Source organism: Chelativorans xinjiangensis (genome assembly GCF_009812055.1).
GTDB lineage: Bacteria > Pseudomonadota > Alphaproteobacteria > Rhizobiales > Rhizobiaceae > Chelativorans > Chelativorans xinjiangense.
On the sequence record NZ_WQNH01000013.1, the window covers coordinates 1 to 96,653 of the forward strand.

General features: G+C 62.4%; 95 protein-coding genes and 7 pseudogenes. 40 read left to right on the top strand and 62 right to left on the bottom strand.

The genetic code is table 11. From position 1 onward, the window contains the following. Positions 1–141 precede the first annotated feature (141 nt). The 8 genes from GM910_RS11165 to GM910_RS11200 all read left to right on the top strand — a co-directional run bounded on the left by GM910_RS11165 (position 142) and on the right by GM910_RS11200 (position 8,133). Positions 142–1,476, top strand: coding sequence for an ISNCY family transposase (locus tag GM910_RS11165; protein ID WP_159587633.1), 1,335 nt, complete (start codon positions 142–144; stop codon positions 1,474–1,476). Positions 1,477–2,078: 602 nt separating this feature from the next. Beyond that, positions 2,079–3,242, top strand: a complete 1,164-nt coding sequence (locus tag GM910_RS11170) for an ROK family transcriptional regulator (protein WP_246226006.1) — start codon at positions 2,079–2,081, stop codon at positions 3,240–3,242. Continuing rightward, complete coding sequence (locus GM910_RS11175) at positions 3,235–4,008, top strand: ATP-binding cassette domain-containing protein (RefSeq protein WP_246226007.1); 774 nt, start codon at positions 3,235–3,237, stop codon at positions 4,006–4,008. Before GM910_RS11170 ends, GM910_RS11175 begins: the two co-directional genes overlap by 8 nt. Positions 4,009–4,103: 95 nt before the next feature. Then, positions 4,104–5,090, top strand: a complete 987-nt coding sequence (locus GM910_RS11180) for a sugar ABC transporter substrate-binding protein (protein ID WP_425482674.1) — start codon at positions 4,104–4,106, stop codon at positions 5,088–5,090. Between the two features lie 79 nt (positions 5,091–5,169). After that, a complete protein-coding gene (locus tag GM910_RS11185; RefSeq protein ID WP_159587636.1) occupies positions 5,170–6,165 on the top strand; it encodes an ABC transporter permease in 996 nt (331 codons plus the stop codon). Beyond that, positions 6,162–6,932, top strand: a complete 771-nt coding sequence (locus GM910_RS11190) for an SDR family oxidoreductase (RefSeq protein ID WP_159587637.1) — start codon at positions 6,162–6,164, stop codon at positions 6,930–6,932. The genes GM910_RS11185 and GM910_RS11190 overlap by 4 nt, the downstream gene beginning before the upstream one ends. Before the next feature lie 132 nt (positions 6,933–7,064). Beyond that, the gene (locus tag GM910_RS11195) at positions 7,065–7,817 is read left to right on the top strand and encodes an aminotransferase class V-fold PLP-dependent enzyme (protein ID WP_281354891.1); all 753 of its coding nucleotides are present in this window, start codon (positions 7,065–7,067) and stop codon (positions 7,815–7,817) included. Beyond that, complete coding sequence (locus GM910_RS11200; RefSeq protein ID WP_159587639.1) at positions 7,753–8,133, top strand: hypothetical protein; 381 nt, start codon at positions 7,753–7,755, stop codon at positions 8,131–8,133. Before GM910_RS11195 ends, GM910_RS11200 begins: the two co-directional genes overlap by 65 nt. 400 nt (positions 8,134–8,533) lie before the next feature. On the opposite strand, the gene GM910_RS27225 is transcribed toward GM910_RS11200, so the two are convergent. From GM910_RS27225 to GM910_RS11220, 5 genes and pseudogenes are all read right to left on the bottom strand, one after another. Next, complete coding sequence (locus GM910_RS27225; RefSeq protein WP_343032982.1) at positions 8,534–8,974, bottom strand: transposase; 441 nt, start codon at positions 8,972–8,974, stop codon at positions 8,534–8,536. 373 nt (positions 8,975–9,347) lie between these two features. After that, positions 9,348–9,767 (bottom strand): annotated as a pseudogene (locus tag GM910_RS27230) (IS110 family transposase); the annotation flags it as partial. 623 nt (positions 9,768–10,390) lie between these two features. Then, on the bottom strand, positions 10,391–11,092 hold the full coding sequence (locus GM910_RS11210) for a c-type cytochrome (RefSeq protein ID WP_159587640.1): 702 nt from the start codon (positions 11,090–11,092) through the stop codon (positions 10,391–10,393). A gap of 365 nt (positions 11,093–11,457) precedes the next feature. Beyond that, positions 11,458–11,949: a Cu(I)-responsive transcriptional regulator gene (gene cueR, locus GM910_RS11215; protein WP_159587641.1), complete on the bottom strand. Its 492-nt coding sequence runs from the start codon at positions 11,947–11,949 to the stop codon at positions 11,458–11,460. A 10-nt stretch (positions 11,950–11,959) separates the two neighbouring features. Beyond that, complete coding sequence (locus tag GM910_RS11220; protein WP_159587642.1) at positions 11,960–14,515, bottom strand: heavy metal translocating P-type ATPase; 2,556 nt, start codon at positions 14,513–14,515, stop codon at positions 11,960–11,962. Between the two features lie 102 nt (positions 14,516–14,617). Here GM910_RS11220 and GM910_RS11225 point away from each other — a divergent pair, with 102 nt between their 5' ends. The 14 genes and pseudogenes from GM910_RS11225 to GM910_RS11290 all read left to right on the top strand — a co-directional run bounded on the left by GM910_RS11225 (position 14,618) and on the right by GM910_RS11290 (position 24,103). Then, positions 14,618–15,031, top strand: coding sequence for a hypothetical protein (locus GM910_RS11225; protein WP_159587643.1), 414 nt, complete (start codon positions 14,618–14,620; stop codon positions 15,029–15,031). A gap of 242 nt (positions 15,032–15,273) precedes the next feature. Next, complete coding sequence (locus tag GM910_RS11230) at positions 15,274–15,795, top strand: DsbE family thiol:disulfide interchange protein (RefSeq protein ID WP_246226008.1); 522 nt, start codon at positions 15,274–15,276, stop codon at positions 15,793–15,795. Continuing rightward, positions 15,792–16,421 carry a TlpA family protein disulfide reductase gene (locus tag GM910_RS11235; protein WP_159587645.1) on the top strand — a complete coding sequence of 210 codons (630 nt, stop codon included), beginning with the start codon at positions 15,792–15,794 and terminating at the stop codon, positions 16,419–16,421. The genes GM910_RS11230 and GM910_RS11235 overlap by 4 nt, the downstream gene beginning before the upstream one ends. Positions 16,422–16,517: 96 nt before the next feature. Further along, positions 16,518–17,402 carry a WD40/YVTN/BNR-like repeat-containing protein gene (locus GM910_RS11240; RefSeq protein WP_159587646.1) on the top strand — a complete coding sequence of 295 codons (885 nt, stop codon included), beginning with the start codon at positions 16,518–16,520 and terminating at the stop codon, positions 17,400–17,402. Beyond that, positions 17,389–17,961, top strand: a complete 573-nt coding sequence (locus tag GM910_RS11245) for a DUF1573 domain-containing protein (RefSeq protein ID WP_159587647.1) — start codon at positions 17,389–17,391, stop codon at positions 17,959–17,961. Before GM910_RS11240 ends, GM910_RS11245 begins: the two co-directional genes overlap by 14 nt. Positions 17,962–18,013: 52 nt before the next feature. Beyond that, a complete protein-coding gene (locus GM910_RS26935; RefSeq protein ID WP_201285475.1) occupies positions 18,014–18,505 on the top strand; it encodes a hypothetical protein in 492 nt (163 codons plus the stop codon). Further along, complete coding sequence (locus GM910_RS11255) at positions 18,502–18,777, top strand: hypothetical protein (RefSeq protein ID WP_159587648.1); 276 nt, start codon at positions 18,502–18,504, stop codon at positions 18,775–18,777. The genes GM910_RS26935 and GM910_RS11255 overlap by 4 nt, the downstream gene beginning before the upstream one ends. A gap of 47 nt (positions 18,778–18,824) precedes the next feature. Continuing rightward, positions 18,825–19,547, top strand: a complete 723-nt coding sequence (locus GM910_RS11260; protein ID WP_246226009.1) for an SCO family protein — start codon at positions 18,825–18,827, stop codon at positions 19,545–19,547. A gap of 23 nt (positions 19,548–19,570) precedes the next feature. Next, complete coding sequence (locus tag GM910_RS11265) at positions 19,571–20,146, top strand: superoxide dismutase family protein (RefSeq protein WP_159587649.1); 576 nt, start codon at positions 19,571–19,573, stop codon at positions 20,144–20,146. Further along, positions 20,143–21,018, top strand: a complete 876-nt coding sequence (locus GM910_RS11270) for a WD40/YVTN/BNR-like repeat-containing protein (RefSeq protein WP_159587650.1) — start codon at positions 20,143–20,145, stop codon at positions 21,016–21,018. Before GM910_RS11265 ends, GM910_RS11270 begins: the two co-directional genes overlap by 4 nt. A gap of 14 nt (positions 21,019–21,032) precedes the next feature. After that, positions 21,033–21,683, top strand: a complete 651-nt coding sequence (locus tag GM910_RS11275) for a cytochrome c oxidase assembly protein (protein ID WP_159587651.1) — start codon at positions 21,033–21,035, stop codon at positions 21,681–21,683. 120 nt (positions 21,684–21,803) lie between these two features. Continuing rightward, a complete protein-coding gene (locus GM910_RS11280) occupies positions 21,804–22,523 on the top strand; it encodes a DsbA family protein (protein WP_159587652.1) in 720 nt (239 codons plus the stop codon). 4 nt (positions 22,524–22,527) lie between these two features. Next, positions 22,528–23,268: a cytochrome c biogenesis CcdA family protein gene (locus tag GM910_RS11285; protein WP_159587653.1), complete on the top strand. Its 741-nt coding sequence runs from the start codon at positions 22,528–22,530 to the stop codon at positions 23,266–23,268. A gap of 95 nt (positions 23,269–23,363) precedes the next feature. Then, positions 23,364–24,103, top strand: a pseudogene (locus GM910_RS11290) (L,D-transpeptidase). A gap of 19 nt (positions 24,104–24,122) precedes the next feature. Here the strand turns inward: GM910_RS11290 and msrQ are convergent. The 4 genes from msrQ to GM910_RS11310 all read right to left on the bottom strand — a co-directional run bounded on the left by msrQ (position 24,123) and on the right by GM910_RS11310 (position 27,540). Continuing rightward, entirely contained in the window at positions 24,123–24,770 is a 648-nt protein-coding gene (gene msrQ / locus GM910_RS11295) for a protein-methionine-sulfoxide reductase heme-binding subunit MsrQ (protein WP_159587654.1), read from the bottom strand. Beyond that, positions 24,770–25,714, bottom strand: a complete 945-nt coding sequence (gene msrP, locus GM910_RS11300; protein WP_159587655.1) for a protein-methionine-sulfoxide reductase catalytic subunit MsrP — start codon at positions 25,712–25,714, stop codon at positions 24,770–24,772. Before msrP ends, msrQ begins: the two co-directional genes overlap by 1 nt. A gap of 347 nt (positions 25,715–26,061) precedes the next feature. After that, positions 26,062–27,024, bottom strand: coding sequence for an arsenic resistance protein (locus tag GM910_RS11305; protein ID WP_159587656.1), 963 nt, complete (start codon positions 27,022–27,024; stop codon positions 26,062–26,064). Positions 27,025–27,066: 42 nt separating this feature from the next. Beyond that, on the bottom strand, positions 27,067–27,540 hold the full coding sequence (locus GM910_RS11310) for a MerR family transcriptional regulator (protein WP_159587657.1): 474 nt from the start codon (positions 27,538–27,540) through the stop codon (positions 27,067–27,069). Positions 27,541–27,661: 121 nt separating this feature from the next. On the opposite strand from GM910_RS11310, the gene GM910_RS11315 reads away from it, so the two are divergent. Beyond that, positions 27,662–28,051, top strand: a complete 390-nt coding sequence (locus tag GM910_RS11315) for a hypothetical protein (protein WP_159587658.1) — start codon at positions 27,662–27,664, stop codon at positions 28,049–28,051. Continuing rightward, positions 28,038–28,502, top strand: coding sequence for a hypothetical protein (locus GM910_RS11320; protein WP_159587659.1), 465 nt, complete (start codon positions 28,038–28,040; stop codon positions 28,500–28,502). The genes GM910_RS11315 and GM910_RS11320 overlap by 14 nt, the downstream gene beginning before the upstream one ends. A 204-nt stretch (positions 28,503–28,706) precedes the next feature. Here the strand turns inward: GM910_RS11320 and GM910_RS11325 are convergent, their stop codons facing one another. The 14 genes from GM910_RS11325 to GM910_RS11390 all read right to left on the bottom strand — a co-directional run bounded on the left by GM910_RS11325 (position 28,707) and on the right by GM910_RS11390 (position 38,968). After that, complete coding sequence (locus tag GM910_RS11325; RefSeq protein ID WP_159587660.1) at positions 28,707–29,273, bottom strand: cytochrome P460 family protein; 567 nt, start codon at positions 29,271–29,273, stop codon at positions 28,707–28,709. A 118-nt stretch (positions 29,274–29,391) separates the two neighbouring features. Continuing rightward, positions 29,392–30,429: an alpha/beta hydrolase family protein gene (locus tag GM910_RS11330; RefSeq protein WP_159587661.1), complete on the bottom strand. Its 1,038-nt coding sequence runs from the start codon at positions 30,427–30,429 to the stop codon at positions 29,392–29,394. A gap of 521 nt (positions 30,430–30,950) precedes the next feature. Next, positions 30,951–31,346: a hypothetical protein gene (locus GM910_RS11335; RefSeq protein WP_159587662.1), complete on the bottom strand. Its 396-nt coding sequence runs from the start codon at positions 31,344–31,346 to the stop codon at positions 30,951–30,953. Positions 31,347–31,435: 89 nt separating this feature from the next. Beyond that, positions 31,436–32,131 (bottom strand): organomercurial lyase, encoded by a 696-nt coding sequence (gene merB / locus GM910_RS11340; protein ID WP_159587663.1) that lies wholly within the window; start codon positions 32,129–32,131, stop codon positions 31,436–31,438. 148 nt (positions 32,132–32,279) lie between these two features. Then, positions 32,280–32,969, bottom strand: a complete 690-nt coding sequence (gene merB, locus GM910_RS11345; RefSeq protein ID WP_159587664.1) for an organomercurial lyase — start codon at positions 32,967–32,969, stop codon at positions 32,280–32,282. Between the two features lie 145 nt (positions 32,970–33,114). Then, complete coding sequence (locus GM910_RS11350; RefSeq protein WP_159587665.1) at positions 33,115–33,945, bottom strand: helix-turn-helix domain-containing protein; 831 nt, start codon at positions 33,943–33,945, stop codon at positions 33,115–33,117. 8 nt (positions 33,946–33,953) lie between these two features. Further along, a complete protein-coding gene (locus GM910_RS11355) occupies positions 33,954–34,154 on the bottom strand; it encodes a hypothetical protein (RefSeq protein WP_159587666.1) in 201 nt (66 codons plus the stop codon). A 45-nt stretch (positions 34,155–34,199) separates the two neighbouring features. Then, positions 34,200–35,618, bottom strand: a complete 1,419-nt coding sequence (locus GM910_RS11360; RefSeq protein WP_246226010.1) for a dihydrolipoyl dehydrogenase family protein — start codon at positions 35,616–35,618, stop codon at positions 34,200–34,202. Positions 35,619–35,725: 107 nt separating this feature from the next. After that, entirely contained in the window at positions 35,726–35,983 is a 258-nt protein-coding gene (locus GM910_RS11365) for a hypothetical protein (RefSeq protein ID WP_159587667.1), read from the bottom strand. 9 nt (positions 35,984–35,992) lie between these two features. Continuing rightward, positions 35,993–37,417: a mercury(II) reductase gene (gene merA / locus GM910_RS11370; protein ID WP_159587668.1), complete on the bottom strand. Its 1,425-nt coding sequence runs from the start codon at positions 37,415–37,417 to the stop codon at positions 35,993–35,995. 10 nt (positions 37,418–37,427) lie between these two features. Then, on the bottom strand, positions 37,428–37,649 hold the full coding sequence (locus GM910_RS11375; protein WP_159587669.1) for a hypothetical protein: 222 nt from the start codon (positions 37,647–37,649) through the stop codon (positions 37,428–37,430). 4 nt (positions 37,650–37,653) lie between these two features. Further along, the gene (locus GM910_RS11380; protein ID WP_246226012.1) at positions 37,654–38,010 is read right to left on the bottom strand and encodes a heavy-metal-associated domain-containing protein; all 357 of its coding nucleotides are present in this window, start codon (positions 38,008–38,010) and stop codon (positions 37,654–37,656) included. A gap of 198 nt (positions 38,011–38,208) precedes the next feature. After that, entirely contained in the window at positions 38,209–38,532 is a 324-nt protein-coding gene (locus GM910_RS11385) for a cation transporter (RefSeq protein WP_159587670.1), read from the bottom strand. A gap of 28 nt (positions 38,533–38,560) precedes the next feature. Further along, on the bottom strand, positions 38,561–38,968 hold the full coding sequence (locus GM910_RS11390; protein ID WP_159587671.1) for a mercuric transporter MerT family protein: 408 nt from the start codon (positions 38,966–38,968) through the stop codon (positions 38,561–38,563). A gap of 82 nt (positions 38,969–39,050) precedes the next feature. Between GM910_RS11390 and GM910_RS11395 the strand changes: the two genes are divergently transcribed. From GM910_RS11395 to GM910_RS11405, 3 genes and pseudogenes are all read left to right on the top strand, one after another. Then, complete coding sequence (locus GM910_RS11395; RefSeq protein WP_201285477.1) at positions 39,051–39,464, top strand: MerR family transcriptional regulator; 414 nt, start codon at positions 39,051–39,053, stop codon at positions 39,462–39,464. 302 nt (positions 39,465–39,766) lie between these two features. After that, positions 39,767–40,153, top strand: a pseudogene (locus GM910_RS11400) (helix-turn-helix domain-containing protein); the annotation flags it as partial. A 74-nt stretch (positions 40,154–40,227) separates the two neighbouring features. Continuing rightward, a pseudogene (locus tag GM910_RS11405) lies at positions 40,228–40,562 on the top strand (transposase); the annotation flags it as partial. A 2-nt stretch (positions 40,563–40,564) separates the two neighbouring features. On the opposite strand, the gene GM910_RS27815 reads toward GM910_RS11405, so the two are convergent. Beyond that, positions 40,565–41,107, bottom strand: coding sequence for a hypothetical protein (locus GM910_RS27815; protein ID WP_201285478.1), 543 nt, complete (start codon positions 41,105–41,107; stop codon positions 40,565–40,567). A 110-nt stretch (positions 41,108–41,217) separates the two neighbouring features. Then, positions 41,218–41,898 (bottom strand): TetR/AcrR family transcriptional regulator, encoded by a 681-nt coding sequence (locus GM910_RS11415; RefSeq protein WP_159587672.1) that lies wholly within the window; start codon positions 41,896–41,898, stop codon positions 41,218–41,220. A gap of 117 nt (positions 41,899–42,015) precedes the next feature. Between GM910_RS11415 and GM910_RS11420 the strand changes: the two genes are divergently transcribed. Next, positions 42,016–44,052, top strand: coding sequence for an NADH:flavin oxidoreductase (locus GM910_RS11420; RefSeq protein WP_159587722.1), 2,037 nt, complete (start codon positions 42,016–42,018; stop codon positions 44,050–44,052). A 1-nt stretch (position 44,053) separates the two neighbouring features. Beyond that, positions 44,054–45,082: a trans-3-hydroxy-L-proline dehydratase gene (locus GM910_RS11425; protein WP_159587673.1), complete on the top strand. Its 1,029-nt coding sequence runs from the start codon at positions 44,054–44,056 to the stop codon at positions 45,080–45,082. 145 nt (positions 45,083–45,227) lie between these two features. On the opposite strand, the gene GM910_RS11430 is transcribed toward GM910_RS11425, so the two are convergent. The 14 genes from GM910_RS11430 to GM910_RS11495 form a co-directional block, all read right to left on the bottom strand. Next, the gene (locus GM910_RS11430) at positions 45,228–46,196 is read right to left on the bottom strand and encodes a LysR substrate-binding domain-containing protein (protein ID WP_159587674.1); all 969 of its coding nucleotides are present in this window, start codon (positions 46,194–46,196) and stop codon (positions 45,228–45,230) included. A 99-nt stretch (positions 46,197–46,295) separates the two neighbouring features. Then, positions 46,296–47,642 carry an NAD(P)/FAD-dependent oxidoreductase gene (locus GM910_RS11435; RefSeq protein ID WP_159587675.1) on the bottom strand — a complete coding sequence of 449 codons (1,347 nt, stop codon included), beginning with the start codon at positions 47,640–47,642 and terminating at the stop codon, positions 46,296–46,298. Further along, positions 47,642–47,878 carry an NAD(P)-binding domain-containing protein gene (locus GM910_RS11440; RefSeq protein ID WP_159587676.1) on the bottom strand — a complete coding sequence of 79 codons (237 nt, stop codon included), beginning with the start codon at positions 47,876–47,878 and terminating at the stop codon, positions 47,642–47,644. The genes GM910_RS11435 and GM910_RS11440 overlap by 1 nt, the downstream gene beginning before the upstream one ends. Continuing rightward, a complete protein-coding gene (locus GM910_RS11445) occupies positions 47,878–49,386 on the bottom strand; it encodes an aldehyde dehydrogenase (protein WP_159587677.1) in 1,509 nt (502 codons plus the stop codon). The genes GM910_RS11440 and GM910_RS11445 overlap by 1 nt, the downstream gene beginning before the upstream one ends. A gap of 3 nt (positions 49,387–49,389) precedes the next feature. Continuing rightward, on the bottom strand, positions 49,390–50,307 hold the full coding sequence (locus GM910_RS11450; protein WP_159587678.1) for a dihydrodipicolinate synthase family protein: 918 nt from the start codon (positions 50,305–50,307) through the stop codon (positions 49,390–49,392). Between the two features lie 103 nt (positions 50,308–50,410). After that, entirely contained in the window at positions 50,411–51,709 is a 1,299-nt protein-coding gene (locus GM910_RS11455) for a TRAP transporter large permease (protein WP_159587679.1), read from the bottom strand. Positions 51,710–51,715: 6 nt separating this feature from the next. Then, positions 51,716–52,234 (bottom strand): TRAP transporter small permease, encoded by a 519-nt coding sequence (locus tag GM910_RS11460; RefSeq protein ID WP_159587680.1) that lies wholly within the window; start codon positions 52,232–52,234, stop codon positions 51,716–51,718. Positions 52,235–52,467: 233 nt separating this feature from the next. Then, on the bottom strand, positions 52,468–53,478 hold the full coding sequence (gene dctP / locus GM910_RS11465; protein WP_201285479.1) for a TRAP transporter substrate-binding protein DctP: 1,011 nt from the start codon (positions 53,476–53,478) through the stop codon (positions 52,468–52,470). Between the two features lie 299 nt (positions 53,479–53,777). Further along, on the bottom strand, positions 53,778–55,187 hold the full coding sequence (locus GM910_RS11470) for an L-serine ammonia-lyase (protein WP_159587681.1): 1,410 nt from the start codon (positions 55,185–55,187) through the stop codon (positions 53,778–53,780). Positions 55,188–55,192: 5 nt separating this feature from the next. Beyond that, positions 55,193–56,461: a serine hydroxymethyltransferase gene (gene glyA, locus GM910_RS11475; RefSeq protein WP_159587724.1), complete on the bottom strand. Its 1,269-nt coding sequence runs from the start codon at positions 56,459–56,461 to the stop codon at positions 55,193–55,195. Between the two features lie 26 nt (positions 56,462–56,487). Continuing rightward, positions 56,488–57,039 (bottom strand): sarcosine oxidase subunit gamma family protein, encoded by a 552-nt coding sequence (gene soxG / locus GM910_RS11480; RefSeq protein WP_159587682.1) that lies wholly within the window; start codon positions 57,037–57,039, stop codon positions 56,488–56,490. A gap of 14 nt (positions 57,040–57,053) precedes the next feature. Beyond that, positions 57,054–60,047 (bottom strand): sarcosine oxidase subunit alpha, encoded by a 2,994-nt coding sequence (locus GM910_RS11485; RefSeq protein WP_159587683.1) that lies wholly within the window; start codon positions 60,045–60,047, stop codon positions 57,054–57,056. Continuing rightward, positions 60,044–60,346, bottom strand: a complete 303-nt coding sequence (locus GM910_RS11490) for a sarcosine oxidase subunit delta (protein WP_159587684.1) — start codon at positions 60,344–60,346, stop codon at positions 60,044–60,046. Before GM910_RS11490 ends, GM910_RS11485 begins: the two co-directional genes overlap by 4 nt. Positions 60,347–60,356: 10 nt before the next feature. Beyond that, positions 60,357–61,610, bottom strand: a complete 1,254-nt coding sequence (locus tag GM910_RS11495; RefSeq protein ID WP_159587685.1) for a sarcosine oxidase subunit beta family protein — start codon at positions 61,608–61,610, stop codon at positions 60,357–60,359. Between the two features lie 97 nt (positions 61,611–61,707). Here GM910_RS11495 and GM910_RS11500 point away from each other — a divergent pair, with 97 nt between their 5' ends. From GM910_RS11500 to GM910_RS11535, 8 genes and pseudogenes are all read left to right on the top strand, one after another. Further along, complete coding sequence (locus tag GM910_RS11500) at positions 61,708–62,787, top strand: GlxA family transcriptional regulator (RefSeq protein ID WP_159587686.1); 1,080 nt, start codon at positions 61,708–61,710, stop codon at positions 62,785–62,787. 393 nt (positions 62,788–63,180) lie between these two features. Then, positions 63,181–64,064, top strand: a pseudogene (gene purU / locus GM910_RS11505) (formyltetrahydrofolate deformylase). A 231-nt stretch (positions 64,065–64,295) separates the two neighbouring features. Next, on the top strand, positions 64,296–65,345 hold the full coding sequence (locus tag GM910_RS11510; RefSeq protein WP_159587687.1) for a TRAP transporter substrate-binding protein: 1,050 nt from the start codon (positions 64,296–64,298) through the stop codon (positions 65,343–65,345). Positions 65,346–65,418: 73 nt separating this feature from the next. Then, positions 65,419–65,937 carry a TRAP transporter small permease gene (locus tag GM910_RS11515; RefSeq protein WP_159587688.1) on the top strand — a complete coding sequence of 173 codons (519 nt, stop codon included), beginning with the start codon at positions 65,419–65,421 and terminating at the stop codon, positions 65,935–65,937. Continuing rightward, positions 65,934–67,238: a TRAP transporter large permease gene (locus GM910_RS11520; protein ID WP_159587689.1), complete on the top strand. Its 1,305-nt coding sequence runs from the start codon at positions 65,934–65,936 to the stop codon at positions 67,236–67,238. Before GM910_RS11515 ends, GM910_RS11520 begins: the two co-directional genes overlap by 4 nt. 13 nt (positions 67,239–67,251) lie before the next feature. Then, the gene (locus tag GM910_RS11525; RefSeq protein WP_159587690.1) at positions 67,252–68,163 is read left to right on the top strand and encodes a dihydrodipicolinate synthase family protein; all 912 of its coding nucleotides are present in this window, start codon (positions 67,252–67,254) and stop codon (positions 68,161–68,163) included. Then, positions 68,156–69,586 (top strand): FAD-binding oxidoreductase, encoded by a 1,431-nt coding sequence (locus GM910_RS11530; RefSeq protein ID WP_159587691.1) that lies wholly within the window; start codon positions 68,156–68,158, stop codon positions 69,584–69,586. The genes GM910_RS11525 and GM910_RS11530 overlap by 8 nt, the downstream gene beginning before the upstream one ends. A gap of 53 nt (positions 69,587–69,639) precedes the next feature. After that, entirely contained in the window at positions 69,640–70,404 is a 765-nt protein-coding gene (locus GM910_RS11535) for an SDR family NAD(P)-dependent oxidoreductase (protein ID WP_159587692.1), read from the top strand. A 53-nt stretch (positions 70,405–70,457) separates the two neighbouring features. Here the strand turns inward: GM910_RS11535 and GM910_RS11540 are convergent, their stop codons facing one another. From GM910_RS11540 to GM910_RS11560, 5 genes are read right to left on the bottom strand one after another with little or no spacing between them, the layout of a single operon-like run. Further along, entirely contained in the window at positions 70,458–71,228 is a 771-nt protein-coding gene (locus tag GM910_RS11540; RefSeq protein WP_159587693.1) for an aspartate dehydrogenase domain-containing protein, read from the bottom strand. Between the two features lie 19 nt (positions 71,229–71,247). Beyond that, positions 71,248–71,850: an aminomethyltransferase family protein gene (locus GM910_RS11545; RefSeq protein ID WP_159587694.1), complete on the bottom strand. Its 603-nt coding sequence runs from the start codon at positions 71,848–71,850 to the stop codon at positions 71,248–71,250. Continuing rightward, positions 71,851–74,736: a 2Fe-2S iron-sulfur cluster-binding protein gene (locus GM910_RS27620; RefSeq protein ID WP_159587695.1), complete on the bottom strand. Its 2,886-nt coding sequence runs from the start codon at positions 74,734–74,736 to the stop codon at positions 71,851–71,853. Further along, positions 74,733–75,002 (bottom strand): sarcosine oxidase subunit delta, encoded by a 270-nt coding sequence (locus GM910_RS11555; protein WP_159587696.1) that lies wholly within the window; start codon positions 75,000–75,002, stop codon positions 74,733–74,735. Before GM910_RS11555 ends, GM910_RS27620 begins: the two co-directional genes overlap by 4 nt. Positions 75,003–75,013: 11 nt before the next feature. Beyond that, positions 75,014–76,159, bottom strand: a complete 1,146-nt coding sequence (locus GM910_RS11560) for an FAD-dependent oxidoreductase (RefSeq protein ID WP_246226014.1) — start codon at positions 76,157–76,159, stop codon at positions 75,014–75,016. Positions 76,160–76,373: 214 nt separating this feature from the next. Here GM910_RS11560 and GM910_RS11565 point away from each other — a divergent pair, with 214 nt between their 5' ends. After that, a complete protein-coding gene (locus tag GM910_RS11565; RefSeq protein ID WP_159587698.1) occupies positions 76,374–77,258 on the top strand; it encodes a LysR substrate-binding domain-containing protein in 885 nt (294 codons plus the stop codon). Between the two features lie 2 nt (positions 77,259–77,260). On the opposite strand, the gene GM910_RS11570 is transcribed toward GM910_RS11565, so the two are convergent. From GM910_RS11570 to GM910_RS11610, 9 genes and pseudogenes are all read right to left on the bottom strand, one after another. Then, positions 77,261–78,004 (bottom strand): GntR family transcriptional regulator, encoded by a 744-nt coding sequence (locus GM910_RS11570; RefSeq protein ID WP_159587699.1) that lies wholly within the window; start codon positions 78,002–78,004, stop codon positions 77,261–77,263. Positions 78,005–78,134: 130 nt separating this feature from the next. Further along, positions 78,135–79,127, bottom strand: coding sequence for a threonine ammonia-lyase (locus GM910_RS11575; RefSeq protein ID WP_159587700.1), 993 nt, complete (start codon positions 79,125–79,127; stop codon positions 78,135–78,137). Between the two features lie 19 nt (positions 79,128–79,146). After that, positions 79,147–80,451, bottom strand: a complete 1,305-nt coding sequence (locus tag GM910_RS11580; protein ID WP_159587701.1) for a TRAP transporter large permease — start codon at positions 80,449–80,451, stop codon at positions 79,147–79,149. Between the two features lie 5 nt (positions 80,452–80,456). Then, positions 80,457–80,972 carry a TRAP transporter small permease subunit gene (locus tag GM910_RS11585; protein ID WP_159587702.1) on the bottom strand — a complete coding sequence of 172 codons (516 nt, stop codon included), beginning with the start codon at positions 80,970–80,972 and terminating at the stop codon, positions 80,457–80,459. 75 nt (positions 80,973–81,047) lie between these two features. Then, positions 81,048–82,043: a TRAP transporter substrate-binding protein gene (locus GM910_RS11590; RefSeq protein WP_159587703.1), complete on the bottom strand. Its 996-nt coding sequence runs from the start codon at positions 82,041–82,043 to the stop codon at positions 81,048–81,050. 74 nt (positions 82,044–82,117) lie between these two features. Beyond that, the gene (locus GM910_RS11595) at positions 82,118–83,818 is read right to left on the bottom strand and encodes a hydantoinase B/oxoprolinase family protein (RefSeq protein WP_159587704.1); all 1,701 of its coding nucleotides are present in this window, start codon (positions 83,816–83,818) and stop codon (positions 82,118–82,120) included. Next, positions 83,818–85,887 (bottom strand): hydantoinase/oxoprolinase family protein, encoded by a 2,070-nt coding sequence (locus GM910_RS11600; protein WP_159587705.1) that lies wholly within the window; start codon positions 85,885–85,887, stop codon positions 83,818–83,820. Before GM910_RS11600 ends, GM910_RS11595 begins: the two co-directional genes overlap by 1 nt. Before the next feature lie 201 nt (positions 85,888–86,088). Further along, positions 86,089–86,639, bottom strand: a pseudogene (locus GM910_RS11605) (transposase); the annotation flags it as partial. A 258-nt stretch (positions 86,640–86,897) separates the two neighbouring features. Next, positions 86,898–87,800, bottom strand: coding sequence for an NAD-dependent epimerase/dehydratase family protein (locus tag GM910_RS11610; protein ID WP_159587706.1), 903 nt, complete (start codon positions 87,798–87,800; stop codon positions 86,898–86,900). A 117-nt stretch (positions 87,801–87,917) separates the two neighbouring features. Between GM910_RS11610 and GM910_RS11615 the strand changes: the two genes are divergently transcribed. Continuing rightward, complete coding sequence (locus GM910_RS11615; protein WP_159587707.1) at positions 87,918–88,730, top strand: helix-turn-helix transcriptional regulator; 813 nt, start codon at positions 87,918–87,920, stop codon at positions 88,728–88,730. Positions 88,731–89,014: 284 nt separating this feature from the next. On the opposite strand, the gene GM910_RS11620 is transcribed toward GM910_RS11615, so the two are convergent. The 4 genes from GM910_RS11620 to GM910_RS11635 all read right to left on the bottom strand — a co-directional run bounded on the left by GM910_RS11620 (position 89,015) and on the right by GM910_RS11635 (position 91,067). Continuing rightward, the gene (locus GM910_RS11620) at positions 89,015–89,677 is read right to left on the bottom strand and encodes a hypothetical protein (protein WP_159587708.1); all 663 of its coding nucleotides are present in this window, start codon (positions 89,675–89,677) and stop codon (positions 89,015–89,017) included. 184 nt (positions 89,678–89,861) lie between these two features. Further along, on the bottom strand, positions 89,862–90,224 hold the full coding sequence (locus tag GM910_RS11625) for a nuclear transport factor 2 family protein (protein ID WP_159587709.1): 363 nt from the start codon (positions 90,222–90,224) through the stop codon (positions 89,862–89,864). Positions 90,225–90,353: 129 nt separating this feature from the next. Continuing rightward, positions 90,354–90,638: a putative quinol monooxygenase gene (locus tag GM910_RS11630; RefSeq protein ID WP_159587710.1), complete on the bottom strand. Its 285-nt coding sequence runs from the start codon at positions 90,636–90,638 to the stop codon at positions 90,354–90,356. Between the two features lie 51 nt (positions 90,639–90,689). Next, positions 90,690–91,067, bottom strand: a complete 378-nt coding sequence (locus GM910_RS11635) for a nuclear transport factor 2 family protein (protein ID WP_159587711.1) — start codon at positions 91,065–91,067, stop codon at positions 90,690–90,692. A gap of 123 nt (positions 91,068–91,190) precedes the next feature. Here GM910_RS11635 and GM910_RS11640 point away from each other — a divergent pair, with 123 nt between their 5' ends. Beyond that, entirely contained in the window at positions 91,191–91,715 is a 525-nt protein-coding gene (locus GM910_RS11640; protein WP_201285480.1) for a TetR/AcrR family transcriptional regulator, read from the top strand. On the opposite strand, the gene GM910_RS11645 is transcribed toward GM910_RS11640, so the two are convergent. The 5 genes and pseudogenes from GM910_RS11645 to GM910_RS27260 all read right to left on the bottom strand — a co-directional run. Then, positions 91,620–92,150: a hypothetical protein gene (locus tag GM910_RS11645; protein WP_159587713.1), complete on the bottom strand. Its 531-nt coding sequence runs from the start codon at positions 92,148–92,150 to the stop codon at positions 91,620–91,622. The two genes, GM910_RS11640 and GM910_RS11645, sit on opposite strands and share 96 nt — an antisense overlap. A 61-nt stretch (positions 92,151–92,211) precedes the next feature. Further along, a complete protein-coding gene (fhuF, locus tag GM910_RS11650) occupies positions 92,212–92,877 on the bottom strand; it encodes a siderophore-iron reductase FhuF (protein ID WP_159587714.1) in 666 nt (221 codons plus the stop codon). A 131-nt stretch (positions 92,878–93,008) separates the two neighbouring features. Then, complete coding sequence (gene fhuB, locus GM910_RS11655) at positions 93,009–94,997, bottom strand: Fe(3+)-hydroxamate ABC transporter permease FhuB (protein WP_159587715.1); 1,989 nt, start codon at positions 94,995–94,997, stop codon at positions 93,009–93,011. Then, positions 94,987–95,667 (bottom strand): ABC transporter substrate-binding protein, encoded by a 681-nt coding sequence (locus GM910_RS27255; RefSeq protein WP_343032984.1) that lies wholly within the window; start codon positions 95,665–95,667, stop codon positions 94,987–94,989. The genes fhuB and GM910_RS27255 overlap by 11 nt, the downstream gene beginning before the upstream one ends. After that, positions 95,653–96,597, bottom strand: a pseudogene (locus tag GM910_RS27260) (IS481 family transposase); the annotation flags it as partial. The pseudogene GM910_RS27260 and the gene GM910_RS27255, both read right to left, overlap by 15 nt. Between the last annotated feature and the right edge of the window lie 56 nt (positions 96,598–96,653).

Here is a 96,653-nt window from a genome sequence, read left to right on the forward strand (position 1 = left end):
TAGTGCCCGTCCATAAACGGTAAGCTGCTGAAATTACTGGAGGAATCACCAAATTTCCGCAGGAAAGGCCCGACGGTTTCAGGTACACTTTAGATCATACCACTGATTCTAAAGGGAAACCCGCAACCGCCGGAGCCGACAATGCGCCAAGAACGCACCGTCCAATCCAGTGTATTCGATCTTTTCGCCGAACACGAGATCGGCCGTGAGCTGAAAGCCATATCGCAGTGGCTGGACGAACATCGCGACCTGCTCGGGCTGGTGACGCGGGACCTGCGCCGGCATGGGGTCAGGGAAACCGGTCGCGCGGGCCTGCCGACGGAGGCCGTGCTTCGCTGCGCGCTACTCAAGCAGCATCGCCAGTTGAGCTACCAGGAGCTGGCCTTCCATCTCGAAGACTCCGCCTCGTTCCGAGCCTTTGCCCGGCTGCCGTGGGGATGGAGCCCGAAGAAATCGGTGTTGCACAAGACGATCTGCGCGATCCGGGCGCAAACCTGGGAAGAGATCAATCGGAGGCTGTTGACGAGCGCCCGGCGGGACAGGTTGGAAAACGGCAAGGTCGTACGTGTCGACAGCACCGTCACCGCAGCATTCATCCACACGCCAAGCGACAACAGCCTGTTATGGGACGCCGTGCGGGTGATGGTGCGGCTGCTCCACGCGGCCGATGCCCTGGGCAGCGCCACCCCATGGCATGATCACTGCCGCGCGGCGAAGAAGCGGGCCCGGACGATCGAGTATGCCCGCAGCCGTCTCCAACGGGTCAAGTCCTATCGCGAGCTGCTCAGGATCACCCACAAAACCCTGGCCTATCTGGACCAGGCGGCGGCGCAGTTGCCCCTGGCGACGGGCCCGGCCGGCGAACTCTGGCAGGCCACCGTCTGCCACTACCGGCCGCTGATCGAGCAGATCATCGCCCAGACCGAGCGGCGGGTCCTGGGCGGCGAGGCGGTGCCCGCCGGCGAGAAGCTGGTAAGCCTCTTCGAGCCGCATGCCGACATCATCGTCAAGGGCCGTCGCGATGTCGATTACGGCCACAAGCTCAATCTGACCACCGGCAGAAGCGGCCTGATCCTGGATCTCGTCATCGAGGCCGGCAACCCGGCCGACAGCGAGCGTCTGCTGCCAATGCTGGAGCGCCACATCGCCTTTTATGGCCAAGCGCCGCGGCAGGCGGCCGCCGATGGCGGCTTTGCCAGCCGTGCCAATCTGAGCCAGGCCAAGGCCTGGGGCGTGCGCGACATGGCCTTCCACAAGAAGGCGGGCCTCAAAATTGAAGACATGGTCAGGAGCCGCTGGGTCTACCGCAAGCTGAGGAACTTCCGCGCCGGCATCGAGGCCGACATCTCCTGCCTGAAACGTGCTTACGGTCTGGCCTGCTGCACCTGGCGTGGGCTAAGCCGCTTCAAGGCTTACGTCTGGTCCTCGGTGGTCGCTTACAACCTCGCCCTCTTCGCCCGCCTCACAGCCAGCTGAGCCCACTCATCGGGTCGCCCTCAATGGCATGCCGGCGAGTGCCGGCCGATACCTTACGCCCGCATGACTGTTGCAAACACTCTCGGTCGGCGATCTCACCGTCTCGCGCCATCACGTGCCGCAAAAACACCATGGATTGAGCCGCCAAACGACCTTGAACACTCGCAAAAACAGCGGTTTATGGATGCGCACTAGTCTAAGTGCCGCAAAAACACCATGGATTGAGCCGCCAAACGACCTTGAACACTCGCAAAAACAGCGGTTTATGGATGCGCACTAGTCTAGTGCCCGTCCATAAACGGCTATTTTTGCGGGATTTCCGGACGCCGATTATCGGCCGGAGCGGCGTTTCTGGCAATGGGGCGTGCACGGAGACTGCCAGTTGCGACAGTGGAGGCTGTCTGGCGACACTGCGCGCACAAGGGGTCGGCCGGCGGTTGCCGGCGTGCCGTTGAAGGCTGCGGTGACGGCTTTCATTTAAGACCGGGCGGCGCAATCTGCCGCCGCGCACCCCCCGGTCCTATGCGCTGCCGCTATTTACTCAGATCGTTTGACTTAATCGCGCCACCTGCGCTACGCTCGCGATACAGGGGCTGGTGGTGATGCTCAAGGGTACCAACCAGGAAGTGGGACGGCCACATAACCGGCGCATCGTTCTCGAGACGATCCGGCAGCACGGCCCCCTGCCCCGCGTGGAGATCGCACGGCGTATCGGCCTGACGACCCAGACGGTTTCTACCATCACTTCGGAGCTGCACGAGCGGGGCTTCGTCGCCCTGCGCCCGGGCGTGCCCAAGGGGCGCGGCTTCCCTGCCCCCTCACTCGAGATCAATCCCGACGGCGGCTACGCCTGCGGCGTGTATGTGACGCCGCGCGGGCTCGAGGCGGGACTGATCAACCTTTCCGGCAAGGTGCTCGCGCGCAAGGCTGTGAGCGCGCCGCAGATGTCGGCGGACACGGCGTTCGCGCATATCGGGGCGATGGTTAGGGAGATGGTCGCGGACTGTCCGCGGGAACGCTTCATCGGCGCGGGGATGGCCATGCCCGGCCCGTTCGATATCGAATCCATGAGCTTCGTCGGCCCCACCACAATGGAAGGCTGGCGCGGTGTCGATGTTGGCGACCGCCTCCAGAAGGCGGTCGGCTATCCCGCCTTCGTGGAGGTGGACAGCGCCGCCGCAGCCCATTGCGAGCGCCTCTACGGCGTCGGCGAGGAGTTGTTCAACTTCTACTACCTTTACATGGGCGTTGGGCTCGGCGGGTGCGTCATATATGACGGGCAGGTGATCAGAGGTGCTTGGGGCAACGCGGGCGAGATAGGACATGTCCCGCTGGTGCCCGATGGAGACCCCTGCCCGTGCGGAAACCACGGCTGTCTGGAACGCTATCTCTCGCTCGAGGCCTATGCGCGGCGCACGCCGGTGATCGGCGAGGCGGGTTGGCTGGAGGAGACGGCGCCTCTTCTGCGCTCGGCGATCGTGACCATAGAAAACCTGTTCGACCCCGAGACGATCGTGCTGGGCGGGCTCGCGCCGGTGGAGCTCAGACTCAAGCTGCTGGCCTTGACGGCGGACCTGCCCAACTCCCTAGCCGCGCGCCAGGATCGTCAGCACCCGCGGGTTATTCTTTCGCGGTGCGGAACGGACGCCGTTTTGCGCGGTGCCGCTTCGCTGGCCATCACCCAAGTGTTTTCGCCGCGCTTGCCCGCTCCTCCCCGGGCGGCCGGCGACTTGTTCGCAAAAGCCGGGAGGGCCCGCATTGAATGAAAAACCACCGCTCCTGAAGTTGGAGGCGATCCGTAAGCACTTCGGCGCCATCGAGGCGCTGAAGGGTATCGATATGGAGATCAACAGCGGCGAGGTCGTCGCGTTGCTGGGCGATAACGGTGCCGGCAAGTCGACGCTCGTCAAGATCGTCTCCGGCGATCTGCGACCGACCGCGGGCCGGATCGTCATGGAGGGCGAGGAGCACGACTTCGCCTCCCCGGCCGAGGCCAAGGCGGCAGGGATCGAAACCGTCTATCAAGATCTCTCCTTATGCACGAATGCCGATGTCGTGGCCAATTTCTTCATGGGCCGCGAGATCACCAAGCGTTTCCTCGGCATCCCAATCCTGCAGGAACGCGAGATGGAGGCGGTCGTCGCACAGGCGATGGCGGACGCGGGAACGCAGATCCCCTCGCTGCGGACCAATGTTGAGTACCTATCGGGCGGCCAGCGCCAGGCGATCGAGCTCAACCGCTTCGTCCACTGGGGCGGCAAGCTGGTCCTCCTCGACGAGCCTTTCGCCGCGCTTGGCGTGGAGCAGACGCGGCGCGGGCTGGAAACGGTCCGCCAGGTGGCCTCGCGCGGCATCGGCGTGGTCGTCATCACGCACATCATGGCGCAGGCCTTCCAGGTTGCTGACCGGATCATCGTCATTCGACACGGCGTCGTGGCCGGCAATGTGCGGCCCGAGGAGACCACCTCCGACCAGGTCATCGACATGATAACCGGAGGTTCCCTGTCCGGCGCCGGTAAGGGCAGGGGTTAGGGGAACAGTGGTCCGGCAACTGGAAAGAAGGAGTCCAGTCCATGAGGAGAATCGTTAGTACGCTCGCAGGCGCCGCCCTCGCCGGCGCTGCATTCATGTCATCGGCCCTGGCCCAGGAGAAAGGCACGATCTACTACATGGTGCCCACGCTGCTCGACGAGTTTCAAACCGAGTCGGTCAACGCCATCGAAAGCTTTCTCGCACAGGTGGGCTACGAGACGGTGACGCTGAACGCCGACAACAAGACCGACGTCCAGCAAAGCCAGATGAACGACACCATCCTGCTCGACCCGGAGGCGATCGTCATCGCGCCGGTCGACTTCAATGCCCTGACACCCTCGATCGAGCGGGCGCGCGAGGCCGGTGTTCCGGTCATGATCTTCGACCGCCAGATCACCTCCACCAAGGTCGACTTCACATCGGTCGCCGGGACGGTCGAGATCGGTCACATCGCCGCGCGCGAGATCCAGCGCCTGCTGGAGGAGAAGAACGGCTCCGTCTCGGGCAAGGTGCTGCAGGTGCTCGGCGATCCCGGCGATCCCTACACACTGGACATCCAGCAGGGCTTCGAGGAACGCATGGCCGACCATGCCGACGTGGAGATTATCTCACTGCCGGCGATGCAGTGGGAGGCCTCCAACGCCGGCTCCATCGTCGCCGACCAGCTTCTGGCCAATCCCGACATCGACCTGATCTTCGTGCACGCGGCGCATCTGGCGGTGGCCGCCGTCGCCTCGCTCGAGGCCGCGGGCAAGAAACCGGGCGATCTCCTGCTCGTCTCGTCCAACGGTGCGCCGGTGGGGCTCGACCTGATCCGACAGGGATGGGAGCAGGTGGAGGTGGAACAGCCGCTCTACGCCCAGGCGGCGGCGATCGCCATGTTCGCCGACAAGGTGGTCAACGGCGAGGAAATCGCGCCCGGCACGTACGATGTGCTCGGCCTCGAATCGGAACTGACCATCGAGGAATGGGGGCCAAACCTGAAGATCCCCGGTGCCGCGATCACCAGCGAGAATGTCGACGAACCGCGCTTCTGGGGCAATCTGACGCCCCCGAGTGACCCGATCAAGCCGGTGGAATAGGCCGGATAGGCCGGATCGGACCATCCATCCAGCCGGCCCGCACACTGCGGGCCGGTCTCTGCCGGGACAGGATCGCCAGATGACGCCAGCGCGCCGCGCAACAATCGAATTCCTGCTCGACAATCTCGTCTGGCTGATGCTGATTGTCGTCCTGATCGTGTTTTCGCTTGCCGTTCCACGATTCTTCCAGTTCGGCATTTTCGCCAATATCGTCGAACAGTCCACATTTGTCGGCGTCATGGCGATCGGGCTGGCGATCGTGATCATCTCCGGCAATCTCGACCTTTCGGTCGAGTCGACGGCCGCTCTCAGCGCCATGGTGACGGGGCTTCTCTTTGCCACCCAGGGTATTGGCCTGGGGCTTACGCTGGAGCCGTCGTGGCTGATGTTGCCGGTCTCGCTCCTTCTGGCGATGATCGTCGGCGCCATCATCGGTTTTATAAATGGATTCTTCGTCGTCAGGGTGGGCATGGCAGCCTTCATCGTCACGCTGGCCTCGTTCATCTGGGTGCGCGGACTGGTGGTCGCCGTATCGGGTGGGCGCTCTGCGCAGAGCTTGGCACCTTCCATCCGCATCATCGGCACGGCCGACATCCTCGGCATTCCGCTCCTGGCCTGGATCTCGATAGGCTTTTTCGTGCTCTTTTCTGTCCTCATGGCCAAAACGCCGTTCGGGCGCTACGTCACGCTCGTGGGCGGAAACCGCGAGGCGACCTACCGCGCCGGCATCGACAGCGACAGGATCCTCTGGGCGAGCTTCATCATCGCCGGGCTGCTGGCCGGCGTCGCGGGTTGGCTGTTGGCGATCCGCACCTCCGGCGCCACGGCCAATCTGGGCGCGGGCATGCTGTTCAACGCTTTCGCCGCGGTCGTCATCGGCGGCATCAGCCTGAAGGGCGGTATCGGCAAGCTGCCGGGAGTCTACGCTGGCGTCCTGCTGCTCTATTCGATCCACACAGCGATCAATCTGATGGGGCTGCCGGCGCACTACACACAGATGATCCTGGGCGGGCTCGTGCTCGCGGCGGTTCTGCTCGACACGTTGAAACTGAGGCTCAGGGAGAGATTGCTTTGACCGGACGGCTGAAGGATCGCGTCGCGCTGGTGATCGGTGGCGCGCGCGGCATCGGCGGCGCCATCGCCGACCGTTTCACCAGCGCGGGCGCGAAGATCGCGCTGGCGGATGTGGAGGAGGAGGCGGGCGAGGCGCGCGCAAGTGCCCTTGACGGCATTTTCGTGCGCACCGACATTTCGCGTCCGGAGGACGCGGAGGGGGCGGTAGCGGCCACCGTCACGTATTACGGGCGGATCGACATCCTGGTGCAGAATGCGGGCATCTATCCCTGGACGCTGATCGAGAACATCAGTCCGGAAGAGTGGGACCAGGTCTTCGCCGTCAACATGCGCGGAACCTTCCTGGCCGCGCGTGCCGCGCTACCGCACATGAAAGCGCAGAGATACGGGCGCATGGTCTTCACCTCCTCGATCACCGGCCCACACGTCACCAGCCCGGGCCACGGCCACTACTCGGCGACCAAGGCCGGCATCAACGGCTTCATCCGCGCTGCAGCGCTGGAATTCGCTGGCTACGGCATCACCGTGAATGGAGTCGAACCCGGCAATATTCTTACCGAAGGCATGAAGGCTCACCGCAGCGAGACGTTCATCCGGCATATGGCCGAGTCGATCCCGCTCGGCCGGCTCGGCACGCCGGAGGATGTCGCCAACGCCTTTCTTTTCCTCGCCTCGGACGAGGCCGCATATATCACGGGCACGACCATCGTCGTGGACGGGGGCCAGCTCCTGCCCGAGGGGAACGATTTCAGGATCAACCCGGAATGAGCGGGATGGACATACAGGGGTAGTGCGACATCGATCCGGTGGCCGGGGGCGGCCCAGGACATCACCTTTCGCAACCGGTAGTAAAGCCATGACGAATTCATCCATTTCTCCCGCTGGAACCTGCGCCAGGTTATCAACGCGTCCGGCACGATGACGGTGCTGGGCGCCTCGCGCACCGTGCCCGAGGCCCAGCAGGCAATAAGTGAGATCGCGGACGCGTTCATTCCACTCGATGATCTCCTGGACCTTGCTTCGGAGGCGATCCAGCGGCTTACCGGAGCAGAGGCCGGTTTCGTGACGGCCTCTGCTTCGAGCGGCTTGGTATTGGCGGTGGCCGCCTGCATGACGGGCTCCGACCGCGGGCGCATCATGCGGCTGCCGGACACGCAGGGCATGCGCACGGAGGCGATCATCCAGGTCGGCCATCTCGTCGACTACGGCACCACGGTGGAGATGTCGCTCAGACTACCAGGAGGCAAGCCCGTCCTCGTAGGTTCCGTCAGCCGGACGCATGACTTCCAGATCGAGTCTGTGGTCAGCGAACGGGCGGCCTGCATCGTGTACGTCGTCTCGCATCATACGGTCCAGTACGGCATGGTGCCGCTGGAGCGCGTAGTGGAAATCGCGCATGCGCGTGACGTGCTGGTGATCGTCGATGCGGCGTCGGAGTATGACTTGCGTGGGTTCCCGGAGAAAGGCGCCGACGTCGTCATCTACAGCGGGCACAAGTTCCTGAGCGGCCCCACCTCGGGAATGATGGCCGGTCGGAAGGACCTCATCCACGCATGCCGCCTGCAGAACCTAGGGGGTGGGCCGTCCCATGAAGGCCGGCAAGGAAAGCATCGCCGGCCTGATCGGCGCGCTGGAAGCTTGGGAAAAGCGTGATCATGAGGGCATCCGCCGCGAGGAGGACCGCAAGCTGAATGTGATCCTGAAGACACTGGACGGCCTACCTGGGCTGATAGCACGGAAGGTGCCGGACCCGACCGGCAACCCGCTCGACCGGATCATGTTGGCCGTTCTCCCCGAGGAGGCCGAAATGACAGCGGCGCAGATGGCCGAGGCACTCGCCCGGGAGACCGTACCAATCATCGTGCGCGGCCACGAGGTGGAGCTCGGGCATTTCTTCATCGACGTGTGCAACTTGCGGGACGGTGAAGAGACTATCGTGGGCAAGGCCATCGCGCGCCTGGTGAGATGATGCCCTAAAGGGAGGTGGATGGAAAGCAAAAGGGACGCACCCTTCATCGTGGGAACGCTGGGCGCTCGCGGAGTGTCTTTGCCGCTGCAAGGCTCAAGCGCCGCCGCATTCACGGCTAAACAGTTGTTATATCTGGATATGTAGTGATTTATGCCGAAAGTGGTTGCGGACCTCCCACCATTAATCAAGACCTGAGTCGCGGCGGTAACCGCGCAAAGGCTCAGGGCGCTGCCTTCCTTTTTGGATCATAGCGCCGTGCTCGGTCCGTCCAGGACGCTTCGCGCCGGCTGTCGCCAGTGCCGAAAGCGGCATCCTGGACAGACCTTGCGCGCGGCGCTCTGCCGGGTGGCAGGTCGGGACGGAGGGATGGTCGCCGCGGTCCAAAGGGATGGTCCGACCCTCAGGCGGCGGCCGGCGCGCTCGCATGGCTGGGCTCGAACAGCGTTTGCCGATGAAGGAGCGTGCAAGCGACAGCGAGCAGACGGTCTGCCACGGTGCGCAGGGCCCGCCCGTGACTGTGGCCGCGTTGTCGCAAGGCGACGTAGCGCCGACGGCAGCTCGCGTCGCGCTGGCTGGCAACCCGCGCCCAGTGATAGAGCGCGTTGGCCAGCCGCCGATTGCAGGCATAGCGCCGCACCACGAGACAGCGTTTGCCGCTGCGCAGGGTGACAGGCGCCACTCCTGCCAAGCTCCGCAAGGCATGATAATCTCGCCGATGCAGGGGCTGCCACGCCTCCGCGAGCAGTGTGGCGATGACGATCCTTCCAGTTCCCGGCATGGAGCGCAGGATGGTCACGTCGCACTGCTCGGCCCCCTGCCCCCGCCGCACTCTCCCCGGCATCCGCCAACCGGTCGCACAGCGCCTCCAGTTGACGATGGGCCGCCTTGAGCTGCCGATCGACCAGCTCGAGCCGGTCGATCACGAGGCGGATGTGCGCCGTGGCTGCCGCCACCGTTCCGGAGCCGACCGCAAGGGGTTTCTGTCGCAGGGTTTTGAGCACCGCCGCGGCGTCCAGCCGGCGGATCCGCTGAGAGCGCAGCAGACGCTCAACCGTTCTTTGCCGCAGCCGCGCCGCATCGGCCGGCGTCGGCGCCAGGCGCCACAGTGCGATCCGCCACGCAGCCGCGGGATCGCCGCCAAAGTCGAGCATTTGCGGATAGTAGCGCCAAAGCTGTTCGCGCAACCGGTTGGCAAGCCGGTTGCGCTCCTGCTGCAGGTCCTCGCTCATGCGCGACCACTCCCGCAACTCGATCACCAGCGGATCATCCAGCGACAGGCTGCGAAAGGCTGGCCGGTCGGTGCGCAAGGCACTGGCCAGGACCTGCGCATCGCGCCGGTCATCCTTGGCGCCGGCAACGCTGAAGCGGTCGCGGAAACGATCGAGCTGTTTGGGATTGACCGCATAGACGTGGAATCCCCGCTCCAGCAGCGCTTCCACCACCGGCCCATGCGGCACCTCGATCGCGACGGCGATCGCAGCCGGCGCGGCACCGGTCCTGTCCGTCAGCCAGTCACAAATCTCGGCAAGACCACCGCCGCCATGCAGCACCGAGCGTTCCCCAACGGGCTCCCCGCCCGCATCCAGCAGACACAGCTGGTGGCGCTCCGTCGCCCAATCGATGCCTGCAACCATCGAACCTCTCCTGTCATGGTCAAGACCTCCCTCATCGGCTGGACCACCGCGACACGCGCCCTTCCCTGTACTGGCGCTCGACGGCGCAACCTCCCACCGGACATCCGTCGCGGCCGTCCCGCCGGGGCACCAGTCCGCAACAGGTGCTCACCGCACAAGGGGCTTTGGGTCGCTCCCGACGGGAAGGCCCGGTCACGCCAGTCTACAACTCACACCAGCGCGTCGACATGAAAAGGTACAGGGGGCCCGCAGCCGTCGATATCAGCAGGGTCTTTTCCAGACAGCGGCATGATGGGCCAACATAATCCAAGTTTACTCTCGATAGCTCATTACAGAGTGCGCCTTATCCTCTCCAGTTCGCAATGTTTGCCGCCCAACGGTGAACGCATAAAAAGACTATAGGCTCGACACTCGCAACGCCACGATGGGCCTACCAACGAAGGAAGTGGACGTCAAAGTAGCGCTAATTGCCGGTCATTGAACCGGCGCGTGATAAACGGCTCAAGCCGACCCACTTCGGTCGTCTGGCTGAAATGCTTGGAAGGCTGCAAACCGGCGAAATGTTGCCTTTCACATTGTTGGTCGAGCAGTGGGGGATGGAACTGAGCCGCCTATAACGCCCGTCAGCATTTCTCCTCGACGAGGGATTTGATATCGGCGAAGCTGGAGAAGATCACCGAGAAGCGGTCGCCGGCCATGCCGGCACCGAGAATCACCGCAACGCCCTTTGGCGGCCCCGTCTCCACGCTGTCGATCTTCAGGCGGATGTTCTTTTCCCAGTAAGGCGTCTCCCGGCCGTCCTCCGTCCTGATGAAATAGCTGTCGCCGCAATGCCGGATGGCGCTAACCCGTGCCCGCGGGGGCATATCGCGTATCGGCTCCGGCGCTCCTGCACGAAGCCAGCCCGCCGGGATGAGGCCGTCGGCCACCGCTTTCTCTCCGCCGCCGGGCTTTCCCGCGATTTCGAGAAATGCAACGAGATCGGCGCGCGCCTGGGGATCGGCAATTCCCTGGAACACCATATAGGTGCCCGGTATCATCGACTCGGGATCCTTCAGCCAGCCGTCGAGCGCGGCCGCGTTCCAGGAAAAATCCGCTGTCTTCAACTCGTCCGAATAGCGCACGAAGCCTTCGGCCGTCCCGGCCGTCCGCTCGAAGACATCGCCGAGGCTCGGGCCACTGAGGTGCAGCCCCGGTTCCAGCGCGTGGCAGGCGACACACGCACGATAATGTTGCGCACCGCGTGTCGGGTCGCCGTCGGCGAGCGCGTCGGACGTTGTGTGAAAGCCGACGAGGGCCGCTGCGGCGAAAACGGTTGCTCTCATGTCGGTTCCTCCCCTTCAGCGATGCCGATGATATCCGCCGCGACAGCCCGATCAAAACCTGGAAGCCGTTTCCAAAAGTTCAGTGGAGGAGACGGCTTGAGCGGAAGCGCCCGCGATCAAGCAAACTTGAACCTATGCCGCTTGGTGATCTGTTACTGTGAACGCGCTCAGGCCTTGAGGGCTCCTTACGCAGTCTTCCTTCGATGCGGGTCCAATTGTTCGTGTTCATCCTATCCGTTCTGGCTGCGTTTGCCGGGATTTTTTCTCTCCTCTGGCTGATGTGCCAAGTTTTGGATCACGATTGGCTGGTCATGCTGCACATGTATTTCACGCCGATCATCCTGTCGGTCGCCCTCGGCATTGTTTTAATTCTCACGTCCAATCGGCGGATGCTTGTCCGCAGGAAGCGCGCACCAGGAAACCATCCAGTGGAGCGGTGAGCTGGGTTCGTCGCGCAGACGCTCCGCGCCCTCCCCCGCCAGGTCGTCGAGAATCGGACAATCTGGTCGATCGTCGCCCTCGCAATGTGCGATGAGATGTTGGAGCGTCCGCTGCGTGGCCTGAAGTTCTGCTAGCTTCCCGTCGAGGACAGCCATGTGAGCCAGGGCGAGCGCCTTGACGTCCGCACTTGCCCGGTTCTTGTCCTGCCAAAGGGTGAGCAACTGGCGGATATCGTGCACCGAGAACCCCAGTCGGCGGGCGCGGTGGATGAAGCGCAGTGTGTGAACGTCCTTCGCACTGAATGACCGATAGCCGGACCCGGTGCGGATAGCAGCCGGGATGAGGCCGGTGTTTTCGTAGTAGCGGATGGTTTTTGCCGATATGCCCGAAGCCTGCGCAGCCTGCCCGATGTTCATGATCGCCTCCTCACGGCGTCGCCGTGACCGCCCTAATGCCCTCACTTGATTCCATACTGGCGCCCACCGACACGGGGGGCCGGAAAGTCTTGAGCCGGAGCGCATTGGTGACAACGAAGACGCTGGAGAACGCCATGGCGGCGGCGGCAAGCATGGGCGAGAGCAGGACGCCGAAGGCCGGATAAAGCACGCCAGCCGCCACTGGGATCAGCGCGGTGTTGTATGCAAAGGCCCAGAACAGGTTCTGCTTGATGTTCCTGAGCGTGCTGCGGCTCAAGCCGATGGCGTTGGGCACGCCGGTCAATTCGCCCGACATCAGCACCACATCCGCACTCTCGATCGCCACGTCGGTGCCGGTGCCGATGGCGATGCCGACATCGGCTTCGGCAAGGGCCGGCGCATCGTTGATGCCGTCGCCGACAAAGGCCAGCTTGCGACCCTGTTCGCGGAACCTGTGGAGAGCCTCCACCTTGCCGTCGGGCAGGACTTCGGCCACGACCTCATCGATCCCAAGTCGCTTTGCGATGGCTTCCGCCGTGCGCCGATTGTCGCCGGTGATCATCGCGATCTTCAGGCCGAGTTGGTGCAGCGCCTCGATCGCGCGGGGCGTCGTCGGCTTGATCGGGTCGGCCACGGCAAGGATCGCCGCGAGCTTACCGTCGATCGCCGCATAAAGCGGCGACTTCCCCTCGTCGCCGAGTCGCCCCGCGACATCCGCAAGGCGCCCGGTATCGATCCCGAGCCGGGCCATCAGCCGGTCGGCCCCGACCGCAACCGCGCGACCGGTAACCATGGCGCTGACGCCGAAGCCCGGTATGGCTTCGAACGATTCGGGACCGCCAATCGCCAGACCAGCCTCTTTGGCGGCTTCCACGATCGCCTCGCCGATCGGATGTTCCGACCGCGTTTCGACGGCGGCGACCAACGCCAGAACCTCGTCGCGCTCAAATCCGTTCTCGGTGATAAGATCGGTGAGCTCCGGCCGCCCCTTGGTCAACGTGCCGGTCTTGTCGAGCGCAATCACTTCCGCCCGGCGCAGCGTCTGTAACGCCTCGCCATTGCGGAACAGAATACCCATCTCCGCCCCTCGGCCGATGCCCACCATGATGGAGGTTGGCGTGGCCAGCCCCATGGCGCAGGGGCAGGCGATGATCAGGACGGTGACCGCCGCCACCAGCGCGAAGGTGAGCGCCGGCTCCGGCCCGAAGCCGAACCAGCCGAGAAAGGTGATCAAGGCAACCCCCATCACCGCCGGGACGAACCAGGCCGTCACCTTGTCGACCAGCGCCTGGATCGGTAGCTTTGCCGCCTGCGCCCGCTCCACCATCTGGATGATCTGAGCAAGGACGGTGTCCGCCCCCACCTTAGTGGCGCGGAAGGAAAACGATCCGGTCTTGTTGATCGTGGCGCCGACAACCGTGTCGCCGGCGCCCTTGGCGACCGGCATCGGCTCGCCTGTGATCATGGATTCGTCGACGAAGGACGAACCCTCGGTCACCTCGCCGTCGACGGCGATCTTTTCGCCGGGTCGCACGAGAACCAGGTCGCCGACCTTGACCTCATTGAGCGGCACTTCGACGGCTTCGCCCTCGCGCAGGATTCTGGCCGTCTTGGCCTGGAGGCCCATCAGCCGCTTGATCGCCTCGCTGGTGCGGCCCTTGGCCCGCGCCTCCAGAAAGCGGCCGAGCAAGATCAGGGTTATGATCACCGCTGCGGCCTCGAAATAGACGTGCCGCGTGCCTTCCGGCAGGAGTCCGGGCAGGAAGGTTGCCACCACCGAATACAGCCAGGCTGCCCCCGTGCCGAGCGCGACCAGGGAATTCATTTCGGGCGTCAGGCGCATGAGCGCGGGAAAGCCCTTCTTGAAGAACCGCAAGCCCGGCCCGAAGAGGATCACGCTGGTGAGCGCGAACTGGAGATACCAACTCGCCTGCAGGCCGATACGATCGGCGACAAATGTCTCAATCGTGGGGACCAGATAAGCGCCCATCTCCAGCGCGACCACCGGCACACTCAAGATCGCGGCAAGCATGAATGAGCGCGCGAGGCTTCTTGTTTCGCGTTCGCGCGCGTCGGCCTCATGATCGGCGGGTTCATCCGGGACAACGCGCCGAGCCGCGTAGCCGAGCCGTTCGACCGCGGTTTCCAGATCTGCAACGCCTACGACATCAGATACAATTTCGACGGAGGCCTTTCCCGTAGCGAGATTCACCGTAGCGTCCGTCACACCAGGCACAGCCTTCAAGGAGGTCTCAATGCGACCGACGCAGGAGGCGCAGCTCATACCTTCGATCGAGAAATCGATGCTTTCGGTCTCCACTCCATAGCCGGCATCCTTGATCGCTCGGATGACGGCCTCCGCATCGGGCGGTCCCGAAAAGGCAATATCTGTGTGTTCGGTCGCCAGATTGACCGAGGCGGACACCACACTTGGAACCGCCTGGATGGCCTTCTCGACCCGACCGACGCAGGAGGCGCAGTTCATGCCTTCGATGGAAATGCTAAGCCGGCGGGGCACGGCATGAGCCGGTAGGCTCCTATTTTCTGATGCGACCAAGGATGCCATGATTGTCGTTCCTGCTCGATTGATCGCAAGAAGAGATAAAGGTTCCAGCGGTGGTAAGGTCAAGGGCTGAGGGAAATATTCGATTGGCCCTGAAGTTGTGATGTGGCCTGTGACGATCAGTCTCTCAAAGTGGTGATTGGCAGTGGAACGCCAATTCTCTATATTGCCAATGTGATGAAAACCGTCCGTTGCCTCTTAGCTGCTCTGCTGCTCCTCGTTTTCGGGGGCGGAACGGTTTTGGCTACCGCACAGAGTGGCGATATGGTTCAGCCTGCCATTGAAGCGTCGGTTGACCAACCGATGCCGGGCGGCTGCAACGACTGCGGCGGCAATGACAATGCCATGACCACGACGGCATGTTTCGCTTTTGGAACCTGCATGCAAGCCGTCGATTCTCTTGCCGCGGACTCACTGCCGCGGCCGGATTCCGTCATCTATCCGACCGTTGCCGAGCACATCACAGGCTTCACGGGCTCGCCCGAGCCCTTTCCCCCCAAAGCATCCATCCTCTCCTAGGACGGGCCTCACCGCTCGACTGAGGTGATTTCCCGTCCGGGGTCCGGGTGAGCACGCTTTTGCGTGCCCAGCCTTCTTGGACCGTATCCGCCGCAGGCTTTTGCCTGTGAGGAAACACTCCAATCAGCGAGGATGGGATGTCTTCCAATTCTCAAACGGCTCGCATCCATGCGAGCACCCCGTCATCCCTTTCGGGGGAGCCGGTCGATACGGTCGATCCGCCATCCATCCGGCGTCGCCGTTTGATTGTCGCGGTGCCGGTCGGCGTTTTCGCAGCACTTGCGGTCGTGCTCGGCTGGGGGCTGAGCCGCAACGCTCAGATCATCCCCTCGGCCCTGATCGGCAAAGAGGTGCCCGAATTCAGCCTGCCGCCGGTCCAGGGGCGTACCCTTGGCCTGTCGAGCGCCGACCTCAAGGGCGAGGTCTCGCTCGTCAACGTGTTTGCGTCCTGGTGCACGGCCTGTCGGGAAGAGCACCCGGTCTTCATGGAGCTCAAGAGGACCGGCGCCGTACCCATCCACGGCATCAACTACAAGGACCGGCCGGGTGACGCGGAAAAATGGCTCAACACCATGGGCGATCCGTATACGCGCACCGGCGCTGACCTCAACGGACGAGTGTCGATAGATTGGGGCGTGTACGGCGTTCCGGAGACCTTCGTGGTCGACAAACAAGGCCGGATTGCCTTCAAGCATCTCGGTGCCGTCACCCCGGACGTCTACCGGACGAAGCTCGCTCCGCTGATCGAGGAGCTCCGGAAATGAAGAGCGCTACCAAGAGTAAGGCGACTGCCACCATCATTGGCGCCGTCTTGTTCCTTGTCGCGGTTGGTGCCTATCAGTATTTCGCGATCAGGCAGCCCAACGAGCCTGCGGTATCGAGCGCGCCGCAAGCTGTATCTACGGAGACCGCGAGCAGCGATAGCTCCTTCGTGCTGCACGAGACGCCGCAACCGGTATCGGAACTCTCCTTCGTTGATGGAGATGGCCGCGAGATGTCCCTGGCGGCTTTCCGCGGCAGAACGATCCTGCTCAACATCTGGGCCACCTGGTGCGTGCCATGCCGCGAGGAAATGCCGGCACTCGACCGGCTCCAGGCAAAGCTCGGCAGTTCCGATTTCGAAGTCGTCCCACTTTCGATCGACCGCGACGGGCTCCCCAAGGTCAAGGCCTTCTATGACGAGCTCAGCCTGAAAGCTCTCGGCATCTATGTCGATGCCTCCGGCAAGGCGGCCTACCGGCTCAATACGGTCGGCATCCCCACGACCCTGCTGATCAATCCAGAGGGTCTGGAAACCGGACGTCTGGTGGGGCCCGCCGAATGGGACAGCCCGGAGCTGGTCAACTTCATCCAACAGAAACTCGAGAAGACGCCCGACGAGGCGAGCTGACCTTCTCTTTGAACACGGGATTCCACCATGAACAGACCGTACAGACTTTGGCTCATTCCGGTCCTTGCCGCTGCCGCGACAATCGTCGGCCCGGCGATGGCGCAACAGGAGCCGCTGCCCGCTACGTCAGGCAGTGAAATCAACCAGAAGGAAGGGGGCCAATTGGCGCCCAGCCGCTTTGGCGGGCACGTCCACGCATTGGCGGTGAATCCCGAGACGAAGGAACTCTTCCTGGGCGCCCGGCCGATCTACCGGAGCACCGACAACGGAAAATCCTGGACTGCAATCGAGGGCATTCCAAAAAGCGAAGAGCGGGCCAACATCACGTCGATCGCGATCGACCCGAGCGATCCGCAGGTGATGTATGCGACCGGTCACGGCATCGGCGTGGTCAAGAGCGCGGACGGTGGCAAAACCTGGGAGGCCGCCAGCTCAGGCCTTGGCGGGCTCTCCACGGAAGGGTTCACTATCGACGGCAAGGACCCGAACACGCTTTATGTCTGGGTGCTGGGCAACGGCCTTTACCGCAGCAAGGATGCGGCAACATCCTGGCAACGGGTCGATGACGGACCCAAAAAACAGGAGATCCGCAGCCTCGTCTCCGTCAACAGCCCGACCGGCATGGGCGGCATCTGGCTTTACGCCGGGCTCGACGCCGGCGTGATGAAGAGCCCCGACTGCTTCTGCGGTTGGGATCGACTCCCGAACGAAGGCCTACCTGAGGGCCGCGTCTATAGCCTCGCCGTCGATCCCTCGGACCCGCAAGTCCTTTACGCGGGGCTGCGCCCGGGCGTCTTCAAGACCATGGACGGCGGGCAAAGCTGGAAATCAGTCACCGATCTCGTCGAGGACGCGGTAGTGACGGTCAATGCCGGTGATCCGAGCCAACTCTATGCCATTGGCGCGGACGGGACCCTCATCGTCAGCCCGGACGCCGGAGAACACTGGACAACGGTGGAGGCCGACGATGCTGAAGGCTAATCCGAGACCGGAAACCTTCGCCAGGGCCAGGACCTGGCTAATGCCTCTGCTCGTCGTAGCGGTCCTTGCCGGTGGCGTCGCTATTGGAGCCTACCGGGCTGTCGCACCGGAGGCGCCTCAGGCGGATTACAGTCATATGATGCCGGCGAAGGCGACACCCGGCGCAACGCTCGCCATCGACCGGGAAGAGGCCGAGCTCGGCGTGCTGGCGGTCGACGATGTGGGGCGAGCGCAATTCCGGCTGAAGAACACGGGTAACGAACCTGTCGAGATCAGCCAGGTCCGCACCTCGTGCATGTGCACCTTCGCCGAAATCGCCCTGCCGGCCGGCAAGAGCCCTGAATTCAACATGGCGATGCACAACGATGCCGCCGCGAATGCCTGGAAGGGCGTGCTTAATCCCGGCGATGAGGCGGCCGTCACCGTCATCTACAAGCCGGCGCTGATGCCGGTCGAAGGATCCGTCGCGCGCAACGTGAAGTTCGCCACCACCGACCCGCAGAATCCGCACGTCGAACTCGGCGTGCACGCAACCGTCAAAGGGGGTGCGGCCGGCTGATGGCTCGCCAGAGACCAAAGTCACAGCAGCCAGAGAAGAAAGAGAAACGTCCATGAGCAATTCCGTATCCGAAACATCGCTGAGCGCGGACATATTCCGCTACATCCGCTACCAATTGCGCGGCCGACGCGGCCTAATCGTCGCGGCAATCGCAGTTGGTATCCCTGCACTCTGGATCGGCTGGCCATGGCTGGTGGTGGCAGGGATTGCGCCCATTCTGCTCGCGCTCGCGCCCTGCGCCATCATGTGTGCTCTCGGTCTTTGCATGCGGCATGGCGCCTCCGGCGCGAGCGACACCGACGCGAGCAGTTCCAACCTCTCCAGCGGCGAAGCGAGCTGTTGCTCGAAACCGCAATCGGTCGACGATACGACCGTTTCGATGACTGCAAGCAAATCGGCTGAGGGATCGGCGGAGCCAGTGGCTGCGGAAGCTCCGCTTCCAGCCAATTCGAACTCGGTTGACGACGACAAAGAGGATCAACCCGAGGCGGCCGGACCCCTGTCCGGTGCGACCATCAAACAGGAAAAGGAGAAATTCCAGTGAACAGGATATCGAAAACCATTGCGATTGCAGCCGGCCTTGCAGGACTTGCCGCCGCCCCGATCGCCTTTGCGCAGGACGATACGGACACCAAGCAGCCGGATCAGTCGCAAGGCATGCAGGAGATGATGCAGGGCGGCGGCATGGGGATGATGCCGATGATGGGCATGATGTCCCAGATGAACGAGATGATGAGCACCTGCAACAAGATGATGCAGGCCATGATGCAGGACATGCCTTCCGAGGAGGGCGAGCAGCCCGACAACAAGGGTTAGCTGCACAACGGGAGGCGGATCGGTGGACTTACCGATTCGCCCTCCCCTTGTCGGCCAAGGAGGACGCCATGAAATCCCTTATACGCCTGTTTGCCGCAACCGCGGCCGTTGTCGCCGTGGTCGCCCTGGCTCCCCCAATCGCTTCGGCGCACTCGCTCAAAGACGTGCAGCAGGACCTCTTCGACACGGAGAAATATTTCGAAAGCAGAAACGAACCCGCCCCGGAATTTGCGCTTCAGGACGCCGACGGCAATCCGGTCGATCTGGAAGGCCTTCAGGGCAAAGTCGTGGTGCTTCACTTCATCTACGCCGGTTGTCCGGATGTTTGCCCGTTGCATGCCGATCGGATCGGCGAGATCCAGGAGATGGTGAACGAGACCCCGATGAAGGACCGGATGCAGTTCATCACCATCACCACCGATCCGGAGCGCGATACGCCGGAGGTGCTGGAAGGGTATGGCCCCGTCCACGGCCTCGATCCGTCGACGAACTGGGTCTTTCTGACGAGCGGCCCTGACAAGCCCGAGGACACCACTCGTAAGCTCGCCGAGAAGTTCGGCCACAAGTTTATCGTCACCGAAGACGGATTTCAGACCCACAGCGTGGTCACCCATATCATCGATCAGAACGGCCAATGGGTGGCCAATTTCCACGGTCTCGGCTTCGAGCCGACGAACCTCGTTCTCTTCATCAATGGCTTGACGAACGCGAACGTCCCCCATCACGAAGAGCCCGCCTCGCTGTGGGACCGCCTCCGCTCCCTGTTTTAGAAAGAAGAAGATTGAAACCAACCATGTGGAAACAATTCAGAATCGGAATCGTCACCGTCGCCTTGACGGCAAGTCCGACGATGACTCATGCCGCCGAAATTGCCGTCACGCTCCATGAAGTGACGATGGAGGGCATCAGCAGTGAGATCGGTCAAATCCGGTTCGAGGACAGTGAATACGGCCTGCTGATCAAGCCCGACCTCCATGGCCTGCCGCTGGGGCCGCATGACACCCACCTCCACGAGAATCTTGACTGCGGGCCTGTAGAGCTCGACGGCGAACTGATCCCCGCCGACGCGGCCGGTGGTCATTATGGCCCCCACAAAACCGGTCGCTTGGAGGGCCCATACGGCAACGGCGCTCTGGGTGACCTGCCAAACCTGATCGTTGAGCACGACGGCGCCGCCACGATCCCCGTACTTGCCCCCCGTCTCAAGGTTGAAGACCTGCACGGACGCGCAGCTGTGATTCATGCCGGCCCGGGCCGCTATGGAGAAGGTCACGCCAGTCACCACCACGATGAAGCCAGCGCCCGCCGTATCGCCTGTGGCGTCATGGATAGCGGCAAAAGGCACCGTCAACCGAGGAATCTCGCATGAAACGTCACATGAACCCGCTGATCATCGCCGCAACGCTGGCACTGGCTATAGCTGGCGGCACCGCCGGTTGGCAGAGTCAGGCTGGGGAGCGCGTTCCCCTTGCCGAGGTCTCCCATATTCATGGGATTGCGGTCGATCCGGCCGACCCGCAGCGCCTCTATCTCGCCACCCATTACGGTGTCTGGCACACCGCGCCGGACGGCACGGCGGAGCAGATATCCGATAACAGCAACGACTACATGGGTTTTTCCCCGCATCCCAGCGAAGCTGACGTGTTCTTCGCCAGCGGACATCCGGTGAGTGGCGGCAATATGGGCGTGATCGTCTCGCGAGACGGCGCCCGGAGCTGGCAACAATTGGCGAGCGGCGCTGACGGACCGGTCGATTTCCATGCCATGGATGTTAGCCCGGCCGATCCCAACGTCATTTACGGCCTCTACGGTAGGGTGCAAGTCAGTCGGGACGGTGGCAAAAGCTGGGAGATTGCTGGGTCTCCACCTGCCGACGTGTTCGATCTCGCCGCGTCCGCCGTCAATACGGACATCGTCTATGCCGCGACCCGAAACGGGCTGATGGTCAGCCTCGACGGTGGCAAGAAGTGGAATGCCACAGGGACCGAGGGACGGCCGGCGAGCATGGTCGAGACCGCCCCGGACGGCTCGGTCTACGCGTTTGTGTTGGGGTCAGGCCTGATGAAGGCGCCGGCCCAGGCTCTCGCTTGGCAGCCAGTCGCCAACGGTTTCGGAGAGCAAATCCTCCTCCACCTCGCGTTCGATCCTAGCAATCCGGACCGCATGTTCGCAGTCACAGGGGAAAGCAAGATTCTGACCAGCACCGACGGCGGCAAGAACTGGACCGCCTTGAGTTCGTGAGGCGAAGGAAGAGCATGCATAGCAACCAGCATCTGCCCGGATCGGCCCTTCCCGAAGGTCGCCGGAATAGCCCCGAGTTCTCCTTGCGGCGGAAACGCCGAACGGCCGCGATGCTTGCCGCTCTCGTGCTTGGCATGGTGGGGCTGAGCTTTGCGGCGGTCCCTCTTTACCGGCTGTTTTGCCAGGTGACCGGCTACGGAGGCACGACGCAAGTCGCTACAGCGGCGCCGGAACAATCCGAGCGCAGGATCACGGTCCGCTTCGACGCCAATGTCGCCGCCAACATGGCTTGGGCGTTCAGCGCTCCGAAACCGGTCGAGCTAGCCCTCGGTGAGACCGGACTGGTGGCTTACACAGGACGCAATCCGACCAATCGCCCGATTCTCGGCACGGCCACCTACAATGTCACGCCAGCCCAAGCAGGGGTCTATTTCAACAAGATCCAATGCTTCTGCTTCACCGAGCAGTTGCTGATGCCGGGCGAGGAGAAGGAGTTTCCCGTCAGCTTCTTTGTCGATCCGGCGATCGAAGACGATCCGGACCTGGCTTCAGTTACCACCATCACGCTCTCCTACACCTTTTTCGACAAGGGAGCGGAAGCCCTGGAAAAGTACATGGCCTCTCATGGGATCAAGGCTGCTGAGCTGAAGGATCAAGAGCGATGAGCCACTTTTACGCCAAAAGGGCAGCCGCTGCTGTTTCCCCGTTCACTGGCGATCGGAGCCTGACCCATGTCTAAGCCAACTGCCGGCCTTGCCGCCGCGATCGCTCCTTCGGCCCTCGCCGTGCTCTTCTCCGGGCTGGCGTTACTTTTTGCCACCGGGCTGCTCGACGCCGAAAGGCCGGTCTCGCGCAATTTCGAAGCGCAGGCGCGGCAGTATCTGCTGCAAAATCCGGAAATCGTCGTTGAAGCCCTGCAACGGCTGGAAGACCGCCGGCAGTTCGCGGAGGCGAATGAGTTGCAGACGCTGATCGCGGAGCGGCGCGACGATATCTTCAACGATGCCGCGGCGCCAACGGTCGGTAATCCGGAAGGCGATGTCACGCTGGTCGAATTCTTCGACTACAACTGTCCATATTGCCGGAAGGCGGCCCCCGACATCCAGCAAGCCGTCAAGGACGACCCCAGTCTGAAGCTGGTGTTCAAGGAATGGCCGATCCTGGGGCCGGGTTCCGAGTTCGCCGCAAAGGCGGCGCTCGCGTCCCACAAGCAGGGAAAATACGAGGCGTTCCATAACGCCCTGATGGGCTTTCCCGGCCGGGTCAGCGAGAGTTCCACCCTAACCATCGCGGGGGATATTGGCCTCGACGTTGAGCAGCTCAAGCGGGATATGGGAGACCCGGCCATCGCAGACATCATTGCGCGCAATCGCGCGCTCGCCAACGATCTGCGCATCACCGGCACGCCGACCTTCGTAGTCGGCGACGAAATCATCCGCGGGCTGGTCGACCTCGCCACGCTGCAGCGCTTCATCGCCGACGCGCGCGAAAAGCCTGAGGGTTAATACAGTGTTCGAGATATCCAATATCGGCATTTTGACAGCGCTTGCGGCGGGTGCGATCTCGTTCCTCTCGCCGTGCGTGCTGCCCCTCGTGCCGGGCTATATCTCCTATGTCGCCGGCAATGCCGCCGTCGCCGGCGGACCATCCCAGTCTGTCGGCAGCCGGCTTTCCACATTGCTTCTCAGCACCTGGTTCGTTCTCGGCTTCTCGACCGTCTTCGTTGCACTTGGGGCAAGCGCGACGGCAATCAGCCGCCTCCTTTTGGCGTACCGCTACGAAACCAACATTCTCGGAGGGGCGATCATCATCGTCTTCGGGCTGTTTATGACCGGCCTTGTGCGCTTACCGTGGCTTCACCAGGAGATTCGCTTTCATGGCAGCCTGGCCGGCGGCCGGCCGCTCGGCGCCTATGTTTTGGGCCTCGCTTTCGGCTTTGGCTGGACACCCTGCATCGGACCGGTTCTTGGAGCGATCCTCACCGTCAGCGCGCTGTCCTCAACCGCGTCGAACGGGATCGCACTGCTCAGCATCTATTCCATCGGCCTTGGCGTACCCTTCCTGCTAGCGGCGTTGTTCACCGAAAGCCTCACCAAGCGGCTGAAAGGTATGAAGCGCACCGGACGCCTGCTTCAAATGGCGGCTGGCGCGATCATGATCGTCATGGGTGTGGCGATGATGACCGGCACCATGACGACCTTCTCGTTCTGGCTGCTCGAGCAGTTCCCCATTCTCACGAAAATCGGCTGAGGAGGACCTTCCTATGACCCCCAAATTGCGAGCTCAGCAAAGCGACGAACGACCTATCCATTTCTGGCGAGCAAAATAGTTAGGAGAATCCACTGATGAAATCGTACAACTTGCGACGACCGGATTTTCTCGACCGTCGAACTTTTCTTCGTCTGGGCGCCGCCGCTTCCCTGCTTGGTCTGGGTGGCTGCTCAACGACGCAAATAGCTCAGCCCTTCGTGCGAGAGACCGCTTCCCGGTTTCCGGTCGCGGAGGGTGGTGTCTCCGGGCTTGAAAACGATCTTACCTACTACGCAGCGATGTACGCGGCGCGGCCCGAGGAAGAATTCCCGCTTCCGGCCATCCCCGTTGAACGCATCGATCCAGTCTATTTTCGGCAACTCGTCGCGAATCCGACCGGCGAGCGTCCGGGCACGATTGTGGTCAATACTGCCAATCACTTTCTCTATCTGACCCACGAGAATGGCAAGGCGATGCGCTACGGCGTCGGTCTTGGCCGCGCCGGCTTTGAATGGGCCAGGCGCGCTGGAAGCCGCCCGACGAAATGGTCGCCCGCCAGCCCGAGCTTGAACCCTACAGCATCGCCAATGGCGGCATGGACCCGGGTCTCACCAATCCGCTCGGAGCACGCGCGCTCTACATCTTCCAGAACGGCAAGGATACCCTCTACCGCATTCATGGTTCGCCGGAATGGTGGACAATCGGCAAGTCCGTGTCATCGGGCTGCGTCCGCATGTTCAATCAAGATGTGATCAATCTCTACGAGCGTGTCCCCAACGGCACACCGATCCTGGTAACCAGCCTCAGCCCGACCACGCCAGATCTGTTGGGTTGAACGTCTTCTTTAGCTTACTTCACGCCACGGCAGGCCGCCTGCGCCTGCGGCGGCGCAAGTGCTTTCCGAGCCGATAGGCAAGAAGCACGGCGACGATCGCGAAATAGACGAGCGGCTCCATGGGCCAGGACTTCACCACCAGCAGATAGTGCGCGGCGGCCGCCGCGGCCGCCAGATAGACCCAGCGGTGAAGCTTGGTCCAGGCGCTTCCCAGGCGCCGTACCATGCGATCGTTCGAGGTGACGGCAAGCGGTACCAGAATGGCGAAGGCTAGCATGCCGAAGGTGATGTAGGGACGCTTGACGATGTCGGCCGCGATCGCCTGCAGGTCGAGCCGATAGTCGATCAGCATGTATGTCGTGAAATGCAGAAGGGCATAGTAAAATGTCAGCAGCCCGAGCGTGCGGCGGTAGCGCAGAAGGCTGATGCCGGTGAGGTCGCGCAGCGGCGTCACCATCAGCGTGGCGATCAGGAAGCGCAGCGTCCAGATTCCGAGTTCCTGTTCCAGCGTCCTGACCGGATTTGCGCCGAGCTGGTTCGTGAACCCCAGATAGAAGACCCATACGGCCGGAGCGAAGCCGACCCAGTAGAGGGCGGCGCGCAGCAACCGGAACCGTACCGCCGGGGACGGTCTCAGCTTCTTGGCGACATCAGTACTCTGCAGCATCAGTAGAACTTGGTGAGATCCATGCCGGCATAGAGGTGGGCCACCTCCTCGCCATAGCCGTTGAACTTCAGCGTGGGTTTCCGCTTGGCGAAGAGCCCCTGGCCGATCGGCAGCTCCGTCGCCTGGCTCCAGCGCGGATGGTCGACCTCCGGATTGACGTTGGAGTAGAAGCCGTATTCGCGCGGGTTCTGCTTGTTCCACGAGGTCGGCGGCTGCTCCTCCATGAGCGTAATCCTGACGATCGACTTGATGCTCTTGAAGCCATATTTCCACGGCACGACGAGCCGGATCGGCGCGCCGTTCTGGTTGGGCAGCGTCTCCCCGTAAAGGCCGATCGCCAGGATGGTGAGCGGATGCATGGCTTCGTCGAGCCTGAGCCCCTCGACATAGGGCCAGTCAAGCACGTTGAAGAACGCACGCAGGCCGGGCATCTCGTTCGGCCGCATCACCGTCTCGAACGCCACGAACCTGGCGCTGCCCAGGGGCTCCACCCGGTTGAGCACCTCCGACAGCGGGAAGCCGACCCACGGGATGACCATGGACCATCCTTCGACACAACGCAGCCTGTAGATGCGCTCCTCCAGTGTCACTGGCTTCAGGAGGTCGTCCAGGTCGAACTCGGCCGGCCGCGAAACGAGGCCATCCACCTTCACAGTCCACGGCTCCGTGGTGAGGGTGTGGGCGTTTTTCGCTGGGTCTTCCTTGCCGGTGCCGAACTCGTAGTAGTTGTTGTAGTTCGTGATGTGTTCGAGCGCGGTCGGCTCCTCGTCGGTCGACAGCGGGCTGGGCGAGGCTTCAAGCTGCGCCGCCTCCGCGCGCTGTGGCGCCACAGCGGCGGAAAGCCCTGCGGCGGCTGCACCCAGCATCAGGCTGCGACGGTTGAGATAAACGTCGCGCGGCGTGATCTCCGACGGACGGACAAGTGGTGCATGCGAAATCAACATCGATGAATCCCTGAGGTGGCGATCCCTAAGGAAGGCGGGCCATATAGTAGCATCGGGCCCGCTTCTGGAAATTCATATCTGCACACAATGTCGTGTCTGCGGCCGCGTCTCGTTGGCTCAGACCCGGGCATGAATAGTGTCACAATTCAAGGGGCAGCCTAGACCAAAGGCACCATTGGCAGCTCTTCGGGCGAGAAATCTTCTCCTGCTTACCGGGCTCGCACGCTCTCCTGGCAAAATCCCCGATCGGCTCGCGTAGCTGCCGGCTTTGACAGCTTGCGGGCGACATGGTTGGGGAGGGCAGGGTGCGATCGCCGCACTGACACAGCTTCCGTCCTCTCGGCCTTTCAGCTCGGCGACCCGGCCATGGCTGGTATCCAGCGCACATAGACAAGCTCACTCACCAGCTCGATCATCGTCTGGGTGACGACGACGGCCGGAACGAGCGGCACACCGCCCGGGACCGCGAAGGCGAGCGGAAGGATGACGAGCGAGTTGCGCGTGGCGGCGCTGAACGCCACGGCGCGCATAGCGCCAGGGGCAAGGCGGCTGCTGCGCGCGGCAAGCCAGCCGAGCACCGGCGCCACGACGGCATAGGCCAGGTAGATCGGCGCCGCGGTCAGCGCCGCGCCCGCGGCCTCTCCGATCTGCGGCATGACGGCGGCCAGGACGAGGAAGAGCACGAGGGCCGTTGCCGGCACCGGCAGCAGGCCGAGGGCAGTCAATGCGCGCTCGCCGGTCGCCGTCCGGGCCGCCCAGAGCTGCAGGACCGCCGCAAGCAGCAGCGGCACGGCGATCAACCACAAGAAGGCGTGGAGGAAGGGCTCCGGGCGGACGAGACCGGAGGCGTCGCTACCGAGCAGCAGGCGCAGATAGAGCGGCAGCAGCGCCATCTGCACGAGCAGGAGCGCCGGCGTCGCCGCCAGCAGAAGCCTGGCGTCGCCACGTCCGAGATGTGTGAACGTCACCACATAGTCGACGCACGGCGTCAAGAGCACGAACAGCACCGCCAACCGCAGCATCGGCTCATCGGGCAGCAGCTGCACCAAGAGCGCCGTGACCGCCGGCATCAGGACGAAATTGGTCGCAAGCAGCACGCCGAGGAAGCGCGTGTTGCGCAGCGCCGATCCGAGTTCCGCCAGCGGAACCTGGAGGAAGGTGACGAAGAGCATGAACGCAAGAGCGGGGTTGATCGCAGCCCCAAGCGCGCCGACCCGCGGGACGCCGAGGCCGGCAAGCGCCCCGATGGCGATCGCCGCCAGATAGATCGCCACCTGGTGCTCCTCGAGAACCGAGCGAACCTGCTCCACTCATGCCTCCTTTCTTTCGGCTTCGACTGCAGGCGCTTGATGCTACCGCCGGGCACGTAGTCGTCTTGCCGTCTGCCCGGCTTCGCTTACGGTTCTCGCCTGGCTGGACGGCGTGGCAAGGTCTCCCAGGATCGTGCAGTCAGGCCCGGGACCGCCGGCGCAGGCGGTCTCGCAGCTTTCGACAAAGCGCGCGAGGCTCCGTTCCAGCGCTTTAAGCTCGCGCAGCTTGGCGCGCACGGCCGCCAGATGCTCCTGGGCGAGGTCGCGTGCTTCCAGGCAGGAACGGCCCGGTTCCTCGGCGAGCGTCACCAGCGACCGCACCTGTTCGATCGGGAAGCCGAACTCGCGGCAGCGGCGGATCAGGGTCAGGCGTTTGACGTCCTCGTCGCCATAGCGGCGCTGACCACCGTCCTGGCGATCGGCGCGCGGTACGAGGCCGATCTCCTCGTAATAGCGGATCGTCGGCGCATTCGTGCCGGTGCGTGTGGCGAGGTCGCCGATCTTCAATGCGGGCATCGCTCGTTTCCTCACAATTTGCATTCGCCTCTTGAACCTCAAGTTACTTGAAGTCCTATCTTTGCGCCAATACTCGCCGCGATGCCTGCGAAGCGTCACGGCGGAACCGCTGGAGTGAAGAATGAACGGGACAATTTCTGAAGCAGAACCGATCGCCTGCACCCTTGAGGCCGGAGAGTTCGGGAAGCGCCTCGACTGGATTGCAGAACTTAACCGGGCCGCATTGCTGGACGTGCAGCGGAAAGGACTGCGGCTGATCCTGACCTATCGTGGGGAGCATGCGGACCGCGTCCGCGAGATGGTCCGCCAGGAACAGCAATGTTGCGGTTTTCTCGGCTTCGACCTGAGGGAGGGCGAGGGCCGCGTGACGCTTGTCATCAGGGCGCCGGAGAGTGCTGCCGACGCTCTCGACACGATTTTCGAGCCTTTCCTGCAGGATTCATCCCGGAGCGGAGGCTGCGCGTGCGCGGCCGCGTCCAGCCGAAAGGGAGAAGACAATGACAGATGCTGAACACGACGGGCGATCCCGGCTGCGGGCCATCGGGATCGGCCTCCTGGTCTCCATCGTCACAGCGGCGGTGATGCTCGCGCTGGCTGCCGCCGGCCTGCCACCGTTCCCCAAGCCGCCGTCGCTCGCCTTCGCGGAGACAGTGCTCAGGCGCACTCTACCCCTGCCGGTCGGGCTCCTGTTTCATACCGTCTACGTGACCTTCTGGTCGGTTATCTTTGTCCGGCACTTTTCGCGCCGGGATGCGTGGACCGCATTGGCGCTCGCCGCCGTCCTTTGGCTCGTGATCCTCGTGGTGTTTTTCCCTGTCATGGGTTGGGGTTTTGCCGGCGTCTCCGTCAGCCCCAGGCTAATCCCGGCATCATTCGTGCCCCATCTCCTGTTCGGACTTCTGTTGTGGGGATTGGACAAGTATCTTCCGGCGTCCCGTTCAGCGCCCTCCTCCACCAACTGACCTGGCATCGTGGCCGAGCTACTCTACGTTTGGGGTAGACTCCGACGCGAAGGAAGGCCCGACCCCTGTGAGCGAGCCGCCATCACGGCGGGATCATTTGCGGGAGGGGTGAAAACATCACACGGCTTCACCCCCCATGGTCGCGCGTGCGATCATGGCGAGCGGGAAGCAACTCCGATCAGCGGCCGGATGTAAGAGAGCAGCCTAGTCCGCGCGATCGGTCCCAAAGAGGTAGTCCTCACCAGGCGCTGCGGAGTGACAGGCAATGCAGCCCTGATCCGCCCCTTTTGCAACACGTCCGGCAAGCTGCATTCCGGCAGGATTCTGGTCGAGGGAACCATTGGGAAGATACTTCGCCCAGAACCAGTTTTTGTTGTCCGTGTCGTATCCGGCTTCGCGTCGGAACATGACGGTTACCGCCGCCAGATGTGCAGCCGGATCGTTCGCCACGTCCATCGCGTCCACACCCTGCGGACCGTAGTTATTCTTCACGATCACCCGGCCGGTATGTCCGTTCACGCTCAGCTCTGAATCAAAGATTTCCAGCACGAAACCGTGCGGCTCGGTGCCTTCATAGAAGTGCGAATGCATGGCTTCGGGCCCTGCCAATTTCGCTTGTGCGAGCGCAGCCCAAAGCGCGTCGGCATATGCCAGATCGTCGACCCCTCCAAATTGCTGGGTTTGGGTTTCCGCGGTTTGGGGGTGGGCCACAAGGGCTGCTGCGATGATTACCGTCGCGATACCGCCGAGGCTTACCTGTTTCAGTTTCATCGTTTTTCCTCCCATCTTGGATTACTGTTCCACAGTTACTCGCGCCCCCGGTTCCCTTCGCCGTCATTGTCATGACCTAATCGCCGTGCGGCTCGAGGATTGGCAAAGGCCCAGCCCGCTAGAGATAGCGATCGAACCATCGTCGGGTCTGCGTGCACAGCTCTACCGGGTGCCCCGTCAGGCCGTGGTCATCTCCCCCTAACAGCATCAGGCGAAACGGCACACGATGTTCGAGCAACAGGGATGCCATGCGTATCGAGTCTGTCGGTGGCACGCGCCAGTCCGCGGTGCCATGAACAAGCAGAAGCGGAACGTCCTTGGGCAGCTTGTCGGCCCAATTGACGGCGGAGCGCTTTCGCAGTTCGCTTGCCAGCTGAGCGCCGCTCGCGTCGATCGCCTTCTCGTACACCCTGGCCATTTCGGGACGTCTATCGAGCGAGCCTGCAAGGTCGGCGGCGCCGGCCAGGATGACGGCCGCCTTGATGCGCGTCGTGCGTGCAAGGGCAAGATAGGTCATCAAGCCACCTCGGCTGTGGCCCATCATGCCGATCCTGGAGGCATCGACATTGTCCATCGATTCGAGCAGCGGGATTAGGTTCAGCACGTCGGCTATGTCCGCACCGCCGAATTCATCCTGGCCGGGCGCGCCTGCCGTGCCCCGGTACTGGCTTGCTACGACGACATAGCCTTCGGCGGCCAGGTCGGCCAATTGCAGCAGTCTCACGTCGGGTGCCAGTGCACCGAACTCACCATAGCCGCCGCGATTGTAGATGATGGCCGGGTATTCTCCCGGAACGAGCGGCTCTATCAGGAATCCGCCAACGGGCAGTCCGTCGCTCGCATAGGTGATGCGCCTGATCCGCACCCGCTCCAGGAAATCCTGTCGACCAATCGACGGATGTGAGCGACATGCGGCACTTGCTGTCATCCTCACGACCTCTGCCTTGAGCAACGCGCCATTCGGCTGGGACGCCTGAACCGGCGGGCTCACGATGATCGCCGTCAGCCAAGCGATTCCGACGATACACCACAAGCGGCGCAGCCATCGCGGAGCGAATAGGATCAAACAGGACGCGTACAGCTTCATGATTTCCATGCCTTCGCTGCGTTGCTCAACGATCGACTGTGGCGTCAGGGGAATTTTCCGGTTGACCAAAGCTTGCACCCTGTAGGTGCTACAAGGTCAACGCTGATGGAGATCACAACTGCGTGACAGCCTTGGGGGGAATTCATTTGTCGCTCGGGACGCGCGGGCCATCCTGCGATGGTGGTGCCTCATGCAGCCCTTGAGTCTGTAGCGGCTACCGGGTGTATGCTTGACGCAAATCGGCTGCAGGAGGCTGCAATGAGCGACAAACCGGTTGCCGGCATCACAACGGCAATAATAGCGCTCCCGCTTGTCATCTTGTGCTGCCTCGGCCCGGCTTTCCTTTTGGCGGGCTTGGGTGGCCTGATCGGGTGGTTCGGCGGGGCGAACATTTTGCTGACCGTGAGCATGGCGATTGTAGCCGGGATTGCCGTAAACAGATTTCTGCGTCGAAGAATTGGAGGACCTCGGACATCCGACGCCACGGATCACGCCGAGACGGGTGAAAGTATCAAGGATTGGCCGGTCCCGTCGACCTGCTGTCCGTCCGTTCCGAGCGAAATGCCAGCCACAGAACCACCGCCTGTGAATCATCGCTGCGAATACCGTCCCCAAACCATTTCAGGCAGGAAGGAAAGCGCCACAAGCCCAAAGGTGGTCCACAGGGTCAGGCTCAATCCGTTCGGGCCAAGCGGAACCACGCCCCAACCGAGGAGGGCAACGACGATCGCACCCGCCAGCAGAACCGGACCCGAGATATAGCAATGTCGGCGGTGGCAGCGCCGGGCATTGAGGACGCAACCGAGCCCCATCCATCCAAGAGCGGTTGCCCACGCGATTGCCGGTGCTGGCCACGACAGCGGCAACTGGTCTGCCACATTGCCCGCGACGATCGGGATCACCCACCAGATCGCGATGCTGATCGGGCTTCGCGCCCAGTCCATGGCTGACGACTTCGGCAGCCGGTCGGTTTTGGCCGTGTTCATGGTTATCCTCCGTCACCTCAATGAGGCCGCCAGCTCAATCATTGGCATGCTCTCGTCTCGGCGATGACCGATCCGGATGGCGCTGGCAGTTACGCCGTTGCTTTCCGGCGCTGCGCCAGTTCGGCCCCGAAAAGATGCGCATTGGAGCGCCTGCCGAAATCGAAGGCCACGTCGAGCGAGAACAGGATGGTTGCAGGCTCCGCATGCTTCACCTGCCAGCGCTCGGCGGAGGCGCGCGAGACGAAGAAGAAGATGTAATGGCAGGCCGTTGCGATAATGCGCGCCGCCGATGATTGATCCCACGTGTCGGGACGTCCTATGGACACAACGATGTTGGCCGGCTCCGTGGAGATGATGCGCTCGGGCGACACGGTGAGACGGATCAGTTCGTTCGATTCGGGATCGTGCGACTCGATCTCGGCGGTCTTCCCGAGGAGTTCCGGGATGAACAGGCTGTCATACGCGCACCACGTCCAAAGCTTGCGTCCATCGACTCTGACCTGATGGTGCGTCGGCGCTACCGAGAGCCCCCAGAACCCGATGATCCGCCCCCCTTCGTCCGTGTGGATGAAGGGGCGTAGCGCGGAGTCTCTCATGAGGGCTTCCGCCGCGCCGAACGTTGTGCCGAGCGCCTGCGCCAGCCGAGAGCAGGTCACGGCTTTGCCTTTCGCCAGTTCTCGGAGGAGAACAATGCCGGCGTGCTGTTCGGCGAGCGAGAACACTGGCAGCCATTGCGCTGCCAACTCCCACAATTCGTCATGAATCGGCTTATCGTTGCGTGTCATGTTGGTTGTCTCCCTATCCCAGCGCGGCCTGCCCGGTCGATCGGGTCCAACGTGGTCCGGAACAGATTCCGGGAAAGATGACCCAGCAGGCTCGCGGGTTTAATGCGGGCCTCGTGCAGCAAGGACCCAGCGTGGCGGAGGCACCCGGTCACGCCGTTTCCGCTTGGCGCCGCTCAAGTTCGGTTCCAAACATGTGCCTGTTGAGACGCTCGATGAATGCGAAGACCGTGTCGAGCGACAGCAGCGATGTCTCGGGATGTTTCGCTACCCAGCGCTCACCCGACTCTCGTGAGGCGAAGAAGAAATGAAAATGGCAGGCAGTCGCGATGATCTGCACCGCTGACGTGGCTTCCCACAGATCGGAGCGTCGCCAGGAAACCAAGATGTCTGTCGGTTCCACGGCTTCGATACGGGCGGGCGACATGGTAAGGCGAACCAACTGACCGGTCTCGGGATCCCGCGTCTCGATCTCGGCTGTCTCACCGAGGAGTTCCGCATACGCCAGGGTGTCCGGCGCGCACCAGGCCCACAATCTGCGTCCATTGATTGTAAGCTGGTGGTGGGTAGGCGCTACCGAGAGCCCGAAGAATCTCTGGATTCGGCCGTCTTCGGCTGTGTGAACGAATGGGCTCAGCGGGGAGTGTTGGATAACCGCCGCTGCCGCTTCGACTGTTGTGTCGAGCGCCTGCGCGAGCTGAGCGGTCGTCACTGGCTCGCCCCTCGCCAATTCCCGAAGGAGCGCGATTCCGGCTTGTTGCTCCTCGGGGGAAAGTGCCGGGAAGTGGCCGCATGCCGCCTCCCACAGTTCGTCCGCCGTGGTGATCTCGTTGCGTGTCATAGTTCGTCTCCCTTCCTCGACACTCCCTTGAGGGAGCCATCCGAGCCACCCGTCGTCCTCTCGCTACTTGCGATGCGGGCACGCTGGGTGGTGTGAGCGGCATCTCACCGCAAATGGAAATGCCCGTCTTGAAGCAGATTAGCGCTTACGCAGGCAATTGCCGTGGAGGAGCAAAAAAGCGAGCGCGGAAGGCACCCGGCGATATGCCGACCAGCCGCCGAAACGTGTTGGTGAAATGGCTCTGATCTGCAAAGCCCGCGTCGAGCGCGATCTCGGAGAGCGAATCCTGTGAAGCCGTCAGCCGATGGCAGCCGAACTCAATCCGCCGCTGGCGGATATAGTGGCCGACCGTACAGCCGAAGCGTCGGCGGAACTCGCGGGCGAGATGCACGTGATGGACGCCGGCCGTCCGCGCCAGGCTCTCGAGCGTGTGATGGCGGCGAAATTCGTCGTGGATCTGCTCCTGGACGCGCGCTAGCCATGACGGTGCGGCATCGCGCACTTCAAGGCTCGGCCGACCGTCAAGCTCGCCAAGCAGATCGATCAGGGTGTTTTCTATGGATGTGGAAGACAGATCGTCTCCCAACTCCAGTTCGCTCCGCAGTTGGAAGGCAAGCCAGTGGGGCGGCGGGCGGCGCGTAGCATTCAAGCGTTCGAAGTCCAGGGTGTCGACAGCGGCCCCAACGACAGTCGGATCGATATCGACTGTCAGGCAAAGACTGCCTGCGTCCGAGACGCGGGCGCCATAAACCTCTGCGGGCGGCTGGAACATAAGGGACGCCGGACCACAGGTGAGCCGTGTGTGGCCCCAGTCCACCTCGTAGCCTCCCTCTAGCGTGAGGCAAATCCGTGCCCACCGCAGCGACTCAACCGAGATGAAGGCGGCCGCGCAATAAACGGTTTCGTGAACCCTGAATCCGGTTGCATCGAGCGTTTTGAGCGGATGCACGCAATCGACGGGATTTAGATCATTCATAACATTCGCTACGCCGCGCTGCACGAGAGCTGCTTGACGTCCTTTGTGAAGGTGATGGCGGCAGGTCTCAGTTCCGCGGCCTTTGTCAGATGGGGATGGAAGCCCTCGACGAAATCGTGAACCCTGAGCCCGAAGCGGATGGCGAGCGTCGCTCCCTGGATAATCTCGCCAGCCCCGGCGACAAGTTCAGAACGTCGATCATGGCGCATATGCCGGGTCCTTGGGGTCAGTCCGTCAGCGCGTGTCCAATCTTCCTAGACCATCGAACCGATGTCGGATGCAAAGCTGGGATAGGCGAAGATGATGCCCTTGATCTTGTTCGCGGTCAGGCCTGCAGCCATCGCCATTGCGAAAAGGTTGATCTGTTCCTCGGCGCCGGGGCCGATCAGATGCGCGCCCAGGATCTTTCCGGTCCCCTTTTCAACCAGAACCTTGTAGGCGGTGTGCTTGGCGCCCACGCGCAGTGACGAGTACCAGCCCGCCGTTTTGTCGAAATGGGTGTCGAAATCCAATCCCTTGTCGCGTGCTGCGGCTTCGGAAAGCCCGACAGAGGCCACCTGCGGCAGTGTGAAGACGACGCTTGGGATCGGCGGATAATTCACCTCACGCTCATCCTTGCCGGCAAGCAGGTTCTTGCCGACAATCCGGCCTTCGTTGGCTGAGACAGGGGTGAGGTTCGGACCGCTGTCCGCACAATCGCCCGCGGCATAGATGGCGGGGTTGGTGGTGCGCATGAAGGGACTGACCTTGATACCCTTGCGGCTATACTCAACGCCAGCGGCTTCGAGATTGAGATGGTCGATATTGGGCACGCGACCGGTTGCGTGAACCACCAGGTCGCAGCCGACAGTCTCAACGCCTGTCGGCGTCTCGTAGGTGACCGTGAAACCTGTGCCATTCTTCTCGATCTTTAGAACTTTGGCCTCCGTCCGCAGATCGATGCCGAGATCGGCTGTGGCTTCGGACAGGATGGCAACCAAGTCCGGATCGAAATTCCCCAGCGGCCGCTCCATCATTTCCAGAACCGTCACTTCGCGCGCACCCGCGCGCTTGGCGATATGGGCGAATTCCATCGCGATGAATCCGCCGCCAACGAACACGGCCCTGTCCGGCCGTTCGGGCAGTTCAAGGAAATCGGTGCTGGTCGCCAGCAATTCCTCGCCGGGGATGTTCAGCGTCATTGGCCGGGCGCCGGTGGCGATATGAAAGTGCCGTGCCGACAGGGTCTCACCATTCACCTCAATCCTGTCACGCCCGGTGAAGCGCGCCTCGCCGTGCAACACGGTAATGCCGGCTTTCTCCAGCCCGCCCTCGATGCGGCCGGGCATCGCGTCGGTGAAGGTGCGCTTGAAGGCGATCATGTTCGGCCAGTCGATGGAGGTCTGTGCCTCCAGCCCCTTGCCGTCAAGGCTGCGGGCCCATTCGACCCCCTCGGTCACAGCGATCAGCATTTTTTTGGGATCGCAGCCCCGCAACGCGCAGGTGCCGCCAAAGGGCAGGCTGTCGATGCTGGCAACCGACCAGCCAGCGTTGGCAGCCATCCGAGCGACACCGTTTCCACCCGTCCCACCTCCGATCACGATCAGATCGAACCTTTTGGTATCGCTCATGTTTTTCCTCTTTCGACCCGTTGCAGCTGTTAGACCGCATTCATGCACTTTCAGACGATACAATTTCAGGTTTGTTGTGGGCTTCCCGACTGCCTGGCGCTTATGTGGAATGGCAGATGTTACACTCACTGCCTTCTTTTCATGAAAGCTGCCACCGTTCTGGCGAAAGCCTAATTATGCTGGCCATGAAGGGGATGCGTGACGGCACCGTTGCGAACATCGCTGGCGCTCGATCGCGCACTATGGCGCCACAGAATGATTCCGATGACGGCCAGGACCGCAGCGGCAAGCCAGGAGAAGCCGCCACCGACAAGCCAACTGGCGAGGCTGGCAAAACTGATCGCCCCGGTCGCGGCAAGCACCAGCGTGCCGCAACAGACGATCTTTGCAGCCAGCCCTGCAAGACCATAGCCGTGCGAAGGTTCCATTTCTTCCTCCTATCCGGCGCAGCAAGACAGCTTCGCCACATCTTTGCCAAAGCCCTGCGCGGCCAGTTTCAGCCCTTCAACCGTGGTTAGATAAGGAAAGATCGTCTCGCCTAGTTCCCGTGTCGTCATGCCGTGCTTGATGGCCAGTACCACCGTCTGGATGCTGTCAGCGCCCTCGGGTGCAAGGATCTGCCCACCAAGCAGCCTGTCGGTCTTGGCATCGGCGACCAGCTTGATGAGCCCGCGCGTGTCGCGCGCAGCCAGCGCCCGCGGCACCTGGTCGAGCGAGACGATCGAGGTCTTGGTCGTAAAGCCTGCGGCCTTGGCAGCCTGCTCGGTCAAACCGACGCCGGCGACCTGCGGATCGGTGAACGTCACCCATGGCATGGCCGCGTTGTCATAGACGAGGTTGTCGCTGTTCAGCGCGTTTTGCGCCGCGAGCTTGGCGCCGTAGGCCGCCATGTAGACGAACTGGTCGCGGCCGGTCACATCGCCTGCGGCATAAACCCCGGGCTTCGAGGTGCGCATCCGCTCATCGACCATGACACCGCCGTTGTCTAACAACGTGACGCCCGCTTCGGCCAGACCCAAGCTGCTTGTGTTTGGCGACCGCCCAGTGGTGACGAGAACCTGTTCGGCACCGATCAACTGCTCTTCGCCATCGACGGCCACGGTGAGCTCCACTCCGTAATCTGTCTGCACGATTCTGTGGTAGGCGAGACCCGTCGCTGTGGTGATCCCTTCATCGCGGAGGTGACCGATCAGGGCCGCCGAGACTTCCGGCTCGGCTTCCGGCAGCAGGCGACGGCGGGTTACGAGCATTACTTCCGTCCCGGCGCGCGCGAACATCTGCGCCAGTTCGCAGCCGATATAGCCACCGCCAATCACCAGCAGAGAGCGCGGCAGTGTTTTGAGTTCGAGTGCTGTCGTGCTGGTGAGGTAGGGTACGTCCGCGATACCGGGGATATCCGGCAGGGCCGGCGAAGCGCCGGTCGTGATGATGATCTTGTCGGCCGGGATCGCGGCGCCGTTCACCAATACGCCCTGCCCGCTCAGGCGTGCAAGACCCTCAAGATAGGCAATCCCGTTATATTCGGGCAGCAGGTCGGCATATTTCTTCTGCCGCAGGGTTGTGACCAGATCATCCTTTGCTCCGATGAGTTGGGCCCAGTCAACGACGTTAGCCTCGCCGGCAAGGCCGGGAAAGCGATGCGCTGCGCGCGCTCCGTGCAGCGCCTCGGCGGCGCGGATCATCGTCTTTGACGGCACGCAGCCGACATTGACGCAAGTGCCGCCGATCGTGCCGTGGCCGATGAGCGCGACCTGCGCGCCCAGTTCAGCGGCCGTGATTGCGGCTGAAAAGCCGGCGGAACCGGCGCCAATCACCGCCAGGTCATAGCGGCCGTTGGCCTTTGGCGCACAGCAATCAGACATGGGAACTCCCTCAATGTTTTCCGTTATGGGAAGGCGGCCGGCGCCGCCACAGATCGTAAGCAACCACGGCAACGAAGAGGACAAGGATGGGCGTCAACACGTAGATCGTCGTGCCCATCAGCACCGAGACACTGACTAGGCCGGTGGCGATCAACAGCGCTGGCCCGATGCAGCACACCACCGCAATCAGCATACCGGCCAAGCCAACGCCAAAGAGCGACTTGTCGCTCATGGCATCAGCTCCCTAAGGGGCGGGCCGGGAATCCCCGTTGTGTCGGCACAGCTGCAATGGCCTCGATTGTGGTAACGGCCGGGTCATAGACCACAGTGACCTGCTGGCTGGCAAAGTCGATCGTAACCGACCTGACGCCCTCGACCCGTTCCATCGCCCCCCGCACGATAAACAGGCAGGACGCGCAATACATGTTCTCAAAGGCAAAGGTCTGCAGCCGTTCCGACGCCGCGGCCTGTGTCAGTGCAGCCTGGCCGGACGACGTGGGCACGGAGGGGGCTGACCCAGTCGATGCGAAAGCCAGGATGACAAGCCCGCCCAAGCCAAGCATGGCAACGGCGATTCTCGCGCGATTTCGCATGTCCTTTCTCCTTTTGCGGGTCGCCAAGGGTACGAGCGCCCGCAAGGTTCCTATTCCATGAAGGATACACCCTGTATTAAGTACAGGGTCAAGCGACTTCTCGACAAGGAAAACACCCGCGGCATCGAGACCGCGGGCGGCACTTGGCTTGGCCGAAGACGGGATTCCAAACGGGGATAGGCAGCACCGTGGACTGCCTCAATCGCCGGTATTGAGGGCGAGCCTGGAGGGGTATCCGGCGTTCGTAGTGGCATTGATAAGGGCGTCGACATTGGTGACATCATCATCGAAGACGACGGTGGCGCTCACCGGCGGAGATATGCTGTAGTTCTCCACGACATCGACGCTTGTAACGCCCGGCACCCGCTGCAATACGGTGCGCACGATCGGAACGCACAAGGCGCATGTCGCGTTTTCGACGCCCAAGGTGACGGTTCTTTCCGCGGCATACCCGGCAACAGGCGAGAGCAGTGCGAGGGACGCGACAGTGATGGCCGCGCGGCGAACGAAGGAAATCCTCATATATTCCTCTCCTTCCAAATGGCGCCGATCAGAGGAAGTAGACGGCGAGACGGGGAAACGCATAGGCAAAGATGACGAGGACCGTAGCAAGCCAAAGGCCGATCCTTGCTATCCGGGTTGACCTCGGGCTGGCGCAGTAGCCGCCTTCGGCGCAGGCTTTCTTTGCCTTCCAATAAACCGCGTAATAGCCGTAGGCGAGGAAGGCCGCCGTCACCGCGATGAAGTAGGGCTGGTAAGGTTCCAACGCCGTCAGATTGCCGATCCAAGCGCCGCTGACGCCAAGCATGAAAAGGGCAAAAGGCAACACGCAGCAGCTCGATGCTGCAATCGCTCCGAAAATTCCGCCGACGGCGGCAAACTTGGATCCCCTGACGGCATTTTCGCCACCGTCGATCCCGCGCACGGGATCCAGGGAGGCGTCGTGGACATCATTCATTGTCCAAACCTTCGTGACAGTTATTCAGTCCCATGGTACATAACGCCTGTACCAACTACAGGCTCAAGACGGAAATTGCGCCATGTCAGAACACGCTTCCGTGAAGGGGTTGCAGCGCAGCGCGCTTTCCAAGCGAACCGGCTGCCACCTCGAGACCATTCGTTACTACGAGAACATCGGCCTCATGCCGGAGCCGCCGCGCAGTCCCAAGGGGTATCGTCTCTATGACGAGACCCATGTTCGACGCCTGCGCTTCATCCTGCGCAGCCGGGAGCTTGGCTTTGGCATCGACGAGATCCGCGGCTTGCTGGACCTCGTCGACCGCAAGTGTCAGACTTGCGCCGAGATCCAGGAACGGACAAAGCCGCATCTGGCGGAAATCAGGGCCAAGATCGCCGACCTTCGGCGCATCGAAAGGCTCCTGGCCCAGACCATGGCGCAATGCTCGGGCGAAGACGTGCCGGAATGCCCGATCCTTGATGCGCTCGCAGCCTGAGGCCGATGGCCGCCTTGGTATTGAGGCGAAGTGTGTCGCGAAGAGCAGACGCAGCAGGAGCTTCAGACATAAGAAGAGGAGGCGGAAGTTGTTTCTGGCGGTGGCGAGCGCAGCGTTATGAGCGTCACCGGTTCTGAGAATCGGATAGCGGCGGCCCACGTAGTGCTCACTCTTCAGGTGCTTGATCGCCGATCCCCGGCACAGTTCGCGCTTGATGGGTGGGTGACGCGGCGCTTCTGGCCGTCGGTGAACCATCGCGAGACAGTGACCACGCCGATCGATTACTCTACAAAGAGTCATGGCAGGCCAGAACACGTTTTGTCGCCCGCCTTCTGGACGGGGAAGGCATGAGCGATGTGTGCCGGGAGTTCGGCATCTCGCGCAAGACCGGCTACAAGATCTGGGGCCGCTACAAGGTGGACGGGGCTTATGCACTCTGCGACCGCTCGCGGCGGCCAGTGCGCTACGCCAACCAGCTGCCCGAGCAGGTGGAGCGGTTGATCATCGAGGCCAAGCGCGACAAGCCGCATTGGGGGGGCGCGCGCAAGATCAGGGAGCTGCTTGTGCGCAAGGTGGCCGGCGACGTGCGGGTGCCGGCCAAGAGCACGGTGCATGCCGTCCTCGACCGTCACGGCCTTGTCCAGCGCGCCCGCCAGAGGCGGCGCTGCAAGGCCGAGGGTACGCATCTGGACACCTCGAAAAACCTCGCAATCGGGAACGCATTTTGATTCACTTCGCCTGGTGATTTTGTCGGAGGCGTTGGATGCGGGGACAGGCGGGGTTTTGGGACATTGACGAGCGTTATGTGCGGCTGAGCGAGGCCGGCGATCCACTGGAGAAGCTGAACGCGGTGGTGCCTTGGGAGGTTTCCGCAAGCCGTTGGCCAAGGCGCTGAAGCGCTCCGATGGCGCCAAAGGCGGCCGGCCGCCCTTTGATGCGGTGCTGATGTTCAAGGTCCTGGTTCTGCAGGCGCTTTACGGGCTGTCTGACGACCAGGCCGAGTTCCATATCCAGGACCGGCTGTCCTTCATGCGCTTCCTCGGGCTGGGGCTCGGTGACAAGGTGCCGGATGCCAAGACGATCTGGCTGTTCCAGGAGCCTTACGCAGGCCCGCGCGGTGGAGAAGCCGAACGGCGTCCGCTGGTCCGGCCATGAACCAGGTCGTAAAGGTCCCCCATAACCGCGTCCGCGGCGATGACGCCGCTTGCAATGGGAATAGTCAGCTCGCCGATATGGTCGATCGTAGTCTCACGGCTATCCACATAAAGTGATCCGCTCGAGATCAAAGCATCATCGGCCTCGCGCATATCGGACTTGTAGGCGCCAATCAGGTCCACATGCGTCCCTGGCTTGATCCAGGCACCCCGAAGGACCGGTTCACGTGCCATAGTAGCGCTGGTGATGATGTCTGCCTCGGTCACGGCCGTCGCTAGATCGGAAACAGCAGCGACCGAGAAGGGTTCGGCCTCAAACTCGCGCGCAAGGGCCGTGGACTGTTCTGCCCGTCGCGCCCAGATGGACGCTCCAGCCCCGGGAAAAGCGCCCGATAGGCTTTGACGAGGCTCCAGGCGACCGTTCCAGCGCCGACGATCAGACGCCGAGAAAAATGTCCGCGACTTGGGCTTTCGGCCGGAGATGTCCAACTCTCAATGCCTCGACCGCCTCGGTCCAGGACAGATTACCGATCGTGTCGTCGTATGAGATCAGTTGGGCGTGCAATGGCGTTTCCTCTGGAATAGTTTGCACGGTCGGTTCAGGCCACCGTATGCAGGCTTGCGCCCCTCTCTTGCGGTCTGAATTTTAGTCGCGCGTGGAAGCGGTCCACTTCGCTCTGTGTGGGTGGCCGACCCGTGTAGATCTCGACATATCGCTGAACACGCGACATCCGCGTGGCAACGCTTTCCTGCACCTGCATCGAGATGTAACCAATCTGGACGAGATAGACCGTGCGCGCACGGACGTCAGCATCGTCACTGGCGAAACCAAACCTGACGAACATGTCTCGTATCGCCGCGAGGCGACGCTCATCCATCAGGTTAACGCGCGCCATCACGGAGTCAGATTGGTGGGCCCAACCACGTACTGCGAAATCCAATTGCGGTTCGAACACTTCTTCATCATAAAATACTGTGATGAGGTTCAACACGGCTTCCGTAATTGTTTCGGCATACGATTCGCAGGCCGCCACGAAGGCACCGGTATTCTTCGTTTCCCACTCTTCGAGAAGAGCATCGAGAAGAGCATTCCTGTCCTTGAAGAACCAATAGAAGCTGGTGCGCGAAATTTTCAGGCTGTTCGCTAGCGGCTGGATTTTCACGGCGTCGAGCCCAGTTTCGAGGAACGCCCGCTTCGCAGCCTGCAGCCAGACATCGCGCGACCCGCGCCAACCAGACGATTTTTCGGTTTCCCCGGTGATTTCGCTTTTCCTGTCCATTGGCGGAATCATACCAGCCGATCGTCCGCGCGGCAAACAAAATATACACTTATGAACTTTGAATTGACATAGATGAACATTCCGTGGAATCATCCCTCAGTGTTTGGGAGACGAACCATGTCGCACGATCCTCTTCTTCAGCCTTACGAACTAAAGCATCTGAGGCTGAAGAACCGGCTGATGATCACCAGTCACGAGCCAGCCTATCCCGAGGACGGCATGCCCAAGGAACGGTACCGCGCCTACCATGCGGAGCGGGCACGGGCCGGTGTGGCACTGACGATGACCGCAGGCTCCGCCTCGGTCGCGCGCGACAGTCCGCCTGTGTTCAACAATATTCTGGCCTGGAAGGACGAGGTCGTCGGCTGGATGAGACAGCTGACCGACGAGTGTCATGAGCATGATTGCGCAGTCATGATCCAGCTCACGCATCTCGGCCGCCGCACCCGCTGGGACAAGGCTGACTGGCTGCCGGTGGTCTCCGCCAGCCATGAACGCGAACCCTCGCACAAGGCTTTCCCGAAAAAGGCCGAGGACTGGGACATCGCCCGCATTATTGAGGATTACGCCAATGCGGCGGAGCGGATGAAGGCGGCGGGGCTCGACGGCATCGAGCTGCAGGCCTACGGCCATCTGATGGACCAGTTCTGGTCGCCGCTGACGAACGATCTTGACGCCCCCTACGGCGGCAATCTCGACAATCGCCTGCGTTTCACCTTCGACACGCTGAAAGCCATTCGCGAGCGGGTGGGGCCAGATTTCATCGTCGGCGTCCGTTACACGGGTGACGAGGATTTGCCGGGCGGTTTGACCAAAGAGGACGGGCTGGAAATCTCGCATCGGCTGAAAGCCTGCGGCATGGTGGACTTCCTGAACGTGATCAAGGGGCATATCGACACGGATGCGGGGCTGACCGACGTGATCCCGGTTCAGGGCATGCGCAGCGCCCCGCACCTGGATTTTGCCGGAGAGATCCGAGCCGCGACCAACTTCCCCACTTTTCATGCTGCCAAGATTCAGGATGTCGCGACGGCCCGCCACGCGATCGCCAGCGGCAAGCTCGACATGGTCGGCATGACCCGCGCGCATATGGCCGACCCGCATATAGTCGCCAAGATCATACGCGGCGAGGAAGAGCGCATCCGCCCCTGCGTCGGTGCCAATTACTGCCTCGACCGGATCTACCAGGGCGGCGCGGCGCTCTGCCTGCACAACCCGGCGACGGGGCGCGAGCTGGAGCAGCCGCATGAGGTCGCCAAGGCCGACACCAAACGGCGCGTGGTGATCGTCGGCGCCGGACCCGCCGGGTTGGAGGCCGCCCGTGTCGCCGCGGAACGCGGCCACGAGGTGATCGTACATGAGGCGGCGAACGATCCGGGTGGGCAGATCCGCCTGACCGCCCAGACCGAGCGCCGGGCCGAGATGATGCAGATCATCCAGTGGCGCTTTGCCGAATGCGAGCGAATGGGCGTCACTTTCCACTTCAACAACTTCGCCGATGACGAGACCGTACTGGCAGACAAGCCGGACGTCGTTATCGTGGCTACCGGAGGTCTTCCCCATACCGACGTGCTAGAAGAAGGCAACGAGTTGGTCGTATCGGCCTGGGACATCCTCTCTGGCGATGCTCGGCCAGGGCAGAATGTGCTGATCTACGACGATGCGGGCGACTACGCCGCGCTTCAGGCGGCCGAGAAGATCGCTGGAACAGGCGCAAAGGTCGAGATCATGACGCGTGACCGCAGCTTCGCACCCGAGGTCATGGCCATGTCGCTCACGCCGTCGATGCGCGAGCTCCAGAAGCAGGACGTGACTTTTACCGTGACCTGGAAGCTCGATGCGGTGCGGCGCGATGGTAATGGCCTGTTGGCCACTATCGGCAGCGATTATGGCGGTGTCACCCGCGAACGGCGAGTGGATCAGGTTGTCGTCAACCACGGCACCCGGCCGCTGGACGATATCTATTTCGACCTCCGCCCCGGTTCCATAAACCGCGGCGAGGTGGACTACGAGGCGCTCATAGAGGGCCGCCCGCAGACGGTCAATAATAACCCCGACGGCAGATATCAGCTCTTCCGCATCGGCGATGCCGTGGCTGCCCGAAATACCCATGCCGCGATCTACGACGCCCTGCGGTTGATGAAGGTTATCTGACATGCGTTCATCCAAAACCATTCACGTGATCTCCGCCCATGCCGAGGGCGAGGTCGGCGATGTGATCGTCGGTGGCGTTCTGCCTCCCCCGGGCGACACGATCTGGGAGCAGAGTCGGTGGATCGCGCAGGACGGGACTCTCCGAAATTTCGTCCTGAACGAGCCGCGCGGCGGCGTCTTCCGGCATGTGAACCTGCTGGTGCCCCCCAAGCACCCGGAGGCACAGGCGGCGTGGATCATCATGGAGCCGGAGGATACGCCGCCGATGTCCGGCTCCAATTCCATCTGCGTTTCAACCGTGCTGCTCGATGCCGGCCTCGTGCCAATGACAGAACCGGAGACACATCTGGTACTCGAAGCGCCGGGTGGCCTTGTCCACGTGCGGGCGGAATGCCGCAACGGAAAGGCCGAGCGCATCTTTGTCCAGAACGTGCCCTCTTTTGCCTCCCGCCTTGACGAGTCGCTCGAGGTCGAAGGCCTCGGCTCGCTGTCCGTCGACACCGCCTATGGCGGCGATAGCTTCGTGATCGTGGACGCCGCGGCAATGGGGTTCTCGCTAAACGAGAGCGAGGCGCATGACATCGCCAGGCTCGGTGTAAAGATCACGAACACCGCCAACGCACAACTGGGCTTCGAGCATCCCGAGAACCCGGACTGGCGGCACTTTTCCTTCTGTCTCTTCGCTGGGCCGCTTTCAGAGGGACCGCAGGGCTTCGAGGCTGGCGCCGCCGTCGCCATCCAGCCAGGGAAGGTTGACCGCTCCCCCACCGGCACGGCCCTTTCAGCCCGCATGGCGGTGTTGCACGCGCGCGGCCTGATGAAGACGGGGGACCGCCTCACGACTCGCTCGCTCATCGGTTCAACCTTCTCTGGTCAGATACTTAGCGAAACGACCGTTGCCGGCCGCCCGGCCATCCGCCCAGAGATATCCGGCCGCGGCTGGATCACCGGCATCCACCAGCACATGCTCGATCCCTCCGACCCTTGGCCGGAAGGATACAGGCTCTCCGACACCTGGGGCGCTCGTTGACGCAATGGGGCAAACAGGCACCAGGCATGGAGACAAAAGCTTGCTGGTTGCATCGACAGCGAAGCATGGCTATCCGCTAATGCTGCCCGCGGGCTGAGGCGCCTCATCAGAACGTTCAGTGATACGTTGGACCATCTACCTGCGCTTACCCCGTGAGTGAGCGCCGGGGGACGTTTTGCGTTGTGCCCACAAGACCAGACAAGACGAATTCGATAAACTGAAGGACATGGGGCTTTCCCAGCGATGCGGAGTTCAGCTTGAGGTAATAGCCCCGATCCACCTGAAGCGGGGTGTCAAAGAGGCGGCAGAGCCTCCCCGCCTCGAGTTCAGCTTTGACAAGGTGATGCCAGCCGAGAATGACCCCCTCCCCACCTACAGCAGCCTCCAGTAGCAGTGGATAATTGTTGCTGACCAGGGAAGGTACGAACGGCGGAATTGCAATACCCATCGCACGAAACCAGTCCTCCCAGGTGACTGCTTGCCAGCCGATTGCATTGGCGGACCAATGTGTGCGATGCAATTCAAGCAGTTGTGCATGCTCAAGGCTGTTCGGATCATCGAACGGGCCATGCTTTTTCAAATATTCAGGACTGCACATCGGCTCGACCGTTTCCGGGAAGAGATAGTAAAGCCTTTCGCCCACATCGCAGCGCTCATTGCCACAGATCACGGATACGTCGACCTCGTCGAAGTTCCGCAGTGCGTCGTCCTCGTCCGAGGCCAACAGCACGAACCTCACCTCCGGGTTGTCAGCCCGAAACCGGTCAACAAAGGGCTTCAGCCAGCAAGCGACAGCCGCGTTGGTGCCTGAGCAGGTAATCACTGCGACGTCGGACGGCGCCAAGATCGCCTCAACCCCGTCGCAGATATTGTCAAGCCCCTGACTAACGGCCTTCAGCAAGCTTTTACCCACGGGCGTCAGTTCGAGACTATTGTGTTTGCGTACGAAAAGCGTGGCGCCAAGAGCTTTCTCAAGGCCCCGAATCTGCTGACTGATCGCCGCCTGCGTGACATTGAGCTCAGTGCCTGCCATGGTAAAGCTCAGATGCTTCGCCGCCACTTCAAAAGTGGCGAACGATCCGAGCGACGGAAGGTATCGGCGTTTGGGCAGCATGCCCTAGACTAGGCGTTCTTGCTGAATGCACAAGCACGTCTGAACTGCTGCCAAACGCAACTGCTGCGGCGATGTCGCAACGTACAGCAGTTGATTGCGTCATTCGTGTCTCGCCCGCCATCCCTTCCAGTTCAGATATGCCGTCGCGCCCAACTTCGCCAACGGGGCAGGCGGGAGGAGGTACGGTTTCGCTTGTTGCGCAAAGAATTCCGTGATGGCGGAACTTTTCCCGCTGGCGCACTCTGCTGCGGCGATACCAGTTAGCGTCCCACGAGTTGTTCCCAGGCCATTCTGGCAACAGGCAGCAAACACGCCATTGTCGATCTCACCCGTCACGGATACGCCATTCCGAGACAAGCACAAAGGGCCCGACCAAATGTACTCCATCTTGACGTCACGGAGTTGCGGGAAGCGTTCATCGAATTTTCTGCGCATAATCTTCGCCGCGCGACGCATCTTGTATTCGGTGCTTTCCATACTCGGGCAGAATTCGGCGCAGGATCGGACGGCAATTCGATTGCCGCCCTGCCCCGTGTCGATCCGACGGACCGTCGTTCCCATCGGATCAGACGGAGTGATGCCCCATCTCGGCTGCCCGCCGAGGCGGCGCAGTACGTCACCAGTCAGTTCTTCGGTCATACTGGCGAAGAGGAAAATGTGCATGAGACGGCCGCGCGCGATGCCGAAACTCTCGATCTGGCCGTTATTGGCAAGGATGATCTTGCCGGTCGACACGGCTCCACCGGAGGTTTCCACGCGCCAGCCAGCGCCTTGCCGGCGGAAGGCGGTAACCGGGCTGTTCTCATGGACGACGACCTCTCGGGACAGGCCACGAGCCAGTCCGCGAACGTATCCGGCGGGCTGGAGCATGACGGTCCCCGGCGTATAGAGGCCCGACACATAGTATCGGCTGCCCGTCAGCTCGAACATTGCCTGTTGGTCCAGCATCTCGTGGCACTCGCCCAGGACCTGCAAATGAGCGCCATAGGATTTGTTCTGCGCGTGGCTGGACGCCGTCGCTGCACCGTTGATCTTGCCTGTCTGATCGAAATAGTTGGCATCTATCCCATAGTCTTGCACCGCCTCACGGGCGAACGAGATCGCCAACCGGTTCAGAGCGATCAGGCTTCGATCTAGGCCGTCGTTCGCACCGGCATAATTTTCCGATGCCAGGTTATGGGGCAAGTCGATCATGAACCCGGAATTGCGCCCGGTACCCCCTTCGCCTACGCGGGCAGCATCGAGCACGACAACCTTTGCCCCCGGGTTCAATTGAACAAGGCGCCGCGCCGCAGACAATCCCGCAAAGCCTGCCCCGATCACGGTAAAGTCGGCCGTCACATTGCCTTGCAGTGGCTGGGCTGCGGGGACCGTGCCGAGAATTGCGCTCCAGGCTGCCTGCCCGGCAAATTTGGGCGGCCTCTTCGCCACGTATTGGCGCTGCATTATTGTTCTTTCGGAGGTAATCGAAGTCTTTCCTGAAGGCCGTCGATGGCGGCAAGCGTTCCGTTTTCCGCCAGTGCCCTGCTCAAAGCCTGGTTTAGCCCAGGAAACTTCCTCTGCAGTTCTGCCGAAGCCCGCTCGTTGCCGAGAGGGGCGACAATGTCGCGCCCTGCCCCGGCGATGGTTTGAACCATCGCCGAGGCGATCTCTCCGGTACCAAGGAAACCGATCCGCGCCATTACTCCACCTTGGAATCCGACGGATCGCTGAGGTCGATCCAGATAGTCTTGAGCTGGGTATATTGGTCGTGGGCGTGGATCGAGTTGTCGCGCCCGCCAAAGCCCGACTGCTTGTAACCACCAAAGGGCGTCGTGATGTCACCTTCGCCAAAGCTGTTGACAGTCACGGTTCCGGTGCGAAGGGCGCGCGCCCCGCGGATCGCCCGACGTGCGTTGGCGGTAAAGATCGAGGCCGCCAGACCGTATTCCGTGTCATTGGCCACCGTTATGGCTTCGTCAAAGCTCGACACGGTGATGACCGACAGGATCGGGCCGAAGATTTCTTCACGGGCCAGAGTTTCGTCGTTGCCGCCCACGTCGACGATCGTGGGCTCAACGAAGGCGCCATCGATATCCTTGCCACCCAGGATGATCTGGCTTTTCTTGGCCAGCCCGAGATAGCTGCAGACCTTGTCGAAATGAGGCTTGGAAACCAAGGCACCAACCCGCACGGACGGATCCAGCGGTGAACCAACGTTCCACTGGCGGGCGACGGTTTTCACCCGCTCCAGAAGATCGTCCTTGATGTCCTTGTGGACAATCAGGCGCGATGCAGCAGAGCAGTTTTCGCCCATATTCCAGAAAGCGCCATTGACCACATGTTCGGCCACCGAGTCGAGATACTCCGCGTCATCCATCACGATGCAGGGATTCTTGCCCCCCATCTCCAACACGACTTCCTTGAGATTGCTGTCCGCCGAATAGTGCAGGAACCGCCGCCCCGTCACCGTCGAACCGGTGAAGGACACCATGTCCACATCCGCATGCTTGCCCAATGGCTCACCCACGGCGGAGCCGCTGCCGGTCACGATGTTCAGCACGCCCGCAGGAACGCCCGCCTCATGGGCCAGTTCGGCAATCCGAAGAGCGGTGAGGCTGGTTTCTCCTGCAGGCTTGATCACTAGCGAGCATCCTGCGGCCAGCGCGGGGCCGATTTTCCAAGCCATCATCAGAAGCGGGAAGTTCCACGGCAGGACAAGCCCGACGACGCCGACAGGTTCGCGCACAGCCATTGCGATATGATTGTCCGAAGCGGGGGCCACCTGATCATAGATCTTGTCGATCAGTTCCGCATGCCACTTGATGCAGTGGATGGTCTCGGGCACGTCCACGGTTTCGCAATCGTAGATCGTCTTTCCGCTGTCCAGACTTTCCATCACCGCCAACTCGTGGCGATTCCGGGTCATCAGCTTGCACAGCCGGATTAGCACATCCTTGCGTTCGGAGGGATGCAGTCTCGACCAGCGGCCATCGTCAAACGCTTCACGCGCCTTGGAAACAGCAACGTCCACATCCTGGGCATCGCAGGCCGCCACATCCGCAAGCTTCACGCCGGTCGCCGGGTTCACGGTCTCGAAGGTCTTGCCGGATTTCGCCGGACGGAAGCTGCCATCGATGAACGCGTTCACCGGCAGGGACAGGTTGGCCGCAATAGCCTCGTATTCTTCGCGGGTCAGAAGCTCGCTCATGGATCAGTTCTCCGCCTTGATGGCCGCAATGGTGGTTTTGAGGGTTCGGATGACCTGCTCAAGCTCCCGCTTGTCATCCTTGTTGAGGCCGCGCAGCGGAGGGCGCATCGGCCCCGCCCGCAGGCCTGCCATTTCGGTTCCGTGCTTCACACACTGGATGAACTTACCGCCCTGCTCCAACACGCGCATCAGCGGCATCATGGCGGACATGATCCGACGCCCCTTGGCGAAATCGCCGTGCACGGCACAGGTCTCGTAGAGGAAGACATGCTCCTCAGGCAGGAAGTTGGAACCTGCGCAGATCCAACTGCGCGCACCCCAGGCAAAGAACTCAAGTGCCTGATCGTCCATGCCGCAGGACATCTGGATGTGCGGATAGTCGCGGGCCAGAAGGTGGACCCGGTTGATATCGCCCGAGCTTTCCTTGATCCCGATGACGTTGCGCGAGCGGCAGACGCGATCGAGAAACTCCTCGCCCATATGCACACCCATGCGACCGGGGTAGTTGTAAAGGATGATCGGCAGGTCCGCCGCACGGTCAATGGCGAGTGCATTCAGCGCATTCTCGCGTTCGGTCGGGACCGAGTAAGGGGGCGTTCCCAGCAGGATGGCATCGGCTTCCATTTCGCGCGCACCTTGGGCAAGCGCGACAGAGTCGGGCGTCCGCATGGCGCCCGTGCCGACGATCAACGGCAAACGACCATCCAGCCGGTCCTTGATAAAGCGAGTCAGTAAAAGCCGCTCTTCGACGGTCTGTGAATAATTCTCGGCAGTCGATCCTCCAGAGATTATCCCATGCACGCCCTTTTCGACCAGATGTTCGACGACGTCGGCCAGTGCATCGAGATCGAATGCGCCCTTTTCGTCGAACGGCGTTACGACAGGTGTGTAGATACCTTCAAGCGTGAACCTGAATGTCATTGCGTACTTCCATTCGCCATGTTGTGTCGGATCCCGGAAGGCTTTGGAGCCTCCCGGTGTTTGCTCCACCAAACCGCGCGGGCGGAGCAATGCGAGACTGCCTCTACGGCATGAACCCCAGAAGCCGCGGCAAGAACAGCGCTAACGGCGACCAATAAGTCGTGATGAGCATTACGGGAAATGCCGCGAAAGCCATGAAATAGAACGCGGGCGAGATCACTTCCGACATCCCGACCCTGCCGACGCGACAGGCCATGAACAGGATTGGGGCCATCGGAGGGCTGTTCGCCCCGATCACAATGCTGGTTCCGATGATCGCTGAAAAGTGAATCGGGTCCACGCCGATCTCGGCCATGACAGGCACCATCAGCGGGCTGATAATAGCGATCACGCTGACATCGTCCATGATCATGCCCATGAGAACCAGAAAGATGTTCACCATCAAGAGAATGAGTATCGGGCTCGAGAATGTACCGAGCAGGAGATCGGTCAATTCCTGAGGTACGCGCTCGAGGGTGAGAATTCGGCTGGCGACGAACGAGAATACAAGGATAATCATGATGACGCCGGTGGTGGCCGCGGCATTGATCACAGCCTCACCGATTTTGCGCAGAGTCAGCTCTCTGTAGACGAACAAGCCGATCGGAATGGCGAGAGCCACTGAGATGGCCGCAGCTTCTGTCGGCGTGGCAAAACCGCCATAGATACCGCCGAGAATAACAACCGGCAGCAAGAGTGCGGGAATTGCCCGCCAGCCGGTTGAGACCGTTTCGGAAGCACGCTGCCCCCACGACACACGTTCAGTATCCCCGCCCAGCTTCCGAATGACATGCAGCCGGTTGAAAAGCGCAAGGAAGATCATCAGCAAGATGCCGGGACCAACGGTCGCCAGAAAACAGGCTGCGACCGACTGTCGGGTCACGACCGCATAAAGGATCATGGTAATCGAAGGCGGGATCAACAGACCCAAGAGCGAGGAAACACCCAAGAGTGCGCTCGTATAACCACGTGCATAGCCGTGTTTCTCCATCGGGTCGATCATGATAGAACCGATCGAAGCCACGGCGGCCGAGGCAGTACCTGAAATGGCCCCGAATATGCCGCATGTTACGACCATCGAGGTGCCCATGCCGACACGCGAACGTCCGACCAACGCCTCGACAAATTCCACCAGGCGCCGAGCGATCCCACCGGTTTGCATCAGGTAACCGGTCATCACGAAGAGCGGCAACGCCACCAGAATCACCGAGTTCACCGACCAGAAACCCGTGGTCATCAGGGACGATATGTCGACGGTATAAGCTATCGACAGGATGAGCGTCATGGCGGCGAAGGAAAACACGACAGGAACGCCGAGCATCATCAGCACCACGACGGCGATGATTGCGATAAGTGCACCCATTTCAGATTACTCCACTTCTGCGGCGGGATCGCCCGACTGCCAGTCCTCGCCGCGGATCTCGTGGATCAGATCGCGCACCAAATAGACAATGAACAGCACCGAAGCGACGAAGAGACTGGACTGCGAGATCCACCACGGAATCCCGAAGACCGGCGTGGACTGGCCACGCTCCAGACCAAAGGTAAACAGATCCCACGCCCAGGTGCTGAACATCACCGCGACAGCCAGCGATACCGTGGTGGAAAACAAAGCCGCAGCTCGCCAGACCTTCCGGTTACTCGAGATAACGCGCACGAAGTCGGCCGACAGATGCGAGCGTTCGCGCGATGCCAGCGCTGCGCCCAGCATGTAGAACCACATGACGGAAAGCAGCATGATCTCTTCGAGACCGAACACAGGTGACCCGAGAACCGACCGTGTAAAGATACCGACCACCAGCATCAGCGCCACGGCCAGCCCAACCACGATCAAAATCGGATGGATGATGCGCACAAGAAGCGCATCGGCTAATTTTAGCATGTGCATTATGAAGTCCTCCCTTATTCAAAGACGCGCCACGCAAGACACAACGGCCCGGATTGATTTCCCCTCGATTGTTGACAGCCGTTGGGATCGGCGAGACTCGATCTCGGTTTGTTCTGTCTTTGAAACAGGGGCTTTCCGCGAGTGCTGTGCACTCATAGGACCGCCGGAGGATTGCCGGCAGTCTGAGACTGAGCCGCGCAGAACGCAGCCCGCCTCAACCGTCTTTAGTGGATCTACTTCGGCACCGATGCGTTGGCGCGCACCACGTCCATGATTTCCGTGCCGAGGGCCTTCTCCGCCTGCGGCCAGACCTCGGCACGCACGCGCTCGACCCAGGCGGCCTTCTGCTCGGGGGTCGGAACGATGTACTCCATGCCGGCTTCCTGCGCCGCGGCGATCCATTTGTCGTCTTCCGCCTTGGCGCCCTTGAACTGCTGGTCAATCACGGCAACGGCTGCGGATTCAATGATCCCGCGATCTTCTTCGTCCATCTCATCCCAGGCCGCACCGTTCATCAGCAGTGAATAGGACGAGAAATTGTGCGACGACTGGACGAAGTAGTCGAGCTGGTCCCGGAAATATTCGTAGTCCCAGTAGATGACATTGGACGAATCGCCGTCCACGACGCCGGTCTGGATCGATGTATAGACCTCAGCCCAGTCGATCGGCACCGCCTGGAAACCCATCGCTTGAACGGTCTGCGGCAGAGGGAAGATCGGCTGCGACCGCACCTTCAGGCCCTGCGCCTCTTCAGCGCTGGTGGCGTAGCGGCCCTTGGTGGCGATGCCGCCGAAGCCTTCCGGGAACGGACCGAAATATTTGAGGCCAATATCCTGATAGATCGGATCGAGCACCTCGCGCACCCAGCCGTCCTGGCCGAACGCTTCAGTCGCGTCCTCCCATCCCAGAACGAGATAAGGGATGTAGTTCACCCCGATCCGCTGGTCGTAAGACGTCTGCGGCCAGGTGATCATCATGTGGACGTTGCCCTTGACGAGCTGGTCGAACAGCTCTTGCTGGCCACCCAACTCGCCCTGATAAAATACATTGACCTTGATGCGCCCGTCAGAGTTCTCCTCGATCATTGAGGCCCAGTTCTGCATGGCCTTGCCAAGAACGGAGTCGCGATCACCTGCCTCACTGGTCAGTACGAGCTTGTATTCCTTGTCGCTGGCATGCGCCGGCAACGGGACAAGCATCGCGGCGGCAAGTGAGAGTGCGGAAATGTTGGACAGCTTCACCATGAGTTCCCTCTTCGATCTGGATGTTATTGGGGCAGTTTAGACTGCCCTATCCAGTGATCATTGAGGCAAGATAGCTGGCGCACAAACGAGAATATCCATCGTTTGGGCATAAGGTGGACCTTATGCGCGCGGGGCGTGGGCTCGGGCGGAAACAACTAATATATTTGATTCTGGAGGCTGGCCACATACATGCATTCGTCTGATCGCGTCATCCTTGACCAAGCCAGACCTTAGGCAAGTGGGAAATGCAGAGCGGGGGCCACGCCCAACCGCACCACCCAAGCCCGACGTTGAAGCGATCAGCACTCGGGCAGATTGACAGCGATGCCGCCGGTCGAGGTTTCCTTGTACTTCAGGCTCATGTCGCGCCCGGTCTCAAACATCACGCGTACGCAGTTGTCGAGCGGCATGAAGTGCTGACCGTCGCCGCGCAATGCGAGGCTCGCCGCCGAGACGGCCTTGACCGCGCCCAAGGCGTTGCGCTCGATGCAAGGCACCTGAACCAGTCCCGCCGCGGGATCGCAGGTCATGCCGAGATGATGCTCCAGCGCGATCTCGGCCGCGTTTTCAACCTGTTCGTTGCTGCCGCCCAGCGCCGCACATAGCCCGGCAGCGGCCATCGCCGAAGCGGAACCCACCTCGCCCTGACAGCCCACTTCGGCACCCGATATCGAAGCATTGTGCTTGATCAGACCGCCGATGGCCGCCGCGACCAGCAGAAGATCCCGAATGCCCTCCATGCGCGACCCGACGCAGTGATCGCGGTAATAGCGCAGCACCGCCGGCACCACGCCCGCCGCACCGTTCGTCGGCGAGGTCACAACCCGCCCGCCGGCGGCGTTTTCCTCGTTCACCGCCATCGCGTAGATACTCAACCAATCATTGATCTGATGCGGCTGAACCTGGTTCCTGCCCCGCTCCGCCAGGAGTTGCTGATGGATGAGCCTGGCCCTACGCCGAACTTTGAGCCCGCCCGGCAGGATACCTTCCTTTGTCAGGCCGCGTTCGATACATTCGTCCATCGCCTGCCAGATGCGGTTGACTTTCGCATCCAGATCCGCGCCGTGCACCACCGTCTCATTGGCGCGTTTCATCTGGGCAATCGTCTTACCAGAGGCGGTGCCCATGGCCAGCATTTCTTTGGCCGTTCCGAACGGATAAGGAAAATCGCGCGCCTGCTTTTCGTCGTGAAGCGAAACCGCATCCTCGTTCTTGCGGCGCAGTTCGGCCTCGGTCAACACGAAGCCACCGCCGACCGAGTAGTAGGTCTCGGTGTGATAGGGATTGTCTGCGGCATCGAAGGCTCGCAACACAAGCCCATTCGAATGGCCTTCGAGTGGCGGGCCAAAGTCGAATACAAGATCGGTCGCGGGGTCGAACTTCAGAGTGCCCAAGCCCTCGGGCGTGATCTGGCCGGTTCGGCGCACCTCGGCCTCCAGTGACTCTGCCCTGTCGGGGTCGAGCGTGTCGGGCAGCAGCCCGCAAAGTCCGAGGATCACGGCGCGGTCGGTGGCATGGCCCTTGCCGGTGAACGCCAATGAACCGTGGAGCGTCGCCGTCACGCCGGCCAACCGGCCCGCACCGGGAATCTTCTCGGCTGCGCCGCGCAGATCCTCGAGAAACCGCGCCGCCGCCGTCATCGGGCCCATCGTATGTGACGACGAGGGCCCGATGCCAATCTTGAAAATGTCGAAGACCGACAAGAACATCGGTGTCAGGTCGTGTAGATCGGATAGGCAGCGCAGAGCGCTCTTACCTCGGCCAGAACCTTGGCTTCGATCTCTGCATTGCCTTCGGCATTGGCGGCAAGCGCGTCGATGACCTTCAGGATCAGTTCGCCAACCTTGCGGAAGTCGGCCTCACCAAAACCCCGGGTCGTGCCTGCGGAGGTGCCGAGCCGGATGCCCGAGGTGACAAAGGGTTTCTCGGGATCGTCAGGGATGGCGTTCTTGTTGCACGTCAGGCCGGCCCGCTCCAGGGCAGCTTCAGCCACCTTGCCAGTCACGCCCTTCGGCCGCAGATCGACCAGAACCATATGGCAATCGGTTCCGCCCGAAACGATGCCGACGCCCCCTTCTGTGAGAGTTTCCGACAACGCACGCGCATTGCCGATAACCCGCTTCGCATAATCCTTGAATGCGGGTTGAAGCGCCTCGCCGAAAGCCACCGCCTTGGCCGCAATAACATGCATGAGCGGGCCGCCCTGATTTCCGGGGAACACGGCCGAGTTGATCTTCTTCGCCAGCGTCTCGTCATTGGTCAGGATGAAACCACCGCGCGGCCCACGGAGCGTCTTGTGGGTGGTTGAGGTCACGACATGGGCATGTGGCATCGGATTGGGATATTCGCCCGCCGCGACCAGCCCGGCATAATGCGCCATATCGACCATCAGATAGGCGCCGACCTCGTCCGCAATCGCGCGGAAGGCGGCAAAGTCGATGCGACGCGGATAGGCTGAGGCCCCGGCAATGATCAGCTTTGGCCTCGTCTCCAACGCGACGCGGCGCACCGCGTCCATGTCAATCAGGTGGGTTGCCTCATCCACCTGATAGGAGACCACATCGAACCATTTGCCTGACATGGTGACCGGCGATCCATGGGTCAGGTGCCCGCCATGGGCAAGCGACATGCCCATGATCCGGTCGCCCGGCTGCAAAAGAGCGAGAAAGACAGCCTGGTTGGCTTGCGCACCCGAATGCGGCTGGACATTGGCATATTCAGCACCGAACAGTTGCTTGAGCCGGTCGATGGCGATGGCTTCGACCATATCCACGTACTCGCATCCGCCGTAATAGCGGCGCCCTGGATAGCCTTCGGCGTATTTGTTGGTCAGAACAGATCCCTGCGCAGCCAGAACGTCGTCGGAGACGATGTTTTCCGAGGCGATCAGTTCGATCTGATTCTGCTGGCGGTCAAGCTCATGGGCGATTGCTTCGGCAATGGCACTGTCGGAGATCGGGGCATCAGCCATCCTGTCGAGCATGAAGGATTCCTTTTTGCAAAGTCGGGTTATTCTGCGGCCAGTTCGGCGCAGCCGGTTTCGAGAAGAGCGACCACATGCGGGGCGAAGGAACGCCATATATCGAGGCGGAAGCTGTCTTTGCCGTCGCGCCACAGGACAACCGTCGCGCCGTCCATGAGCGTCCGGCAGCCCTCACCCTCGCCCAGGCGGCCGATATCGCGCGGGCAGCCGAGCGTCAGCAGATCCGCCGCCTTCGGGCCCTCGATGCGCACCGTGATCTCACGATCCGAGATCTCGGTCAGGCTGTGCGGCGCCTCGGCATAGATGGATGCGCACCCCTTGCTCAGCCGGAGCGCATCAGTCTCGGCAACCAGTATCTGCCATTCGTCGGGGCTAAGGCACAAAACCTCGATGGTGCCGGCACTGGCGCGCGCACCGATCCTGCTCGGAAGATCGACGCCGATTGCCCTGGAAAGCGCGGGCAGGACCGCCGCGTGCGCCCGGAGCGAGAACCGGCCGGTCGGCGCGAGAAGCGAGACAACAAGGGCGCTGCTTTTGGCAAGCGGGCCAGGTATGAAAGCGGGGGTAAGAGCCGTCATCGCGGTGCTCCCATTCAGAGTTTCAGCCGTTCACCGTCAAGGTCGTAGAACACGGTTCCCGTAATTTCCGCCTTGATCACGCCGTCAGGCATGGGGATGAAGACGGTCTCGCCCATTCGCGTGTGCCCGCCCTCGATGAGCGCTAGGGCAATGGGCCTGCCCGCCGCTTCCGAGCGGTAGGACGAGGTGACGTGCCCGACCATTTTCATCGGCTTGGGCTGATCGGGATCGAGCACGATCTGCGCGCCCTCCTCCAATTTGGTCTGGCCATCCTCGGTCAGCAAGCCGACGAGCTGCTTGCGGCCTTCGGCGACCATATCCGGGCGCTTCAGCCCCCGCATCCCCACGAAATCCGGCTTCTTCTTGCCAACGGCCCAGCCGAACCCGGCATCAAAGGGGGTGACCGTCCCATCGGTATCCTGCCCGACGATGATGTAGCCCTTCTCGGCCCGCAGAACATGCATCGTCTCGGTGCCGTAGGCGCAGATGTCGTATTGCTGCCCGGCCGCCCAAAGTTTTTCCCACAACGCCCGACCATGGCGGGCCGGCACGTTCACCTCGAAGCCGAGTTCGCCGGTGAAGCTCACCCGGAACAGGCGCGTCGGGAAACCCGCCACCGTGCATTCGGCAATGGACATATGCGGGAATGCCTCGTCCGAGATATCCAGCCCCTCGACGAAGGGTTCAAGCAGCTTGCGCGCGTTGGGGCCGTTGAGCGCGACGGTCGCCCACTGCTCGGTCGTCGAGGTCAGCCAGACCTTGAGGTCGGGCCACTCGGTCTGGAGATAATCCTCCATCATGTTCAAAACGCGCGCCGCGCCGCCGGTGGTGGTGGTGACGTGGAAGCGGTCTTCCGAAAGGCGCCCGATCACACCGTCGTCGCGGATATAGCCATCGTCTCCCAGAAGCAGGCCGTAGCGGGTCCGGCCCGGCGCCAGTTTGGTCCAGGGGTTGGTGTAGATGCGGTTCATAAATTCCACCGCATCGGGGCCGACGATTTCGATCTTGCCGAGCGTCGAGGCGTCGAAGATACCGAGGCTGGCCCGCGTCTGCCGGCATTCGCGGGCAACCGCCGTCTCCATGTCTTCGCCGGGCTTGGGGAAATACCAGGCGCGACGCCACAGGCTGACCGGCTCGAACACTGCGCCATGCTCCCCGGCCCAGCTATCGATCGGCGTCTTGCGGGTCACCTCGAAATGCCCGCCCCGATGATATCCGGCAAAGGCGCCGAACGTCGTAGGTGTATAGGGCGGGCGGAAAGTGGTTAGCCCCACCTGTGGCGCAGGCTTTCCGAGTGCGTCCGAGGCGATGTTCAGACCGTTGATGTTCGACATCTTGCCCTGATCGGTGGCCATGCCGTTGGTCGTGTAGCGCTTGACATGCTCGATCGAGCGCATGCCCTCGCGCACGGCGAGGCGCAGGTCCTTGGCCGTCACGTCGTTCTGGAAATCGACGAAAGCGCGCGTCCGGCCCGGATTGCGATCAGTGGGCAATTCCTTATGGCTGACGCCGGTGCCAGTGCGGTCATTGGCAACGGCATGGCGTATCGCGGCAGGCTCCTTGCCAAGCGCGCGGACCGCCTGCGCCCCCATTTCGGCACCGTCGTTCAGTGCCGCCTCCACTCCCCACAGACCGCGGCCGGCGCCGGCGATCTGGCAGGCCTCGGTCTTGCGGTCGGGAAGGAAAGTCTGCTTGTCCTCATCCCAGGCCAGCGTGCCCTTGGTATGCGAAAAGAGATGCAGCGAAGGTGTCCAGCCGCCCGACATCAAAAGACAATCGCAGGCAAGCCGACAGACCGGCCCTGGCGTGTTATCTCGCATCGGGTTCACATCGACCGACCTGATCCGCAAACGTCCTTCGGTGCCGGTGACGGTGTGACCGGACAGAACCTCGATCCCGCGGTCGCCGGCCTCCGCCACGAGATCCGATGGAGGCTCGGCGCGGGTATCGACAATGGCCACGATCTTGGTGCCGGCATCGGCGAGATTGAACGCCGCATACCACGCGCTGTCATGACTGGTGGCGACGACCGCTCTGTCGCCGACCCGAACACCATAGCGATTGAGATAGGTCTGGGCACTTCCCGCCAGCATCACGCCTGGTCGGTCGTTGCCGTCGAAGACCAGTGGCTTTTCCAGCGCGCCCTGCGCCAGGACAACCTGCCCTGCCCGCACCCGCCATAACCGTTCGCGCGGCATGTCCACGGGAGGCGAATCCAGATGGTCGGTCAGCTTCTGACAGAGCCCGACCATGTTCTGATGGTAATAGCCCATCGCCGTGGTGCGGGTCATGATCCTGACACCGAGCGACTCCAGCTCCTTGAGCGTCGCTGCCAGCCAGTCCCAGGCGGGTGCGCCGTCGATCTCGACCTGTGGCTCACTGAGAAGCGTTCCGCCGGCCTCCGCATTCTCGTCGACCAGTGTGACGCGCAAGCCCGAGTGAGCAGCACCCAGCGCGGCGGCCAGACCCGCCGGTCCGGCACCGATAACCAGCACGTCGGTGTGCAGGTAGCGCGAGGCGTAGCTATCCGGATCCTCCTCCCTCGGCGAGACGCCAAGCCCGGCGGCGGCCCGGATGAAGGGTTCGTAGACCTTGTCCCAGAAGCTCTTCGGCCACATGAAGGTCTTGTAGTAGAAGCCGGCCGAAAACAGCATGTAGGCGCGGTCGTTCACGGCGCCGATATCGAATTTCAGGCTCGGATATTTGTTCTGACTGGTGGTCTCGAGACCGTTCCAGATCTCCTGCACGGTGGCGCGGGTGTTGGGTTGGAAGCGACCGGGCCCGCGGCGTGTGCCGATGAGAGCGTTCGGCTCCTCGGAGCCGGCCGAGACCGCGCCGCGCGGCCGGTGGTATTTGAAGGATCGCCCCATCAGATGCACGCCATTGGCAAGCAGCGCCGAGGCGACGGTGTCGCCCGCGCGCCCCTCGACGGTCTTGCCGTCGAAGGTAAACTTCACCGGACGGTCATGGTCGATCCGGCCACGTCCGGGAACGCGGAAGGCACTCATTCCGCAGCCTCCTTGAGAGAGGAAAGGTCGGGACGCGGCTCGCCCGCCCTATAGGTGGTCAGGAAACGGTCGGTGACGGTGTCCCGCACGGCGTTGAAAAACCGACCGCAACCGTGGAGATGCCGCCAGCGCTCGAAGTGCGGACCGCGCACATTGCTGCGGATGAACAGATAGTCCCGCCACTCATCATCGCTCATGGCCGAGGGATCGGCGGGCCGGGCGATATGCGCCTCCCCGGCATAGGTGAATTCCAGCTCCGGCAGGGTCTCTTCGCAATAGGGGCAATGGACGAGAAGCATATTATCCTCCTCAATGCGCGACGGCGGCCGCGGCGGCTTCGTCGATGAGACGGCCGGTGGTGAATCGCTCGAGGGTGAAGGGAGCATTGGCCGGGTGAGGCTCGTCCTTGGCAACGGTCCAGGCAAGGGTATGAGCCGCGCCCGGCGTGGCCTTGAACCCGCCAGTGCCCCAGCCACAGTTGACGTAGAGCCCCGGCACCGGCGTCTTGCCAAGGATAGCCGAGCGGTCCGGCGTCACATCGACGATTCCGCCCCATTTGCGCAGCATCCGCATGCGGGTGAAGATTGGAAAGATCTCACAGATCGCCGCGACCGTATGTTCGATCAACGGCAGTCCGCCGCGCTGCGAATAGCTGGTATACTGGTCGGTACCGGAGCCGATGACCAGTTCGCCCTTGTCGGACTGGCTGATATAAGCATGCACCGTGTTCGACATGACCACACAGGGGAAGACCGGCTTGACCGGCTCCGAAACCAGCGCCTGAAGCGGGAAACTTTCCAGCGGCAAGCGGACGCCGGCGCTGTCCATGACGACGGTGGTATTCCCTGCCGCCGATACGGCGACTTTCTTCGCCCTAATGAACCCCTTGGCTGTCTCTACGCCTGCAACGCGGCCGTCGGAGCCGCGCCGGATCGCGGTGACCGGGCAATTCTGGATGATGTCCACCCCGCGTGATGCGGCGGCACGCGCATAGCCCCAGGCCACAGCGTCGTGGCGCGCAGTCCCGGCGCGCTTCTGCAGCGCGGCACCCATGACCGGATAACGCGCCTTGGGCGAGATGTTGAGCGGCGGGCAGAATTCCTTGGCTTCCTCAGGGGTCAGCCATCGATTGTCGACCCCGTTGAGGCGATTGGCATGAATATGGCGCTGGAAGCTCTGCACATCATGCACGTTATGCGCCAGCATCATCACGCCGCGCTTGGAGTACATGACGTTGTAGTTCAGCTCCTGGCTCAAGTCCTCCCACAGATCGAGCGCGTGGTCGTATAGCCGAGCGCTTTCGTCATAGAGGTAGTTGGAGCGGATGATCGTCGTGTTGCGCCCGGTATTCCCGCCACCGAGCCAACCCTTGTCGATCACCGCGACATTGGTGACGCCGTGCTCCTTGGCCAGGTAATATGCCGCGCCCAGCCCATGCCCGCCGGCGCCGACGATCACCACGTCGTATTTGGCTTTCGGCTGGCTGTCCGGCCATTGCTCCGTCCAGTTCTTGTGCCCGGTGAGAGCGTTTTTCAGAAGCGATAGCGCAGAAAAATGCGTCATGTGAGGCCGCCTCCCGCAAGTTCGGATTGCAGGATATTAGTCGGACAAAAACAGACAAAACTGGAATATCGCGTCGTGTTGATTGTATGATTGCGGCATGACGATCATTCCCTCACGCGAAAGACCCAGCAAGAAACGCTTGAGCGTCGCATTCCTGCTTGCAGACCGCTTCACGCTTTCCGCCTTTGCCAATTTCGTGGATGTCTTGCGGCTTGCCGCCGACGAAGCGGATCGCTCACGACCGATCTATTGCGAATGGACGGTCCTCTCAGCCGACATGAACCCGGTCCGGTCGAGCTGCGGCGTCAAGGTCCAGCCTGATACCCGGCTGCACAATGCCGGAAATTACGATTACATCGTCGTCGTCGGTGGGCTCATCCAGGAAGCAAGCGGGCTTTCGCGTGAATGCGTCGCGTTCCTCAAATCCGTGGCCCAGGCCGGCGTGCCGCTTGTCGGCCTGTGCACAGGCGTTTTCCTGCTCCACGAAGCCGGGCTTCTCGAGCGCTATCGCTGCTGCGTGAGCTGGTTTCACCATGACGATTTTCTGGAGCGGTTCGACACCGCCCGCCCCGTCTCGGATCAGATTTTCGTCGTCGACCGGGACCGGTTGACCTGTTCGGGCGGACACAGCGCCGCACATCTGGCAGCCTGGCTGGTCGAAAAACACATCGGCCGCGTCGCCGCCACGAAGAGCCTGAGCATCATGATCATCGACGAAGCCATGGCCGGGGACAAACCTCAGCCCGGCTTTCGCAGCGACCTGACCGCGCGCGACCCGGTGGTGCGAAAAGCGCTGATCCGGATGCGCCAGAACATGGAGAACCCCGAAACGGTCGAGGAATTGGCGCGGGGGCTGGGGGTCGGCCGGCGGCAGCTTGAACGCCGCTTCCAGAACGACCTGAGCCTCTCACCGTCTCGGGCCGATCTTCGACTTCGCCTCGATGCTGCGCGTGGGATGCTGGAGACCACCGGGCGGACGGTAACGCAGATCGCCCATGCCACCGGCTTCTGCGACGCGTCGCATCTCATCAATACGTTCAGGGCCGAACTGGGCCTGACACCGTCAGAGTACCGGAGGACGAATTTGCCGGCGCCTGGTGCCCTGCAATCGCGCGCGGTAGCGGTTCTCATTCCCGGAGACCCACATCCAGGCAGGTCAAGATCTATGAACAGCTGAGGCCTGGGGAGAGGGATTCACCTTCCCTGTGCTGGAGCATGTATCCCTGAGAATTGGACGCATAGACAGGGCGGCGCGGACCAGACGGTGACCGAGACCGCCCATGCCCACGGCTTCAGCGACGGCACTCACTTGGCGCGCATCCTGACGGCCGAGCGTTGGATTTCATCGTCGGAATACCGGTGCGCGTGAGCTGGCAGCGGCGGTTAGCACGCTGTCGGCGTGCGGCTGCCTCCGGCGGACTGACCCCGCCCGGTCAGTCGTCACCGACCGCCGCGGCGCAGGCCTCGACAAAGGCGCGGGCCGCGGGCAACCGCGCGCCCGTGCGCCGCCAGAGCACCCCTGTCTGACGGATCTCCCCATTTTTCAGCAGGTGCTTCCTGAGCCGTGGCCATGTCCGATCAATATCTCACCGTCCGCTGCCGCTCGAGCCGGGGCATCGTCGCCGCTATCGCCGGATACCTTTCCGAACAGGGCTGCAACATCACCGACAGCGCCCAATTCGACGACTTGGAGACCGGCAATTTCTTCATGCGCATCGGTTTCTGCAGCGAGACCGGCGCGAGCATGGACGATCTTCGCAAAGGCTTTGACGAGGTCGCGAAGCCGTTCGGGATGGACTACGCGTTCCACGACTCGTCCGAAAAGATGAAGGTGATCGTCATGGTCAGCCGTTTCGGGCACTGCCTGAACGACCTTCTCTACCGCTGGCGCATCGGCGCGCTCCCCATCGAGATCGTCGCCGTCATCTCGAACCACATGGATTACCAGAAAGTCGTGGTGAACCACGACATCCCCTTCCACTGCATCCGGGTCTCGAAGGAGAACAAACCGCAGGCCGAAGCGCAGATCATGCAGTTGGTCGAGGAAACCCGCGCGGAGCTCATCGTGCTGGCGCGCTACATGCAGGTCCTGTCGGACGAGATGTGCCGGAAGATGTCGGGGCGGATCATCAACATCCACCATTCCTTCTTGCCCTCTTTCAAGGGCGCGAACCCCTACAAGCAGGCCTTCGAACGGGGGGTGAAGCTGATCGGGGCAACCTCGCATTACGTCACGGCCGACCTGGATGAAGGGCCGATCACCGAACAGGACACCGTGCGTGTGACCATGCCCAGAGCACCGATGACTACGTCAGCCTCGGCCGGGATGTGGAGTGTCAGGTGCTTGCCCGGGCGGTTCATGCGCATATCCACAGACGCGTTTTTCTGAACGGAACCAAGACTGTGGTCTTTCCGGCGAGCCCGGGAAGCTATGCGTCTGAACGCATGGGTTAAGGCGGCAGTAACGCCTGCAAATCGCGCTGTTTCGGGAAAACACGAGCAGGCGACCGGGCGATCGCAAAAAACTCCTTGACCAAAATTACGTATCCGAATTGGATACAAATGTGGAAGACCATGATCTCCGGGCGGGCAGGCCCGGCCGGAGCAAGAACAAGACAAGGCGAAACGCCGACCCAGGTTTGCCGGGCCAACCCGGTGCAAACGTCGAACCAGAGGAGAGTGCACATGAACATCTTCAAGAAGACACGCCACGGTCTCTGCGCTGTCGCCATGACGACCGCCTTGGCGCTTAACCCGTTCGTCGCCCAGGCGCAGGAGACCGTAAAGCTGGCCCATGCCGAGGGCGAGGGCAACCTGCTGGAAAATCCCTATTGGGCGCTGACGCAGGTTCTGGGTTCCGAACTCGAGACCGGCACGAACGGACGCTACACGCTTCAGGTCTTCCCCAACAAGCAGCTAGGCGACACCGAATCGATTACCGAGCAAACCGCGCGCGGGGTGATCCAGATGGCTACCAGCATCGCCAGCGGTCAGCTCGCGAGCTTCTTCCCGTCAATCCAGATTCTCGACATGCCCTATACCTTCAACAGCACCGACGAGGCGCGCGCCGTGCTTGACGGCCCCTTCGGACAGGAACTGGCCGATGCCGCTGCCAAGGAATCGGGTGTCCGCATCCTGGCCTACCTGCCCTCGGCCTTCCGCAACTTCTCCAGCTCCAAGGCGCCGATCCATTCGCCTGCCGACATGGTCGGCCAGAAGATCCGCGTGCAGCCGATCCCGATCCACCTGAAGATCGTGGAATCCCTTGGCGCCTCGGCCACTCCCATTGCCTGGGCAGAGCTTTACAACGCGCTTCAGACCGGCGTCGCCGACGGTCAGGAAAACGCGCCCTATGTGCTGCTGCTTGCCAACCTGCAGGAGGTCCAGAAGTATTACACCCTCGATAAGCACCTGCTGAACGTGGCGCTGATCGTGGCGAACGAAGACTTCTACCAAAGCCTCTCCGACGCAGACAAAGCAGTGCTGAACTCTGCCGTACGCGAGGCAAAGCTCGCCTTCCTCGGGATCGTGAAGGCAAAAGAATCGCAGGATCTCAAGAAGATCGCCGATGCCGGTGTCGAGATATACCAGCCCACGCCGGAGGAATTCGAGCAGTTTGTCGACGCGACGCGCGACCCGGTGCGTGAGCTTCTGGCGGAAACGGTCGACCAGGAATGGTTCGATAAGCTCGATTCCGCCATCGCAGAAGTCCGTGCCAAGAACGCGTCCAACTGATCCCCACTGTTGTAGCAACCGCTGTCCTGCCTCGCCCGTCGGGGCAGGACGGCCCCAGCAGAGGATCGCACACATGACCCTGATCCTGAAATTCGCAGACATCGCCGGGTGGTTCGCGTCAACCGCTGCGCGTATCCTGCTGATCGCCGTTGTCCTGTTTTTGGTTGCTCAGGTGACCCTGCGCTTCGGCTTCAATTACTCGCTGCCCTGGCCCGAAGAAGCCTCTCGCTATCTGATGATCTGGATCGTGATGCTGACCGCGTCGCAACTTGTCCGGTACAACGAGCTCGTTCGCGTCGACTTCCTCGACAAACTCTGGCCCAAGAAGCTGCTGGTCTGGCGCAACGCGTTGTTTCGCGTCGTTATGATCGCGATGTTCTCGCTGATGGCCTATCACGGCTGGCTACAGGCCGATTTCGCATGGCGCCGCACCACCGCCGCGCTACAGATTTCCTGGTTCTGGCCCTATCTCTCGATCCCCGTTGGCTGCGCCCTGGTCGTGTTTCAGCTCGTCGCCGTGACCATTCGGGAATTCCTCACTGGAGCCGAGGTCACCCCCCATATCGTCGAACTCCAGGAGACCGCCGAATGAGCCTCTCTCTCCTCGTCATCATCGGTATCCTGCTCTTGCTCCTACTGCTCGGGAGCCCTGTCATCTTCGCCATCGGCGTCGCCGCCATCTCGTATTTCTTCGTCGAGCCGAACATGAGCTCGATGCTTTCGGTCGTCGTGCACAAGTTCTTCACCGGAATGGACGTTTTCATCTGGCTATCGATCCCGCTCTTCGTCATCGCCGGCGAGATCATGTCGGCCACCAACATGACCGAACGGCTGCTGGGCTTCTCGCGTCTGCTGGTCGGGCGGCTGCGCGGCGGACTTGCCTATGTGAACGTGGTCGGATCGATGCTCTTCGGCGGCGTCTCGGGATCGGCCATGGCCGACATCGCGGCACTGGGGCCCGTCGAGATCGAGATGATGAAGAAGGACGGCTACGACCGCGACTTCTCGGCCGCGCTGACCGTCAGCTCGGCGATCCAGGGGCCGATAATCCCGCCCTCGATCCCGCTCATCATGTTCTCAAGCCTCACCAATACCTCCGTAGCGGCCCTATTCCTCGCAGGAGCGATGCCCGGCATCCTGCTGGGTCTGGGGCTGATGGTCGTGGTCTTCATCATGGCGCGTGTCAGAAACTTCCCGGCCAATCCCATCCGGGATCTGACTGCTGCGAGGGCGTTCCGCATCATAGTGGATGCATTCTGGTCGCTTTTCATGCCGGTAATCATCATCGGCGGCATCGTCTCCGGCGTCTTTACCGCAACCGAGGCCGCGGCGGTCGCCGTCGCCTACGCGCTGCTGGTTGGCGTCTTCGCCTACCGCAACCTGTCGCTCAAGGAACTCTGGGCTATCCTCGACCGCTCGGCGCGGGTGACAGCCTCGATCTACCTTATTGTCGGCTTCGCCACGATCATCAGCTGGATCATGGCCAACGAACGCCTTCCCGACGTTCTTGAAAGCTTCATCGTCGGGCAGGACGTCGCCCCCTGGGTCATTTTATTGGCGATCAATCTCTTCTTGTTGATCAACGGGCTGTGGATCTCAGACTCGGTGCAGATGTTGCTCTTTGCGCCGCTTTTCACCCCCATCCTCGCCGCTCTCGGCGTCAACCCGGTCCACTTCGGCGTAATCATGACGATGAACATCATGATCGGCCTGCTGACACCGCCCTACGGCATGGCGCTTTATCTGGGATCCGCCGTCAGCGGCGTACCGCTAGGGCGCATCATAAAGGCAAGTCTGCCGATGCTCGCCGCATCGCTCATCGTGCTGATGCTGGTCACCTACGTGCCAGCGATCTCTCTCACCCTTCCCCGCCTTTTCGGCTTCATCAACTGAGGAAACGCATCCGATGACCACCGCACAAGACATTGCGGGTATGCTGCCTGCTACCATCACACCCTTCACGGCATCGGGCGAAGTCAACTACGGCATGATCCCTCGCATCGTCGACCATGTCTTCGCGGGTGGCGCCAAGGGAATCCTGCCCATCGGCGGCACCGGCGAATACACCATGCTGTCGAATGAAGAGCGCCGACGCGTGGTCGAGGTCTCGGTCGAAGCCGCCAAGGGCCGCGGCCCGGTCATCGCCGGGCTGTTGTCACCGGGTTATGCGGACAATATGCTCGTGGCGAAGGACGCAAAAGCCGTCGGTGCCGATGCGGTCATGCTGATCCTGCCCTTCTACGCCACCGGCCACGACCAAGGCATGGCCGACTACGTTCGCCGCTTCCGCGACGAGATCGACATGCCCATCGTCTTCTACGAGATCCCCGGTCGCACCGGCGTCAAGATCGGCATCGATCATATGGCCAAGCTCGCCGAGGAAGGCGTGATCATCGGCATGAAGTTCTCGGACACCGATCTGACCCGCTGCGCGCATCTTGCGGAACTCACGAACGAAAATTTCTGCCTGCTGGGCGGCCAGGAAGGGCTCATGACCTATCAAGCGTCGCTGGGCGCTCGCGGCGCGGTGCTTGCGGCGGCGAACCTCTTCCCGCGCTTTTGGAACCACGCGCTCCAGTTGGGCAAAACCGGACAAATCGCGGGGCTGGTCAAGCATATGGAACTGGCCCGACCGATGATCGACATCGCCTTCATGGAACCGAACCCGGTGCCACTGAAGGTCGGCATGAAGCTCATCGGCATCGACTGCGGCGAGGGTCGTCTGCCGCTGCAACCGCCGAGCAAGGCCACGGTCAGCGCGGTGACGGCGCTGGTCGAAAAGTTCAACGTCGATTGGGGCGTCAAAGAGTATGCCTAAGACACTTGCGTCGGACAGGACGGTCAGCGCTCTGCGGGAGATTGTCGGACCCAAGGGAATCCTGACCGGCGATGACATGGCGGGTTACCTGACGGACTGGCGCGCCCGGTCCACGGGCACGGCGGAGTGCGTCGTGATGCCTGCGAGCACCGAGGAGGTGTCGAAGGTCGTGTCCTACTGTTCCCGGCACGCCCTTCCGCTCTACGTCCAAGGGGGCAACACCAGCTTGTGCGGCGGATCGGTGCCCAGCAAGGCCGGAGGAGACATCCTCCTGTCGACCCGGCGTCTCAACGCCGTGCGCGAGATCGACTCGGTCAGCAACCTGGCGGTCGTCGAGGCCGGTCTTGTGCTGGCCAATCTGCACGAGATCGCCGAAAAACACGACCGTATTTTCCCGATGCACCTGGGATCGGAAGGCACAGCCCAGATCGGCGGGCTGCTGTCGACCAATTCGGGCGGCGTGTCCGCCGTGCGCTACGGGCCGATGCGCGACCTCGTGGCCGGGCTAGAGGTCGTGCTTCCGGATGGCTCGGTAATCTCGCGGCTCAACGGGCTGCGAAAGGACAACCGCGGGTTCGACTGGAAGCATCTCTTCATCGGCGGCGAGGGAACGCTCGGCATCGTCACGGCCGCGGCCCTTAAGCTGCACACGAAGATGGCCGCAAGGGCCGACGCGCTGGTTGCCATCTCCTCTCCGGCGCAGGCGACCGAGGTCTTCCGCGCCGTTCGCGATCGTTTCGACACGCGGCTGATGGCCTGCGAACTCGTCTCCGGAACCGAAGTTTCGCTGACATTGAAACACGTGCCGGGCCTACGCTTTCCGACGCCTGACGTACCCGACTGGATGGTGCTAATCGAACTGGGCGACACCGGCGGAGAGGAAGCGCTGCGCGAGGGCCTGCAGGAATGCCTGGCCGAGCTTTTCGAGGACGGGACGATCGCCGATGCCGTTGTCTGCCAGAATCTGCGCGAAAGCGAGGATCTGTGGAAATGGCGGCACTCCTTCTCGGAAGCCAACAAGAAGGCGGGCCACGGCATCGTCTTCGATCCCGCGCTGCGGGTGAAGTCGGTGCCCGAGTTTATCGAGCGCGCCATCCCGGCCGCACTCGATATGGTCCCCTTCGCGATACCGCTGACGGTCTGCCACCTGGGTGACGGCAACTCTCATCTCATCGTCATGATCCTCAAGGAGGATCTGCCGAAGATCAACGACCTAGAGGAACTCACGCACCGCATGTTCGAACGCATCCACGACATCGTCGCCGATCTGGGCGGGTCGTTCAGTGCCGAGCATGGCATCGGGCGCAAGCTCGTCGAGGAAATGGTGCTGCGCCAGCCCCCGGCCGAGATCGCGCTGATGCGCGCGATCAAGCAGGCGATCGACCCGAAGGGTATCATGTCGCCGGGCGTGCTGCTTGGCTGAATGTCGGAGGCCGCGCTTCGGCGCGGCCCCGTCCTGAAACGAAGAGAGAAAACATGTACGACTTTACGGGCAAGATCGCGGTCATCACCGGCGGCGCCGGCGGTATCGGCGAGGCGGCCGCGGCAGGCTTTGCCCGCACCGGCGCCAAGGTTTACATCATGGACTGGTCGCGGGAGGCGCTCGATGCCGCTGTCGGGCGCTTGTCATCGCTGGGGGACGTGACCCCCATACAGGTGGACGTGACCGATCGTGCGGCACTTGACGCCGCCTTCGCGAAGATCGCCGAGGCCGGCGGGACAGATATCCTCGTGACTTCCGCCGCCATCGTAAAGACCGGCCGGATCCTCGATTTCGACCCCGAGACCTGGACGAAGATTCTCGACGTGAACCTCACCGGCACCTTCCACTGCTGCCAGATCGCCGGGCGCCAGATGAAGGCCAAGGGCAAAGGCCGCATCATCACCGTGAGCTCGGTCAACGGCCAGATCGCCAACACCGGGCGCGGAGCCTATTCCTGCACCAAGGGCGGCGTCGATATGCTGACCCGCCTGCTCGCCAACGAGTTGGGAGACAAGGGCATCACCGCCAACGCGGTGGCGCCGGTACCGGTGGATACGCCCATGGTCCTTCAGGTGCATAGCCCCAAAGACCGCGCCATATGGGAGGACCAGATCCCTGCGAAGCGCTATGCGAAACCGGAGGAAGTCGCCTCGGCCATCCAGTTCCTTGCCAGCGACGAGGCGGCCTATATCAACGGGCACATCCTGAACGTGGACGGCGGTTTCATGGCCTCGGGGGTGATCCTGCGCGAGGAGTAACCCGTCCGGCGGCGCCCGGGGCCGGCAGCCCAATGTTCGGCAAGGAGGCGGATTCAGATCACGCTGATCCCCTCGCCTCCGAGGATGCGCCGGACCGACCCCACGGCCGAGCGAGGCGTGTAGGCTCCCGTCACCCCGCCCAGCGATCGCGACGAAATCCGTAGATCCCAGTTCAGCCCAGGGCCAGTCACTTCGATTTGGTGCATCATCTCGGCCTGCCCCGGCACCGCCACGATCCGGCTCACGGTTTGATCGAAGCCGAGACCCGCCAGCGACACCGCCGCATGCACGTTCACGTTGCGGGGAAAACGATGGCAGGCCCCGCGCGCGGACCCCTCGTAGAGAACCCCTTCGGCATCCGGATCGACCCCCAGGCTCTTGCCGCTCTTGATCGTGGTGATCGTCACGCTTTCGATAAGTCCGCACCCGTCCCCGATCCCGTCGAGCCCGAGCACGGCCCCATGCGGCACGTAGAACCGTCTCCCGCTCGCATGCGCGGCCTCCAGAACGGCGTCTTCGGTCGCGCGATCCGCAAGTGCGGTGCTGCTGAAGGCGCAGAAATCCGCGCCAGCCAGCGTCACCGGGGCCAGCCGCGCCACGATCTCGGGCATGGCAGCTTCGATCACCAGGTCGACCGGACGCCGCAACGCCTCTTCCGCGTCGCTGATCAGGATTCCGGCGGCCAACCCTTGATCGCCGCGCTTGCCGGCGTTGCGCACCAGCACGAAGGCGATCTCGACATCCGGTCTGGAGCGCAACTCTTCGAGGATCGCCTGCCCGATGGCGCCAGCACCGATCACGCCGACCCTTGTGATGCCTGTCATCAATGTCATCCCCTCATCGTTATTCCGCGGCGCGGACAAGGCGGTGGCCGGGCAGCACGTCAGCGAGGAACGCCGCCACATAATCCGACGAAGCCACGTCGAAGAACATATCCACCTGCGTATCATCGCTCCCGCGCAGGAGCACAGCATCGAGATGCATCGCACGCGTCTGTAGCACGCCTCCTACCGGAAAGGCACGTTCGCGCGTGTCCACCGCAGTGAGCAATCTCAGCGCGTCTCGCGTACCTGGGCCGGTCAGACGCAGCCAGCACCAGCCCTCGTCGCGATAGGCATCGTAGCCCTTCACTCCTTCAGCCGCCTCCCATGCGTCGCGCAGGGCCTTCAAGGCTGCGCCGTCGCTCGGGCTTGCAGGCAGCATCAGCGCCTCATCTCGGCCCAGTCGCGCGATGAGCAGGCCATCGCCCTCAGCAACTTGGTTCACCATGTCGGGCAGCGGGACACCCTGCGCCTTCAGCCATGCGGCCGTACCCGAGCCGCGTAGTCCGAAGCGCGGTAGGGGCGACATGTCGGTCACTATGTCGGCGCCCAGCTCCGGGGCGCCTGTCAACAAGGGCAGCCGATTGAGCGGCCAGTGGCGGTGACTGGCAAGCTGAGCGGTCATTCAAAGCTCCTGGCGTGTGTTGTTCGGGTCGTAGAAGGGAAGCGGGACCACCAGCGCTTCGACCTCGCGACCGGTGAAGGACCGGATGCGCAGCGTGGCGCCCGGTACCGCGTCTTCCGGCGCGGCATAGGCCAGGCCGATCCAGCGGCCGAGCGAGGGCGAATGTCCGAACGAGGTCACCTGCCCCACCGGATGGCCGTCGCGCAGAACAAGGGCGGATTCGCCGACATCCCTCGCCAGATCGTCCGGCAATGTGAAGCCGCAGAACCGCCTCTTGTCACCGAGGTCGTGCCGCATCTCGAGGGCGGGCTTGCCGATGTAGAAAGGCTTCTTCTTTGACAACGCCCAACCCATGCCAAGCTCGTCCGGCGTGGTCAGGGCGTCGGTGTCCTGCCCGATGATGATGTGCCCCTTTTCGAGCCGCAGGATACGCGAGGCCTCGAGCCCATAGGGCCGCAGACCCAGCTCTTCGCCTGCCTCCAGCAGCGCCCGCCAAAGCGCAACGGCGCGCGACTGCGGCAGGTGCAGCTCGTAACTGAGTTCGCCGGTGAAGCCGATCCGCATTATCCGCACGGGCAGGCCAGCAAGCGTGCCCACATGCCCATGGAGGAAAGCGAAGCCCTCGCGCGAAAAATCGATATCGCTGCTCAACCGTTCCAGCACCTCGCGGGCATTCGGCCCAGTGAGATTGATGGCGGCAAAGGCCGAGGTGACGTTCTGGATGTCCAGATCCATTCCCCAGATGGTCTTTTGCAGCATCATCTCGGCAAAGACCCGATCCACTGCGCCGGTGGTCGAGGTCACATAGAAATGGTCGTCGGCCATGCGGAAGGCCACGCCATCATCCATGACCGAGCCCAACTCGGTCAGCGACAGACAATAGCGCACCCGTCCCACGGGCTGTTTCGCGTGGGCCATGGTGTAGAAGCGGTCGAGGAACGCCGCCGCCGACGGCCCGCGCAATTCCAGCTTGCCCAGGGTCGAGACGTCAAGGATCCCGGCCGCCTCGCGCACCATGCGAATCTCGCGGGTGACGCCGTCGCGGAAGCTCTCGTCGCGGCGATAGAGAAAGGGCCGCCACCATGTACCCACAGGCTGCATCTGCGCGCCCGCGGCAAGGTGTTCACCCTGTAGGGCTGTGTAGCGGTACCGTTGGGGTGTGGTGTCGGCCAGCAAACCCAGCTTTTCCGGTCCAAAGGGCGGGCGCGAGGTGGTGATGCCCACATCGGCCAGGGTCCGGCCGGTCTGCCCGGCGACGATCCGCGCCGTGGCCAGCGCCGAGTGTCGCCCTTGCGAAGGACCCATGCCCACCGTGGAATAGCGCTTGACCAGTTCCAGTTCGCTGTAGCCGTCGGCCACCGCATTCTTGATGTCCTTGGCCTGCAGGTCCTCGTCAAAATCCACGAAATCGCAGCCCTTGGGGTGGTAGCTCACCTGCGGAGCGCGGCGCCAGCCTTTTTCGGGGGCGATGGTCTCGGCGGGCAGCCCGGTCAGCCCCAGCCCGGCGGCGGCCCGCTGCCCGGCGATTTCGCCGCTGCGCAGCACGCGGATCAGGTTCGAAAGCCCATCGGCGGCCCCGGCAATATGAACATGTGCGGGCAGCCCGGTGATGGCGAATGTGGTGCCACTGGCATCAGACGACAGGCGCGCCCCGGCCTGCAGCGCAAGCTGATAGCCGGGAGTATAGCCCCCCGCAACAACCAGCAGGTCGCACGCCTCGGTCCGCAAGCGGCCGGAACTCAGGCGGATATCGACCGCCTTCAGGTGCAGTCCGCGCCTTGTACCCCTGGCCTCCATGATGGAGGCCCCGCGAAGTACGGTCAGGCCACGCCGCGCCAGATCCAAATCGAAACCGTCACGGTCCTCCGTTTCGGGATCGATGATGGCGGCAACCTCGACGCCTGCGTCCTGCAGGTCGAAGGCGGCGAGATAACCGTCACGGTGTCCGGCATAGACCACCGCCCGCTCTCCGGGACGCACACCGTAGTGTCGCATAAGCCGCTGCACGGCGGAGGACACCATGACGCCGGGCAGGTCATTGTTGCGGAACACCACGGGCTGCTCGTGCGCGCCAGTGGCGAGCACAAGCTCGGCGGCACGGACACGGATAAACCGGTCGCCCCGGACGACCGGCATCCAATTGTCATCGAACCGGCCGTTGCAGACCGCGTCACAAAGCACCTCGATACCCGGCTCGGCGTCAATCTGCGCACGCAGGTCCGCAAGGATGCCTTCAGCCTCGGCATGATCCTCGGCAAAGCGCGCATAAGTCAGCGCGCCGCCCAGCTCCGGCTCGCGCTCGATTAACATCACTTGCGCGCCCGCGCGTGCCGCCGCCAACGCCGCCGAAAGGCCCGCCGGTCCAGCACCCACGACCATCACATCACAATGGCGCGTCTCCTTCACATATCGCTGTGGTGCGGGCGCGAGGCTGACCGTGCCAAGCCCCGCCGCGTTCCGGATGATCGGTTCCCAGAATTTCAGCCACGCGCCTTTGCCTGGCGAAAAAAACGTTCGATAGTAAAAGCCCACGGGCAGAAAGCGGCCCAGATGGTCGATGACGCGGCCCCGGTCGCGCAGGAGCGTGCCATGCAGATTGACCGGCATGACCGCCATGCCGTCCGACACGGCACGGATATCCGCTCGCACGTTCGGTTCGTCGCCGATCTGGACCAGCGTGTTCGCGTCCTGCCCGGCCATGGTCAGGATGCCCCGCGGGCGGTGATACTTGAAGGACCGCGACAAAATCCATTCGCCTTTTGCCGCAAGCGCACTGGCGATGGTATCGCCGGGATGCGCTTCAATCCGGCGCCCCTCGAATGTGAAGCTGATGCGGTGGCTCCGGTCGATGCGGCTTCCCCAGCCGCTGCCAAGTCTCTCAGTCATTCAGCACCCGATGCGTTTGCGGTCCCTGCGCCCTTGAGGTAGGTGCGGAGGATCTCGTCCGTATTCAGATGGCGTTCGGCGATGAACACCGTGTTGGACGGCGTATGCCGCCACCATTCGCGCAGCACGCCCATCGGGTTTGGCGCAAAGAACAGATGCTCCACCAGCGCGCGCCCTTCGGGCGCCTCATCGTCGCGGACCGGACCGAGCCATTGGAATTCCGCGATGTTTCGGGGCCCGTTCACCGGACAGGTCATCACTTTCATGACTTCGCTCCTCAGTGTCCGGCCGCCGTCGCGCCCATTTCGTTCAACAACTCGAAGCGCTCGAAGCGCTCCAGCGTGAAGGGCCGCAGGATCTCGGGAACGCAGCCCTTGGCGATGGTTTCGGCCATGCGCTTGCCGGCGACCGCTGTCGCCTTGAAGCCCCAGGTGCCCCAGCCCGCGTCAAGCCAGTAGTTGTCAAGCGGCGTCGCGCCCATGATCGGGCTGAAATCCGGCGTGATATCGGTGATCCCTGCCCATTGGCGCATGATCTTGACGTTGTGCAGGCAAGGGATGAGTTGCAGTGCCCCAGTGGCCAACGCCTCCTTCTGCGGCAGGCTCGACCGGGTCGAGGCAAGCTGATAAGGGTCGGTGCCGCCCCCGATCACCACCTCCCCGCGCGAGGATTGCACGAGGTAGGTATGCAGGTTCGATGACGACAGCAGGATGTCGAGAAACGGCTTCAGCGGCTGGGTCACCATAGCCTGCAACGGGAAACAGCGGATGGGCAGCGGAATGCCTGCCATCTCACCGATGCGTCCGTTAAGACCGCCTGCTGCTTGGAGCACCTGCCCCGCGATGATGGTGCCGCGGTTCGTATGCACCTCGGTCACACGGGCGCCACGGACCGTCATGCCCGTCACCTCGGTGCGCTGATGGATCTCGACGCCTTTCTCGGCCGCGCGCTTGGCATAGCCCCAGGCCACCGCGTCATGGCGCGCCGTGCCGCCGTCCTCGTGCCAGAGCCCGCCAAGCACCTCATGTGCACCACCCTCGTCCAGGTTCACATGCGGACATATCTCGCGCACTGTCTTCGCATCGACGACCTCGATTCGGGTGCCCATGTGCTTGCCCATCTCGGTGCGCAGCCGGAAGCTGCGCATCGCACCGTCGGAATGCGCAAGGGTGAGCTGCCCGCGCTGCGAAAACATGATGTTGAAGCCCAGTTCCTGGGACATTTCCTCGAAAAGCTGCACGCCTTCCTTGTAGAAGGCGATGGACGGCGGGGTCAGGTAATTCGACCGCACCGTAGTGGTGTTCCGTGCGGTGTTGCCTCCCGCGAGATAGCCTTTGTCCAGCACCGCGACGTTGTGAATGCCGTGATAGTTCGACAGGTAATAGGCCGCCGCGAGCCCATGTCCCCCGCCGCCGATGATCACGACATCGTAGGACCGGCGCAGATCCGGCGTAGGCGGGATGTCCCGGAACGATCGATGCTCTCGCCGCAGCCCGTATTTCAATAGTTCAAGTGGCATTCGCAGACCTCGTTCGCTTACCGCAAACTCACCGGGACTGGCGCCTACCCGCAAGAAATGGAACTTTACCCCCAGACATCGTTTTCGTAATGACCTCAAAAAGAGATCGAGGAATGTTATGCGAACTTTGCCTCACCTGACCTATCTTCAGGCCTTCGAGGCCGCCGCCCGGCACCTCAGATTCAGCCGCGCCGCCGAAGAGCTGAACTGCACCCAATCGGCGATTAGTCAGCGGGTTCGTGCGCTCGAGCAGCATCTCGGACGGCCGCTGTTTCACCGGCGCCGCAACGGACTCGAACTGAGTGAAGTAGGTCAGGCCTACCGCCCCGGCGTAGCCGAAGCACTGGACGTGCTCGAAGCGGCGACGCAAGGGCTGGTAGGGGCTCGGGCGCAGCGCACGGTGACCGTGTCCGCGCCGGTTTCCTTCGCATCGATCTGGCTGGCCCGCAATCTGAGTGATTTCCAGGCTCGTCACCCCGAGATCGAGGTGCGGCTGAACAGCACGATCTGGACCGATCCAAACGTTGACCTCGCAGATCTGAGCATCTCCATTGTGGACCGGGTGCAGCTCACGCCCGACATGACGCATCTGGGCCGCGAGCGCATGGTGCTGGTCGCCCCTCCGCACGAAACCCTGCCCGCTCCCGGTGAAAGCCTGTCAGACTGGGTAAACGGGCGACGGCTGGTCTATATCCAGGGCAAACACCAACTCTGGGAACGCTGGGCCAAGGCGATGGCGGTGAAGCTGGCGCCACAGCGCGCGCCGGTCAAGGTCGACAACACCACAACAGCGCTCGAGGTCATCGCCGGATCCGGCGGGTTGACCGTGGCGTTCTCGACCCATGCCGACCCGGTGATCGCTGCGGGCCGCCTGTCGGCTCCGGCGGGACAAGGGGCCGAGACCTCCCTGGTCCATGTAGCCGCCTTCAATCCGCAACGTCCGGTAACGCCATCGGCGCGCAAGTTCCACGCCTGGCTGACACAGAGTTTTACCGCAGGCTGATCTCAGCCAGCGTCGGTCCCTGCGGTCAGCTTCGGCACCTCGGACGCCCGCTTGGTCGGGGCAGAGAAGAGCAACCTTTGAAGTCGCCCGCGCGACAGCGCTTCATGCTCGATTGCCAGGGCCTCGGAACGGTCCTGATCGCCGTTGCGGATCGCCTCTACCATTTCTCGGTGCTGGCGGCAGGTTTCCTGAAGATGTGCCTCGGTGTCCTTGTCCAGCGGCTTGCCGGGGATGCGCCCCTCGTGCTGCGAAAAGGCCGCCCGGGCAAGGCGGAAATTGCCGATCAGCGCGTGTTCGTAGAAGCGCTGGAAATATCGATTGTGCGCGGCCTCGGAGATCGCGAGATGAAACGAGAGGTTGAGTTCGGAGCGTGCCATGCCGTCTCCCAACTCGATACCGTTTTCGAAAGCCTTCATCGCCTTTTCGATTTTCATGAATTCGGCGGCGGTGCAGTTGCATGCCGCGAGCCGGTGGATCATCCGGCTCGAGACCAGCAGTGCCTCGCCCAGCCGCGGGATCTCGTCGAAATCAAGCGGGGCCACCCGCACGCTGCGTCCATCGCGGATCACTAGGTCGTCGGCAATGAGCTGGATGATCGCCTCGCGCACGGGCGTCCGCGACACCTCCATCGCCTTGCAGAGCGTCGCCTCGTCGATGATCGAGCCGGGACGCAATTCGAGCCGCAGGATGCCCTCACGGATCCTCTCATAAACCTTGCTTCCGTCACGTACCCGCTTGTCGACCATGCCGAATCTGCGCTCTTTCACTTCCGTGCTCCTGTCACGCTAAAGAGCCTGTGGGGAGAACTCAAGAGGCACCCGGCTGCGGTCGGAAACGCGCCCTGGCGTCGAAGTGACCCTGCCCGAAAGGTGCGCATCAGGCCGGTTCGGGATACGCCTCCGCGCGAGCGAAGCGCTCGGCAAAGACGGTTCGGTCCATGTTGCCGCCGCTCAGCACCACCACAGCGCAGCGCCCCTGCAGTTGCAGTCCTCCCGATAACAGTGCCGCGAGACCCACTGCCGCGCCCGGTTCGACCACGAGCTTCGCCTCGTCGAAGAGCGAGTTCACCGCAGAGATCACCTGCGCGTCGCTCACCACCAGTCCACCCGCAAGATGCGCCTTCAGGATCGGGAAAGTCAGCTTGCCGGGAGTTGCCGTGAGAATAGCGTCGCAGATGGACACCGCGCCCTTGAGGTTCTCCACCCGCTCGCCCGCATGGAGCGATCGGCGCAGGTCGTCGAAGCCCTCGGGCTCGGCCGCGTAAAGCGCGGTGGAAGGCGACAGTAAGGTCATCGCCGTGGCTATCCCGGCCAGCAGGCCGCCGCCGCCCGCCGGGCACGTCAGCACATCCGGCACCACACCGAAGCCAGCGCATTGCTCGACGATCTCGAGCCCCACCGTCCCTTGCCCGGCCATGACGCCTTCGTCGTCATAGGGCGGAACCAGCACCGCGCCGGTCTTTGCCTGGATGTCAGCGGCGATCTTCTCCCGATCGTCTTCGACGCGGTCATAGGTGACGACCCGCGCACCCAGCCGTTGCGTGTTGCGCATCTTGATGGCGGGCGCATCCGAGGGCATCACGATAGTCGCGGTGATGCTGAACGCCGCGGCTGCGGCGGCCACGCCTTGCGCATGGTTCCCCGCCGAATAAGCGACGACCCCGCGCGCACGCTCCCCATCGCTCATCATGGCGATGCGGTTGAAGGCACCCCGGAACTTGAACGACCCGGTGCGCTGCAACGGCTCGGCCTTGAGCAATACCCTTCCGCCGGCCATCTCGTTGAGGACAGGCAGCTCCAGAAGCGGCGTCAGGACCGCGTGGCCGCGCAGCCGTCCGCTTGCGGCTTCGATATCCGAAAGGTCGATCATTGGCTGCTCTCGCGAGGGTTCACAGGAAGGAGGGTAGCCACAACACGATGTCGGGCCAGATGGTCAGGATTGCGGCGGCAAGACACATGAGCATGAAAAACGGTGCCGCATAGACCGCCACCCGCAGGATCGAGACGGTGGTTAGATTCTGCAGGATGAACAGGTTGAAGCCCACTGGCGGGGTGATCTGGGCAAGCTCGGTCATGACGACGAGGAAGATGCCGAACCAGATCGGATCGAAGCCCGCAGCGGTGATCAGCGGCAGGGTAATCGGCAGCGACATCACTGTGATGGAGATACCCTCGAGGAACATGCCCAGCACGATGAAGAACACCGCCAGAACCGCGATTAGCTCGTAGGGCGACAGCTCCAGATGCGCGATGTAACTGGCCACCTGCTGCGGCACATGCAAATAGGCCATCGCGGTCGACAGGAAGGACGCGGTGATCAGGATTGCCACGATCATGCAGCTTGTGTGGACGGCGGCGCTCAGGCTGTCGCGGATCACCTTCCAGCTGAGCTGTCGCGTCACAAGGGTCAGCAGCAGAGTCGCCCCAACACCGACAGCGCCCGCTTCGGATGGCGTGGCAAGCCCGCTGTAGATTGAGCCCAGCACCATCAGCACGAGCGCCAGAACCGGTAGCAGCAGCTGGACTCCGCGCAGGATGTCGCTTGTCGCTGAGGGTACGCCGTCAGAAGGCGCGAGACTTTTGTCAACGATGCAGCGCAGCCCGATATAAGCTGAAAACATACCGGCGATGAGCAATCCCGGGACCACACCAGCGAGGAACAGGCGTGAGATAGAGACCTCGGCCAGCACGCCATAGACGATCAGCACGACCGATGGCGGGATCAGAAGACCGAAGCTGCCCGCCCCGGCTAGTGAGCCGTAGTTGAGTGAGCGGTTGTATCCGCGGCGGTCCAGCTCATGCGCGGTAATCTTGCCTACGGTCGCCGTGGTGGCGGCGCTCGACCCGCAGATCGCGGCGAAGAGCGCCGAGCCGAGGACATTGGTGTGAAAGAGCCGCCCTGGCAGGTGATGCACGATGGGCGAAAGCCCCTCGAACATGCGGCGCGAGACATCGGTGCGCAGCAGGAGTTCGCCCATCCAGACGAACAGAGGGATGGCCGCGACCTCGGCCGATGTGGCGCTGCGTATGACAAGCGTGGCCATGATCCGCCCGATACGCATCGGATCCATATCGAGCAGGAAGTAAAGCGAGCTGCAACTGACCAGCAGAAGCCCGGCAAAGACCCAGACGCCTGCGCCCAGAAACAGGACGATCAGCCCCAGGGTGATGACGGCAACGAGGATCGGATCCATACGCTTTACCCTTCGACCGGCGCAGCGTCGGGTTTCATGCCCGAGATCGCGGTTCGGATGGTGGTCACGACGAGCTGCAACAGAAACAGGACAAGCCCGGTAAGGATCACCAGGTCGATTATCCAGGTCGGCACCGCCATCATCGAGGGGCTGACGGAGCCACGCTCGAGGTCACGTTGAAACGTGATCCAGACGACATATGTGAGACCCGACATGACGAGACCCGTCGCCACGAGGCAAAACAGGTCCAGGATCCTCTGGCCCAGGGGCGGCAGTGTGACGATCAGCAGGCTCACGCGGACGTGTCGTCGTTGGTAGAAGGTTTCAGCAAGCCCGAAGAACACCATCCCCGCCAGCGCGTAGCCGACGAATTCGTTCATCGAGTAGGTCGACGTCCTGAAAAAGACGCGCAGCATGATCTCGAGCATGATGTGCAGCATCATGTAGACGATCAACACCTGCGCAATCAGTCTCCCGAACGCCGCAAGCCGCTCGGTCATGATTTCAATCCATTGGAACATCGACGCCTCCTGTTATCGGGAAGGGCACCAAAGCTCCCGAGCGGCACACCGTGGATGTCGCCCGGGGGCGCCAGTTCACTCCGCAGTGGCTTTGGCGTATGCGTCGAGCACCTCTTGTCCTTCAGCACCGACCGTTTTAAGCCAGTCGGCATAGACGACTTCGCCAGCCTCGCGAAGCTCCGCGGCAAATTCCGGCGAGATCTCCTTGGTGATGGTCATGCCGTGACCCTCCATCTCGGTGTAGAGCTCGTCTATACGGGTACGAAGCTGTTCCCAGCCGGTGGTTTCGGCATATTCGGCAGCCGCTAGGATCCAGCCGCGTTGCTCATCGGTCAGGGCCTCCCACTCGTCGCGGTTCACATGGATCATGTTTACCGACTGCGAGTAGTTGATGGCTGTGAAATCGTCGAGAAACTCCCAGAAATTGGCACTGGCGCCACCATCGGCCGAGGTCAGCACCGCCTCGATACCGCCGGAGGCCAGCTGAGGTACCACGTCGCTCCAGCCAAGCTGCACTGCATTAGCGCCGGCCTCCTTGAGCGTCCGGGTACCCGACGCATCCCAGGCGCGCACGGTGAGGTTGTCAATATCTTCAAGCGAGGTGACGGACTTTTTGGCCCAGATCCCCGCAGGCGTGAAGGGCACACCAAATAGCAGCACCTGGTTGTTGCGCTCAAAAGCGGCCTCGTAGGCCGGGCGCGCCACCTCCCAGAGGATATGAGAGGCATCGGTGTCGGCCGCAAGGAAGGGCAGCGACGGCAGCAGGAAGATGGGCTCGATCCCAGCCACCTGTCCGACCGAGGTGCTGGCGATGGGCAGAAGACCGTCGCCCACCGCGTCGAACTGTTCCAGCGAACCGTAGCCGATGGAACCGCCGAAATGGTTGGTGATGCTGATCTCGCCACCGCTCAGTTCCTCGACCTTCTCCGAGAAGGCTTTTTGCGTCTGACCGAGCATGGTTTTCTCGCCATACTCGGTAGCCATGTCCCAGCGGACTTCCTGGGCCACGGCCGAGGTTGCGATCGCGACGAATCCCGCCGCGAATGCGATTGCCTTTGCCTGAATGGTCATAATTCAAACTCCCATTTCATTGCTTCGGTTGCTCTTATTGTTTTGTTCCGGCTTATTTCGTTCCGGCGTTCTGCTCAGCCCGCCACCCATGCTGGCGCCGCAAATTGCGGATAGTTTTCCTTCAACCAGCGCTCCGAGAATTTGCCCGAAGCGCGATCGGCTTCGAAAGCCTCGCGGCTGCGCTCTACGGGATCGCCGTAGCCTCCAGCTCCCGGCGTCTCCATGACCGCGGCTGCGTCGGGGGCTAGGCGCACCTGGCTGGCCTTCGGTGCAAGCTGCGTTTCGGTCCCATCGTCACCGCGAAGGTAGAAGCGACCCGCTGCGCCATCGCGCCCGCCAAAAAGCCCCCAGGGCCGGTGGCGGAAGCGTTCGCCGACTCCGTTGAACTCGCAGACGTGGCCCACGGGGCGGATCACCCGGCGCATCCCCAGCCCCCCGCGATATTTGCCCGCACCGCTGCTGTCGGCGACCAAGGCGTATTCCTCGACACGCAGGGGGTATTCCAATTCAATCGCTTCGACCGGCAGGTTTGAGGTGTTGGTGATGTTCACCTGTACCGCGTCCTTGCCGTCATGGGTCGCCCGCGCGCCCATGCCACCGCCCAAGGTCTCGAGATAGACATAAGCCTGCCCGTTGCGCGGATCGGTGCCCGCGAAGACCGCGCTGGTGTTGGCGCCGTTGGTGGCCGCGACGACCTTGTCCGGCACCGCTTCAGCCAGCGCGCCGAAGACGCAATCCACCACCCGCTGGCACGAGTTGGCGCGCATCGCCACCGCCGCAGGAAAGACGCAGTTTACAAAGCTGCCGGCCGGGGCTTTGATCTCGATGGCGTCGAAGATCCCCTGATTGTTGGCGACTTCCGGATCGAGCAGCGCCTTCAGCCCGAAGCAGACCGCGGCCTGAGTGGCGCTCCAGGTCATGTTGAAATTGCCGCGGACTTGAGGATCGGTGCCGTCAAAGTCGAAGCAGATGCTTTCGCCCGACTTGGTGATCTTGAGCGCGATCTTTATGTCGAGCGTGCCGCAGCCGTCGTCATCCATCAGGTCCTCGAACCGGTATTCGCCATCGGGCAGCTTGGCGATGGCGGTGCGCATGCGCATCTCGGTGCGCGAGACGATCTCATCGAATATCTGCGCCAGCATGTCGCCGCCGAGATTCGTAATCATCTCGCCCAGGCGGCGCACGCCGAGACGGCAGGCGGAGATCTGCGCATTCAGGTCGCCCCGGCGCTCGTCGGGCAGGCGCATGTTCAGAAGCAGAAGCTCCATCAGTTCCGTGTTGAGCGTCTCAGCGGAATATAGCCGCATGATCGGGATGCGCAGACCTTCCTTGTAGATCTCGTCGAGCCCCCCGGACATGGAGCCCACCGCGGCGCCGCCAACATCGGCATGGTGGATGATGTTGGCAACGAAGCCCATCAGACGGTCGCCGTCGAAGGCCGGCATCGCCATATTGATGTCCGGCAGGTGCGTCCCGCCCGCCACATGCGGATCGTTTGCGAGGAACAGATCGCCAGGACGAATCGTGTCGCCATACTTGTGCACGATCCCTTCCAGCAGGCCCGACATGGAGGCGAGATGGATAGGCAGCGCCATCTCGGCCTGCACCACCAGCCGGCCGGTGGCGTCGGCAATGGCGGTAGAATGGTCGTGACGCTCCTTTACGTTGGTCGAGAAGGCCGTTCGCATGATGCTGATGAAGCATTCGTCGGCGACGGATTTCAGCCCGTTCCAGGCAATCTCGAGCGCGATCGGGTCAAACGTGCAGTCAGTCATTAATTCAGGTCCATGATCATGTTGCTGGCCTCATCGATCCGTATCGTGGCGCCGGGCGGAACGATGGTCGTGGTGTCGAGCTGGGTCACGATGGCGGGACCGGAGAAGCTGTCGCCCGGCTTCAGTCCCACACGTTCGATAAGCTTCGTGTCGCGGTAGCCCTCGCCGAACCAGACCTGGATGGTCTTCGCCTCACCAGTCTCGGCCGCGGGTTTGTCTTGTGCGTAGTCGGTGCGGCTGAGATGCGCCAGCACACGCAAGCGAGCGTTGACGATCTCGACTGGCGCGGCGGGGTCGTGATGACCGAAATTGCGCTCATAGGTCTCGAAGAAGGCCCGAGCCAGCGTGTCGGCATCGGACAACGCCACGCGGCCCTGCGCGTCGACCGCTGCCTCGATCTCGACCGGCAACTCATAGTTCTGGCCGACATAGCGCATGTCGAGGAACAGCAACAGTCGTTCGCCCTGTGCGTCCACCGCCTCGGTCTTCAGCCACGCCTGCCCTTGCACGAACAGTTTCTGCACGACCGCTTCAAGCTCCGCGACGCCAGCCGCGAGCTTGAGATGACAACTGGTGACAAAATCCTCCTGTAGGTCCGCCGCGATGAGCCCATCGGCACAGAGAATCCCCGGCGCCTCGGGCACAAGCACCTGCTTCATGCCGAGTGCACGGGCGACCTCGGCGGCGTGAAGCCCCCCTGCTCCGCCAAAGGACATGAGCGCGAACTTGCGTGGGTCGTAGCCCTTTTCAACCGAGATGGTGCGAATCGCTCGCACGATGTTCGAGTTGACGATCTCGATGATGCCCATTGCAGCGGTTTCAAGCCCAATGCCGAGCTTGTCGGCGATGGGTCTTAGCGCGTCAACCGCCAGGTCACGCCGCAGGGCAAAACCGCCGCCCACCAACTCCTGCGGGAGCCGATTGAGGACGGCGTTCGCGTCAGAGACCGTGGGCAGCGTGCCGCCGAGATTGTAACAGGCAGGCCCTGGCACGGCGCCGGCGCTTTCCGGACCGACCTTCATAAGCCCGTCGTTGGCCAAGACTGCGATGGAGCCCCCCCCCGCACCGATGGTGTGGATGTCGACCATGGGCAGACGGATGCTGAATCCCGAGATGTCGCGGGAGCGCGCGATGGCGGTGCGGCCGTTGCGGATCAGGCAGACATCGCTCGAGGTGCCACCGATATCCAGCGTGATGATGTCTTCGAATTTCGACAACGCGCCCGAGCGCGCCGCTCCAACCGCTCCCGCCGCAGGTCCCGACAGCGCCGTGCGCACCGGGTAATCCGCGGCCTTTACTGCCGACATAAGGCCACCGCTCGACTGGAAGATGCCGAACGCCGCTTTTGGCGCGGCATTGCCCACATTGTTGCGCAGACGGTCGATGTAGCGGCTGACCTCAGGCTGGAGGAAGGCGTTGATCAGCGTGGTCGAGAACCGCTCGTATTCGCGAAATTCCGGCTGCACCTCACGCGAGACCGAGACCAGCAGATCAGGGAAAGCGGCTCGAAGCGCCTCGGCCAGCTTCCCCTCGTGATCGCCATTGAGATAGGAGAAGAGCAGGCAGACCGCGATACCCTCGATCTCGGGATGCTCCCGCAGCTCTGCGATGAGCGCGGCAATGGATTCATCGGTCAGCGGCCTGACGACTTCGCCTCGCGATCCGATGCGCTCGTCGATCTCGAACCGCAGATCACGCGAGGCCAGCGGTGCCGGGTGGTCGAGTTGCAGATCGTAGAGGTGCGGACGGATCTGCCGCCCGATCTCGAGCAGGTCGCGGAAACCCTTGGTGGTCACGACGGCGACCCGCGCACCGCGTCGCTGGAGCAGCGCGTTGGTGGCAACGGTGGTGCCATGAGCGAAACGGGTGATTGACGCAGGGTCGATGGCGTGCTTCTCGACCAGTTCGGCAAGACCGGCGATCACAGCACGGCCCGGATCGTCCGGGGTCGACGGCCTCTTGTGAATGCACACCTGGCCGGTCGCGAGATTGCGCGCCGAAAAATCGGTGAAGGTCCCACCGACATCGACCCCGACCAGCCATTCCCCCTGCAAACCGTTGGCGTTCATAACCCTCTTCCTCAAGTCAAGATTGGCCGCAAGTTTTGTATCCATTTTGGATACTGTCAATAGGGTTTAACATGCAGGATCGAATGGCCGGATTTTTTGCTCGCGCAGGAAAGCCTCACGATCTCGATCAGCTCCCGTGTGCGAGCTGCTGCCCCGATGCGGTCCATTCCCTGAACCTCAAGCGGCGCTGACCATGGTATTCAGCCCCTCACGTCGCCACAGCCGTTCGATGCGACCATCACTGACCTGCCAGCCCGCGTCTCTCAGCAGGGCTGCAACGCGGCGGTATCCGTAGCGACCGTATTGCCGGGCCAGATCGATCATGTCGGCCACCAGCAGTTCCCCATCGGCACGACCGTTCGGTCGATTCCGCTGAGTGGATCGATGCTGGCCGAGAACTTGGCAGGCCCGACGCTCTGATACCGACAGCCGCATGCGGACATGATCGATGCAGGCGCGACGACGCGAGGGGCTTAGAAGTTTCCCCGGGCGGCCTCGGCGAGGATGAGCTTGTCCAGGGTCAGGTCCGAAACGGCCTTGCGCAACCGCTCGTTCTCCTTCTGAAGCCGTTTGAGTTCCCTCAGTTGGTCGGTTCCCATCCCACCATATTGCTTGCGCCAGCGGTAGTAGGTCTGCTCGGTAATGCGAACCTCGCGTACCGCATCTATCCGGGCCATTCCCCGCCCAACAAGCACGTCAACCTGCCGCAGCTTCGTGACAATCTCTTCCGGCTTGTGTCGCTTGTTCGCCATCTCTGGTCCTCCGTTTTCTAACCATAGCGGTGGACCAGTTCAGTGGGGGAGGCTCAGGCCTGCTTCACGCCCTTTTCGATCTGGCTGTGCGATGGGCGGCGCTTGCGGTCTATCGTCCGTGTAGGGCCTGTTGGGCCCCAAATGGCCCAACACTTCAGTCAAAAGTAGCACTCTACACAAACTGACCCCACCGCGAACATGAGGCCGGCACAGAACGAGCGACGAATGCAGAACGTGTAAAACGTCGACAAATGAGCCTCAGGACAAGCGCAACGTGTCACTCACCATGTCGTCCAGCGCGCTCGCGACGATGCCTAAGAGCCGAGTGGTTTCGGACGCGTCGAGGACCGAGGATTCCTCAAGCAGATACACCATTTCCTCGACTTCCCGCATGACCGGGTCATTTTCTGCAAGCGAACGAAGTTCCGGCTCGGAGAACTCTCGCAGTCGAGGCGTTGGCGCGCCGACGAGTGTGGCGAAGCGGGCCGCAAGTTCGCGAGGCGTCGCATGCTGCGACGGGACATGAAAGGCGCGGTTCCATTCCCCGCTGTAGCTTGACGCAGCAACCAGTGTGCGCGCGACGTCCTTGGTGAAACTCCAGGGATGAACGGCATTCGGATTACCCGGGATTGCCGCCTCTTCGCCCGCAAGCACATGCGGAACTACCGCCAACGTGAACAAGGAAACGGCACCTTTGCCAAGATAGTCGCTGGCGCGCACCTCGAGCGCAGGCACCGAGGACGAGAGTGCGCGTTCCCACATGGCTACGCGCACACGCCCTTTGACGGTGGTTGGTTTCAGTGGGAGATCGTGAGAAAGCTGGCTGGGAGCACCTTCTCCATAGCCGTAGGTATTACCAGCCACCACGATCCTTGCACCTACGCGCTCGGCTGCACGCGCGACGCCCTCCATGATGGGAGGGAACTCAGCCGGCCACTGGTGATAAGGCGCCATCGCGCACATGAAGAGCACTTCGGCGCCCTGGCTCGCACGTGCGATCGCGTCGGCGTCACGCGCGTCGAGCGCGACCGCGTGAACCCGCGAATGGGCCAGCCCCGTGCCGCTTCTGCTGATCAGGCGAACATCGTCGCCCCTTTCGGCCAAGAGCCGCGCGGTCTCACATCCGACCGGGCCGGCGCCAACCACCACATATTTAGCCATGTCCATGCTCCAGTTTGATCCGCATCGGTTTCTGGAGCAATCGGAGTTGAAAATCGCGCAGGAATTGCCAAATTTTGGAGCATGTTTTGCAGCTATCGTATCTGAAGAACGGCATTGATGTTGCAGATTTCAAAAGAGTTTTGGCCGCCCGCAGGCATAAGCATCAGACGGATTTCCAGCGATGCGGGGTCGATCCGGCTACCGCCCGCCTTCGAGCACCGACTTCTGGTACATGCCAGCCCGTCGACATGGTCGGTGTGCCGGGAGGCCGGACAACGCTATTTACGCCGTCACTCCGACATCGATATCGTGCCCTCCGGAGAGGCGGGCGGCTACGGCGCCGAAACGGCCTGCGACATACTGGAGTTGCGCATCCCGCCCGGTTTGCTCGAACGGGTTGCGGAAGAGGCGGGACGCCCGGCTGCACGATCGGGGTTGCGGCCACGTCACATTGTGAGGGACGACAGGATCGCCCACCTGGCGTGGGCGCTCGAAAGCGAGCAGCGCGCCACAACGCCTGCGGGACGCCTCTTCGTCGACAGTGTCGGCGTTGCTATCGCGACGCAATTGCTTGGCCTGACAAAGCGGATAGCAGGCGCACCACGTGGCCTGACGTCGGCGCAGCTGCAACGCGTTTTCGACTATGTCGAGGCGCATCTGGAAAAGCCGCTCACGCTCGCAGGGCTCGCACGAATTGCCGGAGCTAGCAGCGCCCACCTCAGGCACTGGTTCAAGGCCCAGACCGGTACCACCGTTCATCGCTATGTTGTACGGCGCCGGGTTGAGAGGGCACGCGTGCTTCTGTTGCAGGGCGAACTCAAGGCGAGCGAAGTGGCGCTTGAGGCGGGTTTTGCGCATCAGTCACACATGGCACTCTGGATGCGGCGCGAACTCGGCCAATCACCGCGCGAACTTCAACGGAAGCAATGATCGACTCCAGGCCTTCCAGGCTTACCGCCAACACAGCCATGGCCGCTCCTCCCGTTCGCGCCATGAGCAACGCGAAGAACGCCCGGGCCTTCGCTTTGCCTTCAGGAAGGCGCAAATGAGGCATTTGCGTCGTTCGATCAGTTGAATGGATGAATTGGCTTTCCACCATGTTTCGCCATTCAGCTGTAACCCTACTTACGAGGGGCATGGAGGGCTATAGCGTAGACGTAGTTCTCTGTTTCGTCGTTCTCGGCCCGCCAAGGCGGTGCGCATTCCAGATCCACTCAGCCTTCCAGCAAGTAATCCGCCAAGCTGTAGCAGTGGCTCGCGTGATAGGCGTTCCGACCCCGGTTCATGTGCGTTAGATTGAATCTCCGAATGGCGCGCAACACGTGGCGGGTCGCGAGGAATTTGTGGATCGAGGGGGCGCCTCGCACCTTGATGCCGAAAATGTCCTCGCCGCGCGGGAAGAAATAGCCGACGTCTTCTGGCGTCGTGACGCAGTGCTCGAGAAAAGCCTCGTCCAAATGGCCCTGCACGGGTGAATGGTCCGTGGTGAAATCCGAAAGGTGCACCAGGACTCTAGCACGGATGCCCTCGCCATCCGCATAGAGCGTGAAAAGCTCCATCCAGCTCGCATTGACGCGGACGAGCGGCTTGTCGGAGGTCGACGGCAGACAAGAAACCGACCAGTAGCGACGCTCGGATTTGCGTGGGATGGGGATGCAGTTTTGGCCGTAGAGCCTGAGAATCTTCAGAACCTCTTGTGCCTGCGGGCGACGAAGCAGCTTCTGAAATCGCGCGACGTACTTGAACCGCAGTTCCATGGACTCCGAGCGCTCGTCGGCGTCACGCAAGCTCGTCTTGCCTTCTATCCAATTGCGCTGCTGCTCAAGATTCAGAAATTGGCGCAGACCAGTGGTGCTGCGGCGAGGAGTCGTGCTCATGTCAGGTGCCCTCAGGAGATGTTGAGAACGACAGCAATTCGCCACAGGCAAGCCTCGGCAGTCTGACGTCCACGTTGCGACCTGCTGTAAATCCCTTAGCCAGCGGCGAGCTCGGATCTCGTAACATCGGACGGAGGCTCAAGCCTGCATAATGCCCGCGAGGTCGCGAATAGGAGGCATTCCCCTATCCCTTCACGTATCCCAGACCTTCAACGATCTTCCCTCCCCGAACGCGCATGATGTTTACCCCTCGAACCCGGTCCGACTCGTTCTCGCCCCAGCGGAGTTTCCAGCGGATGATCCCGCGGTCCCCGCCGGCCCATATCTCCTCTGCTTCGAAGACAAGATTCGCGGAGGATGCGATGCCCTTCCAGAAATCGAGGCAGGCCTCACGCCCGTCGTATCGCGCGCCGTCCGGGGCTGGCGCCGTATTTTCGAGAACGCAACCCTCACCAATCAGGTCGTCGAGTTCATCGGCACGGTGCGCCTCGAAGGCGGCATGGAAACGTTCAATGATTTCGCGGGTAACTTCGCTGTTGGTGTTCATCCTCTCACCTCATTGAGTCATGCAGCCATTGGCTGGTGTCCGCTGACTGCCGGTCCGAACGCTGGAGGCGCTGCGACCTGGGTGGGTGGTCGACAGCGCATCGCCCGAAAAGTGCCTGTCGCGTAGGTCTCAGAATGGTTTCTCGGCCTTGTCGCTGCGATAGAGTTTCACCTGGGCGTCCCGCAGTGCGACCCTCGGGCCTTTCGCGATCTTACGCCAAGTGTTCAAGGACTGTTGGTCGCGCCAGCGCTCGAAGACGTTGATCCGATCCGGATCGACCGAGTCAGCACTGATCGACAGGTCAAGACAGCCGTCCTGCTTCCTTGCTCTTTCGACCATGTCTGCAAACGCCGCTACCGCAGCGTCGCGCTCAACTCCATCCCTGGCTCGAGAGTGCCCGGCTATGATGATCATGTACTTCTCTCCTCTAGGTATTGATCCGCTTGTTCGGAGCGGCTTCGGCGGTCACTCAGGCAAGGGTGCCGATTGACCCGGTGTTTTGGCATAAGCCAAGGCTTCGACGATCCGACCGTCACGGACACGGATCAGGCTGACGCCGCGGAGCGAGCCCCCACCGCCGAAATGGAAGCGCCAGCGAACATTGGCGCGGTCGCCCATCACGAAGGTGTCTTCCACCTCGAAGCGGTTGACGCGGTCGACCGCCATGGTCTGCCAGAACGTCAGGTTCACATCGTAACCTTCGTATCGCGTGCCGTCCGGTGCCGGCTGGATCGTCTCCATGACGCAGTCCGGGGCAATGAGGCCTTCGAAGATTGCAGGATCGTGTTCCAGAAACGCCTGATTGAACCGGCGAACGATTTCCGATGTCTCATTAGATCGCATGACGGCCTCCTACACAGACAGGTCTGTCTCTATATTGCAATATACAGACCTGTCTGTTAGAGTCAAGCGGTGAACCAAATCAGTCCCCGCAACTCCCCTGAAGCAAGTCCCGCGCGCCGTCGTTTGCTCGATACCGCGACCCGGCTTTTCTATGAGTTGGGAATTCATGCCGCGGGCATCGACCGCATCATCGCGGAAGCTGGCGTGGCCAAGGCGACGTTCTACAAGCACTTTCCGTCGAAGGATGAACTCGTCGTTGCCTATATCGAAGAGCAGGACCGGCTCGGGCGGGAGGCAGTGGCAACGCTGCCGAAGCAGCCGCCGCGGGAATCAATCGCAGCTATCATGGGGCGGATCAGCGAGGCCGTGGTCGCGGGTGGTTGGCGGGGATGTCCGTTCCTCAATGCAGCGGCCGAGTACCCAGACCCGACCAGCCCGGTGCGGCGGGCCATCGATGCGCGTCGCGTGTGGTATCACGACAGCCTGCGGAAACTCCTCGCAGAGGACGGCGATCCCGCTCCTTCCGTGACCGCTTCCCTCCTCGTCGCCCTTTCAGACGGCCTGTTGGAAAGCGCCTACCTGGATGATCCCGAAAAGATCCCCGCCCTTGTCCGGGAGGGGGTGGACAGACTGCTGGAGCGCCGTTGATGCGCTGTCCCCCAAGCGGCTCGATCTTGCTGGCGCATCGCACGAGTCCGCAGCCTGCTTGAACGCACCGCTTAGAGATCGAAGTGATTTGAACCTAAATGCTAAGTGATTGATTTTGTTGATATCTGTTTTTCGGCGGGCAACGCAGCCAAAACAAAACCCTGCTAACCTATTGGTTTGGCAGGGTTTTGTTGTATTGATTGGTTGGGGGCCCGCAACGCCTTTTGTTATAACTTGGGGCTGGTTTTGGCCTTTGTGCTCGGCCACGATGTCGAGAATGTCCATCACCTCGCCCGCCAGGGAGCGGATCGCATCGGCTGCCTCGGCGCGCAGATCCGGATCCGCCAGGGCTTCGGTCAGGCGAATGACCTTAGCCTTGTAGATCTCGGCGACATTGGGGTGGATGTCGGGCGCATGCGCCGGCGCTTCGGCCATACACTTCACGATCTCGACCGCACGCCTCCGGTTCCGGACGGATCTTCGACGGAGCCGCCATCTACTGTGCTTTCGCCGCGCGTTGCCTCTCGCGCGCCAGGCGCCCCTCGGGAACGGGGCAGAGTGCGCCGCAACCGCCGACGCCGGGCAGCATGTAGCGCAGGCAGCACAGGCGTCTCCGCCGGTGGATATGCCCCTGGTTCTCGACGTTGCACAGCAGCCCGGACAGTGGGTTGACGCTGCCGTCGGCAAGGCGCGGATCATCGAGCAGCGCCCGCCCTTCCGCCTCCAGACTCCCGTCCACGTGCCGGCCGGCTTCCTCGACCGCCCACGAGAGATAAGAGGCGACATTGTTCCACAGAAGTTTCGGGCTCAGCCGTGCATGCCCCTGTAGGAAGTCGATGAGAACCTGTGCATGACCCTGCATCACCGGGCGCATGCGGTCGTGGATGCCGGTGGTTTCGCCGGCACGCGGCGTATCGGACATAATGAAGCTTTTCGGCGTGCCCTTCTCCACATCGAAGACGATGCGTGTCTCGTCGAGCGCAAGAGGCGGGCGCATCCCCAGCACCAGTGCGAAGACGGTCGCCGGTATGACCAGGGTGCTGAAATAATAGAGGCTCCACATCGAGATGACCGCGCGCCGGTCGGCGCCGGGATAGGCGGCCGCGAAAGGCGCGACGATCTCGTCAAAGCATCTGGCGTCGGTCAGATCTATTCCCGTCATGGAGCTGGTCCCGGCGGGCTGCTGCGAAAAGATGCGTTCGCTGCAGTACAAGAACTTGCCCCTAGCGTGTGCCGGCAGGGCCGCAAACAGCGGATCATGGACCTGCCGGTGATGCATGGAAGACGCGCCGCTCATGCCGCCCGCCTCGCAAGCAACCACATGAGCGCGGGGCTTGCCAGCAGCGTGGCGATAAGCCCCGCCGGCAATTGCCATGGAAAGTCGATCGTGCGCCCCAGCCAGTCGGCCGCAAGCATCATCATCGCCGCGAGGGCCGCCGCCGCCAGAAGCTGCGGGCGCGCATGGACGAAGCCCATCTGCCGCGCAAGATGTGGAGCCATCAGGCCGACGAAGGTGAGAGGACCGACGAGCAGGGTTGCCGCCGCCGTCATGGCTGCCGCGAGCACGAGCAGGACGACGCGGCTTGCCTGGAGATGCAGCCCCAGGCTCTGCGCGGTCTCCGCACCGAGAGGGAGGATGTCGAGCCAGCGCGCGACAAGCGGCGTGACGAAGAGGAACAGGATGGCGGCAGCCGACGCGAGCACCGCTTCCTGCGGCAGTACGTCGTAGGTGGAACCCGACATCCAGGCGAGAAGCCGCAGCATGCGCGGGTCGCCCGTCGCCATCAGCACGGCAAAAAGGGTGGAGAGAAAAGCCGTGAGGGCGACGCCGACGAGTAGAAACTGCGAAGGGCTGCGCCGGGCGCCGCTGGAGAGCCAAAGGATAAGCACCAGGGAAAGCCCGGCTCCGAGCACAGCGAACAGCGTCTGGGATGCAAAGCCGGCCTCCGCAGTCATGAAGAGTGCAGCGACAAGGCCGAGGCCGGCACCCGACGAGATGCCGAGGACTTCCGGGCTTGCCATAGGATTGCCCGTGTAGCGCTGAAGGATAACGCCGGCGAGCGCCAGCAGGGCGCCGGCGGAGGTGGAGCCGAGAACACGCGGCCAGCGCCATGGCAGAAGCTCGCTCCAGAGCGGGCCCCTCGCAAGCTCCCACCCGCCGTCAGGCGTACGGCCAAGGGAAAGCGCGAGCCAGACCATAAGGCCGAAGACCGCTAACATGAGTGCGATCCGCGCCGATGATCCGGCAATCGCCCGGCGGCCGGGAGCACGGCTTGCCGCCGGAGGAATGCCCCGCGCCTTGAAGCTTCGAAGGAGCCACAAGAGCACCGGTGCCCCGAGGAAGGCGGTAACGGCACCCGTCGGCAGGAAGACGCCGATGCGATCCGAGAGGAGTTGTACAACGAGATCCGTCACCGTCAGGAGCAACGCGCCGGCAATGGGCGCCCATACGAGCCTCTCCCAAAAGCGTCTTGCGCCGGCCGCGCGCACGAAGGCGGGCGCGGCCAGCCCAACGAACCCGATGACGCCGAGATGGGCTGTCACGACCGCCGTCAGCGCGACGGCGACGGCAAGCGCAGCAAGGCGCGTGAGGGGGAGATTGACACCGAGCGCGCCGGCGACCGTATCGACATCGAGCATGGCCAGCGGGCGCGGCATCAGGGCCGCGCAGAGGCAGGCGAGAAGCAGACGCGGCCACAGCACGCCCGCTGTATGCCAATCATATTGGGTCAGCGCGCCGCTGCCCCACAGGAAAAGGCCTTCGAGATAGCGCTCGTTGTGCAAAACGAGCGCGGCACTCGCAGCCGAAAGGGCAAGTCCGACCACCAACCCTGCAAGCACCACGGAAAACGGCTCCAGGCCGCGCCGCCAGGAGAGCGCCAGCACGAGGGCAGCGGCCGTCGCCCCGCCGGCGATTGCGACAAGGTCGCGCCCCGCCTCGACGAGCGAGGGCGCCCACAGCAATGCCAGCGACAGCGCGAATTGCGCGCCGGCGGAAATACCCAGGGTGGAGGGCGATGCCAGCGGATTGCGCAAGACCTGCTGCAACAGGGCCCCGGCAAGCCCCAGCGCGGCGCCTGCTTGCAGGCTGACGGCAAGCCGCGGCAGCACGCTGTAATGCACCCGCATCTCCCCTGCAGACGAAGGATCGGGCGCGACAAACGCTGCCCAGTAGCGGCCCGAGGGGAGATGTCCCGCCACGATCGCCGCCAGCAGCCCGCCCGCAAGCACGAGCAGAAGCAGAAGCAGCGAGATTGGGGCCAGGCGCAGGTTAGCCTGCATCGCGTTCTCCGAACGCGGCCAGGAGGTTTGCGAAGCGGCTCATGGCCGGCAGTGCGCCGAACATGAGAACGGAGGGAAAGCGGTCGATCCGCGCTTTGCGCACGAAGGGCATCTGCTGCCATAGCGGGCTGCGCCCGAGACTTTCGAGAACGTCCGGCGGCACCGGGTCCAGGTAGAAAAGGTGACTGTTCCCGACGCCCGCCAGTTGCTCCAAGCCGACGGTTGCGAAACCCCAACCATTGGTGGGGCGATCCCACGCATTGGTGAGCCCCATCCGGTCCATCACGTCCTGAAAGATGCCGTTCCGGCCATAGACGCGGACGTGATGGGGGTCCATGAAGCTGACGAAGAAGAGCCGGCGGTCGCGGAGCAGGCCGCAGCGCGCCGCTGCGGTTTCGAAGGTTTCGTGCGTGCGTTCGATCAGCGCGTCGGCCGCCGCGTCCTTGCCCAGCAGCCGGCCGATCTCCCGCGTCGCCTTGACGATCTCGGGAAAGGGTGAGGCGCCGGTGTTGTGGACGGTAAAGCTCTTCACCGGCGCGATGCGCTCCAGATGCGGCCGGAGAGCCTCTAGATGTTTAGTCCCGGCATTTGATAGATTGGATCGAGCCTGAAGCGTTCGGGCTCCTTTGTCCAGCATTTGCAGATGTATTCGTATGTTTAGTCCCGGCATTTGATAGATTGGATCGAGCCTGAAGCGTTCGGGCTCCTTTGTCCAGCATTTGCAGATGTATTCGTAGGGGGTTAGCCCCTTCAGCGTCTTGAGCCGGCGCCCGAAGTTGTAGGCGTCGATGAAGTCCTGGAGATGCTGGCGGAGTTGATCGTGGTCGTCATAGTGGAAACGCTTGACGGTGGCCTCCTTGATGGTGCGGTTCATCCGCTCGACCTGACCGTTCGTCCACGGATGCTTCACCTTGGTGAGCCGGTGCTCAATGCCGTTGTCGCGGCAGACGCGGTCGAAGATGTGCTCGAAGGCGTGCCGGTCCTGCTTGCGGTTGGTGAACTGAATGCCGTTGTCGGTGAGCACGGTGTGAATGGCGTAAGGGACGGCGGCCACGAGGTTGCGTAGGAACTGGGCGGCGGCCATCTTGCCGGCTTTCCCGTGCAGTTGCGCGTAGGCGAACTTCGAGGTCCGGTCGATGGCCACGAAGAGGTAGAGCTTGCCTTCGGCCGTGCGCACTTCGGCGATGTCGATGTGGAAGTAGCCGATCGGGTAGCGCTTGAACTTCTTCTTCGGCTGCTTGTCGCCCTCCACGTCCGGCAAGCGGGAGATGCCGTGGCGTTGCAGGCAGCGGTGCAATGAGGACCGCGTCAGATGCGGAATGGTCGGCTGGAGGGCATAGAGGCAGTCGTCCAGCGGCAGCAGCGTATGCTTGCGGAAAGCGACAATGATCGCCTCCTCTTCCAGCGACAGCACCGTGGAATGGGCATCCTTCGGCCCGGTCGGCAGATCGGCGACCGAGCTGCGCTTCTTCCACTTCGCCACGGTCTTTTGGTTGATGCCGTAGCGCTTGGCCAGTGCTCTCAGGCTCTCTTGACTATTCTGTATTGCTCGACGGACCGCCTCTGTCGTTGTGGCGCTGCCGTGAAGAACCTGTCCCATAGTGCATCCTTCCATTCCTGGGAAAACAATGCACCATCAAAATGCGGGATCAAACA

Excerpts from the sequence above, each read along its gene's own strand:
- GM910_RS11165 (WP_159587633.1), top strand. The coding sequence starts at position 142 with ATGCGCCAAGAACGCACCGTCCAATCCAGTGTATTCGATCTTTTCGCC.
- GM910_RS11170 (WP_246226006.1), top strand. The coding sequence starts at position 2,079 with ATGCTCAAGGGTACCAACCAGGAAGTGGGACGGCCACATAACCGGCGC.
- GM910_RS11180 (WP_425482674.1), top strand. The coding sequence starts at position 4,104 with ATGTCATCGGCCCTGGCCCAGGAGAAAGGCACGATCTACTACATGGTG.
- GM910_RS11185 (WP_159587636.1), top strand. The coding sequence starts at position 5,170 with ATGACGCCAGCGCGCCGCGCAACAATCGAATTCCTGCTCGACAATCTC.
- GM910_RS11200 (WP_159587639.1), top strand. The coding sequence starts at position 7,753 with ATGAAGGCCGGCAAGGAAAGCATCGCCGGCCTGATCGGCGCGCTGGAA.
- GM910_RS27225 (WP_343032982.1), bottom strand. The coding sequence starts at position 8,974 with ATGCCGGGGAGAGTGCGGCGGGGGCAGGGGGCCGAGCAGTGCGACGTG.
- GM910_RS11210 (WP_159587640.1), bottom strand. The coding sequence starts at position 11,092 with ATGAGAGCAACCGTTTTCGCCGCAGCGGCCCTCGTCGGCTTTCACACA.
- cueR (WP_159587641.1), bottom strand. The coding sequence starts at position 11,949 with ATGAACATCGGGCAGGCTGCGCAGGCTTCGGGCATATCGGCAAAAACC.
- GM910_RS11220 (WP_159587642.1), bottom strand. The coding sequence starts at position 14,515 with ATGGCATCCTTGGTCGCATCAGAAAATAGGAGCCTACCGGCTCATGCC.
- GM910_RS11235 (WP_159587645.1), top strand. The coding sequence starts at position 15,792 with ATGAAGAGCGCTACCAAGAGTAAGGCGACTGCCACCATCATTGGCGCC.
- GM910_RS11240 (WP_159587646.1), top strand. The coding sequence starts at position 16,518 with ATGGCGCAACAGGAGCCGCTGCCCGCTACGTCAGGCAGTGAAATCAAC.
- GM910_RS11245 (WP_159587647.1), top strand. The coding sequence starts at position 17,389 with ATGCTGAAGGCTAATCCGAGACCGGAAACCTTCGCCAGGGCCAGGACC.
- GM910_RS26935 (WP_201285475.1), top strand. The coding sequence starts at position 18,014 with ATGAGCAATTCCGTATCCGAAACATCGCTGAGCGCGGACATATTCCGC.
- GM910_RS11265 (WP_159587649.1), top strand. The coding sequence starts at position 19,571 with ATGTGGAAACAATTCAGAATCGGAATCGTCACCGTCGCCTTGACGGCA.
- GM910_RS11270 (WP_159587650.1), top strand. The coding sequence starts at position 20,143 with ATGAAACGTCACATGAACCCGCTGATCATCGCCGCAACGCTGGCACTG.
- GM910_RS11275 (WP_159587651.1), top strand. The coding sequence starts at position 21,033 with ATGCATAGCAACCAGCATCTGCCCGGATCGGCCCTTCCCGAAGGTCGC.
- msrQ (WP_159587654.1), bottom strand. The coding sequence starts at position 24,770 with ATGCTGCAGAGTACTGATGTCGCCAAGAAGCTGAGACCGTCCCCGGCG.
- msrP (WP_159587655.1), bottom strand. The coding sequence starts at position 25,714 with ATGTTGATTTCGCATGCACCACTTGTCCGTCCGTCGGAGATCACGCCG.
- GM910_RS11310 (WP_159587657.1), bottom strand. The coding sequence starts at position 27,540 with ATGCCCGCATTGAAGATCGGCGACCTCGCCACACGCACCGGCACGAAT.
- GM910_RS11315 (WP_159587658.1), top strand. The coding sequence starts at position 27,662 with ATGAACGGGACAATTTCTGAAGCAGAACCGATCGCCTGCACCCTTGAG.
- GM910_RS11320 (WP_159587659.1), top strand. The coding sequence starts at position 28,038 with ATGACAGATGCTGAACACGACGGGCGATCCCGGCTGCGGGCCATCGGG.
- GM910_RS11325 (WP_159587660.1), bottom strand. The coding sequence starts at position 29,273 with ATGAAACTGAAACAGGTAAGCCTCGGCGGTATCGCGACGGTAATCATC.
- GM910_RS11335 (WP_159587662.1), bottom strand. The coding sequence starts at position 31,346 with ATGAACACGGCCAAAACCGACCGGCTGCCGAAGTCGTCAGCCATGGAC.
- merB (WP_159587663.1), bottom strand. The coding sequence starts at position 32,131 with ATGACACGCAACGATAAGCCGATTCATGACGAATTGTGGGAGTTGGCA.
- merB (WP_159587664.1), bottom strand. The coding sequence starts at position 32,969 with ATGACACGCAACGAGATCACCACGGCGGACGAACTGTGGGAGGCGGCA.
- GM910_RS11350 (WP_159587665.1), bottom strand. The coding sequence starts at position 33,945 with ATGAATGATCTAAATCCCGTCGATTGCGTGCATCCGCTCAAAACGCTC.
- GM910_RS11355 (WP_159587666.1), bottom strand. The coding sequence starts at position 34,154 with ATGCGCCATGATCGACGTTCTGAACTTGTCGCCGGGGCTGGCGAGATT.
- GM910_RS11365 (WP_159587667.1), bottom strand. The coding sequence starts at position 35,983 with ATGGAACCTTCGCACGGCTATGGTCTTGCAGGGCTGGCTGCAAAGATC.
- merA (WP_159587668.1), bottom strand. The coding sequence starts at position 37,417 with ATGTCTGATTGCTGTGCGCCAAAGGCCAACGGCCGCTATGACCTGGCG.
- GM910_RS11375 (WP_159587669.1), bottom strand. The coding sequence starts at position 37,649 with ATGAGCGACAAGTCGCTCTTTGGCGTTGGCTTGGCCGGTATGCTGATT.
- GM910_RS11380 (WP_246226012.1), bottom strand. The coding sequence starts at position 38,010 with ATGCGAAATCGCGCGAGAATCGCCGTTGCCATGCTTGGCTTGGGCGGG.
- GM910_RS11385 (WP_159587670.1), bottom strand. The coding sequence starts at position 38,532 with ATGAGGATTTCCTTCGTTCGCCGCGCGGCCATCACTGTCGCGTCCCTC.
- GM910_RS11390 (WP_159587671.1), bottom strand. The coding sequence starts at position 38,968 with ATGAATGATGTCCACGACGCCTCCCTGGATCCCGTGCGCGGGATCGAC.
- GM910_RS11395 (WP_201285477.1), top strand. The coding sequence starts at position 39,051 with ATGTCAGAACACGCTTCCGTGAAGGGGTTGCAGCGCAGCGCGCTTTCC.
- GM910_RS11415 (WP_159587672.1), bottom strand. The coding sequence starts at position 41,898 with ATGGACAGGAAAAGCGAAATCACCGGGGAAACCGAAAAATCGTCTGGT.
- GM910_RS11420 (WP_159587722.1), top strand. The coding sequence starts at position 42,016 with ATGTCGCACGATCCTCTTCTTCAGCCTTACGAACTAAAGCATCTGAGG.
- GM910_RS11425 (WP_159587673.1), top strand. The coding sequence starts at position 44,054 with ATGCGTTCATCCAAAACCATTCACGTGATCTCCGCCCATGCCGAGGGC.
- GM910_RS11430 (WP_159587674.1), bottom strand. The coding sequence starts at position 46,196 with ATGCTGCCCAAACGCCGATACCTTCCGTCGCTCGGATCGTTCGCCACT.
- GM910_RS11435 (WP_159587675.1), bottom strand. The coding sequence starts at position 47,642 with ATGCAGCGCCAATACGTGGCGAAGAGGCCGCCCAAATTTGCCGGGCAG.
- GM910_RS11440 (WP_159587676.1), bottom strand. The coding sequence starts at position 47,878 with ATGGCGCGGATCGGTTTCCTTGGTACCGGAGAGATCGCCTCGGCGATG.
- GM910_RS11445 (WP_159587677.1), bottom strand. The coding sequence starts at position 49,386 with ATGAGCGAGCTTCTGACCCGCGAAGAATACGAGGCTATTGCGGCCAAC.
- GM910_RS11450 (WP_159587678.1), bottom strand. The coding sequence starts at position 50,307 with ATGACATTCAGGTTCACGCTTGAAGGTATCTACACACCTGTCGTAACG.
- GM910_RS11455 (WP_159587679.1), bottom strand. The coding sequence starts at position 51,709 with ATGGGTGCACTTATCGCAATCATCGCCGTCGTGGTGCTGATGATGCTC.
- GM910_RS11460 (WP_159587680.1), bottom strand. The coding sequence starts at position 52,234 with ATGCACATGCTAAAATTAGCCGATGCGCTTCTTGTGCGCATCATCCAT.
- dctP (WP_201285479.1), bottom strand. The coding sequence starts at position 53,478 with ATGGTGAAGCTGTCCAACATTTCCGCACTCTCACTTGCCGCCGCGATG.
- GM910_RS11470 (WP_159587681.1), bottom strand. The coding sequence starts at position 55,187 with ATGTTCTTGTCGGTCTTCGACATTTTCAAGATTGGCATCGGGCCCTCG.
- glyA (WP_159587724.1), bottom strand. The coding sequence starts at position 56,461 with ATGCTCGACAGGATGGCTGATGCCCCGATCTCCGACAGTGCCATTGCC.
- soxG (WP_159587682.1), bottom strand. The coding sequence starts at position 57,039 with ATGACGGCTCTTACCCCCGCTTTCATACCTGGCCCGCTTGCCAAAAGC.
- GM910_RS11485 (WP_159587683.1), bottom strand. The coding sequence starts at position 60,047 with ATGAGTGCCTTCCGCGTTCCCGGACGTGGCCGGATCGACCATGACCGT.
- GM910_RS11490 (WP_159587684.1), bottom strand. The coding sequence starts at position 60,346 with ATGCTTCTCGTCCATTGCCCCTATTGCGAAGAGACCCTGCCGGAGCTG.
- GM910_RS11495 (WP_159587685.1), bottom strand. The coding sequence starts at position 61,610 with ATGACGCATTTTTCTGCGCTATCGCTTCTGAAAAACGCTCTCACCGGG.
- GM910_RS11500 (WP_159587686.1), top strand. The coding sequence starts at position 61,708 with ATGACGATCATTCCCTCACGCGAAAGACCCAGCAAGAAACGCTTGAGC.
- GM910_RS11510 (WP_159587687.1), top strand. The coding sequence starts at position 64,296 with ATGAACATCTTCAAGAAGACACGCCACGGTCTCTGCGCTGTCGCCATG.
- GM910_RS11515 (WP_159587688.1), top strand. The coding sequence starts at position 65,419 with ATGACCCTGATCCTGAAATTCGCAGACATCGCCGGGTGGTTCGCGTCA.
- GM910_RS11520 (WP_159587689.1), top strand. The coding sequence starts at position 65,934 with ATGAGCCTCTCTCTCCTCGTCATCATCGGTATCCTGCTCTTGCTCCTA.
- GM910_RS11525 (WP_159587690.1), top strand. The coding sequence starts at position 67,252 with ATGACCACCGCACAAGACATTGCGGGTATGCTGCCTGCTACCATCACA.
- GM910_RS11530 (WP_159587691.1), top strand. The coding sequence starts at position 68,156 with ATGCCTAAGACACTTGCGTCGGACAGGACGGTCAGCGCTCTGCGGGAG.
- GM910_RS11535 (WP_159587692.1), top strand. The coding sequence starts at position 69,640 with ATGTACGACTTTACGGGCAAGATCGCGGTCATCACCGGCGGCGCCGGC.
- GM910_RS11540 (WP_159587693.1), bottom strand. The coding sequence starts at position 71,228 with ATGACAGGCATCACAAGGGTCGGCGTGATCGGTGCTGGCGCCATCGGG.
- GM910_RS11545 (WP_159587694.1), bottom strand. The coding sequence starts at position 71,850 with ATGACCGCTCAGCTTGCCAGTCACCGCCACTGGCCGCTCAATCGGCTG.
- GM910_RS27620 (WP_159587695.1), bottom strand. The coding sequence starts at position 74,736 with ATGACTGAGAGACTTGGCAGCGGCTGGGGAAGCCGCATCGACCGGAGC.
- GM910_RS11555 (WP_159587696.1), bottom strand. The coding sequence starts at position 75,002 with ATGAAAGTGATGACCTGTCCGGTGAACGGGCCCCGAAACATCGCGGAA.
- GM910_RS11565 (WP_159587698.1), top strand. The coding sequence starts at position 76,374 with ATGCGAACTTTGCCTCACCTGACCTATCTTCAGGCCTTCGAGGCCGCC.
- GM910_RS11570 (WP_159587699.1), bottom strand. The coding sequence starts at position 78,004 with ATGGTCGACAAGCGGGTACGTGACGGAAGCAAGGTTTATGAGAGGATC.
- GM910_RS11575 (WP_159587700.1), bottom strand. The coding sequence starts at position 79,127 with ATGATCGACCTTTCGGATATCGAAGCCGCAAGCGGACGGCTGCGCGGC.
- GM910_RS11580 (WP_159587701.1), bottom strand. The coding sequence starts at position 80,451 with ATGGATCCGATCCTCGTTGCCGTCATCACCCTGGGGCTGATCGTCCTG.
- GM910_RS11585 (WP_159587702.1), bottom strand. The coding sequence starts at position 80,972 with ATGTTCCAATGGATTGAAATCATGACCGAGCGGCTTGCGGCGTTCGGG.
- GM910_RS11590 (WP_159587703.1), bottom strand. The coding sequence starts at position 82,043 with ATGACCATTCAGGCAAAGGCAATCGCATTCGCGGCGGGATTCGTCGCG.
- GM910_RS11595 (WP_159587704.1), bottom strand. The coding sequence starts at position 83,818 with ATGACTGACTGCACGTTTGACCCGATCGCGCTCGAGATTGCCTGGAAC.
- GM910_RS11600 (WP_159587705.1), bottom strand. The coding sequence starts at position 85,887 with ATGAACGCCAACGGTTTGCAGGGGGAATGGCTGGTCGGGGTCGATGTC.
- GM910_RS11610 (WP_159587706.1), bottom strand. The coding sequence starts at position 87,800 with ATGGCTAAATATGTGGTGGTTGGCGCCGGCCCGGTCGGATGTGAGACC.
- GM910_RS11615 (WP_159587707.1), top strand. The coding sequence starts at position 87,918 with ATGTTGCAGATTTCAAAAGAGTTTTGGCCGCCCGCAGGCATAAGCATC.
- GM910_RS11620 (WP_159587708.1), bottom strand. The coding sequence starts at position 89,677 with ATGAGCACGACTCCTCGCCGCAGCACCACTGGTCTGCGCCAATTTCTG.
- GM910_RS11625 (WP_159587709.1), bottom strand. The coding sequence starts at position 90,224 with ATGAACACCAACAGCGAAGTTACCCGCGAAATCATTGAACGTTTCCAT.
- GM910_RS11630 (WP_159587710.1), bottom strand. The coding sequence starts at position 90,638 with ATGATCATCATAGCCGGGCACTCTCGAGCCAGGGATGGAGTTGAGCGC.
- GM910_RS11635 (WP_159587711.1), bottom strand. The coding sequence starts at position 91,067 with ATGCGATCTAATGAGACATCGGAAATCGTTCGCCGGTTCAATCAGGCG.
- GM910_RS11645 (WP_159587713.1), bottom strand. The coding sequence starts at position 92,150 with ATGGCCGAAGCGCCGGCGCATGCGCCCGACATCCACCCCAATGTCGCC.
- fhuF (WP_159587714.1), bottom strand. The coding sequence starts at position 92,877 with ATGACGGGAATAGATCTGACCGACGCCAGATGCTTTGACGAGATCGTC.
- fhuB (WP_159587715.1), bottom strand. The coding sequence starts at position 94,997 with ATGCAGGCTAACCTGCGCCTGGCCCCAATCTCGCTGCTTCTGCTTCTG.
- GM910_RS27255 (WP_343032984.1), bottom strand. The coding sequence starts at position 95,667 with ATGCCGGGACTAAACATACGAATACATCTGCAAATGCTGGACAAAGGA.